Genomic DNA, 92,270 nt, shown 5'->3' on the forward strand with positions numbered 1-92,270 from the left:
GCCTCCTCCTACTCGATTTTAAACAGTTCTGACTTAGAGCTTTAAAACCCACTTAACCTTAAACTCTGCTCTGCATATTGCTCTAGATCAAAATAGGAGTGATTATCAATTGTATTACATGTTAAGAAATAGCACTATGCGCACATTGAATTTTATATATTGTTAATATTTGCATAATGAATCTTGCTCAAGTCGACCTCAATCTACTCGTTATTCTTAAACACCTTCTTGAAGAGAAGCACGTTTCCAACACGGCATTGGCGCTGGATATGAGCCAACCTACGGTGAGCCGATCTCTGCAAAAACTGCGTACCGTTTTCAATGATGATCTATTGGTGCGAGCGGCTTATGGCTATGAGTTAACGCCAAAAGCAGAAGCCATTAAGCAAGATCTCAATTCGGTACTGACACGTTTAGAAAAGCTGGTACATGGCGATGTATTCGAACCGCAAAGCAGTGACAGTACGGTTCGCTTCTTTGGTTTAGTGCCTAATGTCGCGCACTTGCTGCCCAAGGTAGTTGCGGAGATACGTCAACAAGCGCCAAACATGACTGTTGATATCGACTCGATTCCTAAACGACACTTTGAGCCTCTGTTATCCGGTGATGCGCACTTTGTGTTGTCGACCCACGAGCCGTTAAGTTCAGAGCAAAATTTGTATCGAATGTTCGTGATTAGCCGCGATTACCGTTTGCTGATGAGTAAAAAACATCCTTTGGCGGACAAAGAGATCACGGTTGATGACTTGTTGAATAGCCAACTTGGTCAAATCTCACTGCAAGGGGATAAGAAGCTCTCGATCGAAAGTCGATTTAAAGATCTTGGCTTGATTGATAAGCAGCGCCAGCTGTCCATTCCAATTCAGCTTTCCAATTTTAACGTCGCGCCGGATATGGCAGAAGCAACCGACATCATCTTTCATTTACCGACACCTTTTGCTCAACAAGCCGCTACGCAAAGAGATCTTGTTTGTAAACGCGTGCCTAAAGCGTTGCGCCACCCATCAGAAGACGTCTACTTATACTGGCATAAGCGCTTTCATAACGACCCGATGTGTCGCTGGGTTCGCAATATATTCAAAGAGCTTTATACATAATCCATCTGCAGGGTGAATGAAAATTACGAATACCTATCGAGTTGGATATAGATCTCTTTCATTATTTGAATGGTGAATAACGAGAATCGATTTTTGGTATGAAACTTTCGTTGATAAGAGTGGTAGTTGGTTGTTTAATGCAAACCATTATCATTACCAATCACATATAAGAATGAATATCATGTCTGAGAGATCTCTTTTGATTCGCAAACCTCTTTTGGTTCGTAAACCCCTTTCGATCGCAGTCGCTGTTATTTGTACCTCACTTTCAGCTAACGTGTTGGCGCAAGAAGAAGCGCAAGCAACAGATGAGCAAATGGTTGTTACGGCAACTCGTACCGAGATGGCACTAAAACAAGCGCCAGCTTCAATGTCGGTTATCACCGCGCAAGACATTGAAGACAGCCCTGGTATTACCTTGGCAGACATCGTTGCCGAATCAACGAGTGTTGAGTCTGATTTTGATAGCACACGTGCTGGCCGTCAGATGATCTCTATTCGTGGTATGGATTCAGATTACACTCTTATCATGGTGAACGGTCGTCGTTTAAGCTCTGCAAGTGCCATCATCCGTGGTAACGACTTTGACCTATCAACGATTCCTGCTGATTCGATCGAACGTGTTGAAATAATCCGTGGCCCAATGTCTGCACTTTACGGTTCAGATGGTATGGGCGGTACAATCAACATCATCACTAAGGCTCCAGAAAACGATTGGAGCTCTACACTGAGCATGGACACTTCATCTCCACTTGATGGTGATGGAGGGGAAGAGTATTCGATGGGCTTCACGACATCTGGTGCGTTGATTGAAGACGAGTTGTTTGCTCGCCTATCTGTTAACCAAACTAGCCGTGATGCTTGGCAACCCTATTCTGGTACGCATAGCTCTGGTTACGATCGTTCAGACATTACTGCGTTAGAAGAAAGAGAGACATTAAGCTTACTCGCGAGCCTGACATGGAATGCAACAGACAACCAAACCATTGATTTCGATTTTGGTTACAGTGACGACGAACGTGAGTCATCTGCGGAAAACGTATCATCTGTGATTGAGTCTGACACACGTGTTGTACGTCAGAGCCAAGCGATCACACATAGTGGTTTTTGGAGCTGGGGTGACACGCAAGTACGTTATTCACGTGAAAATGTGACAGATAATGATGCTGCGGACTCAGATACTAACTATAGCAGTGACATCGAAGAACTGACTCAAATTGTTGAAGCTTCGGCGACCACTTATCTTGGTGATAGTCACACCGTAACGTTTGGTATGGACTACCAGTTGAGTGAATTAACCAACAAAGAAAACTTAGTCAATGGTACATCTGAAGCTTATCAAGGTGCGTTATTTGTTCAAGACCAATGGTTAATGACGGATCAACTAACGGCAACCATTGGTGGTCGTTTAGATAAGCATGAACTGTACGGTGAAGAGTTCAGTCCACGTGTGTACTTGGTTCATCAAACAACGAATGACCTGATCATCAAGGGTGGTGTGGGTAAAGCATTTAAAGCACCAACATTGACTCAAAATCAGACAGACTACACAGTTAATAGCTGTAAAGGCGTATGTGATTTACATGGTAATGAAGATCTTAAGCCCGAAACCAGCTTGAACTATGAGATCGCTGCGATTTATAGCCAACCTCGTTGGAATGTTGAAGGTGCCTTATTCCGAAATGAAATCAACGACCTAATTGATCGTGATGAAACCTATTGTGAGAACGGCGGAGTGTTTGAATCGGGTAAAGGTTGCGCTGATAGTTCAAGCTCAACTGGCTATGTGAATGGTAAGCGTACTTATACAAACGTATCAGAGGCTGTAGTTCAAGGTGCTGAGCTTACAGGCCAATTCCAAATTACTGATGAATGGGGTGTGTCTGGTAATTACACATTCTTAGACACTGAAGATAAGTCTACTGGTGACGAATTACTTGAGCGTTACAAGCATTCGGGTTTAGTTAAACTGAACTGGAGCCCAACTTACGATCTAAGTACCTTCGTGAGTGCGCGTTACCGTGGTGAACGTCAGATCGAAAGCGATCTAACTCAAGACGCTTACACAACGCTGAACCTAGGTGCTGTCTACAACGTGAATGCTTCAGTACGACTACGTGCAGGTATCACGAACTTAACTGACGAAGCTGTATCACAAGAGCTAGAGAGCATGGGCTATGTTGAAGAGCCACGTACTTACTACGTAGGTATGACAGCGGACTTCTAATTTAGAGTTCAGTAACTGATAGCTTGATACAAAAGAACCCACACTGGCTGATGCTCTAAAAGGAGAATGGCGAGTGTGGGTTCTTTTTTGATCTATAGATTTGGTTTAATTTGCCGTTTATCTATTAATCTAGATTTTGACACATGTGATCAGCGCATTACCGGACTGAGTATCCCAAGGAATCAGCTTGTCGTAATCGTGCTCGAAGATATTAACCTCGAAGTAGGGCTTCAATATCTCGATTAACTCTTTAAACGAGAATGCCACCATTGGGTGTTCATCATTCCACACTTGAGTTTCACCAGCAGTCGTCTTTTCGATGCTAAGCTTTAGCGCTTGCTTATCACCCTGACCAGAGTAATACCAACCAGAACGGAACGTGAAATCGTCTTTGTCTTGGTTTGTTGTGTGTCTAACAAACAGGTCGTTGCTGATCTTGTCTTTATCAACCACGTTAAAACAGAAAATACCTTCTGGCTTTAACGCACGATGCACACTTTCAATACACTCTTTAAGCTTCTCAAGGCCATCGTTGTAATGGATGGAATACAGGAAGCAAGTGATAAGATCGAGTGGTTCCGTGACCTCAAAGTTACTCATGTTTTGTACTGAGAACTTGGCTTCCGGGCAGCGAACTTCTGCGATATCTAACATCGGCTTGTTAAGATCTAGGCCACCGCTTTGGTAACCGAAATCAATAAAATGACGAACGTGTGGGCCAGTGCCACAAGCTAAGTCGAGGTGTGTTTTTCCTTCATTTCCAAAGATTTGATGGAGTCTACGTACGCAGTTACTTTGCGCTTGGTAGTCAATATCTACACACATTAAATCATAGTAACCGGATAGGTCGGTATAGAGTGCGTTGGCGGACATATTTGCCTGCAGCATAAGCTGAAAAATTAGGGTGGCGCATCATATACCGAAATTGGAAAATCGCAATCAAATATTCGATCAATGAAAGCGTTTTATTTTCTAACTTATGGTCGTTTTAAATGAGACCGTTTAAAGGGATGTTTAAGCTGCCAACAACATCAGTACGCGTGTCATCGCTATTCACTTTGCCCTGACTACTTATTCGTTAACTAAAACAGGTGTTGCTCCCTCAATGCAGCGACCATACGGGCTTTGCGGAACGCTTTTATCACGAGACGAGATAGGAAAAATATGGTATCTAGGTAAACCCAGTGTGACATTTATAATTTTATGATTAATCAGTAATTTTACTGATTCAAACCGAGTTCTTGAAAAGGAAACAATTCAGGAAAGTGGGCTGTTGATAAAAACCAAATCACTCAAGCTAAATAAGCGAACTAAACAAGGAGAGTTGAAACAATGACATCAGCAATAAATGCACAGGGTTCAATGGAAAATAGAACAGCATTGGAAAGCAGTGCTTCAATAGAAATTAAGGTGGATGACTTGTCGGGTGGGGAAGTCATTGAATTACTTGAAGAGCACCTCGCTGATATGTACGCAACTTCGCCAGCCGAAAGCGTCCATGCACTGGATCTAGATGGGCTCAAGTCACCAGAAATTACCTTTTTCAGTGCTTGGAAAGACAGCCAACTGCTTGGGTGTGTCGCCATTAAAGAGCTGAATACCCAACACGCTGAACTCAAATCAATGAGGACCTCACAGTTTGCTCGAAAGTCAGGTGTTGCGAGCAAACTTTTACAGCACGTATTGGATACAGCAACCGCCCGCCAGTATCAAACAATCAGTTTAGAGACCGGCTCAGAAGACTACTTTAAGGCTGCGCGTAACCTGTATGAAAAGTTTGGCTTTGGATACTGTGAACCCTTTGCTGATTATGTGTTGGATCCGCACAGCCAGTTTATGCGTATTGAGTTGCGTTAAGAGGCTAACCTTAGATGTCGACTTACTTTGCAGGTTTCTCCCTTGGCCTTTCGCTGATTCTTGCGATTGGCTCTCAAAATGCGTTTGTTTTAAAGCAAGGGCTTAAGAACCAACACGTATTGGCAGTTTGTGCTGTATGTGCCATTTCCGACGCCTTACTGATTAGCTTTGGCGTGACGGGCTTTGGCGCAATCGTTAAGCAGTTCCCACAAATAGAGCAGTTCGCCCGTTATGGTGGCGCTATCTTTTTGGGTGTCTATTCATTCTTAAGCTTCCGATCAGCATTTACCGAAAACCACGCCTTAGAAGCCACGGCAGAAACTAAAGACTCATTAACCAAAGCGATTGCGATGTGTTTGGCGTTCACTTGGCTTAACCCGCATGTGTATTTGGATACTGTGGTATTGCTGGGGTCTATCTCAACTCAATATCAACCGGATCAAATGTTGTTTGGCGCTGGGGCGGTATCGGCGTCATTCGTGTTCTTCTTTTCACTTGGATATGGCGCTCGCTTCTTGGCTCCAATGTTTAAGAACCCGAGAGCGTGGAAGGTGTTGGAATTTGTCGTTGGCGTGATCATGGCATCTATTGCAATATCTTTGATTGTCTAGCTGCGCGTAATTAGGCTTCCATTTTGGTATAGGTGTTGAATACACGCCAGTAGAAAGCCTAACCTTACGTTTAATCTCACAAGCAGATGCAGTAAATATCGAATTCTTCGGCCCGAATGGTAATAGACTGGCAAGCCGTGATGTAGCGTTTAGCACAGTAACTCTGGGCGCTTCGTACAATTTTTGACGACCTCTGTGAAATAGCTTAAAGCTAAAGCTATGGACACCTAAAACCGCTCTAACGTTGAGCGGTTTTTTTATGTCAAAAATAACGATTGGTCACGCTATGGGCGGAGTTGGTCCAAAGCCTGAAATTAGTTGGTTTTCACAAGCTTATAAAAGGGAATTATCTCGACTATTTTGGTAGATTAAAGGTATTACAGACTTCCAGTGAGCAGCAATGAAGATTCTTCACACGTCCGATTGGCACCTTGGCCAAAACTTCTACAATAAAAGCCGCAAGAATGAACATGAACGGTTTTTACAATGGTTACTTGAGCAAGTTACAGAGCACGACATCGACGCGATCATTGTTGCTGGCGACATTTTCGATACCAGTACACCGCCGAGTTACGCTCGTGAGATGTATAACAAGTTTGTGGTCGATTCGAACAAGATCGGTTGCCAATTGGTGTTATTAGGTGGAAATCACGATTCAGTCTCTGTGCTTAAAGAGACACAACAGCTGCTCAAATACATGGGCGCAGACGTGATTCCTAATACCAATGAAGATTATGCGACTCAGGTTGTCGAGCTAAAAGGTAAGAACGGCGATGTAGAAGCGCTGGTTTGTGCCATTCCTTTTATTCGCCCTCGCGATGTGTTGATGAGCCAGGCGGGTGTCACTGGCGTTGAGCGTCAGAAGCAACTCGGCGATGCAATCAAACAGCATTATCAAAGTGTTTATGATGCGGCGGTTGCTAAGCGCGCGACGTTTGTAAACAGCGAGCACATGCCGATTATCGCTACCGGTCATTTAACGGCGATGGGTGTCCAACAATCGGATTCTGTGCGTGATATCTATGTCGGCAACCTTGATGGTTTCGCCGCTGATGGCTTCCCAGACGCAGACTATATCGCACTTGGTCATATCCATCGCCCACAAGTGGTGGCAAAGCGTGAATACATTCGTTATTCAGGCTCTCCAATCCCACTAAGTTTTGATGAACTTAAGTCTCAGAAACAAGTGTGTGTTGTTGAGTTTGTTGAAGGTGAGCGCACCATTTCTCAATTGCCTGTTCCCACATTCCAACCTCTAGCTGAAATCAAAGGCGACTTGAGCGAGATCGAATCTCAGCTGAACCAATACATAGGTTTAGATAGCGAACAAAGCGTGTGGTTATCGATCGAAGTGCAAGCGCAAGATTACCTTTCAGATCTCCAAGAACGTATGCGTGCATTGACCGAAGGCTTGAACGTTGAAGTACTTCAACTGCGCCGTGCAAGAGAGCGTCGTAATCAAGCATTAGAGCAAGAGTCGGCAGAAACCTTATCTGAACTGAGCCCGATGGACGTGTTTAGCAAGCGTATTGCCTTAGAAGAGTTTGAAACGGATTCTGAAAAAGCGCGTTTAGAGCGCATGACGGTGAAGTTTAAACAAGTGATGGTTGAAGTGTCTGAGAGCGCTCAAGCGCCAAACAAAGTAGAAGAGTAACCAGTATGAAGATTTTAAGCCTAGAATTTGAAAACCTGAACTCTTTGAAAGGACGTTGGAAGCTCGATTTCACCCAATCACCGTTTGCAGAAAATGGTCTGTTTGCGATTACTGGCCCAACAGGGGCGGGTAAAACCACCATTCTTGATGCGATTTGTTTGGCATTGTTCCACCGCACACCGCGTTTAAAGAGCATAGCTAAAGGCAACAACGAATTAATGACGCGTGGCACGGGTGAGTGTTTTGCTGAACTGGAATTTGAAGTTCAAGGTAAAACGTACCGATCTAATTTCCACCAAAAGCGAGCGCGTGGAAAACACGATGGCGCATTGCAAACGCCAACGTGCGAGTTTGCCGATGCGGACACCGACAAAGTCTTAGAGACCATGTTGACCAAGAAGACCAAGCTGGTGGAGCAGGTTACAGGGCTCGATTTCTCACGCTTCACTAAATCCATCATGTTGTCTCAGGGTGAGTTTGCGGCGTTCTTAAATGCCAATGCTAACGACCGTGCAGAGCTACTTGAAGAGCTGACGGGAACAGAAGTTTATAGCCTGATTTCAGAGCGTATCTACGATCATTTTAAGTCGAGTGAAGAGTCGCTTAATCAACTTAAAGCGAAAGCTGAAGGTGTGAGCTTACTGTCTGAAGAGCAAATCAAAGAGCTGACCGCAGAGCGTGAAACGCTAGAAGTAGAGCAGAAGCGTTTAGCCGAGCAATTAAAAGAGTGGCAAGTGCATCTTAGCTGGTGGAAAGACGTGACCAAAGCTGAGCAAACTATTGCGGCCAGTGAGCTCGATCTGAAAACCGCTCAAGATGAACTAGACCGTAACCAACCGTCACTAGAGCGCTTGGCAAGCAGTGAGCCGGCTGAAAAGCTGCGTCCAGTACACAAAGATTTAAAGCGTTGCGAACAAGAGGTGAACACTACTCAAGCTCACCTAGATAACAGCACCAAGTTACTTGCCGTTCGTGATGCAGAAATGCAAGACGCGCAAACTAAACTGACTCAAAGCAGTGCGATTGTCGAACAGGTAAAAGCCGAACAGCAGGATCAAGAGAAGATCATCGAGCAGGTTCGCCCGTTAGATAACCAAATTGCCGTACTCAAAGATAAGCAAACTGCGGCCGTTAGTGCAGCGAATACGCTTAACGAGCAACATACGCAGCAGCGTAATCAACAGATTGTTTTAGTCCAAAAAACAGATGCACTGAAGCAACAAGATAAACTCAGCACTGAGTACCTAAATACGCATCAAGCTGACCAACATCTGGAAAAATACCTAGGTCAGTGGCAAGCAAAGGTCGAGCAAGTTCGTACTCTAGAGCGCCAGCATTCAGAGCAGTTGAATTCAGCGAAGCAAGCTTTGTCTGCAGTTGATGCACAGCAAACGATCATCAAATCCGCGCAAGATGCTAAAGCAACGCAAGATAAAACTTTAGCTGAATTGGTTGTTCTCGAGAGTAGTGCAAAGCAACAGTGGGAAGCCTTGCAAGGCAACACTAGCGAGCAAGTGTTGAATTCGCAAAAAGATCTGTTGGAGTTTTGGAATCGCAATACGCACTCATTACTCGAGATCAATCGTGGTTTCCTAAATGCCCAACAAAAGCTGCACGCAAAAACACAGGCACATCAAACCAACACCCAGTTGGTCGACAAGCTTTCGAAAGAGCGTGAAGTGTTGCTTCTGCGATACCAAGAAAAAAAGACCTCACTTGAACGTTTAGTTCGCTTAATTGATCAAGAAGGTGACCTTGCGAAATACCGAGCGTCATTGAAGCCAGGTATGGATTGTCCATTGTGTGGTTCAACAGACCATGCGATCGAACAATCACAAAGTTCGAAGGATTTGAATGCCCAGAAAGAGCTTGAGGAACAAGAATTAGCAGCGATTCAGAAAGAAGGCCAAGAGCATCGTCAGCAGTTAGATTCTCTTACCCTTGTGATTGTGGCGCTTAACGATGACATTCAGCGAGCGCAAGCGGATATTCATCAGGCTCAACTGAATTGGCAAGGCGTTGTCGGCAAGCTTCAACAGAGCTTATCGGATTTCGTTGGCACGGCTCCTGAACTGGCACTGCTAACGATTAACGATTTAGGCAATGAAGCTACAGTCGCGACCTTTGCTCAGCAGTGTGAACTTCAACTAAGTCAGAGCGCGCAGCAACTCAAAGCGTTGGGTGATGCTAAAGCGCATTACGCTGAAGCTGAGAAACAACGCCTGTCTGTAAGTGTTCTGGCTGACAAGGCGCAGTCTAATCTCGAGTTGGCCGAGCAACGCTTAGCTGATTTGAATAAGCAAAACCAAGTCGCAAACGAACAAGTGACTCAAATAGCTCAAGCGAAAGGCCAGCAATGGAACGCTTTGAAAGAGAGCATTGTTCAAACTTCTATCGAAGCACCTGAACTTGAGCATATCGATGATTGGTTTACTGCGAAATCGCAAGCATCAAGCACATGGCAGCAAACCAAACAGCAACAGGCCGATATTGAGAAGCAACTGATTACTCAAAATGCCGAATTGAAAACGTTAGACGACAAGCTAAGCAGCGCTGAGAAAGAGCTTGCGACACTGACGCAAGAGAGTGAGTCTCTAGTGCTAGAGCTGACTCGTGTAACGGCTGAAAGAACAGAGTTGTTTGGTGACAAAGACATTCAAGCCACCAGCAATGCGATGAAGCAAAAAATCACTGAAGCGGTAAATGCATTTGATGCCGCTCAGTTAGTGCTTAACCGCAGTGAACTGGAACATCGAACCGAGCAAACCAAACACACTGGTTTCTCGGACGAGCTAGTCAGCAAGCAGTTCAGTCACACACAAGCGTTGAATGCTTGGTTAGATGCACTGAAAGCTAGCCCATTCGAAGATGAGGTGAATTTTGAAGCGGCGTTGTTGGATGAAGAGGTTAGAACTCAACTTCAAAGCCTGAAGAAGTCTTTAGACGAAGCGATTGTCAGTGCGCAAGCAAGGTTGAACACCGCCAAAACGACGAAAGTGGAGCTACAAAACCACGAAAATGCGAAAGCATGGCAAGAGCAAAACCAACAGCAAATTGAAGAAGCGACGACTGAGTGTCAAAACGCACAACAAAGCCATGCAACCAAGATCGGCGCAATTTCTGCCAATCTTGAAACGGATAGCCAGAACCGCAGCAATCAGCAAGATCTGTTTAAGCAGATCGACGAGCAACAAGTCGAGTTTGATGATATTTCACGTCTGAACTCACTTATCGGCTCTAAGAACGGCGACAAGTTCCGTAAGTTTGCCCAAGGTTTAACATTGGAAAACTTGGTGTACCTTGCGAACAAGCAGCTACAACGTTTGCATGGTCGTTACGAGCTTAAACGTAAAGCCGACGATGGTTTAGAACTGCAAGTGCTCGACACATGGCAGGGCGATGTGATGCGTGACACCAAGACGTTATCAGGTGGCGAAAGCTTCTTGGTGAGCTTGGCGTTGGCATTAGCGCTTTCTGATCTTGTGAGCTACAAAACCAGTATTGATTCTCTGTTTCTAGATGAAGGTTTTGGCACACTGGATAGCGACACATTGGACATTGCCCTTAACGCGTTAGATAACTTGAATGCTTCAGGCAAGATGATTGGCGTCATTAGTCACGTTGAAGCACTGAAAGAGCGAGTGCCTGTTCAGCTTAAAGTAACAAAACACTCTGGCTTAGGTGTGAGTGAGATGGAGAAGCAGTACAAGGTTGTTGCTTAGTCTTGATATAGATGCGGATAAACAGCCCCTGACTCAGTCGTGTTTCCTTCTCGAGGATGACGGAGTTTCGGGGCTGTTATCAATCACTCCGCCGTCACGTTCTGCAGTAAAGAATGATTAGAGTAACTGCCGCTATTCCCTAAAGTGAGTTACGAACGTAGTAGGGACTTTAGATTTGTTCTTATTACCTTCGTCATTCCCTAGAGTGAGGAACGAACGTAATAGGGAATCACTAGTAGACGCGGGAAGTGAACTCGTCAAAAAGGAAACGGCCATGCACAAGAAGCCTCATTTACCAACTAAGACATGTCCTATTTGCCAAAAGTCTTTCTCATGGCGTAAAAAGTGGCAACGTTGTTGGGATGACGTGATTTACTGTTCTGAACGTTGCCGTCGTCATAAGACAACTTTGGCGTAATTTCTGTTCGTTTTTACAACACGTTAATAGTTTCGTCATTCATTTCTTAAGTTAATATTTCTATCTGTAAGACAACTAATGTATAAAGGCGGCATGAAGATACCTAAAAGAATACAGCCCTTAATTGACGATGGTTTAGTCGACGAGGTGACAAGCCAACTCATGAGTGGCAAAGAAGCATCGGTGTACATTGTGCGCTGCGGCGATACGATCCGTTGTGCCAAGGTATATAAGGAAATAAGCCAACGCAGCTTCAAAAAAGCGACCGCGTATCGTGAAGGCCGAAAAGTCCGAAATAGCCGCCGCGCTCGAGCGATGGAAAAAGGCTCTGGCTTTGGTCGTGAACAACAAGAAAAGGTTTGGCAAAGTGCTGAAGTGGATGCCTTATATAAACTGGCAGAAGCGGGTGTTCGTGTGCCTGTCCCTTATGGTTGCTTTGATGGCGTACTGCTTATGGAGCTGGTCACTGACGATGAGGGTTACGTTGCACCACGTTTGAACGATGTGGTGATGTCAGCAGAGCAAGCGATCGAAGACCACGCCGTGATGATGACTTACGTAGTTAAAATGCTGTGTGTTGGTTTGATCCATGGTGACTTGTCTGAGTTCAACGTATTGGTGGATGAGTACGGTCCAGTAATTATCGACCTACCACAAGCGGTTGACGCTTCGGCTAACAACAACGCTGAGTGGATGCTGGCTCGTGACATCAATAACATCCGTGACTATTACGCTCAGTTTGCTCCTGAACTGGCAAAAACCGAGTATGCCAAGGAAATGTGGGCGCTGTACGAGAAAGGCGACTTGAAGCCAGACAGCAAACTGACGGGTGAGTTTACGGAAACCGACGACTTGGCTGATATCGAAGCCATCATGCAAGAGATAGACGCTGCGCGAATTGAAGAACAACATCGACGCGAGCGAGCTAAAGAAGAGAAAGAAGGTGTTGACGATACTAAGTTCAATTGGGCTGAATAATCGTGATGATCAGTTTTGATCTTTAGCTAGATATCAACCAAACGCCTTTTAAAACAGAGGCGTTCTTTCTAAATAAAAACCCAATGGAGCTTCAACTCTGTTGGGTTTTCTTTTTTAGCACTAATGAAAGACGAACACTCGTATCAACTACCAATTTAACTGTTCACCATCGTAAGCGTAGAAGTGCCCACTGTTATCCGGTGTGGCAGTGCGAATAATATCGACCAACTGATGGGCGACATAGCTTGACTCATACAACTTACCTTCAGGGACATTGGTCTGAAAAGGCTTCGACAGAGCTGTGTCTGTCGTGCCCGGGTGCAGAGCCAACACGGTGCCTTTCTTAATGGTGCGTTGCCATTCGATCGACATGGTTTTGATGAACATATTTAGGGCTGCTTTCGATGAGCGGTAGCTATACCAACCGCCTAATCTGTTGTCTGAAATACTACCTACTTTTGCGGATACCACAGCAAACTTTGGATTGTCGCTCGCTTTAAGTATCGGCGTGAAGTGTTTTGCTAATAACAAGCTGGGCAGGGTATTCACAGAGATGTTTTTGAGGAAAAACTCAGGGTCGATGGACGACAAGTTCTTTTCCGGTCCAAGATCTGGAGTGTGGAGCATACCCACGCAGTTGATCAGCCAATCAAGTTGTTCAAACTCAGAACTCAAGCGCTTAATATCAGCTTCGTCGGTGGCGTCGACTTTGTGCCAGCTCAAGCGATTGTTTTCTAGTTCCGGCTGTTGAGAGTGGTAAGTCGCGTCTACATGCACATCAAGAAAATCAAACCGAGAGAGCTCAGATAATAGGTGTTTAACCACAGCGAAACCAATACCGCCGCTCCCACCGACCACCAATATGTGTAATCTGAGTTGCTCCACCATTATAAGTTCTCCAAGTTTGTGATTCGTTGTTCAGCAGTATCGAGAATCGCTTGTTGTGATTGCTCATCTATGTTGTCCCAAGAGCGATATAACATGCCCATACGTGGGTTGCGGTTTAACGCATCGCGGTGCTGGTCCATAAAGCGCCAATACAAGCTATTGAAAGGGCAAGATTGCTCGCCGCTGCGTTCTTTTATCTTGTAGTGACAGCCTTTGCAGTAGTCACTCATGCGGTTGATATAGGAACCGCTGGCAGAGTATGGTTTGGTTCCTACGATCCCGCCATCCGCAAACAGTGCCATACCTCGCGTATTTGGCATTTCAACCCACTCAATCGCGTCGACGTAAATACCGAGGTACCAACTGTCGACTTGGTCAGGGTCTATACCCGTGATTAAACAGAAGTTGCCAGTGATCATTAACCTTTGGATGTGGTGCGCGTAAGCAAACTCAAAAGACTGGTCAATCGCATGCTTCATGCAGTTCATCTTGGTTTGTCCGTCCCAAAAGTAATGGGGCAGGTTATTATGTGCTGAGTAATGGTTTTTGTTGGCGTAAGCAGGCATGTTTGCCCAATAGACGGCGCGTATGTACTCTCGCCACCCCAGTATTTGGCGTACAAATCCTTCGACCTGTGCAATATCGATGCTTGGCTTATCTGGTGAGCTGTCTCGAAGACAGGATGCTTGGTAGGCCGACAGTGCTGCATTAATCACTTCTTTAGGGCTCAGCAGTTTACTGTTCAGCGAGAACGATATACGGCTATGATACAAGCTCCATTTAGAGTCGTGCTCTGTCGTCATCGCATCTTGAAACTGCCCAAATAACGGCAAGCAGACTTGGCAGAAATGAGCGAGTAGAGACAAGCTTTGTGCGCGGTTCACCGGCCATAGTAACTGGTTACCGACTTGACCAATAGTTTGCACTTGGTGGTGCTCGATACGCTGCAAAATGTCGGTTATGTCATTGGTAAACATTAGCGGCTGAGGCAGGTTTTCGATGTCTTGTTTCTTGAGTTTCTTTCGATTGTTCGCGTCGTAATTCCATTTGCCGCCAACGGGCTTTCCGTCTTCTAACAAAATGTCGAAACGCTTTCTCATTCGGCGATAGAAGTGCTCCATTATGATGTGTTTGTCTTTCGGAAACTGTTGTTCGATCTCTTCGAATGGAAAGAGGAAGTGTTCTGTATCACAACAACCTTTGGTCGCATTGGTGAGCTTGAGCTTGTTCATCTGCTCTAAAAGGCGATATTCACCTGGCCTTTGATATTCGAATTTCTCTGCGCCGAATTCGTGTACATAGTGCTTTAGAAGTGTGTCTAGGTTTTCAAATTGCGTTGTGTCGTCAAGAGTAAGGTGGAGTACTTGATGACCTTGTTCTTTGAGTTCGTTAGCGAAGTAACCCATCGCACAGAAAAACGCGGCCACTTTTTGAACGTGAGAGGCAACATAATCTGTTTCTTGTTTTAGCTCAGCAATGATGTAAATAACGTCATCGTTAACCTGTCTAAACCATGAATGCTCAATGTTGAGTTGGTCACCTAATACAAGTCGTACCGTTTTAAATTTCATAATGCGTCCTGGTTTGTGAGGCTTGTTGTGACTGCGTTACCGCCTGTCCATTGATTGATGAAGGCATGGTCTGGGTCGTACATTTCCGTCTGCTTGGCTAAACCAAAATGGTGTGATTTAGGCTGTGATTGGTTTTTAGTTTGATTGTTGTGGACTGGTTGATTGAGAGCCCCAGCGATATACGCCCAATTCCCCCAGTTAGATGCCACATCATAGTCGACAAGTTGGCTTTCGAAATAGGCTGCGCCGTGTCTCCAGTCGACGCCCAACTCGTAAACCAAGCAGCTTGCGGCTAACTGCCTCCCGCGATTGGACATGTAGCCAGTCGCATTAAGTTGGCGCATACATGCATCGACAATCGGGTAGTTGGTGTTACCGCTCTTCCATTTGGAAAAATTAGGGCTTGCCGATTGAGTGCTACTCTCTGCTACAACGGGGTTTGTGTATGAGCCGGTAAATAGAGATGCCTTCAACGATATGCTTTTCCAATAAAAATACTCGCGCCACAACAGCTCGAAATAGATCCAGTAGGTTGAATCATTGGAACCATGATGCGACTCAAATCGCGTGAGGTGTCTGCAGATTGTTTTTGGTGAGACACAACCTAATGCGAGCCACGGTGAAAACTTGGTCGAGTTCTCGATGCCATCCAATGCATTTCTTGTCTGTTTATAGCGGCTCGCGTAATCGTGTGAGAAGTAGTGGTCGAGATGTACTAACCCCGATGTTTCACCGCCTTTGAAGCTTTGCTCGCTCGCCAAATCACCCGTCTTAAAAAGTGAGGCTTTTGAGTGACAGTGTGACGTTATCGTCAGGTCTGGTGCTGGTGGTAACGTCGTTATGATCAAACTGTGTGTATCGACAGACAAGTGCTCGATGAGTTTTCTGAACTTGGTAAACGAGCGTGGTAACTTGTCTAACGTAAAAGGGTAGTCATCGAGCTCAAACAGAGTCGAGTTGTGAGTTTGAATCGGAATTAAGTTCGGGCAGTCAGCCAATGTTGATTGCACTAGCTGTTGCTCGTTGTAGCCACAATGAACATTTGCAAACAAGTGAGTGACGTTTAGAGCAGAGATAATCTCGTTGAGCGAGTATTTAACGTTCTCGCTTTTATCTTGGTCTTGTGTAAGGACGATGAGTGTTTGCTCTAGGTCGCTCAGGTTAGCCTTAAGATCGCTTATCGATTGTGAAATGAAAGCTATGCGGTGAGCGCCATATTGCTGTTCTTGGGCGAACTGTGCTGAGTAGTGAGACAGAAGCGGTTCGACAACCACACAAACGAGCTCATCGACGATTTGGCTTGCTTGGTAAAGTAGCGCATTGTCGTTGATTCTTAAGTCGTTTGTAAAAAGATACAGGCCAATCTTTTTCATTACTTTCACTCGGCGATTTGTTAATTATTAGACGCTTACGAGTTGATAGGCTGACAAGATCACAAATGACTACTCTAAGTGGGAAATAGGAGATTTCGATCAGGATGAGTGTGTTGAAGAGGATATCAAGCCAACCAATAATACCGATAGAGGTTGGCAATGCCGGTTATTTTTGAGTGTCGAACTGGAGCTTCTATTCCATTGGAACAACGAGAATATCGATAGGGGAAGTATCGATGATCTGTTTAGAATGGGAGATGAGCTTATGCCAAAAATCATGGTGATGGCCGCATAGCAATAGGTCAACGCCGTTGGCTTCGATGGCATTTTTGAGCTTATCGTTCAAATCACCCGTTCCCACGAAAATGTGCTTGATTGGGTGCTTGGCGTAGGCTTCAAACTCTTTCAAATGCTTAACGGCATCTTCATTGATGGGTAAATCACCGTCATTTCCCTGAATATCAACGAGCTCTGGATAAATTTCTCCATGCGTACCATCGATATAAACAAATGAAATGCCAGCCTCCAGTTTATCAGCGAAGAAGGTCGCTCTATCAATGAGAATCTTGGTGTCGTCAGACAGTTCAAGTGCGACCAGAATATGTCGGTAATCCATAATTAAAGCCTCTTGTTGTGAGTTATGTAACAAGCATAGTTTCTGTTGACGCAAATGATATCGAAGAGATCTCATATTCCGTAAAATCATCATTCAATGTTCTTCTAAGCACTATCGTATTTATATCGCTTTGATTGGTAAGAAATTTACAAAAGGTTGATATAGTGGTTGAAGCGCTAGCTTATGCTGTTAGATAGGCTTGATAGTTCAATGCGCCAATAACGAAGAGGCATCAATGACAGCACTACTAACCATTCCCACTCGAACATTAGGTTTCGACTACGATATTGAGATCCGAGACTGGTCTCAAAAGCTCGTCGGCTTTCATGTGTTTGAAGATGGTAGACGACCGCTTGATGGAGGCATTGGGCTGAGCCTCAACCTTGTTGAACAGTTTGACGTGAATGGTCGTTGGCTAAATTCATTACCTGCGCGTTATCGTGAAATCACCGACGACTTTCCAGAATACCAATACCAGATGTTGTGGCTTGCTGCGAATACTTATGAAGCCGCGCAATTGCTTGAATTAAGGCCTGTTATTTTGGCTTTGATCTGCATGAAATACAGTGTCGACAACAAGAAAGCACTGGCACTAAGTCGCTTAGGGCAGAAGAAGATCCTTACCAAGTTGGGCTTAGACGGCAGCAAGGCGACACTCAAATTCATCGACAAGCTAGAGCTTCATTACAATGTTGGTGATGAACTCGACCACATTGTTCGCATTCTCGAGCCACTGCAAAGACGAGTTCTTAAGTTCAAGCATTACTCAAAAGTTGGATACACAGCCCTGCGTTTGGACCAAGTTCATCCATTTCTAACTGGCAGCCGATTAGGGATTGCAATGGTGGAAGAGGGTAGACTTAATGCACCGTCGAAGATGGCGATGTTCCAAGATGCGATATTGTTAGGGCAAGATTTGGAGATGGATGATCCACTGCGTGCGATTACCAGTCAGAACTCTTTTGCGATGTTTGAGCAACTGCATGACCGCTGGACGGAGCAACGCCAATTACGACGCTTGGAGGGTAACTGCCCAATGGATAAAGACATCCCTTATCCCGTTCCTTTACTTGGCAATGACAACATTCATCCGCTCACGGATTATTACGACCTTGAACACGAAGGCATCGAGCAGAAGCACTGTATTGGCGTGTATCACAACCGAATCATGAGCGATCGTTATGTGGTGTTCCGCATGCTCAAGCCTCAGCGTTTAACCATAGGTTTACGCCGCGTCCCGAGCAAAGCATTTCCTTTTGAAATAGACCAAATCTGCGGAAAACGAAATGCACCTCCGTCGGAATCCGCTCGCCAAGTGATTCACGACTGGCTAGAAGCGAGTAAGCAAAAATATCCTAAGCAATAGCCATTAAGTAGAAGGAATACAGGATGTTTCAACAAGGCGATCTTTGCCCTCATTGTGGTTTGATTATTGTGATGCCTACGGATCTGCAAGGTGAATGCCTAGGATGCGGCGAAGAAATTAATCAAGACCCAGCAGACGATTACGACGAAGAAGAGTAGCTTTACCTACACTTAGATTAAACAAGGCTAGGATAGCCGAATTACTCTCTTTAAAAGGACGGAAAAATGCAGAAAGTAATCTTTAGAAATTGCGATGAAAACTCACCTTATTGGCATGAGTTAGAGGGCTTATTTCAAAGTGAATGGTCTGATTTCAAGTTTAAAGATACCTATAAAGAAAACGTACAACTCCCTCCAGTAATAACAGTACTTCGCGATAATGTGGTCATTGGTGGCTTGGCGTATTCCTATTTTCAAGAACCTCACCAAGTTCGTGATGTAGTGTGGATCAACGCTGTGTTTGTCGACCCTCAATGGCGCGGTCAAGGCATTGCCAGTGAACTGATTAATCGTGGTGTCAGACAGGTTTCTTCTGCAGTGCAAACTCAACTCTACGCGTACACCAATATCATGGGTCTCTACCAAGGGCTAGGTTGGTCAATCGTAAATATCGAATCAGAACCGAACCATAAAGTGATGAGTATTGAGCTTAATCGATAAGCTCGGAATAAAAGCCTGATATTAGTTTATCTGCCGTTCGAGTAATGAATTTCTCCCTTTCATCCATAATGCATAAACCTGTTAAATTTTCGTTGAAACTCATGCCGATATCGCCTTTAAATCAAACAACTAGCTGTTGATTAAAACGATCAAGACGATTTATTGCAGCAGTTGTTGAGCACAAAGCCTATATTGACTAGAATGACGCACTTTTTTTATTTACGTACATACAGGTAATGAACATGAGCGATACTAATTCAAGACCAGCTTTACCAGATCATCTTGCAGGCAACCCACGCAGCCCACACCACGTTGCTGAGTGTTTCGAATACCCAATCGGCATTCGTCTAAATGGTAAAGAGCGTACTGATGTTGAAGAATACTGCATCAGCGAAGGTTGGGTTAAGATCCCTTCTCCAAAAGCGCTAGATCGTTTTGGTCAGCCAATGCTTATTACTCTAAAAGGCACTGTAGAAGCTTTTTACATCGACGCATAATCATGTCGTGTGGCTAGCTAATACTTCGAGTAATTAGCTAATGTTTGCTTAATTAGCCAACATCAAGCCACCAAGCGTTATTACCTAAAAGGGTCTAGAGAAATCTAGACCCTTTTTGTTTGCATTGATTTTAGCGAACTTCTTTAACCAATAGCCCAAACCACCTTCATAACTCCACAGATTCAACCAAAATTGTTGTTATTCACTATGCATTCGCAGTAATAACAAAGTTGTTGTTGGTTGATTTATGTTCGCTCGCTCTTTTTGAATTTATTCGTACTCGAAAGTTCTGATGTTTAATTAAACAGATACAAACAAAAATATGAAGCGCAGTCTAATTAAATGAAACTAATATGCTGTATTTAAAGTTATTTTTTGTTAATAACTACCTCTATCACAGAAATTAATCCTGAAGCACATACAATTCCCTTGATTTCGAATGAGCGCTAAATTTTTTCGTTCGAGCATTTAAATTCTTCCTTCGCCCAATAATTATGAGGTTCCTATGTTTGGAATATTCAAACCTATGGCGCATATCGATCGCTTGTCATCAGATAAGATCGATAGCACCTACACACGACTACGATGGCAGCTGTTTCTTGGCATCTTCGTTGGCTATGCGGGGTACTACTTAGTCCGTAAAAACTTTAGTTTGGCGATGCCTTATCTCATTGAACAAGGTTTTAGCCGTGGAGAACTAGGGGTTGCATTAGCGGCGGTATCTATCGCTTACGGCTTATCTAAGTTCTTAATGGGCAGTGTTTCTGACCGTTCTAACCCTCGTTACTTCCTCAGCGGTGGCTTGTTAATGTCGGCACTGGTGATGTTCTGCTTTGGCTTTATGCCTTGGGCAACAGGCAGCATCACTGCGATGTTTATCCTGCTGTTCTTGAATGGTTGGTTCCAAGGTATGGGTTGGCCAGCTTGTGGACGAACCATGGTCCACTGGTGGTCACGAAAAGAACGTGGTGAGATAGTGTCAGTATGGAACGTTGCTCACAACGTGGGTGGCGGTTTGATTGGCCCAATGTTCTTGTTGGGGCTGTGGGCTTTTAACGACGATTGGCGAACCGCTTTTTATGTTCCTGCATTTTTTGCCACTCTCGTTGCTGTCTTTGTTTGGTTTACTGTAAGAGATACACCTCAATCTTGCGGCTTACCACCGATTGAAGAACATAAAGACGATTACCCAGACGACTACGATACGTCTCATGAGAAAGAAATGACGGCGAAAGAGATCTTCTTTAAGTACGTTTTCTCTAACAAACTGTTGTGGTCAATCGCTATTGCCAATGCGTTTGTTTACCTTATCCGCTATGGCGTACTCGATTGGGCTCCAGTTTACTTAAAAGAAGCAAAAGACTTCTCTGTAGATAAATCATCTTGGGCTTACTTCTTGTATGAGTGGGCAGGTATCCCTGGCACCTTATTGTGTGGTTGGATTTCAGATAAGTTATTCAAAGGCCGACGTGCACCTGCAGGTATCTTGTTCATGGTTCTAGTGACAGTCGCTGTGTTGGTATATTGGCTGAATCCAGCAGGTAACCCAACGGTTGATATGCTGGCACTGGTTGCGATTGGTTTCCTTATCTATGGTCCTGTAATGCTGATCGGTTTGTATGCACTGGAACTAGCGCCTAAGAAAGCAGCGGGTACAGCGGCTGGTCTAACGGGTTTGTTTGGTTACTTAGGTGGCGCGGTTGCTGCGAACGCAATACTCGGCTTTATGGTTGACCATTATGGATGGGATGGTGGTTTCACTATCTTGGTTGGCGCTTGTGTCGCTTCAATCATCTGTTTGGTATACGCATTTATTGGTGAGCGTAAGCACCATAAAGAGAAAAGCCTCGAACGTGAAAAAGAAGCGCTAACTCAATAGTGTATTTACAAAACCACATCGACTAATAAACGACAGAGGCAGGTATATCCTGCTTCTGTTTTATCAAGGGAAACAATAATGAAAACAACGTCACTGTCTCTGACCTTATTAGCACTAAGCTTATCTGCACAAGCGTTCGCTGAGCCTTTAGTGATTGCTCATCGCGGTGCTTCTGGTTATTTACCTGAACACACATTACCCGCCAAAGCGCTGGCTTATGCGATGAAACCCGATTACATCGAACAAGATGTCGTGATGACCAAAGACGACCAATTGGTGGTGTTACATGATCACTATCTTGATCGAGTAACAGATGTCGCTGACCGCTTTCCAACACGCGCTCGTGCAGACGGTCGCTTCTACGCAATTGATTTTACGCTTGCAGAGATCAAATCTCTGAAAGTGACCGAAGGCTTTAACCTAGATGAACAAGGTAACAGAGTGGCAGGGTACCCAACGCGCTTCCCAATGTGGCAGTCTGATTTCCGTGTCGCTACCTTTGCAGAAGAAATCGAACTGATCCAAGGGTTAAATAAGACCTTAGGTTATGACGTAGGTATCTATCCTGAAATTAAAGCACCTTGGTTCCATCGCCATGAAGGCAAAGACATATCTAAAGCGGTACTAGCCACATTACAGCAATATGGTTACCTATCGAAAGATGACAAAGTGTATTTACAGTGTTTCGATGCTAATGAACTTCAGCGCATAAATGATGAACTCATGCCGGCGATGGAGATGGATCTTAAGCTCGTTCAGTTGATGGCCTATACAGACTGGAACGAAACCATGACTTACAAGGGCGATAAAGCAACGCCATACAGTTATGACTGGATGTTTGAAGCGGGTGGTATGGAAAAAGTTGCGACTTATGCGGAAGGAGTAGGCCCTTGGAAGCCAATGTTGGTGGACGATGCATCGACCAAAGATAACATCATCATTAAACCATTAATGAAATCTGCCAAAGATGCAGGCTTAGATGTTCATCCGTACACGTTCCGCGCTGATCCAGGCCGAATTCCAGGTTATGTCGATAACTTCGATGGCATGTTGGATGTGTTTTATAACCAAGTGAAAGTCGACGGGGTGTTTACTGATTTCCCAGACAAAGCAGTCGACTTCTTAAACCGTTAATTGGTTAATCCACAATAAAATACAAAGAGTTAAAAGCACTGCTTGAAGGTGTTTTTAGCTCTTTTTTTGATCTAACAATCCTGCATTAAATCTACACTCTTAGTACACACTTTAATCGTTACTTGATTTACACCGTTTACACTCCTTGATAGGTTACGCGCAATGCAGTCAGGTGCTCAATATGTAGCGCTTCTGGCTGAAACGAATATTGAAAATGGACACATCATGGAAGAAAGAAGCAAAGCTTATCTCGATAGCTACCTCAACACATTACCAGCGGACGTTGCTTCGCAATACACCTCTTTTAGTTCCGACTATTACTGTGCTGACGAATACAACGCCAACCTCTGCGCGCAGTTAATTCTTAAAGGTGAAAAACAAGCGTCTTGCGGCCTTGAATATTGGTACAGCCATGAAGGCGAGACGAGACCAGTAGTTGGTCACTTGCAAGTCGTCACTGACTGGGATGGCAAGCCAGTTTGCATTGTAGAGATCACGTCGGTGTCGTCGTGCCTATACAACGAAGTGACGGCGGAGTTTGCTGCCGCCGAAGGTGAGGGCGATAAATCACTCGAATGGTGGAGAGAAGCTCACTGGAATTTCTTCTCACGTGAATGTGAAGAGCTCAAAATCTCACCAAGTGAAGACATGTTACTTATGTTGGAGCGTTTCAAAGTGGTTTATCAATAAAGGGTATTTTGTGTTTAGAAGATCGTGCTCCATAAACAGTAACAAGGTTGTCCATAATGAGCCTAACCGTCCGAGAAGTTTTTATAGGCTCGCTTAAACATTAGATAATTCATCGTATGCAGGAGGCAAGATGACAAAGCTAATCGAATTAACAGAAATAGTCTTATTCGACTGGGGCAATACGCTGATGGTCGATTTCCCAGACGCACAAGGGAAGATGTGTGACTGGGAAACCGTACAAGAAGTGAGTGGTGCTCGTGCATTACTGGGGGAGTTGTCGAAAACTCATCTAGTTTATGTTGCTACCAATGCTGGTGATTCCAGTAAAGACGACATCATTCGAGCCTTTGAGCGTGTTGGCCTGTCTCAATATATCTTGGGTTACTTTTGTAAGGCGAGCATTGGCTTTTCTAAGTTCGAGTCGGGGTTCTATCCTGCCATTATTTCTAAGCTCGGTGTTTCACCACAAGAGATCACCATGGTAGGCGACACTCTAGAGAAAGACATTTACCCAGCACTTGAAGCGGGTTTGCAAGCGGTGTGGTTGAACACGGAAGGTGCTGAGCTTAAGTCACAGCATCCGGGTATCGTACAAGTTCAATCCCTAAGCGAACTGTTGGAGTAGCGCGATTAACTCTCTGATATTAAGTTCAGATAAAGCGCTTGTCCGTTTTGACGTAAACCTCTCATCTCTTTGCTGTTTAATCCTCTAAGCTAACTCTAGTTTCTACTATGAGGGCTAGGTTATGAGTATCGAACGTCATGGAATATCGGTTGGAATTGAACGTGTTAGCGGTGAAACCATCGTTGTGTTTAAAGCGAAAGGCAAGCTTACACACGATGACTATCAAGCAATGATGCCAATTCTAAATACCACGCTAGAAGAACTCGATTCATCTGAACTCAAGATGCTGGTCGATATCTCAACCTTAACAGGATGGGAGTTACGTGCAGCTTGGGATGATTTTAAACTGGGATTAGAGCTCAATTCGAAGATAGACAAAATCGCGATTTATGGCGATAAAAGCTGGCAAGAATTCGCTTCAAAAGTAGGGAGCTGGTTTGTGTCCGGTGAGATTAAGTCATTCGAAGACCATGACTCTGCGCTTAAGTGGCTAGTCGATTGATACTATTCGCGGGCAGCTAGAGAGCAGTTCGTAAACATCGCCAATGACAGTTGATGAGCATTGTCTCGAACGCTGTCATTTTTCGTTTTGGTTATGATATTTCCTATTTGATTCAATAGAGTATATTCCTTCCAGCGTGTAACATACCCAGGCTTTGTTTGGTCGTGACTAATAGAATAGCGCGGCCAGATTCAGTAATAACGAGAACTAAAACAGAAATAAGGTCTAACGACATGCATAAGGTAATTGATAAGCTGGCTTGGATATTCATCAAAGACGGCAAGTTGTTGATGGTGAGATCAAAAGACAAAGAACTGTTCTATCTACCGGGTGGTAAGCGTGAAGCTGGCGAAAGTGATGAGCAAGCACTGGTTCGCGAAATCAAAGAAGAGATCTCAGTCGATTTAGTGCCTGATTCCATCAAATACGTCGAGACGTTTACAGGCCAAGCTGATGGTAAAGCGGAAGGCGTATCGGTGCAATTGACTTGTTATCTTGCTGATTATACTGGCGAACTGTCTCCAGATGCCGAAATTGAAGAGCTTAAGTTTGTGGATGGCAACGACAAAGCGGTATGTTCATTGGCGGCACTGGTTGCGCTTGATTGGTTAGAAGCGAACCAGTATTTGGCTTAAGGTTTTAGCTGATATTAGCTCATGCTGAAGATTGATCTTCAAAAGATCATCGCTTACGAATAGCTTGAAGGGCGGCTGTCTTTCATCAACAGGTCGAGTTTCCTTTGAGCTTTCTTCGTGTCTTGTAAATCCACCACCTCAATCATTTCACACTCATCTCGTACCATCTCATTAATTAGGCTTGGGTAGTGTCGGCAATCTTCTGGTCGGTCTAAGTAAATGCTACATGTGTACTTGGCTTGAGCCTTGGTGTCTTTCGTCGGAACCAGCTCCAGAAAAGGGCAGCGAGTTAAACGTTCGCCAGATTCAGGGTCGAACCAGATCTCGCTTCCTCGAACATATTCAAAGATGTCTGGGTTGAACAACTCCCACAAATCGATCTCTTCTTGAGTCGCGGCAAGGTCGCCATCTCCGTATTTGATACAGCATTTTCCGCATTGATTACAATCTTTCATTATCGACTTCATAAGTTGGTGAGCTTTTATCATTTTACCACTGATAGCCGTGGCACGTTGATTTTGTTGTTCATGGTTAAGCCGTTACGGGGAGGGATCTTGGAATGGCGGTGCTTAAAATCAATTTATCTATGCACCACCACTCCAATCAAAGCTGTAAACAGTGATACAATTTGCGTCTCTCACGTTATTCAAGCAAAGGCATCAAAATGAGAACCGTATACACCACCGAAGGCAACATCAACGCAAAGAAACAGAAAGACGCTTACCCAAAGTTAGCGCTATGTGACAAGTGTGTTGGCGACTATGTGGTTATCGAGCAAGGTGAACGAACTTACAAGCCTTGTGCTAAATGTGGTGCCGACGATTAATGCGCCTTGATAAATACCTATGTAAAAGCACTGACCTGACCAAGCCTGAAGCGATTGAACGCATCCATAATGGCGAGGTGAACGTAAACAGTGAAACAGTCACCGATGAATCGACTCAGGTTCATGAAACCAACGCCATCTTGTTTAATGGCATGCCGCTTAAATTGCGTGAATTTCGATACCTCTTAATGCACAAGCCTGCGGGTACTATCTGTTCTAATGTCGATGAAGTTTATCCTTCATTGTTCAACTACATCGAGATAGACAAAGCATCAGAACTGCACATCGCAGGGCGCTTAGATGCCGACACCACAGGTTTAGTCTTAATTACCGATGATGGGCGCTGGTCATTCAATATTACGCTGCCAACCAAGTCTTGTAAGAAGGTGTATCGCGTGACATTGTCACGAGATATCAAAGACGATGTCGCTGATAAGTTTAAAGCGGGCATTCAATTGCAGGGCGAACAAAAGCCGACGCGTCCGGCAGAGCTCGAGGTGATTACCAGTAAAGAAGTGCTGTTGACCATTACAGAAGGCAAGTTTCATCAAGTAAAACGAATGTTTGCTGCGGTCGGGAATCGAGTTGTTGGCCTACACCGTGAACAGATTGGTCACGTTCGTTTGGATGTTGAAGCAGGCCAGTGGCGTTATCTAACTAAAGCCGAAGTCGACTCATTTCAGCAAGACTCTGAATAAACACCGTAACCACTTAAAGCGTTAAGCGTGTCAGCACAAGAACATCAACACTATAAGGATGTAGGATGGAAAACCTCAAAGTCTCAGAGATTAAGTCTTTCGTACCCGCGAAAGACTTCGATTTATCCAAGCGTTTTTACCAGTCAATCGGCTTTGAAGTGAAGTCTGAATTTCACGATATCGCCTATCTACGACACGGCAGTTGTGCGTTCCTTCTGCAAAACTTTTATGAACCTGCGCACTGTCACAATTACATGATGCACTTGCTGGTTGAAGACGTAAAAAGTTGGTATCAAAACATCCAAAACTCTAATGTAGTGTCGGAATTTGAAGTTACCGTTTCCGATTGAGATTGAATTTGTAACAGATTCGCAGGCATCCGCCCAATATCAAAACAATCCTGGAGTATTTAGAAATGTTGTTTTCTAGTCTGTCTAAACCATTGGTTCATGGCTCCGAGTTATGTTCTGAACTGCTCAATTTCTTAACCGAGCATAAACGTGAATTCGAAGAAAAATTAATTCCTGATCTGTCATACATCGATGATATGGCACATGTGGTGAACGGTATCAAAATCAAAGACGTTCTACACATCAATGCGAATCAATACCGACTTCAATATTCGTTTGATTGGGAGTTGTTTCTAGGTTGTTCAGATAGGAACGAAACCGGTGTAGAGAATGGAAGTGTTCTATTCACTCTTGAGGACGATAACGTTCTTAATATCAACTTCCCAAAATACGGTTCTCGAGACACTAGCGATGAGCTCTAGTCGGTTCTTCGTGGGTGCTATACAGAAGGAACAACAATGATAACTATCGAAAGGCTTGAAGATTCACATGTGGCGTTAGTTCAGGCCATCCAACTCGCCGATGAACAGGTTAAGTTCGCTGGTACAGCTGCAGAGTTTTTATTAGACGGCAGTGAAACGACGCACTTGCACGTGATTAAGTCTGATAACGAAGTTGTGGGTTTCTTTAAGCTGGATATCGCTTACGCAGAGCACTACGAATTCTGCCCTGAAGGAAGCATTGGCTTGAGAGCTTTTGTGCTTGATAAAAACCAGCAAGGTAAAGGTTTAGGAACAGGCACGGTGAAGGCTTTGTTTCCGTATTTAAAAGCGAATTACTCAGCGTATCAGTCGATTTACTTAACTGTGAATTGCAAAAATCCGGCAGCATTCAACTGTTATAAGAAAGGCGGCTTCGAAGATATCAATCAACAGTATTTAGGTGGCGCAGCAGGCCCGCAATTTATCATGCGCGGTCGAATTGCTTAGTAATAAATTATTGATGAGAAACACCTGCACAGCTGTATGCAGGTTGAGAGTCTTAAAGAACACGAGAAGGAAATTTGATGAAGGTTCAATATCTTGAAGTGGTTACCCCAGAGGTCGATGTCGTTTGTGCAACATACGCTCAGCTCTACAACGTGAAATTCAGTGGTGCAGATGTGAACCTTGGTGGGGCGCGCACTGCAAAGCTATCTAATGGCGGGGTAATTGGCATTCGAGCACCGCTTCGTGAAACTGAAGAACCAACTGTTCGTCATTACACGTTGGTTGAGGATATTCAGTCTGCAGTAACTGCAGCCGAGAAACTAGGCGCCGAAGTTGCGGTGCCGCCAATGGAGTTACCACGTCACGGGATGTGTGCCATTGTCATTCAAGGTGGCGTCGAGCTCGGATTCTGGCAGTTATAAATGATGTATACCTTTTAGATTGTGACGGACGAGATACTACGATTTATGATGCGACACCTAGTGTCTTTACCTGCTTCATGGCATCATTCCACGCAGCTAAAACCCCAACAAGGTATGTTATGAAACAGAATATTGTCCACATTGCACTCGTGGTAAAAGACTACGATGAAGCGCTTGATTTCTATGTAAACAAGCTTAAGTTTGATCTCATCGAAGACACGTATCTGCCAGAAGAAGATAAGCGCTGGGTTGTTGTTGCTCCACCAAATTCAACCGGTGTGAGCCTGTTACTTGCTAGAGCTTCCAAGCCAGAGCAACTCGATTTCATCGGCAACCAAGCTGGTGGACGCGTATTCCTATTCTTAAACACCGATGACTTCTGGCGTGATTACGAACGTATGACGTCTTTGGGCATTAACTTTGTCCGAGAGCCTAAAGAGCAAGGCTACGGCACCGTTGCTGTGTTTGAAGATCTTTACGGTAACTTGTGGGATCTGCTTCAGTTAAATCCTGAACACCCTATGGCTAACAGGTAGATAAGCTTAGCCCACAACCATCGGGTGTTGCGTATTACAAAATGTCGGTTCATTGGGAGTAACGCTTCTCTTTCGTTAGGTTAACCCTCCGCACCGCTAAATCATCAACTTAAGTTAAGGAAGCTCATCGTGGAAGAAATCAAAGGCATTCTGCAATTCATGGTCGAGATTGAACAATTAAAGGATGTTCATCGACAGACAAAACCGGTTGGATTGGATCGATATGAAAACTCCGCTGAGCACAGTTGGCACGTCTGTTTGAGCGCACTCATGTTGAAAGACTATGCCAATGAAGAAATCGATATTACGCGAGTAATGAAGATGCTGCTGATTCATGATCTTGGGGAAATCGATGCCGGAGACACCATCATTTATGCCAGTGAAACCGAAGAAAACAAGCTCAAAGAGAGAAACTGCGTCGAGCGGTTGCTGAAATCATTGCCGAGCCATTCAACAAGCGAGTATTTGGATTTATGGCTTGAGTTCGAAGCCGGTGAGTCACCAGAAGCTAGATTTTGTAAGGCGATCGATAGAGTGCCGCCTTTGCTTCATAACATCCATGGTGGTGGTCACAGCTGGAAGAAGCACAACATATCCAAAGACAAAGTACTGACCTTCAATGGCGAGCGTATTTCTAAAGGCAGTCGTGCCTTATGGAAAGAGCTAGAAGTGCAACTTGAAGGTGCTGCGGAAAAAGGGCTATTAAAGTAAAAGTTAATTTCATACCTTAGCGTAAGAATAGCTTTAGCTTTTCAATGAGGGAGATCTCGATGGTAACTGATTCAAGATGCATGGCACTTACCTTGTGTCTCATTTCTTTCTAATAAAACTCTAGTGGACAACAATAAGTTCGAGAACCGAGTGATAAGTTGTTAGTATGCATCAAATTTATAAATATCAGTTGGCTTATATAAATGCTTGATAATAAGTATATTAAACACCCTTATCACTGTGAGCAGTGCGACGCACTTACCCCGCACCTTGCTGTTAGCGCTTCCGATGCTGAATCAAAAGCGGACGCTGAATCTGAAAAGAAGCAATGGAAGCTAGGCGTGTTGATGGAGTACCTGATGACGTTATTGTTTAGAGGTGACCATAAAGTTCCCGGTTTTTATGTCGACAGTGATTACGAATACCAATGTGAGAAATGTGGAACCAAATCGTGGCACTGATCGTGTGTTTAACTTTTGAAAAAATCCCCACCTAAACTGATGATAATAAGACGCATTAGAAAAGTGATCCTCTCTGCAAACTGAGAATCGAATCGCGTCTATACTGACATGGGTTACGTCGCTGATTTTAGAAGTGGCGCTATGAATGTAAGTTTGATTAGGTTAAATCTCTGAGGTGACGATGAAAAAATTACTACCACTATGCGCCATTTTACTCTCTGCATCATTTTTAGCTGCGGCTTCTGATGGTTTGATTAAATACCAAAGTAATTACTCAGTGAAAGAGACCGCTGACCGCTTTGAAGAACTCGCTATAAGCAAAGGTTTGACATTGTTTGCGCGAATTGACCATCAGAAAAACGCGAGTAAGGTCGATCTTGAATTGAGACCAACGGAAGTCATCATCTTTGGTAACCCGAAAGTAGGGACACCATTAATGCAATGTGCTCAAGAAGTCGCGATAGATTTACCGCAGAAGGTGTTAGTCACTGAAGATTCAAATAAGAAAGTATGGTTGTCTTACAACGATCCTAATTACTTGGTAGAGCGTCACGCGATCAATGGCTGTGACGAGGTCGTTAAGAAAGTATCGGGTGTACTAAGCAAGCTATCAGAAGCGACAGTGGCGAAAAAGAAAGCGAAATAACCAAGACCAATTAGCACTCATTAAGACTATTAATGGGTGCGACTTGACGAGGATATAGCTTCCCAATCAACGTTTGGCTGCATTGACAACTAAGCAACAATATATAAAAGTAGTTTTATGAAACTGAATTTAGCGCCATCTAACCAACGAATTATCATCATTCCATAAGAATGGTGGGATTGTTGATGCGCTTTGTTTATCGAACCCACCCGTAAGGTGGGTTTTTTGTCGCTGTCTTATGGGTTTTATCTGAATAGAGGAAGTCATATGAAAAAGATCGCGGTTTTTGGTAAGCCTGGGAGTGGAAAGTCCACAGTCAGCAAGGCGTTAGCACTAGCTACAGGGATAGAGCTTCACCAGTTGGACTCTATTGTTTACAAGGCCAACGCAGAGTTTGTTGAACGTGAAGTATTTGAGGAGGCTCATGAGAGCATATTTAAGTCAGAAAGCTGGATCATCGATGGTTTTGGCCCTCTAGGCTCGTTCAACACACGTTTAGATGCAGCTGATACCTTGGTTTATATCGACATTCCTTATTCAACTAGCTACTGGTTTGTAACCAAGAGAATGCTCAAAGGTTTATTTGTTAAACCTGAAGGCTGGCCTGCTGGAAGCTCAGTGATAAAAGGCACGATACAAAGCTATAAGACACTACAACTGTGTCCTAAATTTTGGAATGACGACTTTAGAGCGCAGTTAGAATTGCGCGCTAAAGAGAAAGAGGTTTACATCATCAGAAGCGTGACTGAATTGAATAACTTTGTTCACCAACACTTCACTTAACAGTCGAGAGTTTACTTTTCTTTAAAACGCTCTTACTTACTCATAACTTCATGAAAATATTTAGATTTAACTCTACGTGTGGCATATTTGCCATATGTTTAGTTTGTGCTTTGAGTTAAGGAGATAGATATTATGTATGGAAGTGAGAAGACGAGAGCGTTCTGTAGTAACTGTAAGGAACTGACACTGCACAAGTACACTATGTTCAGTAACCAAGCCGAAAAAGCGCCACAACATGAAAAGAAGCCAGGGTTGCTTGGAATGATTTTATCGTCGCTAGCTTCAAGTGGCGGAAACGGTGACTATAAATGTACAAAGTGTGGAACCAATTTACGTACACCGGACAACCTTGATTAGCCTTTAACCTACTTAATACTTCAACATTCTTCTTCTTTAATTATCCGTTTTCATTTGATAATAATTCAAATTGTACCGTGTTTTTCATTGAATGAACTTCTAGTAGCCTATGCGAATAGTTAATTATTGGGCATTCAAATGACACAGTATCAGTTCCAACAAGGGCATATTCGTCCACCTTCAGAAGCGGATAGCTTATTGATTCGCACCACCCAAGGTTGTCCTTGGAACAAATGTAAATTCTGTACGCTGTTTGAGGGGATGGAGTTTGCAATTCGTCCCGTTGAAGAGATTAAGAAAGACATTTGGGCTGCGAAAGCATTCTATAAGAACCGTAAATTTGAGACCTGTTTTCTGCAAGACGGTGATTCATTCACTATGGATACCGAAGACTTGCTGGATGTGTTGAATACACTCAAACAAGCCTTCCCAGAGTTAAAGCAGATCAGCTCTTATGGACGAGCGCAAAGCATGACTAAGAAGTCGCCTGAAGAGATGAAAGCCATCTGTGATGCAGGGCTCAACATGCTTTATTGCGGTATGGAATCGGGTTCTATTGATGTTCTCAAATTGATGAAAAAAGGCATTACTCCGAAATCTATTTTGAAATCGACCGAATACGCGAAGCAAGCGGGTATGAAGATGATGACCTTCATTATCCTTGGCTTGGGTGGTAAAGAATATTCGGCGCAGCATGTTGAAGAAACGGCGGCCTTACTTAACCAAATCAACCCAGATGAAATACGCATTCTGTCGCTTGCTGTGAAGCCTGGAACCGAATTGGATGAACTGGTGCAGAATGGAGAGTTCACGCCACTTAGCGAACGTGAAATGCTTGAAGAACAATATCAATTGATCAGTAAACTAAACCGCGTGACGGGCAACTATGGTAACTATCACGGTATTAATTTGTTGATGGAACTGAACGGACAGCTGCCACAGGATAAAGCGAAGTTCTTAGCGACAATAGACCGTTTCAATATGATGAGTGAGAATGACCAGAATAACTTTATCTTGGGACGTCGCATTCATTACTACGCCGCATTGAAAGACATGGATAACCAACTTATGTACGATTCTGTACAAAGAGAGCTTAATCGCATTCAAAAGCAAAATCCCGATGAACTCGACAATGTGTTTTACCAACTCCGTCAACGCATGATCTAGCAGCAAGGACTAATAACATGAATAACCTCGTTAACTGGCAAATCAGAAATGAAAATCCGGAACATCGGTCTTTGGAAAACGGCGTGCTGACGATGCAAGTGCAAGAGGGCAATATCTTTGGTGCGGGTTCAGCTGATGTTGATAATATCTTCGTTCATCCAGTATCTAGCTCGGATTACAGCACAGAAGTGACGGTTCAATTAGATCCAAACCTCGCATTTGAACAAGCTGGGTTAGGTATTTACTGGGATAACGACAACTACATTAAAGTGAGCAAAGAGATGTTCATGGGCGAGCGTTCATTGGTGTTCGTTGTAGAACAAAATGGTCAGCCACAGATCAAGGAACGTCTGTTGTTTAGTGAATCTAGTGTGTCGGTAAAGCTCGTCAAACAAGGCGGAAAAGTCAGCGCTCATTTCCGCCCGTTAGAAAAACAACAATGGCAGGAAGTGATCACGTTTGATTCGTTAGTAGGCAGTGAACAGGGTGTGATGCTTTATACGTTCAGTGGCAGTAAGGCGACGCCTAATTTCGCCAAATTTAGTGGCTTCAGTTTGTCTGACGCCTAATAATTTGTCTTACGCTGAATAAGCTTGCTTAGCGTATAAAAAAACGGACCGATATTGCTACCGGTCCGTTTTTAAATTCTTCAAGTCAAAGCGCTTATGCACAACACTTCTTGTATTTTTTACCGCTGCCGCAAGAACACGGATCGTTACGGTTAGGGGTCTTTTCAAACGTCATCGTTTTTGGCTTGTTCAGTAGAGTATCAAGCTCGATGGTGTTCTCTTCTTTGTCTGCGTCGACTGTAACAGTAACGAAGATAGTATTTTCAGCGGCTAGTGCTTCAACTTCTGCTTTGCGCGCTTCAGTTTGAACCATTACTGCGATTGGAGATTCTTCAGTACCCGCTTTCACATCGCGGTTTACGTTGTAGCCAGCAAGAACGTGGTTCTGTCTTGTTTCGATACGGCCTTTGAAAAATAGTTTCGACATTGGGTACTCATTAAAAATGTTGAATGGCGCTATTTTTAACGGCGATAGCGCAATGGAGCAGGGATTATACGCATATATTGCAATTGATAAAGCAGTGATGTGAGCAAACACTGTTTGGTTTTTGTTTGCTAGTAACGGTTTGTTCTCTAGCTTTGCTTCTATTCGACAAATTTCGAAATTCAAGACAATAAAATTGCCCTAAATAGGCTTATGAGTGATAAATTCAAATTACTAATCGAAACAAAGAGATAGTGTATGAAGTTAGATGCCATCCTGTGGGATTACGATGGAACCATAGTCAATTCCGTTCCAAAGAATATCGCAATCACAAAAGATATTATCTCTTTAGTCGCGCCACACTTGTCAGGTGATAACTTACCTAAATATTTGCTCAGCGAAGCGCTTTATCATGAAGCCAACCACGGGGCTAAAAACTGGCAAGCCTTATATGTCGATTATTACGGTTTATCACACGATGAAATGTTGATCGCTGGTGGAATGTGGGCAGAGCATCAAGAGAAAAACCAAACAGCCGTTGCCTTGTTTGAAGGAATGGAAACCGTGGTTAATCAGTTTGCTCATCTTCCTCATGGGATCTGCTCTCAAAACTCTCAATTGAATATTCGTGGTGTGCTCGACAGCTATGGCATTGGTGATTTGTTTAAATCGGTAGTGGGTTATGACGATGTTTCGAGCGGCAACCAAAAACCCCATCCATTTGGTGGTGTGAAATGTGTCGAGAACATATTTGGCGCCGATCCGACTAACGAGCTTTGTTTGATGTACATCGGTGACCATGAAGCGGACACACAGTTTGCTCGCAATATTGAAGCCGCGCTGGGTAAAAACGCAAAAGTGATTGCCGTTGCAGCAGGTTATAGCCGATCGAAACCTGAAAATTGGCAAACCAAGCCCGATTATATTGCCAACAATGTCGATGATCTTTTAACGATCATTAGCAAGTACGCATAACGAAGCAGACATTTAAAAATCACCACACCTGAATGACTTTAAGGAAGAATAATGACACCAAAACAAGTGGTATTAGGTTTTTGGGATGCAATGCGCAGTAATGATTTTGCCAAGGCAAGCGAATGGCTAGCCGCAGATTTTGAAGGCTATTGGCCTCAGTCGTCTGAATTGACGGTAGGCCGCCACAACTTCACGGCAATCAACTCTGAATATCCAGCCAATGGTGTTTGGGAGTTCACGCTCAATTCGATTGTCTGTGAAGGTGATACGGTAGTCACGGACATTTCAGTTACTGACAGTGTGCTGAAAGACCGAGTGATCACCTTTCACACGGTTGTTGATGGTTTAATTCAAAAGCAAACTGAGTTTTGGCCAGAACCATTCGAAGCGCCGGCGTGGCGATCGCAGTGGGTTCAGATCGTATCGAACAATTAGTTTGTATCGATACGATCAGTTTGTCACGAACAATCAGGTTGCACAGAATAAGTAAACATTAGGAGGTTTCATTGAGCAAGGTAGTGGTTGTAACCGGCGGAAGCCGAGGCATTGGCGCAGCAACGTCTAAATTGTTGGCCAGTAAAGGCTATGCTGTATGCGTTAACTTCATACACAATGAGTCGCGAGCTGAAGATCTAGTAGACGAGATTCGTGAACAAGGCGGAACCGCGATAAGCGTGCGTGCGGATGTGTCTGTTGAATCGGACGTGAAATCCTTATTCGAGATTGCTCGTAACAAGCTAGGTCCAGTGACTCACTTGGTCAATAATGCCGGGATTTTGTTTACTCAGTCACCTTTGGTTGACATCGAATTGGATCGCTTTGAAAAGGTGATGAAATCGAACGTATCAAGCTGCTTCCTTTGCAGTAAAGCCTTTATTAAACAAGCTGACGGTACGGGTTCTATTGTGAATGTATCGTCTGCTGCTTCGCGAACGGGCGCACCGTTTGAGTACGTGGATTACGCAGCATCGAAAGGTGCGATGGATTCACTCACCAAAGGCTTATCGCTTGAATTGGCTTCACGTAATATCCGAGTGAATGGCGTAAGGCCTGGTTGTATTTATACTGAGATGCACGCAGATGGCGGAGAGCCTGATCGCGTAGACAGACTAGCTTCGCAGCTACCGTTACAACGAGGTGGCACACCAGAAGAGGTGGCTAACTCTATCGCATGGTTATTATCAGACGAAGCGTCGTATGTAACCGGTTCGTTTATTGATATTGCAGGCGGTCGTTAGGGCACGTTGGCATTTACACTAAGATAAACCTGTTAAAACCATAAACACGCAACAAAAGTACCCAACTAAAAGAACGAAACTAAGAGTACAAACATGAAAAACTATTTTGAAAGCCCGTTTGTTGGAAAGTCACTTAAAGAGCAAGTGACCAACCCAAACATAATTGTGGGCGAGCACAGCTATTACTCGGGTTACTACCATAACCACAGCTTTGATGACTGTGCGCGTTACCTATTACCGGATAGAACCGACATCGATAAGCTGATCATTGGCAGCTATTGCTCGATTGGTTCAGGTGCCGTATTTATGATGGCGGGAAACCAAGGCCACCAAAATCAGTGGGTCAGCACTTTCCCGTTTTTCTATCAAGACGACGAGAAGTTTGAAGGTGCGATCGACGGCTTTGAACGCTCTGGCGATACTGTGATTGGTAATGATGTGTGGATTGGCACAGAAGCGATGATCATGAGTGGTGTTAAGGTTGGTGACGGGGCGATTATCGCGAGTAGAGCGGTTGTGACCAAAGATGTCGCGCCATACTCGATTGTCGGTTCAAACCCTGCTCGCCATATCCGTTATCGATTCGATGACACTGAGATTGCTCAGTTGTTAGAAATGAAATGGTGGGAGTGGAGCGAAGAACAGATCAAAGGCGCAATGTCGTTGATGTGTTCTTCAGACATTGGTGGTTTGTACCATTATTGGAAAGGATTCTTGAAGCCTTAAATTGTCGTTCACAGATGAAATGTGAATGGTGAGAACGAGATTAAATTTAACAAATTACTCAATAATCTGATTATGGCAATGCGATTGTGATACGAGTAACTTATTGATTGTAAAGATATTGAATAGTATGGCATGTCGCATTAGCGTGGTGGATGAATTGGAAGGGTATTATGATTAGTTGCAACGATTACGATTATATTGAGATTGTGTGTATGCACCGATACCCAATCAAATTAACGCTGAAATCTGGCGAGCAGATTGAATGTGTCGGATTAGATACTCAACGCAATGATAGCCGTGAAGAGTGCATTAAAGTCAGTACTCAAGGCGAGCAACAACTTGTCGTATTAACTCAAATAGCGACATTGGATGTCTGTGTCGACAACCCTCACTTTCAGCATGTTTCATTCAAAACGTCATAGGCTTTCAAATGAATAACACCATAGAACAATGCTATTGCACCGCGTGCAGAGAAGACACACAACATGTTGTTGTGTTGGTCAGAAAGACGAGTGCGTTTGCAGACAAACCTAACCAAAAGCGAAGCGAGTTTTGGGCAGGCATGATAAAAGGTTGGTTCCTTGGCCCGTTTATCGCGTCAATGGATGAGTTTTCTCGTCACCTTGTCTGTGAAAAGTGTGGCCATAAAGAGATACAAGATTAGTCGCGTTATTTTACAAAACATTGGATTCAATACAGTTAGATCGTCAATTGGCTTAGGAATAAAATGAATGAAAGTAGAAACGATTGAAGCCGCAAAGGCGTATGGTTTTTCAGTAAGAACCACTAATACCGATGAGATTGACCCAGCCAAAGCCAAGATAGGCCAATTGTGGCAGGGCTTTTTTGACCAAGCGTTTCCAAAATTAACGCCGGATTCAAAAGTGTATGGTGTGTACACCAATTACGAGTCTGACTTTACGGGTGAATTTGATGTTATCGCTTGTACTAACGCACTCACCGATAACAATTTAGATGCGCTTGTCGAAACCGAAATACAAGCAGGCAAATACTTAACGTTTTCTGCTGAAGGTGAACTCCCTCAAGCAGTGATCGACCTATGGGGTGAAGTGTGGGCGTATTTCAGCGCTGCTGACTGCCCACATGTGAGAACTTACACGACAGATTTTGAACTATACAAAGGTGAAACTGAAGTCGAGATTTCGATAGCGATTCAGTGATCAGGTTAAAATGAACAAAAGGCTTAGCTTAGACTGTGTTTGCCAGTTAAGAGACAGTCGTTACCGGTAAAGAGACAACGGAATCCCAGTTAAGCCTTTGAATATCTGTTCTTTACAAAGAAGATAAAGTGTCACGTAACTACTTTAATACCTAGGAATTATCTATTCCAGAATTCCCCTAGATCACCCTAGATACCCTTAAGTCACCCAAAATTCTCTTAAGTTATCCAAAAACACAATCTTGCTTGGTTTCATTCCACAAAGGGTATTGCTTCATGACTTGGGTGTAGAGCTTACTTTCCAAGTGCGCTCTTAACCAACGTCCTACGTTTTGGTATTCAGATTGCACAAACCACTTCTTTTCGACCCGCACAAACTGGCTGACAAAAGGCATCACCGCAAAATCGGCCAAGCTTGGGCTTTCTCCAAAAAAGTAGGGCTGATCGGTAAGTCGCACTTCTAACTGCTTAATGAAGGTTTCGCAGGCTTGTCGGCGTTGTTCAACATCGATGTTTCGGTAACGAACCGATGCACGATACCTTTCTAAGTGACCAATAAATTCTTCATCGTTGGTTTTAATGAGCTGCTGAACTTGTTCGCTAAGCGTTGGATTGCTTGAACGCAGAAGATCTTGAGGATCGTTTTGTTGAAGTGACCAGTTCATCACATCCAAGCTCTGTTCAATGACTTGTCCATTGGGTAACACCAATACAGGCACTGTTCCTTTTGGCGAACTGGCCAATAGTTCGCTAGGCTTGTCTTTGGTAACGATTTCTCGAAGTAACACTTTTTGCTGTGATAGTGCGATGCCCATTCGTCCGCGCATTGCATAAGGGCAACGGCGTAAAGAATAAAGGATAGGTAGATCGGATTCGTTCGGCATTATTGAGGTCATTTAGTTTGAAAAGTGTTGTACGGTGGTAAAGAGATCGTGATGTGGGTAGAATACGCGGCTTAAAAATTATAAGTAAGTGAGCGACTTCAAAAATGAGCAGAAAAATTGAGTTATTAGCCCCAGGTGGCGATGTAGAAGCGATAAAAGCCGCCATCGTAGCGGGTGCTAATGCAGTTTATTGTGGTTTAGACACATTCAACGCTCGTAACAGAGCCTCTAACCTGTCGTTAGACGAATTGAATGGTGTGATTCGCCTTGCTCATGAATACGGCTGTGAAGTGTTCCTGACTCTTAACGTTGTGCTACTGGAGCACGAGACTAAGAGCATCACCAAACTGCTGAACCAGCTTGTGAACACCAAAGTGGACGGCATCATTGTTCAAGACTTAGGTTTGTTCAACCTAGTGAAGAAGCATTTCCCATCGTTAGACGTTCACGCATCGACTCAGTTAACAACGCACAACGAAGGCCAGATTAAATTCTTGTCTAAGATTGGCGCAACGCGCGTTAACTTATCTCGTGAGTTGAACTTGCCTGAAATCAAGATGCTGACGGAAGTAGCACACGATCACGACGTATTAACCGAAGTGTTCGTACACGGCGCTCTGTGTATCGCATTCTCTGGTCAATGTTACTCAAGCTCAGTAAGTGTGGGTAACTCAGGTAACCGTGGTCGTTGTAGCCAAGCGTGTCGTGATGAATACGAAATCACCAACGCGGGCAACAAGTTCCCACTCAACCTGAAAGATAACTCAGCATACTACGACCTACCTGAATTGGTTGACGCGAAAGTCGACTCACTGAAAGTAGAAGGCCGCATTAAAGGCGCACACTACGTTTACACCGTGGTAGACACATGGCGTAAACAGATTGATAGCTTTGTGGAAAGTGGTTTGTTGATAGAAGACGATTCGAACCTGCACAAAGTATTCAACCGTGATTTCACCAACTCTTTCCTAAAGGGCAACCTAACGAAAGACATGTTCATCGATAACCCGCGCGACAACAGCATGAACTACGCTGTTGAGAAAGCGACGGAGCAGAACAACGAAATCTCAGTAGTACAAATTCAAGAAGTGACCAACGAACTTCACCAAGCGAAAGACGTTCTTGGTAACGAAATGCGTGACAAGATCGAGTTCCTTGATATTCGTAAGACACCAGTAGCACTGTCGTTCAGCGCAAAAGAGGGTCAACCATTTACGGTGACTGTGAACACGCCAAAAGAGAACTTTACTCTTCAATCTAAATCGCTATTGAAAGCGGTTGAAGAGAAGGCGATTACTCAAGAGCTACTTGAGAAGCGCTTCAAAAACGTGAAGAGTGCAGTTCACACGCTAGAAAGCCACGACTTCAGTGAAGTGGATGCAGGCTTGTTGATTCCTCTAAAAGAAGTTTCAGACCTAAAAGACGAGATCGACTTCATTCTGAACGGCTCTGTGGAAGTGATTAAGCACGTTGAAGTGCCAGCACTGCCTCAGCACCCTAAAGTGAACGAGAAGCCGACTATGTCGATGCTTATCGCCGATGTAGAAGACTTACACCTGTGTGACGTGACTGACGCGGATGTTTACTTCAAACTTCCAGAAAGCTTCAAGAAGCGTTGTAACAAGTACATCGACATCTTGGCAGCAAACCCACGTTTGATTCCTTGGTTCCCAGCGGTATTGATCGGTAAAGATTACGACGAAGCGGTTCGTATTCTTGAAGAGATCAAGCCAGCTCGCATCGTAACCAACAACACGGGTATTGCTTACAAAGCTTACGAGATGGGTATTGAGTGGGTTGCAGGCCCGTTCATGAACACGACCAACTCTCACGCACTGGTTACTCTGAAAGAAGAGCTGAACTGTGCAGGCGCATTCATTTCGAACGAGATCAACAAAGGTCAGATTCGTCATATTCGTCGCCCAGAGAACTTCAAACTGTTCTACAGCATTTACCACCCAATCTTGATGATGACCAGCCGTCAGTGTTTCTTCCAAAGAACCGTGGGTTGTAACAAGCCAAGCATCGAAGCAGGTTGTATGTTGAAGTGTGAGAAAGCGACCACGATTACCAACGTGAAAGGCATCTCTTTTGCGGTTGATAAACAGAAGGGTGGCTACCCAAGCATTTACAACCACGAGCAGTTCTTGAACCACGACGCAGTAACTGACTTCTCTGGTCTGTTCGACGAGTTCTTCATTGACCTAACCAACATCGGTGCAGGTTCTAAAGAAGTGAAAGACAAAGTTGAGCTTATCAAGCATTTCGAAGCGCTACTGAACGGCGTTGAAGGTTCACAACAGAACCTAGAGCAGATGGTTGAAGTTCGAACTAATGCTCAGTACGTGCAAGGTCTATAGCGTACAAGGTTTATAGGGTTCAATGTCTATGGGCTGTAAGGCTTATAGCTTCTAACGCAAAGAGCGTTCAAGGTTTATAACGCAAGCACTCTGAACCAATAAACAAAAGGCCACTCAATCGAGTGGCCTTTTTAATGTCTGAAACTTTCTGAATCTTTCTCAACCAACGAATACGTTATTCTGTCACGGCTTCTTGTTTGAAGCATGGGCTTTTCAACGTGTTCATCTTTTCGATTTCATTGATTAAGCGCAGCGAGAGCAGGGCTTTCTGGTTCGAAGCAAAATCAAACATCACGATAGTCGCAGTGCCAACGGTCGTCAGTTTCTGTTGAGCCTTACTGACAATCGCGTATTCCATGGTGAATCGGTCATCTTGAATATCGGTAACACGTGAGCCGACCATCAAGGTATCTGGATACGTGACTGGGCGGAAATACTTACAGTAAGTGTCACCAAGAACAGGACCAACTTTGGTAATCGCCATCTCTTCCATCAGCTCGACGTGCTTGAAAAAATCTAAGCGAGCGGTTTCGAAATAGCGAAAATATACAGCGTTGTTAACGTGATTGAGTGCGTCCATTTCTCCCCAAGCGACAGGGATTTCTGTTACTACCGGGTAGTCAGATAATAGTGCTTCCATGCGAACTCTCTTATTGTTATGTAGGGATAAGTTGTTATTGGAATAAAAACCCTACCGCTAAATTAACAAAACTGCAACACGCGTGATTTAAGTTTTTGAAGCTTGAAACCACACAATGTCAGTGACTTAGTTGCACATCCACTCAATAGTTAGGCACTAAGGTGTTTGAATTGCAGCTCAACCAAGCGTTGGTACAATTCGCAGCTATTGATGAGAGACTGGTGGTCGCCGATGTCTACTAGTTGTCCTTTATCGAGCACCGCAATTTGGTCGGCGTGTTTAATTGTTGATAATCGATGGGCGATAATGATCGTCGTTCTGCCACGCATTAACTCTTCTAACGCTTGTTGTACGTGATGCTCACTTTCACTGTCTAGTGCGCTGGTTGCTTCATCCAACAATAGAATATTTGGATCTTTCAAGATGGCACGTGCGATAGCAATACGTTGTCTCTGCCCACCAGAAAGCCTTACACCACGTTCACCAAGAAAGCTGTTGTAGCCATCAGGTAGGTTTTGAATGAACTCGTGTGCGTGCGCTTTCTTCGCCGCTTCGATCACTTGCTCGTCTGTTGCCTGCGGGTTGCCGTAGCGAATGTTATGGAACACATCGTTACTGAACAGAGCAGGTTGTTGCGGTACCAATGCCATCTGCTTTCTTAGCTCGTTAGGATCAAACTGATTCAGTTCAACACCGCCTAAGGTGACCTTACCCACTTGTGGGTCGTAGAAACGTTGCAGCAGTTCGAACAGGGTAGTTTTACCTGCGCCAGACGGGCCAACCAGTGCCAACACTTTGCCTTCATGGGCAGTAAGCGTGAGGTTGCTTGTTGCGGGTTGGTCCGGTCTTGATGGATAACAGAAGGTCACATCATCAAATGCAACTTCTGGCGTTACGTTAGCAAGCGAAGTTGGATTCGCAACTGGCGCAACAATATGGCTTTCAACTTGTAGGATCTCGATTAATCGCTCGGTCGCACCTGCCGCGCGTTGCAGTTCACCCATCACTTCAGAAATCGTACCTAACGATGAAGCAACCATAATTGCGTAGAACACAAACGCCGCTAAGTCACCAGCCGACATAGTGCCGTTGATAACATCACTGCCGCCAACCCAAAGCATGCCTGCAATAGCACTAAATACAATCACGATAACGCCAGAAATAAGAATCGCGCGCTGTTTTACACGCTGGCGACCAATCTCATATGCCTTTTCAACTTCAACCGCGAATGACGCTTTCTCTTGCTCTTCTCGGCTGTAGCTTTGCACCGTTTTAATGTGCTCAATCGCTTCACCTGCATAAGAACCCACATCAGACATCGAATCTTGGCTTTGGCGAGATAGGGCTCTCACACGACGCCCGTACACAAGAATCGGAATCAAGATAAACGGCACCGAGGCCAATACAATCAACGTCAGCTTAATATTGGTTGCAAACAGCATGATGATCGCACCAATACACATCAACGCGCTGCGCATCGCCATAGAGAACGATGAACCTATGATGCTTTGAAGCAGAGTGGTATCCGTAGTAATGCGCGACATGATGTCGCCACTGCCATTGGTCTCGAAGTAACTTGGATGCAGCGTCACCACATGATTGAAAACCGACAGGCGTATATCCGCACTTACTCGCTCACCAACAGAAGAGACCAAATAGAAGCGGAAGAAGGTGCCAATCGAGATCAGCACGACCACCACCATGATGAATTGAATCGCGCTGCCTAAGTCTGACAACGATTGTTGGCTGAAGCCTTGGTCGATAAGAAGACGAATACCGTGTCCGACTGAAAGGGTTAAGCTCGCTGTGAAGATCAACGCGATCAACGCAGCAATAACACGACCTTTATAAGGCTGAATGAATTTACTCAGCTCAAACAAAATACTGAGGCTTTTTTTCTCAGGTTTGGGTTCTGGCGCTTGTTGAGTCGATCGCTGAGTCTGTCGCTGGTTCGAGTCGAGCGTAGAAGAGACATCGTTTTGCATATGACTGCCTTAATGTGTTGTCGCTTTAAAAATAGATGGCTTGTTGCTTATGGCTAATTGCTTTATGACTTATTGCCTGTACTGCGCGTTGTTCGCTGGGCAGTAATTGTTGTTGAGAATCGAACCCATTAAAGCATTTATTGCGCTGTGACGCTCCCTAGGAAACTCAATTTCCAATATTTCATCAACACTAAGTGAATAATTCGAAACGACCTTAAAGGAAAACTAAGCATTTTGATCCAGTCAGTTGGATAGGAAACCAAGCTATTTAACCCTAATTTTTATGCAAGCAAATTAGCGTTGATATGAGAGTGCACACATAAACAAGCAACCGTGCGATGATTTATAAATTGATAGCAAAACGTTTGCTATTTATCTCGATATTAGCTTTATCAATGACTTGTAAGTTTTGGTTGTAAGACCAGTTATAGCGACTGTTTTTTGTGGAATATTTGTTACAAAAATTCAACAAAGTAGTTTTTTATACATTTTTCTTGCATAAAAACTCAGATTGAATAGAATAACCAACAAATGACAATTAATGCAGTATTGTGGCATGAGTATTCAAGTAAAGAGCATCAACAAATCATACGGTGATACCCAAGTTCTTCACGACATCAGTTTCGACTGTGAGAGCGGCGAAACCTTGGTATTGCTTGGCCCAAGCGGCGCGGGCAAGAGTTCATTACTGCGTGTATTGAACCTGCTTGAAATCGCGGACAACGGCGAATTAGACATTGCGAATGAGCAATTCGATTTTTCAAGCCAAATCCAAGAGAAGCAGGGGCTTAAACTTCGTCGTAAAGTCGGCATGGTGTTCCAGCAATACAACTTATGGCCACACATGACGGTGATGGAAAACTTGATTGAAGCACCAACCAAAGTGGCGGGTTTGGATAAGCAAGAAGCGATTAAGCAAGCTCAAGAAGTACTAAAGACACTTCAACTTTCAGACAAAGCCGACGCTTGGCCACTTCAACTGTCTGGCGGTCAACAACAGCGTGTTGCGATTGCACGTGCGCTGATGATGAAACCGGACGTGTTGTTGTTTGATGAACCAACAGCGGCGCTTGATCCTGAGATCACCAACCAAGTCGTGAGCATTATTAAAGAATTGAGCGGAACGGGCATTACCCAAGTGGTCGTGACGCATGAAGTCGATTTCGCGAAGAAGATTGCTAGCCACGTTCTGTACCTAGAGAAAGGGTACATCGTTGAACACGGCACCAGCGATTCATTCGTTAATCCGCAGACACCTGAGTTTGCCGAGTATCTGACTCATTAAGTAAGTCACTTATTAAAAGAAGGTTGACTCACTAGATCTAGCTAAACACAACATCAATTAAAACAATCAAATTATAAGAATGGCCACAGGCCGCTATTACACAGTATTCGGAGTAACAAAATGAAAAAGATTCTACTAGCTTCACTTATCGGCCTTGCTTCTTTTAACGCAGCGGCTAAAGAAGAAATCAAATTCGCGATGGAAGCAACGTACGCACCATTCGAATACATGGATGAGAACAACCAAATTCAGGGTTTTGACGTAGACTTAGCAAACGCACTTTGTGAAGAGCTGAAAGCAACGTGTACTTTCCACAACCAAGCATTCGATAGCTTGATCCCTGCACTTAAATTCAAACGTTACGATGCGGCTATCTCGGCAATGGACATCACAGAAGCGCGTCTTAAACAAGTGAACTTCTCTAACGCATACTACGATAACTCTGCAGCATTCATCTCTTTCGAAGGCAAAGTAGCAGACCAAGCAGCACTAGAAGGTAAGCGTGTTGGCGTTCAAAACGGTTCTACTCACCAGAGCTTCCTACTTGAGCAAATGACTGGCGTAACAGCGGTACCTTACTCAAGCTACCAAGATGCATTCATCGACATGAAAAACGGTCGTATCGATTCTGTATTCGGCGACACAGCCGTTGTAGCAGAATGGTTCAAGAAAGAAGACAACCTAACGTACGTTGGCGACCAAGTAACAAACCAAGAGTACTTCGGTAACGGCTTTGGTATCGCAGTAAACAAGAGCAATCAAGAACTTGTAGACCAGCTGAACACAGCACTTGCAGCCGTGAAAGCGAACGGCGAATACGACAAGATCTTCAACAAGTACTTCGGTAAGTAATATGCAGTTAACGGGTTACTCTTTTGGGCTCGTCGAAGCAAGCTGGATGACAGTTCAGCTTGCGTTCGTAAGTCTATTGGTTGGATTGGTTCTAGCAGTTTTGTTTGCAAGTGGTGAGATGTCTCGTCGTATTGCAATCAAATGGCCAACGACTGCATTTGTGACGATTGTTCGTGGTTTACCAGAAATTCTGGTCGTACTGTTTATCTACTTTGGTTCGACACAAGTTCTGTTCATGATCACTGGCGACTTCATAGAAGTGAGCCCGTTCTTATCTGGTGTTGTTGCACTGTCACTTATCTTTGCTTCTTACGCTTCGCAAACCTTACGTGGTGCATTAAAAGCAGTAAGCAAAGGGCAGAGAGAAGCAGCAAGCGCGCTTGGTATTTCTCAGTCTCGTGCATTCTTTCGTATCGTATTGCCTCAAGCGGTAAGGCACGCACTACCAGGGTTAACCAACCAATGGTTAGTGTTACTGAAAGACACTGCATTAGTTTCGCTGATTGGCGTAACAGATTTGCTGAAACAAGCACAACTAACATCAGCGGCAACGCACGAAGCATTTACTTGGTACGCGACAGCAGCAGCAATCTACTTGGTCATCACTTTAATCACACAAAGATTGGTAAAAGTGATTGATGGTAAGTTCTCTATTCAAGGTTTGGGTAACAAAGGGGCAATGGCATGAATCAACAATACCTCTCTCAAATGCTTGAAGGCTTAGTGACCAGTCTTCAACTCACAGGTGCTTCATTGCTGGTTGGTTGTATCTTGTCACTGCTGATGACGGTAACGATAATCCTAAGAATACCTGCGATTCACTGGTTCACTCGTGGCATCATCACGCTGTTCACTGGCACACCATTATTGGTGCAGATCTTCTTGGTCTATTACGGCCCGGGTCAGTTCGATTGGATTCGTGAAAGCTTCATGTGGACTTGGTTAAGCCAACCTTGGTTCTGTGCAATGTTAGCATTAGCTTTGAACACTGCCGCATACAGCACGCTACTGTTCAGAGGCGCATTCAACGCCATTCCAGCAGGGCAGTGGGAAGCATGTCGCGCACTTGGTATGGACAAAATCGCAACGCTGAAAGTGTTACTGCCATATGCACTACGCCGCGCCGTTCCAGCTTACTCGAACGAAGTGATTCTAGTTTTCAAAGGTACGTCACTGGCAAGCACCATCACCATCATGGATTTGATGGGTTACGCTCAGCGTATTAACGGCCAAACCTACGACACACTTACTGTGTTTGGTATCGCCGGCGCATTCTACTTAGCAGTAAACGGCATACTAACGCTGATCTTCCGCCAAGTAGAGAAGAAAGCCCTCGCATTCGAAGCCGCGTAAGCTAGCCACAAACAAATTTAATTAACGTATAAAGCCTGCCATTTATGTTCGCATAAATGGCAGGCTTTTTTGTTTTTGGGGTATGCGCAGAGGTACTGTTTTTATATCTAGTAGAGCGGGGTTTTTGCGAAATTCATACTATATAGAAATATTCTGCATTTTGTCATTCAATGAGTCTATCTATGTTTTAAGTCACTGAATTGCTGTGATTAATCGTGGTAAATTAATATGCATATTAAACTAGATAGAAAAATCCTATATTTAAATGCAGAATTTTTCTGTCTAATAGCTGTTAAGTCTCTTAATTATATGAGGTTAAAATTTGATTGATCTAGATAACCCTGCAGGTCGCTTTTACGACATTCTAAACCAAGCTAAAGCTAAAAAAGATGAGCAAAAAGTCCGACAAGTATGGGCTCAAATTTTAGATGAAGATGAAACTAACGATTCCGCAATTACGAAAAAAGTAATTGAGGTTTATCAATTAGGAGAGCAAGTTAAGGACTTAATTAAAATGAATGAGGGTGCTAACACCGAGTTATATCTATCCTCATTTCCACAAGTTGAGCGAGCCATATTCCCACTTAATTTGAATGCTACTTGGAAAGGGCAAAAACAACAACTGAGTGATGGTGTAATGACTAGGCTTCAATTCTGCTCTGATCTGCTCTCTTCAACTTATAAAGAAGAAACCTTAGCTAAAGAAGATCTAGAAGTAGTTACCAAACTTATTGAAGAACTCTTCGACTCAATTTTAAGCAGTTCTCTAGAGTCTGGAATAAGAATTACACTTCTCGAAGAAGTTGAACGCTTACGAACTGCATTATCAATGTACAAAATTAATGGTGCTAAAGGGCTGAAGCAATCACTACAATCTACTATAGGGATGGTCGTCGCAAATCAAGACGAACTTTCAAATGTTGCTAAATCTAATTCAAATGTTATCGAACGCTTGGGAAAATTAATCGATAAAGTTGATTCATTTACAGCTAAAGCGTTAAAAGTACATAAGGCTTTATCCAAGCCTGTACGCTTTCTTATTGGTTGCATACCAGGTGATGAAGTTGAAGAACCTGCTGAGTTAGTATGCGATGAAGCCGAGACTTAACAAGGCCTTTAAACGGAACAAAAACAGTTGGTTATGTTTCGTGCCTCAACAAGTGTAACCAACTATTTTTGTCCGCTTAAGGCGGCGTTGATATGACCCCCTCTGTCAATAAGAGCGTAGAAGTTTCTGCTCCCGCATTTATAGAGCCTAGCTTGTGTTCTAAGTCTTCCGTTACATTGGGTTTATGAAAGTCTGAGTCGTCCATCGAATAGTCGTGTAACAAGGGCATTTCTCATGCCGTATTTTTGGTAATTAGTTCTTCCTGTCGATTATCGAATTTGTCCTAAACCCACTATTAAGGCAGGGAACCCCAATGAATAGAACGCTATGGTTCGCACTCATTTCGCTTTTGTTTTCAATGACAATGGTATTTTGTACATACAGTTATGGCATAGAGAGCCACGTTGAAGTAACCACACTCACTTTAGTATTGTCTGGCCCTCTGATTTTTACCTTTGCGCTTGTTGTCATTTTTTGTGGCGCACCAGTCATTAGCAAGTACAAGTTACTTGGAACCATCGCAATTTGTGTGCATGGATTTACAGCCTCACTGCATGTGCTGTGGAACGGATTTATGTTCGTCGATGTGATTAATAAACAAGGCTTAGGTCCGGGACAAGGTTATTCTGGCTTGATACTTTGGGTTGGTAGTATCAAGGCGATGCTACTTGGTTTGGTTGTGGGAGTATGCCTGCATTACTTACTACGATTATTTAGAAAGGCTGCAGTAAGATAACTGTTGGCTAGTTAGTGGATTGTTCGTTGTCTATAGGAGTTGCCACTGTGTTTTATAGTAAGGAATCCAACAAGGGATTGCTGCTCATCCTTGTTGCGATAAGTGCTTTCATTGTCGTTACCTCGGATAATAACCCCGGGACATTAGTCGCTCACGCCATCAATGGTTTAATTGCTTTGCTCTTTTTCTCCATGACCATTGAGGTCAAAGACAATGTACTAAGTTGGTATTTCGGCTTTGGCTTTTTGCGTAAGAATGTAGAAGTGTCAGACATTACAGAGACATCGTTCTATCAAAGCAAGTGGTATCAAGGTATTGGTATCCGAATGCTGAGCGATGGCTGGTTGTATAATGCATCGATAGGTTCAGCCCTGAAGTTAAGGCTAAACAATGGAAAGCATGTTTACATTGGTTGTAAGGATACGGACGGTTTAAAGCTGGCGTTGAAAACCGCTAACGAACAGATAACGCAAAAGTGATTTACGAGGCTTGGCACTTTTCGTTTTGAGTTGGACTAATTTTTAAGGCTGTATGCTTTAAGTGAGCTGCATTTTAATATCTCAACAAGTGGATCGGAGGTTCAATGGACCAAGCAATCAAAACACATTTCGACGAGTATCCCGATGATGTTCGAGCTCGGCTTGAAGAGTTGCGTTCATTAATCTTTGAGCTTTGCTCTGATTTGGAACTAGGTGAAGTCGAAGAGTCTCTGAAATGGGGCGAGCCGAGTTACAGCGTTAAGACGGGCAGCCCAATTCGAATCGATTGGAAATTAAAATCGCCAAACAACTATTACTTGTTCTTTAACTGCCAAACGAAGCTAATCGACACATTCAGAGAATTGCACGATGGCACATTGGTATTTCAAGGTAATCGTGCAATCGTCTTGAAACTGACTGAACCACTTCCCAAGGCACCAATCAAGCAGTGCTTGGAGTTAGCCTTAACTTATCAACAACGAAAACATCTACCGCTTCTTGGCGCGTAATTCTTATGTGTTGTCATTATATTTCTTAAACAGGTTTTCTGTGTTCTAGCTATCACTCTTTAAAGTGCTAAGACTGTACCATCTTGATTAGTATCAAGAGGCTAGGGAATCTCTATAACCAACGCTGATTGTATTGCTTACCGTTTAAAAAGGTGTTCTAGTCACCTTGTATTTCAAACTTAAAAGGAAGTTGTATGAATTTAGATAAAGCCAAAAAACGTATCGCAAAGCAGGTTAAAAAAGGCGACCACGGATACCCAAAAATCACGTTAGCGTACTACGGAGCGACCAAAGATCTCGCAACGGAAGTCGCGGTTCAATTTATGCTGGGTGAGGGCGATGGTGTTCAAGAAGAGCGTTTTTCTTGTGAAACCGAAATCCGAGATAATGAATTAGTTCAAACGACGTTACTCAAGATAATCGAGCGAGCAAATGTTAACTCAGTGATTGAAGTTGAAGGCGTGGCTGTTCTTTAGTTTGCTTTAGCCTGGAAACGAAGCCAACACGAGAACTCAGGTGTATAATCCACATTTTTATCGAATTAGGCAGGACACATGGCGATCTCGTTTGAAACTCAAAGACTAAAAGTAGAAGAAGTCGCAGGTGAACTTACTGTTCCTGAACGTTCGGCTCTGCTTGAGCGAGTACCTGGCATTCTAATCCCGTCAGTCGTTGAAAACCTTCCACCATACTTTCACGGTATTGTGTCACGTGAACTGGCTGAAATTTGGCTCGACCGAATGTTGTCGGGGAGCCGCTTACTTCAAGTGAAATCCAACGATAATCAATTGATTGGTTTTCTGTTCGCTTATGTAGAAGACGAAAGTGATGCTCATATTGGCTACTTGCTTGCAGAAGAATGCTGGGGCAAGGGTTTCGCGAGTGAGTTATTGCAGAGTTTCATCACAGAAGTCGCAAAAACCGAGTCATGGTCCACACTGATTGGCGGTGTCGACCGTTCAAACATAGCCTCTACACACTTACTTAATAAGCTAGGTTTTGTTGAGCAAGCCTCTGACGAAAGTGCCGTGGTTTTCTATGAATATAAGCTTTCTCGTCTTAACTCTTAATTCTTAACTCTGAGCTCTCAGCTCTTAATTTCTAATCCCTAACTCAAGCCACATCTGCGTTATACATTCATTGCCAATGTTTACGTCAATTGATAGGGAAGAAACCTTATTACACCATTCAACTGAGAACCGAGAGCAGCGAGTCTAGTTAACGTGGGCTAATTCGGCACTATGTGTTTCATTAGCGACTTTCCAATCGCCCCCTAAGGCTTTATAGAAAACAGGCTTTGTATCCACATTAGACCATACTGGTTTAGCGACCTCGACCATCTACCATTACGATGATTGTTTTAGAGATGATGCTGAGATCAGCGGCAATCCAAGACTTAACCGAACATAGGCTTAGTGCATAACTGTGGTCAAAACCTACTTTACGACGTACATCATCAATACAGGTGTCGTAACCTTGATTTACTTGTGCAAGCCCTGTAATACCAGGCATTACACCGTATGTGCGGTCGGCAAAGTAAGGAATTTCGTTCTCTAGTTTGGTGTAAAAAGTAGGGCGTTCAGGGCGCGGGCCAATTAGAGACATTTCACCTTTCAGTACATTGATCAGTTGTGGCAGTTCATCAAGACGTGTCTTTCTCAAAAAGCGGCCAACAGGCGTGATTCGCGGGTCATTCGCGGTAGCCCAAACTGCACCAGAGCGAGTTTCTGCATCCTCGTACATGCTACGGAATTTCATGATCTCAAAGATTTCCATTTTCTCCGGTGTCGATTTACCAACGCGCAATTGACGGTAGAAAATAGGGCCACGAGAAGTGAGTGCAATCGCCATCGCAATCAACGGAAATACGGGCGCTAGCAAAATCAAAGCAATCAGTGAGCTTACAAAATCGAAAGTACGTTTAGCACGTGAGATTTTGTATTGGTATAGGTTTTGGGTAGATAGCTGTTCGATGTTCATCATAATAAGTCCTTAATGATTTGCTCGTGTCCAAGGTGAGTTTTCTAGTCCGATTAGGTAACGAATGCCACCAATGAAGTTGGCGTAGTGTCCAACTATCAAATAAGAGATTAATGAAATAGGTTTGTTTACTAGACGCTTTGGCAAGATGCAGCCAAGGACGCCAATGGTATAAACGGCAACTTGAGCCCATAACAGCGCTTCAAATACCAAGTAGTTGCTAAGTAAGATTGAGCACACTAAGCACACAATCATTAAATAGGGAGTGAGTAGGCGAAGTCCTTTTCCTGAAAAGAACGCAAACGCGATGCCTTTAAACTTCGGGCTGAACAAGGCAAATAATCGAATCGCTTGTTGCATGTTGCCCGCTGAAATACGAAGTCTTCTTTTGAAGTCTGTTTCTAGGTTCGATTCTTCTAGCTCTAATGCAACCATTTGGGTTTCGTATTCGGCGATGTAACCTTGTTTAACGATTTGCATCGGTAAGATGAAATCATCATTAATAGTGTTGAGTGGAAGCAGTTCAAACAGGTGTGTTCTAAACAAGTAGAAAGCGCCATGAGAACCCAAGCTAGAACCTAACGAAGCCTCAGACTCTTTAACCGCGGTTTGGTACTGCCAATACGTGTTTTCGCCTTCATTGCCTGTTGGACAAAGTTGATACGTTGCGTTTACCACTCCAACCTTGTCACTTTCAAAATGAGCGGCAGCTATAAGCAAAGCATCCAATGAAATAAGGGCAGAAACATCACTCATCGCCGTGATATCACTGGTTACACGTGTCACTTCTTCATTAACAACCGCGACTTTACCTCGGTTTACTTGATGGTCATGTATCTCAAAATAGACATCACTGCACATCGCTTCTTGTATGGTCATTTGTGCAATGGCGACTGTGTTATCAGTGCAACCATCGCAAGCGATAATGACTTCCAACTTCTTTTTTGGGTAATCGAGTGAAGCAAGGTTACGAATCTTGTCTGCGATCCACTGTTCTTCGTTAAATGCAGGAACAAGAACGGTGATGGTCGGCAACGTGCAATCTTGCTGTTCCTCTTTGTAGCAACGATGACTCTCTTCAACTTTGCGTGCGGGGTGGCTTTTCGCATACCAACGCAGTAACAAAGGGTAGGCTGCGTGATGATAGACAATCAACGCACCTGAAAACAAACAAAGTCCCGCAAGCAACCAATCAATCATGCGTAAGCTCCTTCTGATATATCGTTGTAAGACGAAACCATTTTGATGATGTCGAAGTTTTCGAGTACGTAACGACGAGGTGACAAAAAGCGTTCATTTTGCTTTTCTAATAGCGCACTAGCTAACCCCACAATGCTGCCGCTTTTGACGAGGGCGCCGCTGACTGGACATAAGGTTTCATCGACGGCACCAACGTCCATTGCGACGGTTGGAATATTGCACGCTTGAGCTTCGAGTGTAGAAAGCGGCAGCCCTTCATGACGTGAAGGTAGGCAGAAGGTATCCAACGATCCGTAAAACGTGGTCATGTCTTCAACTAGGCCAAGAAATATGATTCGGTCACTCAGATTCAAGCGGCTAGTAAGTTGCTCTAGTTGATTGCGTTTCGTACCGACGCCAGCCAATACGACAACCATGTTTTCAGGTAAAAGAGTCAGTGCTTTAATAAGTTGGTCTTGGCCTTTGACATGTTCTAGTCGACCTGCACAACCGATGATGTGTTTGTCTGTCGGCAGGTTTAGTTTTGCTCTCGCGTGTTCTTTCGACATTGGCTTAAACTTCTCACAATCAACGCCATTTTTGATGGTAATGATGTTCTCATAAGAAAAAGCAGTGCGTAGTTGGTTATAAACACGTGTCGCGTCGGCAACTAACGTTGGTTGAGCAGCTTTTAAAGCAAGCGCTTGTAATCGACGACGTTTGTTGTTGTTCAGATGCCAAGCGTCATGTTCGGTATGGATTCGAGTTGGAACCCCGGTTACGCGAGCGGCATAACCAGCGTATAACAGTGGGCCAATATGATGGGTATGAACCACATCAGGGCGAATCGCGTTGAAGGCTTTAATTAGCTTAATAATGATATTGAATTGTACGCCTGGTGCTTTATCCAAAAAGACGATTTGCTTTTTGTATGGCTCTAGCTTCGGCCAGTTGTTTATAGACTCTTGTTTAGTACCCTCTAAACTGACAATCAACACTTGGTCTGTTGGTTTAGCAAGGCGGAGCAAATCCAGAGTTAGGGTTTCTAATCCACCCGGTGCAAGGTGCTGAACAACGTGTATGATCTTTTTGCCATGCTTCGTTAAATGCGTATTCATAGTTTGGACCCTGCCTTTATAATTGTTGTTTCGCCTTTCTGACGTTTCTCTTGAAGTAACTTCTTTAAAACGTTTAACTACACAAGGAGATTGCAGGAGTTGTGCCAATTAAATAACCGTTATTTTTCAGTTGTTTAGATTATTTAATTCTAGGGCAGTTTTCATTTCTCAAAATGGGAATCAAAACAAAATACAATTGAATGGCAGTTTGAATCATAGGGCTTGGGTAAATCGAAAGTAGCATTAGAACTTGGGGCTTTAAACAAACAAAACGCCAAGCGAGTGTTGGCGTTTTTCTCTAGGATGCACGAAGCTAGGAAACTAAAAAGCTAGGAAGCTCGAGGCTAGGAAATTAGAAAGCTGTGAAGCTAGCAAGTCAAAAATGGCTTTGAGGCTGACTAGCTCATTTTCGGGATCACCGTTATCACAGGGACACCCAAGATATCTTCGATTTCGTCTTTGCGTTTGATTGAAGAATCAAACAGTTCAAACAATACCGCTAAACCAATACCCAATCCGATACCTGCAACAAATCCAGCCAGAATAAAGACAAAAGTCGGCATGTTAGATTTGATACTCGGTGTGAAAGGCAAATCAATAATCTTCACACGTTTGTTTTGCTCGAATACACCAAGCGAACCCGTTAGCTGAGCCATTTCATAACGCTCTGTCAGTTCATCATATAGTTGACGTTTGATTTCAACTTGACGTTTAAGGCGGTACATCTCTTTTGCATTTTCGCCGAAGTTATTGGCCTTGTGTTCTAATTCGAAAATCATAGTACGAAGGCTTTTGGTCTCTTCGGTTAAAGACTCAAAGCGAGCGCGAACCAGCTGTAGGCTGTGTAATTGAGTGACCAGAAGAGGTTGGGTATCAGAAAGTTTGTTCAGTGTCGTACTACTTGCGATGTCCCAAAGCTGGTCGCTGTTCATCGTTGGCTGGGTTACCTCGAGCAAACTCTTACGTTCATTCTCTAGTCTATCTAGCTCACGCACTTTAGCTTGCACAGCACTGTGCTTGTCCGTGTATTTAGCTTGTAACAAGGTAAGGTCGCTACGAATATCGATGATCTGGTCTTCTAATTTACCGATCACAGGGTTGGTTCTTGAAAGTTGTTGGTCGATTGACCCTAAACTTTTTTCGACACCCGATAACTCGGCCTCTTTTTCTGCCAATGTTTGTTTGAGTGAAGCTAAGCGATTCAAACTTTGGCTCTGTACCTCAGGCGTCGAATGAACATTCTCATTCATGTATGCAGCTAGCGCTTCTTCTGCTTCTGCAAGCTCTGCGCTACGTTTGTCGATATGGATTTTCAAGAAGTTACTTGAATCTTCAATCGATGAACGTTCCGGTGCGAGTAACTGTTCAATGAAATGTTCACTTACCGAGCGCAGCGTCGCTTCCATTCCATTTGGTGTGTTCGACGTTAGACTTATCTTTAGAAAATCTTTTCCAAGCTGAGTCACCGTTAGACGTTGAGACAGGTCAGTAATGATCTCTTGTTTCTCAATTTCAGGCATATCTGGCGTGGTTAATTGCAGTTCATCAGCGACCGAGTAAAGCACATGTCGACTGTGAAGCAGTGTTCTCAATGCGTTAAGTCGATCTTTGAGCATCGTCGAAACGGCAATGTCTTCCAAGAATGGATTCATCTTGGCCGTTTCTTGAATCAACATACTGGTATGCGCGTCATATTTAGTTGGAGCCAACTTGCTCACACCAAAGCCTACAAAGGGCAAAATAAGCATTGGCAGAACGATAACGTAGCGTTGGCGCCACATCGCATTGATGATGACTAATAACCGCAATTTCAGATTATTCATAATAGCTCCAACATCCAATGTACGAAGTTACCACGGTTCTGCCAGCTCTCTTGTTCGACGACAGAGATAGGTGAGTTGCTTAGCTCGCGTGCATGATCAAGCGCCCAAATCATTTGGTTGGCACTGCCAACCGTGGTTACGTGCCCTTGATATGGAACCAAAGCAGGGAACGGTGTTGTGATAATGGGTGTGCCCGCCGCAAGGTATTCCATTAATTTGAGTGGGCTACACGCTCGGATCTGCTCGTTATCAACAAACGGCAACAAGCTCACATCCCAGTGTTGAGAATAGCTTGGTAGCGTGTGGTGTGGACGAGGGCCAAGGTAATGTACGTTACTCAACTTAGGCAGCATGAGCGTATCAAGCTCGTTTGGACCTATGAAAACAAAGTCCCATTCCGGCATCGCATTCGCAACATGATCAATCATTTCATAATCAAGCCACTTAGAAAGGCTGCCATAAAAACCAGCAATAGGGCGGTGGTTGCTTGGTAAATCTTTTGCTCTTGGTGCGGGTGTTGAAAATAGGTCTACGTCGACACCATGTGGTAGCAAGTGCGCTTTATGCTTTGGAAATTTATCCATCAATTTTTTGCTAGCCGCGAATATAAGCGTTGATTTTTCGATTAGCTCTGATTCGTGCTGTGCAACGGTGTCATGATCAACACCAGCCAGCGCGCTAAAATCATCACCGCAGTAATAGACCACAGATGACTCGCCTAAGTGTCCGCACAAATCAACAGCGGTTGGAAGAGAGGTCCATAGGATAGGCGCGTTCAGATTAAGCTCCGCAATAATCGGTTTTAGTTGGTGCAACATCATTTGCTGAGCCAACTTTCTAGAAAATTTAGAAGCAGGCGCAGGGATTGTCTTTAAGTTAACGATAGTAATGTTGTCGTGTCCCTCAGAGTCGAGCATGTTTTGAGTTACGGCCTTGGTTTTACCAAACAACTTGTTGAACGCTCGGCTAACATCTTTGGCGGACAGCTTCGGTTGTCTTAAGCCAATTGAGTTGACCCATAAGACTTTGTGCTGCTTAGCAAGGTGACGAACTAAATGTTGAGTCGATGAAGGCAGGCCACCAAAGTCTTCACCAAATACGATTAAATCACGCATGGTCACCTCCATGAGTCTCTAACGAATCGAACATATCGGATTCTGTCACTTCAACGGGTTTGATGTGACCGACAACTCGAGCTGGGTTGCCACCTGCGATTGCGAAGGCAGGAATATTCTTTGTTACTACGCTGCCTGCGGCTATTACGGCACCTTCGCCGATGGTTACGCCACCTTTGACCGTCACATTCGTGCCCAACCAAACATCGGGTTCAAGAATGATGTTACCGATTTGCTGAGGGTCGTCGCCTTCACCTAGCGCTCGGCGTTTTGCATCAAGCGGGTGTCCAGAGTATCCAAATAGAAAAGCGCCGCCTGCGATTCGTACGTTGTCAGAGATAACCACTTTACCTCCAACAGCGATAGTCGACTGCCAACCAATGTCGACGTTATTGCCAATCGACAATAGTGGGTGTTCCAAGCCTTCAAGTTGTTGAGTACAACCAGAGAATGTCGTGTGGCCAGAGATACGGCAGTTGTCGCCAATCGTAATTTGCACCGGACCGCTGACGAAAGGCAGTCCACCATACAAATACAGGCGTTTGCCACATTGAGCCACACGACCTTTGAAAGCCGGAGTCCAGTAGAAGAATCGCGTAAAGCCAGAAACCAGATTCACCACTAGCTTGTGCGCTTGATATAGACAGCGATTAAATAGTTTAGGGGTAGGTAGCTCTGCGCTTCTGATGTTTTTCAAAATGAAAAACACATTTCTAATTCGAGAATTAGGATGAAACTTAAGCCAATGTTTGAATTGATGTATAGATACTGACGTCATAATGAAAATCCTCTTTTTTGTTATATAGAAGTACTTTCATATATTGTGCCATCTAATAAATGTAATATTTTCAATAGGTTAAAATGTGTCTTTTAGGTTTTCTCATTTTGACAGGCAGTTTGAGATACATTTGAGACGCAAACTGTGAGTGCTGCGAGGATATAAATCGGCCAGTTGAAGCCTTGAGTCAAAAATGTACCCGACACGATTGTTCCAATCAGACCTGCATAGATCGCATAGGCGACCGCATTGAGTTCGGGGGCGATTTCTGTGGCCGAGTTTTTTAACCTCGTTAGCGTAGAGCGAGAGGTTTTGATCAAAGAAACGATAAGGCAGACAAAAATGATCAGACCAATAAAGCCTGTTTCTGCCAACACACCAAACCAGGTACTGTGAACGGCGTGATTCAGTCCGTCCCAATGCGAACTGTAAAAGAAGTAGTTCGAGAAGAAGTTGTTCAACCCTACGCCGGTCAGTGGATTCTCAACTGCCATCTTTATTGCTGCTTCCCAAGCATAGATTCGACCCATTGCAGATTCATCGATACCTTGTTCAGCGGCACCACCAGAAGATCTGTCTGAGATACCAGCAACTAAATAGAGCACCACGGCCGCGACAGTTCCCACTGAGATTAAGAGAACTTTAGAGCGCACTAGCTTCCACGCAAAAATACCAATCACCGCAATACAACCCAGTAATCCGCCACGGCTTTGAGTGGCAATAATGGCGGCGAGCAGTAACAGACAAACTAAGGCACTGATTAAACGTTTGGATCGTGAGATGCCAGTCGTGGTGGCTTGGCTTATTGTAAAGGCGAGTGGGAACATCAGTACCAGTGCTAGGTCGTTCGGGTCACCTAACATAGAGCCAAAATCGCGGCCAATAGTCACGCGTGAGCCCTCGACAAGCCCAATACCATTTACTGAGTTGTACACGGCAATAGAGCTGACTAAAGCGCCAGCGTAGATAATCGTCATCGCGGTTTTTGCGAGATTTTCCGTGGTGTTTACTAGCCAAGTAATCGCAAGCGTCATCACTATAATTTTCCAATAAACGCCCTTGAATTCTGCTAGTGCTATTGGCCTGTTGGACGCGAAGATAATACCAATGAAAACCAATACCCAAAATATGGCGAGCCAATTTAAACAAGGGTGCCAGAAGATTTTAAGTTCTTTACTGATTAATGCATGCCATAGAAGAGCCGACAGAGCGCCTAATGAAAGCATCAGCGGTATTTTTAGCGAATAGAGCTGAGGTATAGCTTCGTGAATTCGGAAAAATGAAAAGACAACGAACAATAGAACTAACCAGAATGTTTTGTTTAACACGAATAACCCGGCCAATGGCACAAGAGCGAGCGCCACAATGACAGCAGGGTGAGGCACAAAGTACCAAACAACACCAAGCCCAACACACAAGGTGCTGATCGTGATGATGACTGGCAATCTATTGGCTTCAGGGTTGACCATTGTGACCTCTATTGGCAAATAAACTCTTTAGGACTCGGCTCGTAATCTTTTTAAGACGTAGTTACGCCTGATGTTAAAGATTGCAAAGTGAGTGCCAGTTATGCATTTTGTTTAACTTACTGATTTAATGTTGGATTATTAAGTGAGGGCGTAGCCTTGAGGTGAGTTTTGTCATTTTGAGAATCAGTATAAAACTGACTAAAGTACTTAAATCATCAAGCCAAAATAACCAGTTATCGACTAAGGCTAGAATTAACGGTCGAGTTGATAGATTTCCAACAACTGCGGGACAACGGCTTGTGGGGAGTATTGGTTTTTCACGGTTTCTATCGCGTGACTCTTGAGAGAGTTACGTTGCTCGTTCGTCAATGACATCCACAAAGATAAAAACTGTTCTAGCTCAGCTTCTGAATTTGCAAGGTAGCCGTTAACTTGATGCTCGATGAGTTGAGGCAAGTTACCAACTGAGGTGGCGAGAACGGGAATGCCACGAATCATGGCTTCTAATGCCGCCATAGGTAAGCCTTCAAAGCGAGAAGGGATGATTAACAGATCGATTTGGCTCCAGACGTCGTCCATATTGGTCTGATGCCCATGAAAGGTCACATTATCAGGCTGCGATTTAACTAAGATGTCCATTTCTGGCCCGTCACCAAAAAGCTCAAACCGAACATCAGGAAACTGTTTGGCTAATGCAACAAATCGATCAGGCGCTTTTTCATGGCTCAATCGCCCCACAAAACCAACATGGAATGGGCTTGATGAAGGGGAGCTTGTTAACCCGGTTGGCATTTTAACAAAGTTATTCAATTGATGGGTTTGACTCGGCACTTTCGCTTTAATCTTTTCACTGACCACGAGCGACTGATCAGAAAGAAAACTGCTGTAACGGTCGAGCCAATCATAAAGCCATACTTTGCCTGTTGGGGTTTCACCTGCGTGATAAGTGGTGATTTGCTTTGTGTTGTTGAAACGAGGCGGAAGCTTGATTAACTTGCTGACCAAACTGGCTTTGTAACCATGAGCATGGATAAGCCTTGGTTGATAATGTTGAACTGCACGTTTCAGCTGTGTCGCGCTATTGCCATTTGAATCTACAGAACATGAGGCTAAATCGGAGAGGTAACTAAAAGGGATGTTCAGAGCATTCAACTTTTCAACGATGATCGCTTCAGGATTAAACTTAGTCAAAAGAACGATACGAACAGCCTCTGAATACTGAGCGCTTTCCGATATCAGGCCTTGTGCTAATTCTAAAACATGCGTTTCTATGCCTCCAAAAGTTTGGCTGTCGATCAACAGCCAAATCTCATGAAGGTTTATGTCGAGTACACCTTGGTTAGGCTTGATTGTACTCATCTTCCGATTCCCAAGCCTGTTTCTTACGATAAACAGTAGAAGGGCTCAGTTCTAACAGCACAGCAGCGTTTAACACATTGCCATCGCAATGATTGATGGCATGTTGAATAGCTTCACGTTCTATTTGCCACATTGGACGAATAGCACCTTCGCTTGTGGTAAATGCAGGCGTCATCGGCTCGTTGTGAGCTTGAGCAACTGACGATTGTTCCAACTCTTCCGGAGTAATCGGTGGCAACTTAGCTTCTGGTGCTTCAACAACTGCAGGTTGAGGCGCAGTTACTCGAATTGGTGTCACTGATTTAGATGATGGAGCGGCATCTACTTTATTAATCGGAGGCGGTAACATGTCTTTAGTCACGCTCGTTTCATTGTTCAACACCACGATGTTACGGATGATGTTTTGCAACTGACGCACATTGCCTGGCCACGCATAACGTTTAAGTAGATTCTGCGTTTCTTTGTCTATTGATTTGAACTTCTTCTTGTCTTGCTTCGCGTACAGTTTCAAGAAGTGATTAGATAGGGTGACAATGTCACTTCCTCGTTCACGAAGCGGTGGCATTTCGATAGGCACAACGTGAACACGATAGTAAAGGTCTTCTCTAAAACGTCCTTCTTCTACTTCAACCAGTGGATCGCGGTTGGTCGCACAGATAATTCTGACATCCACTTTAATCTCGCGGTTGCCACCGAGTGGAGTAAACGTACCAGTTTGCAAAAATCTGAGGAGCTTCTTCTGCATCTCCAGTTCCATTTCACAAAGCTCATCGAGAAATAGGGTACCGCCATGCGCTTGCATTGCTGCACCTTTACGGTCGGTTGTCGCACCGGTAAACGCACCTTTAACGTGACCGAAGATTTCACTCTCCATTAGGTCTCGAGGGATAGCGCCGCAGTTAATGGCCACGAAGGGTTTACCATTACGCTGACTCTCTTGGTGAATCGCTTCCGCACACACTTCTTTACCTGTACCACTTTCGCCGTTAATAAACACGCTGGCAGTGGTTGGTGCTACCGAATCAATGATCTTGTAAACCGCCTGCATGGGTAGGCAAGAGCCAATGAAATTATGAAAACGATCACGATCGAATTTGCTTTGCATGTTATCGACGAGGTTTTCGAGTTTCGCTCTTTTTAGATGCAAGCTAACAGAGGTCTTGAGTCGATCGGCTTGAATGGGTTTCTCTAAGAAGTCTTCTGCACCGCGTTGGATAAGGTCTACCGCGATGTTTACTGAACCATGCGCTGTCGCGATGATGACAGCGGTCGGTATTTCGTTAGCAGTAATCCAATCTAAGACTTCTTCGCCTGGCATGTCAGGAAGCTTAAGGTCGAGAATCACAAGCTGTGGAGAGTGCCTTTCAATGAAGGTCTTAGCTTCCGCGCCGGTTTCGACGTGGAAAATATCATAGGGCTCGTCTTTTACGTACTGCTTGTAGAGTACGGCGAGTGAGGTGGAGTCTTCAACTAACAATACCTTAGGGCGCATTGTGTATTCCTTTTGAAACTTTATCCTAACCAATCAATAACATAGTGATATGCAACCATCAATACGAGTCTTGTACATTTGTTATCTACCACATGCAATCTTTTAAGAAGCGGCCTGTATAACTTCTCGCATTGCTGTTCATGATGGAGCCCATCTTATGGCGACTATATTAATAACGACTGTTTTGAGTTTTTAATCTGATACCGATAATGAACATGCAAAGCTAGCTGAAGCCTGCCTCTTTCCTTTCAAGCAAGGCTTTTATTGAACGCTCTGCGAGCTCTAGTAATTCATCAACTTGTCGAAATGCCGCATCATGACTCTGTTCTAAACATAGCTTTTCTAAAGCTCGAGCTAATTCACCCAAAGGGCGATTACCTAACGAAAGCGCTGTGCTGCCGAGAGTGTGGACCTCGAACTCAAGTGTTTGAGCGTCTTTCTGCGTGACAGCCTCTTTTATGGCGACCAAGCGTGTTTGTGATTCTTCGACATAATGGTCGATCAAGATAGGGATAATGTCCGCACTTGTATCGCGAATCATTTGCTCCAGAACGCTTTCATCGACAAGCTTGCTCACTTGTTGTGAGTTTAGATTTGTAGCTGCGTCTGACGCTAAAGTAGAATTCATCAAATTAAGTCCTTTTATTGAGCTTAATATCTGTTAATACTATTAAGTTTTAGTCATTTTCTAGAATAATTTCAACTGGTTGCCGTACAAATAGAGCATTTAATTGGCATCTCACTCATCTTGCTATTGGGTTTGTGACAAACCTAACGGACTGATTTTATTTTGTTTTCTCTTATGAAATATAAACTTAGGTGCCTATAAAGCCTAAGGTGCGGGTAGATCTCAGAAGAAAACGAGCCCGATACAAATAAAAAAGACCACTGCAGTGAAATAACAACAGTGGTCTTAGAGCGGTTTATGTAGTTTAGGCTAATCTAAATAGCGATAACGCAAATAGCGATAATTTAAACAGCCGAGCTTTAAATCACGAAAAGTAGGACTACGAAGCTTTATCAATCTTTGGCTTTGGGTCGGCTTTTACTTCTTCCTCGCTACTTTCTGAGAAGATATCAGCAACAGCGCTTCTCTCGAGTTCACCTTTTAGATTACCGTCTTCATCAACAACTGGAAGAGAGTAGTCACAAGACATAGTGTCCGGTAGCACTTCTTCAATCACCGCATCTGGTAAGATGGCAGGGACTTCTTCGTATATCTCATCACTAAAATCATGTACCGATGAATCTTCAACGGCGTCTTGTAGACTTTCTTGTGTGACTAGGCCTTGATAGCCGTCATCTGTTACGTGATAAGCGTAATCGTTTTTAAGCATCTTCATTTGTGCCAAAGCACCTTCAATTGTTTCTGATGTGATTCGATACAGAGGAGGCTGCATAACGGTTTCAACGGTCAATGCACGAGCGCGGTTTACGTCTTTCACGAACGCTTCCACGTAATCATCGGCTGGATTTAGCAGAATCTCATGTGGTGTGCCTTGTTGTACTAACTCGCCGTCTTTCAAAATTGCGATTCTATCGCCTAGGCGGAGTGCTTCGTCCAGATCATGTGTGATGAAAACAATCGTCTTATGAAGCTTCTCTTGAAGTTCAATAAGCTGGTCTTGCATTTCACTTCGAATCAAAGGGTCGAGTGCCGAAAAGGCTTCATCCATTAACAAGATTTCAGCGTTAGTACACAGAGCGCGCGAAAGGCCAACACGTTGTTGCTGACCACCTGAAAGTTGCGCAGGGTATTGCTTGCCGTAACCTTTCAAGCCCACGGTTTCTAACCATTCGTTGGCTTTTGCTAAACGGTCTTCTTTTTTGATGCCTTGTACTTCCAACCCGTACGCAACGTTTTCAACCACTGTGCGATGAGGCATTAAGCCAAAGCGTTGGAATACCATCGACATTTTATGACGACGGAACTCTTCTAGCTGTTTAGTGTTGAGGCTCATCACATCAATGCCTTCAACCATGATTTTACCTTGAGTCGGGTCAATCAAACGGTTGAAGTGGCGAATCAGCGTCGATTTACCCGAGCCAGAAAGCCCCATGATAACGAAGATTTCGCCACGGTTAATCTCAAGGTTGATCTCTTTTAAACCAACGGTATGCCCCGTATCCGCAAGAATCTGATCTTTGTGTTCGCCGTTTTGAACTCGGTTCATAACAGACATCGGTTTCGGTCCAAACACCTTGTATAGGCCACTAATTTCAATCAATGGTTTAGTCATGCTTGAATCCTCCTAAATGCGCATTAGTTCTTCTTGCATACGCTTGTGAAGCGCGGTCAAAAAGGATTGCGAGGGCAACGATGGCGAAACCGTTCATCAAGCCTAATGTGAAGTACTGGTTAGTAATCGATTTGAGAACCGGTTGTCCTAGGCCTTTAACACCAATCATGGATGCGATAACAACCATAGACAGTGCCATCATGATGGTTTGGTTGATTCCAGCCATAATCGTTGGCATTGCTAGAGGAAGTTGGACACCCCATAAGCGTTGCTTTTTGCTCGCACCAAAAGCGGTAGCGGCTTCAAGGACTTCTTTATCAACTAAGCGTATGCCTAGGTTAGTTAAGCGAATTACAGGTGGAATGGCGTAGATAACCACGGCGATTAGCCCTGGAATCTTACCGATGCCGAGTAGCATTACCACTGGAATCAAATAAACGAATGCAGGCATGGTTTGCATGATATCGAGCATCGGCGTAACGATAGATTGAGCTCGATTTGAACGAGCCATCGCAATACCAATCGGAATGCCTAAGAATATTGAAACCAATGTACACACAGTAATGATACTGAGCGTCCGCATGGTGTCTTCCCACATTCCAAAGTAACCAATGAGAAGCAGTGAAACAACACAACCTAAAGCTAGTTTCCAAGAACGGCTTGCTGCGTAGACAAGGCTGGTACACACGGCAAGGACAATAATCCAAGGTGTTGAGATAAGAAGTTTTTCAAACCAAACAAGGAATGAAAGAAGAGGGTCAAAGAGAGATTCAATCATTTCGCCGTATTCACGGGAAAATTCACGGTATGCGCCATCTAGCGTCTTTTTTATGGTTCGTAAATCACCGCGTTCCATCTCTGGAAAGCTTGATAACCAATTGCTGTCAGCCATTTTATATCCTTATAGTTCGGTGCCACTTGTCCATGCGAGAAGAAAATCGCTAATGAAAAGGGCTCCGAATCATGAATAACATCAAGTATAGCGACGTTATTTCTGTTTTATTGTTGAAGCGTAATTACTTGTTATTAAATCAAGCTCTTACAGCTCTGCTTCAACTTTCTTAGCCACTTCTTCAGAAACCCATGGGTGCCATACCTCTGGGAATTCACTTAAGAAATGCAGACTCGCTTCTTCGCCATCAGCTTGGTTGTCTTCCATCCAAGCAAGTAGCGAGTTCATTTTGTCGTTCGTGAAACCACGTTTAGTAAAGTAGTCGTACGCTTCAGGAGCACGTGACGCAAAACTTTCAGTGGTAATCGTGTGAACAGGTGAAGGCGGGTACATGGTCGCTTTTGGCGATTCACAATCTTCTTTGGTGGTACAGTTAAGGAACTCTTCCTCATTAACGCCACTGCCAAAGTCGACTTTAACCATGTCGTATTTACCTAGAACAGCGGTCGGTGCCCAGTAGTAACCAAACCAAGCTTCTTCACGTTCATAAGCTTTTGCGATAGAGCCAGATAAGCCGGCACTCGAGCCTGGATCAACAATCGTGAAACCGCTGTTTTCTAGCTCAAGAGCATTAAACAAGTTTCCGGCGCTGATCTGACAGTTCCAGCCTGCAGGGCAGCTGTAGAATGCAGATGTATCTGGGTCTTCAGGGTGTTTGAATAAGCTTGCGTTTTTGCGTACGCCTTCGATGGTTGCCATTTCAGGGTACTGTTTTACTAGGTAAGCTGGAACCCAAAAGCCTTCTTCGCCGCCGTTCACAAGTGCTTTACCTGCGTAGCGAAGACGTTTTTCTTCAACACCTTTATCTAATGCGTCTTTTAAGCTGTTGCTCCAAAGTTCAGGTGCAACATCAGGCTGGCCTTTTTCGATCATAGACGTGCCTGTTGGCATAGTGTCGCCAGGGATAAGTTCAGCATCACACCCATAACCATGTTCAAGGATGAATTGGTCGATATTGGCGATCAGTGTTGCAGAGTTCCAGTTCATATCTGCGATTGTTACGCTGCCACATTCTCCAGCGTTAGCATTACCGCTGGCTGCTGCTACTAACAAAAATACGGAGCTTAACTTGTATTTCATATTGAGTTTCCTTTCTCTTTAATAATACAACTAAGGTAACCAAGGTAAATTGATTATCTAAATTGCTCGATGGTGATCCTTTCCGTGTATTTGAACCATTTGAGCAGAAGGAGGGATGGGTGAAGTTTGAATAGATAAACGTGCAAAGTCAGTGAAGTGTGATTTGCCAATTCATCCACTGTGTTTCAACAGCCATCGGATAACTTTGTCAAACTATTACAAATTCGTCAAAAACCACCTCTATTTATAATCTTAGGGAATAATCGTACGAATTCCATCTTTGATGCGATTTACATGGCACTTTAACCGCCTGTGTCACATTACCGCTAAAGTTAGGTGTGGGGCTGTTGATTTTTGGATGAGTTTAAAGGTGGTAAGACCACAACTTGCGTGCGTGAAATGCGTTGAATAGTTTTTAAAATCGTATTTTTAGTCATATTTCCGCCAAAAACACTCAATTTGGTTTTTATTTATTCAGAACTGTTGGAGCTTGAAGTCTAATAAGATAGGTGGCTGTCATGGTTTAATGACAGCCAGAAAGTAGCAAAAGAAAGTTACATCGGAAGGTTCAAAAACTCATTTTGATACAGCTTGTTTGCCAAGCTATCGCGAAACTTAGCGGGGATGAATTTCATTCGATTGATTTGTCTGACCAACTCTTGTGCAAAGCTAGGTTTTTGTTTCATGTTCATCACGCAGCCCATTAGATTGATACTTTGTGCATCAAGCAGCTTTTTCGCTTGTTCTAGGTGGTGACTCGACGTTTCACCATAAGCGACAACCATTAGTGTGCTTTCACAAGCACTCGCCACAGACTGCGCCGGAATGTTTCCTTTGTTTATGTTGAGAAGCGGTGAGGTATCAATGATGACTCTGTCGTATTTCTCTAACCATTTGTTGACCACTTTTTGTAACGTTGTCGGATCTTTATAAGCCAATTGCGTTGAAGCAACTTGTGGAGCAGGGACACCGATAAATGTACGCTGAGATTCAACATGTTCAATCAATTGACCTTGCTGATTATCTTCTAGCATATTCAAATCTTTGAAAGCAGGGTTGAATAAGTTGAGATCAACATAAAGCGTAGAATGACCCGCAAGAAGAAAACGCTCGGCTAATGCGGTTGCAATAGATGTTACGCCGTCACCTGAATGGCAGGCGGTGACGCATATTGATTTTTGGCCGTTAAGTTCAGAAGCTAAATACAGTTGCTCGACTTCGGCATGGGTCGCTGAAATAGTCATTATAAAGCTCCTATTAATACGATGGTCGTGGTGATACGCAGTATGTCATCAAGTCCGACTCGTGCTTTCTCAATAAAACTTTCGCGACGGTCTGGAATGTAAATCGTGTCACCGGCGCGCAGCACCGGCAGGTTGTAAATGTTCGCCGTTTTGCTGAATTCAACAAGGTCAAAAGTACGAGCCTGACCTTGGCAACAAGACATATTGACGATGGTAATTTTCTCTACGTAAGCATTGTCGGTAGGGCCTGCAGCTTCTGCCAGAATATCTAGAATGGTCATGTTGTCGTTGAATACATAACGCCCTGGGTTGTTAATCGCACCAAGCACACGAACGGTTTCTTCTTTCGGTGTATCTAACCAGTTTTTGCCTTTCTCTGGGATGTAAATCGTGTCGCCAGTGGTTACGTTTGGCAGTAACGATTCGTCACCGGTTTCGAAGTACAGTGATAAGTTAAGTTTGCTTACTTGCGAATAGGTTTTGTCACGATGCGTTACTCGAACGTTGTGGATGTCGGCATCCTTTGTTGGACCGTCAGCCGCAGACAAGATATCAAGGAAGTGCATGTCTTTGGTGAAGCGGTAACGACCAGGCGCATTCACTTGTCCAAAAATGTAGATCGAAGCATCAGAGCTTTGACGAACCCATTGTGATTTATTGTCTGAAGGGTCTTGTGGCAAGTCGTGAACACGCACGATAGAGCCCGCTCGAATTTGTGGCATTTGGTCACGTGGCGCACCATTTCGAATAAAATCATCAAGGTTAAACACAACTAGCTTTCTACCTGTAACAACCTCGATTTTCGATGTGTCAGCGCGTAGCGTAGGGCCACCGACGTGTGCCAATAATCCCATGAAGTTCATTTCATCTGACCATTCAATACGACCAGGTCGATTCACCTCACCAATCACGTTAACTGCTCTGTCTGGCGTGATTTTCAACCAAGACTTCTCGTTCATGTTGGTTTTCTCAGGAACGAAAATCGCGTCACCAGCTTTGATGCTAGGAGGGTTAGAGTTAGGTAAGCCTTCAGTGTAAGCCGCTAAATCGAATTTAAGCACTCTGCCATCTGCTTTGATGACACGGATTTGTCGTGACTCTGCAAATCGAGTTGGGCCGCCCGCATTCGCCAAGATATCCATAAAGGTCGCGTCTCTTTTGCCTTCAAAAGCACCAGGTGCTGCGACTTCGCCCATTACGTAAACCATGTTGGCGCCGGATTTGATCTCTTCTTCTTGCTTGGGAACGAAAATGGTCGCACCCGGGCGTAAAATTGGAAGCAGACTTTCGTCACCAGAATCTAAGTAACGTTTTAGGTTGAATAGCGTTGGGGTGTTGTTCGAAATCACTCGGATTTGCTCAACACTGGCATAACGAGTTACACCGCCCGAACGCATAAGTACGTCGACAAGGTCGGTGTTCTCTTTGTAAGTGAACGAACCCGGCGCGTTCACCTCACCAAACACTTTGATGGAGTTACGAGAATCAGCACTGTCACCTGAGTTAGCAAGCTTTGCTGCGTCAAACTCTTGCTCGATGTTACCGACTAATGGAGAAGCTGGAACGAATAGTGAATCCAGTGATTGAAGAGTAGGTAATGCTGACTCGTCTCCTGAATCAAGGAATCGTTTGTAGTTAAACTCTTTCTTATCTGCGCCTCGCTTTAGAATCAGCTTATCCAGTTGCGCGCCCGGGCGTAAACCACCCGCAGCGTAAAGTGCCATTTGGATGCTAGAACCTAATGAGAGCGTGTATTCGCCAGGCTGTTCTACATAACCTTGCACGTAGATGATGATTTGCTGCTCTTTTACATACACTGAAGCGTTCGAAAGATCTTTGTAAGCGGTTGCCAGTGACTCTAGAACGACTTTGTTAAGCTGGTCACTGTCGTAACCTGCAACAAACACAGCGCCTACTTCAGGAAGGGTAATACGGCCACGCTTATCCACTTGGAAACCTGTGTTTAAGGTACTTTCACCGGGTACGTTAACTTGGATAAGGTCACCGACTTGAACTGCATCTGAAAACTCGTCGTTAGCATTGACAACATTCGCAAAGCATAACGATAGGGTGATGATAAAAGCGATTAAGGATTTCATATTCCACCTCCCATTTTCTCGGCATTCTTAGGCGAGATAATTTCAATACTTACTCGGCGGTTCGTTAAACGAGTTCCGTCAGATTCACCTTCAAAAAGAGGGACGGTTTCGCCAACAGAGACGGCTTTGATTCGTTGAGCGCCTAGTCCAAAAATAGTCAGGTAGCGTTCGACTTGTTTCGCTCGTCCAAGCGCTAACTTGTCGTTGTATTCTTCGGCACCCGTTGCATCAGCATGGCCGGTAACCACAAGGTCTAGAGATTTGTGTTCTTTCAGTAAACTGGTTGCTTCCGCAAGTCTTCCCATATACTTCGGGTTTACTTCAATCGAATCTTCCGCGAATTGGTTGTCAACATTAAGCAGGTCATACAACTGTTCGATAACCGACAGTTGCATTCTAAATTGATTTTCATTTTTTGGTGGCTCACAGCGGGCTTGTGAAGTTACGTAATCCAGTTGGACCTCAAGTTCATTTAGGCGTTTTCTTTGGATCACTAAATCGTTGGCTGCATCCAGTAGTAGACCGCCTTGAAGTTCACGAGCAATACGATTTTGCTTTTCGATTGCTTGAACAACAGCAGCGGGGAAGCACCAACGAGCGCCTTCTTGGATCAAGGCATCAAGGTGCAATTTAGCAAGCTGCCAATCAAAGCGTAATCCATGTTCTGGACCAAGAGGCTCGTCTGGCATGACAGGAGAGAAGTCTGAGTTTTGATAGTTAATAGAATCGTAACTTTCAGCCAAACCCCCTGTGCCTTGTTCAGGATAGCTAGTACAGCCACCCAGAACGAGAGCGGACAGAGAAAGGGCTATGTAGTTTTTCAGTATTTTCATGCCAACGTCCTATGTTTCTAATTTTTCTTATTATTTTTTGTTACTTCTAGCTTAGTGGTTCTTCATGAATTTGCAGGATTTTTTGAATTTACTGGGATAGCGTGGCCAATACGCAGCAAGTTCATAATTTCAAGCGGTTGCCCCGTCACATTTTCAAGTCGCATAATACGCTCGCGTTCAGTCAGACGTTTGAACATATAAACAATCGCGCCAACCCCAGATGAATCTAAAAACTCAACTTGGCTAAAATCAACTTCGATTTCAGGGTGGCCATCGTTAGAAATCACATCATCAATGTCGGTTTGTGCATCACGACTGCCTGCTGCATCCAGATCACCGAAAATAGAAAGTGTCAGTGTCGTTGTGTTTAAATCAATCTTACGTAGTTCCATAGCGATATCTCCTTTTAAGTATGTATGGACAATTGCACTGAATGTGCCAACTTTTATGTTGTTATTTTTCAATAGCTTATATTTGTAGTGAATTCCCATCTCAAATTGAGAAAAGGCATTTCTCAATTTGAGAACTAAAAACGGCGGATCATATGAGAGCCATAAGTCATTAATTAAATGAATAGATGAAAGGGTTAGATAAGGTTGGTGAGTGGATCGCATCTTCTAGCAAAGATTGTCTACCTACGTGTCAGAACGCTTAGGATTAAAGGCGTTTGTTGACTACTACAGATATCAATACGGAGCAGATGATGAGATTAACTAAATTGGCGATAGCAACTCTATGGGCGTGTTCGCTCTCTTCTCATTCATCCTATTTACCTCCCGACCATTTGGTACTGGCCAATACATACCAACAAGGCATTGATGTTTCTGAATACTGGAAGAGTGAAAAGCTTGATGGGATTCGGGCTCTTTGGGACGGACAACATCTTTATACACGCAATGGTAATCGCATTTACTCACCCAAGTGGTTTACTGAAAACTTGCCTAAGGTCCATCTCGAAGGAGAGTTGTGGGCAGGAAGGGGCAAGTTCCACCTTGTTCAATCTACCGTTCTCGATCATACGCCGAGTGACACAGCATGGCGCCAAATCGATTTCATGCTGTTTGATATGCCAGGCGCTGCGGGAGATTATCAAAAGCGCTATTACAACATTTTGCATTGGGTAAGCGTGATTGGAGAATCTCATGTCAGCTACATAGAACATGTACCAATTCACAGTGAAGAGGCTTTGTTTCATCAACTTGATAATGTCGATGAGCGTAATGGCGAAGGTTTGATGCTTAGAAAAATCACCAGTCGTTATCAAGCAGGCCGAAGTAATGATTTGTTAAAACTGAAAAGGCATCATGATGCCGAAGCCACAGTTATTGGCTACAAGGGTGGGACAGGGAAGTATAAAGGGATGATGGGTTCAATCTTGGTTCACACAGAAGAGGGTGTGGAATTTTATATAGGCAGCGGGTTCAGTGACCAAATGAGACTCGCACCGCCAGAGATCGGCAGCCGTATTACCTTTCGTTACAATGGTTTTACTCAAAACGGAAAACCCAAGTTTGCGCGCTTTGTTCGAGAGAAGAGTGAATATTAAGGCAGATACGATCTACCTGACCATTAAACGAAAAAGAGCCCTGAAAATCAGAGCTCTTTTTTTTATTCGAAATCAGATAGACCGACTTAGTGAGTGCGAATCTAGCGCGAACTAAACTCTAGCTGTACGTCGTCGTCTTGTTTATGCATCCAGTGTAGTCGCATACCCAGCATAATCGCTGCTGATGTGAGACCGACAATGAAACCAATCCAGAAGCCGTGCGCGCCCATAGGTTCAACAATCCAATCTTTCATTCCTAAGATGTAGCCGATAGGAAGGCCAAGCAACCAGTAAGCAACGAAGGTAATGTTGAAGATTGAACGCATGTCTTTGTAGCCACGCAGAGCACCTGCCGCGATAACTTGGATGGCGTCAGTACATTGATAAACCGCCGCGAACAACAGCAACTGCATTGCAACCATAATTACTGCCGTGTTCTCTGTGTAAAGTAATGCAACCTGTTCTCTAAACAGAATCGTTAACGCCGCTGTCATAAGGGCTGTCACTAAACCAACAATGATACCCACGTGTGTCGCGATCTTCGCACCTTCGGTGTTGTTTTCGCCCAACTTATGGCCAACACGAATACTCACGGCTGCACCGATACTCATTGGAATCATGAAGACCAGCGAAGAGAAGTTGATCGCGACTTGGTGCGCGGCAACAATCAATGAACCCAATGGTGCAACTAACAGAGAAACCACCGCAAACAGAGTTACCTCGAAGAAGATAGCGGCCGCCACAGGGAAACCAAGTCTAAACAGACGAATTTGAGCTTTAAGTTGCGGCTTATGGAACGTACCGAAGATGTTAATTTTCGCCAAACGCTTTGATGTTAAAACGTAAGCGAACAGCAGAGCAAACATCACCCAATATACGATAGCCGTTGCAACGCCACAGCCAACACCACCCAGAGCAGGAGCACCAAGTTTTCCGTATACGAACATCCAGTTCAGCGGGATGTTTAATAGCAAGCCAATAAAACCAATCACCATCGCAGGCTTGGTTAAAGACATACCATCGGTAAAGCTTCGCAATGTTTGGAACAACAAAAATGCAGGTACAGCAAACATCACCGCATTCATATAGCCGATGGTCTTTTCCGCCATGAGTTGTTCAATGTCCATCCACTCCAATATCAATTGTGTCTGGAACAGTACGCCAATGATTGGAAGGGAAATGACGAGCGCTAAAAACGCTCCTTGTTGAATCTCAAATGGAATTTTTACTTGTCGACCAGAACCATTCAGTTGTGCAACGACAGGAACCAACGCCATCAATAGACCAACACCAAATAGGATTGATGGTAGCCAGATACTTGCTGCAATCGAAACCGCCGCCATATCGATAGCACTTACGCCACCGGCCATTACGGTATCAACAAAACCCATTCCAGTTTGTGCAACGGATGCGATCAATACTGGGGCCGCAAGTTTAATTAGATTCGAGGATTCTTCTTTGTAACGATGCACAAACAACTCCAAATAAGAGGGAAAATTAGAATAATAGTGTAGGAAAGGACATTCTGAAGGAATCAGAGACAATGATCTTAAGCTTCCACTGGACGAATCATAAAGAAATGTCACAATAACTGCTATGAAAAACTGTTACTAGAATACTAAATAGGAATCTTATGTTTACAGGTATCGTTCAAGGCATGGCAACACTGGTTGCTATCAACAAAAAAGAGTCGTTTCAAACTCATACCATTGAGCTAAGCGATGAAATGGTTGAAGGATTAGCCATTGGTGCTTCAGTAGCTCATAACGGTTGTTGCTTAACGGTAACGGAAATTTCAGGTAACCAGATTGCTTTTGATTTAATGCAAGCGACATTGCGATTGACGAACTTAGGCCAACTGAATGTTGGTGACAAAGTGAATACTTATCAAGTTTAAATCATTACATTGTGTTGAAAAAAGTGAGTTTTTGATTTTTCACGTTATTTGAGCGCTATTACTTCAGTAAACGCTGAAGCTAGGGCGTGTTACCCTAGCTCATGACGCAAAGCATTATTGGTTATCAGAGTTTGAGAGAGCTTTTTGTGCTGCTTGACCGATAGAGTCAATGTCCGCGTTATTTGTCGCTAGAAACTTCTCAAACATTGGCATTAAAGCTCCCATTTTCTCGTCAATAGCATCTCGCACAGTATCAACGATCACCTGAGTTCCACGTTCAATCTCAACGTTGATGTTTGAACCGCTTTGCTTCTCTTCGAAAGTAGTCATTCTGCGAGTCTCTGGAATCAACCAAACATCAAACCAGCCATCTTTTTTGTCAACGTCAGATACAGTAAGGCTTGCCCCATTCAAAGCAATGTAGCCTTTAGGGAAAATGTATTTTAACCATTCGCGTGGAGCCGTAATACGCACGCGGTAGTTGTCATCTATTTGCTGAACGTCAAGCACAGAGGTTTTGAAATCGACATGCCCCGATAGTGGGTGTCCGCCTATTTCAGCACCATCTTTGGCAGCGCGTTCTACGTTGATCTTTTGGCTTTGCTTGTATTCACTCAGCGTTGTAATCTCAAGGCTTTTGAGCATAACGTCAAACTTGACTAGCGTTGGAGAAACTATCTCAGTAACAGTTAAGCAAACACCATCAACTGCAACACTAGCCCCTATATCTAAGTCTTCACAGAAACCTGCATCAAACTCAATAGCGAAAGTTCTTATTCCCTTGTCGTCAGTTATTGATGAGATCAGAGCGACAGATTGAATTATACCCGTGAACATGATGGCTCTCCTGTTGTGCCTATATGGCTGTTTAGTAGTGTGTATTTTGAACCAGTTCTAATGTGATTAATAGGTTTAATCGGCATGACCGGTGGTTGTTTATTCAAACAACGAATTCGCATCAGTTTGTAAAACGACAAGCAAATCTCGGATCATCTCATCAGTTACACGAATCATGCCGCTTTCGATCTTTGCAAGTTTGCTTCGAGTCATGTCTATTCCAAGCAAACTACACTCACGCTCTACATCTGCTTGAGACCATGACTTACTTAACCGTATCTCTTTGATTTTAATGCCAGTAATATTCTTTTTTTCTGTGACTTGGTTCATGATTTCATCTGCACCATTATGGGTGCAAATAGGTTGCATATAAGATAAAGGTACACTGCACCCATATGGGTGCTTAGTGCTTTTATTTGAGGTTTTTATGAACAATAAAGTGAACAAAGTACAATTTGTGAAAATTAGCGTAGTGAGCGCGCTGTCGGTGGTTACATTGGCTGGTTGTCAAGCGACCAAAGTAAAGACAAATGTAGACAAAGGAATGGACACCAATCTATATCAGTTTGTTAAGAACCCTAAAACGGTTGAGCAGGTTTTTGGTGACATGACTTGCGGCGAATTCATGCGAATAGACAAAGGTCAGAAAGTAGAACGTTTTGGTAATATGGACTCTACTGATCTATTAATAAAGCAACGTGATGCGGCTTATAATACAAATTCAATTTTATCAGCTATCCAGTGGGATAAGCGTCGTTTCAATCATCCATATGGCAAGACATTGAGTGCAGAAACTACAAGAGAGTGTTTAAGAAAGGGTAATGAGTCACTTGTTCATCAAGTGATTTCAGACTCTAAGTATCTTATGCCTGATGTGATGACCGAGCATGGAGACTACAAAGTAGCGAGTACAAATGATGTTCTTTATGCAATGTATACAAAATCAGAAAATAACGACGCTATGTTACAAGTGATTCCGAGTGTAATGCCTAAAAAGGGCAGTCGAGAATATAGAAATAAAAACAAAATGGCTAAAATCAGTTCATTTTATATCCATACTGATATCAAGTGTGAAGATATGAACTACTACAACGTGTTACCAACTATCAACAATAAAAAGTACTACGTTCAAAATACTTGCGGTGAAAACAGAACAATGCGCACATTTATTCGATATACAATGGGTGACGAATCCGCACTAAATTTACATAAGCTCATTTCAAAAACAAATGACGACATCGTTGTTGATTATGATGGAATGAAAACATATCGTTTCAGCTCGAAAGGGTATACGGCTGCATTGAATCAGGGAAGAGAGTTAAATCAAGTATTCTCGTTTGGCTCTGAAGATGAATGGTTCAACTACAAAGTAAAGCAGTGGGCTTTGTTGAACAAGTAACAAACAAGATTCATCTTTATTAAAATCGACTGAAAGAACGTCGTATTCAATAGAAACCGCCTTCAATGGGCGGTTTTTATTGGTTTCAATCTGTTGAATAAATATATCTGTATTAATGAACAGGTTGAACAAGTATGAAAAAAGAAAATCTTCATTTCACTGATAACGAGAAAGCCAAAGAAGCGGGGCGACGCAGTGGTGCTGCGAGGCGCAAGAAAGCCGCTGAACTACAAAAGCTAGAACGCAAAGCAGAATTGCGAGACATCGAAAATCGAGAGAAGAAGTTAAAAGATATGTCAATGCCATTGACTGGTGCTGGTGACATCGACACAAGTCAAATTCTTAAAATGGTGTTGTCTGGTGCGTTTGGTGTAGTACTAGCTGAAAGAGCAATCACAGCGATGTGTGAAGCTGAAATAAAACGAGTTACTAACCGTGCGTCCAAGTTGGAACTGTCAATCATCAATGACTTGTCGCGGTCGGAAAAAGAAGCTCTTCTTGCTTCACTTGAAGCTGATTTGGAGGCGTTATGAGTTTCTTAAATTTAGTTCGAACTAACAGTAGCAAAGAAGAAGATGAACAGGGATGGACGGGCAATTCTCTTGATTTACTGAGAATGGTCGGTTCTTTAGATGAGTATCGTCGAGAACAGCTTAAAGACAAAGAATACCAAGAAGAAGCAGAGAAACGAATCAACGCCATTCGAGAGAAGATGAAGCAACACGAGCAAAGTCGTTTGGTGTCGCAAGAAGAGGCGTTACTTGAGCAATCAGAGCGAGAACGGAAACGTAGAGAACTACTTGAACAACTGGGTGGTATAGATGAATAGATTACTAGCTGGGTTGTTGGTTATTATCATGCCATTAGCGATTTCAAATATTTCGTTTTCAAATAACTATGGTGAGTTGCACTCAATACTCGATACTCTGGCAACACAACAAGAAGTAGTGTTGGAAAGAACAGATATCATTCTTGATGATATTGATCTTGTAAAGGCAACGACTAAACACAATGGTGAGCGAATAGAGTCACTTGAAAGACTGCTTGCTGATTAAAACTAAGTCCTCGTAGAAATACGGGGGCTTTTTGTATTCATTTGACTACTGTCTAAGAACACATTTGAATGAATACGCTAGCTGTATTCATTATGGTTGCTTTTTCCATTGAATACAGCCTAATGTAGTCTCATCTAGAGTTAAATGAATACAGCGAGTGAAATATGAGCAAGGTTGGCTATGTTCGGGTGTCTACAGTTCAACAAAATACGGTGCGACAACTTGATGGTGTTGAATTGGATAAAGTGTTTACTGATAAATGCAGTGGCTCAACAACGGATAGGGAAGAACTGAAGCGTTTAAAAGAGTATGTACGCGAGGGTGATACGGTTGTCGTTCATGACATCTCACGTCTTGCTCGTGACATGAAAGACCTATTAGGTCTGATTGAGTTCTTCAATTCTAAGTTGGTAGCGGTTCAGTTTATCAAAGAGAACATGCTTTTCAGTGCTGATAAAACCAACCCGATGAATGAGTTATTGCTTAACCTACTAGGGTCTGTATATCAGTTTGAACGTCAAATGCTTCTTGAAAGACAGGCTGAAGGCATAGCGAAAGCAAAAGCGGCAGGGAAGTACAAGGGGCGCGCAGTAACAGTAGATAAGCAAGCTATACTTGATTGCCTTGCTGGTGGTCTATCGATTCGAAAAACTGCCCAAAGGTTAGGTATTGGAGTGTCAACAGTGCAGAGAGCTAAAGCAACAGTTTAACGACTCTGTTAAACAGCTGTACAAAGTGTGATAGCGGCAATACTGCCGCTATTTTTTATCTATCGACCAAAACTGTGAAGTCAAGTGTCGCCAGCATCTCTAAATTTCTGTAACTTCTGACTCATTGAATATGTTAACAAACAACTGTTTTATAAATGAGGTTTTTATGTACGAGCCAAATGTATCTGAAGATTTACCTGAAGAAGTGAATGTAAAGGCAATGAGTAAAGAAGCGCTTGCCAAGTACATAGAAGAATGTCAGAGGGAGTTAGATGCTCGTACAGAAAAAGAACGTGTGGATCTTTTAAATGATATTAAAGGAAAAATTTTAGAGTATAAAGAGCTACAACCAAAACTTAGTGACACAGATATCGCCCGAGAAATTGGTTTGAATATCAAAGTTGAAAAGCGGAATGTTAGTGGCACTCAACAAAAAAAGAGTACTCCTAAACCACCATCACTTTTTTATGGTGATGAAACACTAGGTAAGTTAACAGCGGACACGCTTTCTCGTGACCCTTGGTTTGGCTTACTTGAAAGTGGTGAGATAGAAAAACATAGAGTAACACACTCACAACTCCAAGAAGATGGCAGTTGGCTATGTTGGAATAGCAAGTCCCAGACAGAAAGACCAGATTGGGCTGAAGGTGAAACTAGAGTTTTAGGTGATATTGATTGGGCTACACATCTGGAAAAAGCGAGAAAGAAACGAGAAGAGCGAGAAAACAAGAAGGTGAGCGATGGTAATTGATCAATATGTCGCTACCATCCTAAAGCGGCATAATATTAACTACTTTCTTGTCGGAAATGACTATATCTATACCCGATGTAGATATCTCTTTGATGCCAGTGCGCCAAGATCAAGTCGATACAAAAGCATGTTAATCAGGATCAAGTTTGAGCACGAACTAGAAAACGGACTGTATATAGCACGTGGTCTAGGAAAGGCTGCGTATACTGCTTTAAGAATGGAGCTTGGTAAGAAGAAACAACTAACTCAAGTTGAAGCCAAGTATGATCGTGAAAATCAATGCTTAGTCTTCGAAGTTGAGGGGGATAGGCTTACTACGGAGTGTACTTATCAAAGCCAGTCTGATCGCAAAGAATTTAGAATTCCTAGTGATGGATCAAAAAGAGAGTTCGTTTGTTCTTTTGATAGTCAGTACATAAAAAATGCCAACAAAATCAAAGCAACATTACAAGCAGATAACGGTACTGTTGAATTCAAGACAATTAAGTCTTTGAACTTGAGTGATGATGAGTTCGAGAAAAATGTATTCAAGAATTACTCAATAGTCGGTGGTGCTCTTTTACTTAAAGATGAAGACGAGAACGTTAAAGAAGTTTCTTTTGAACGAGAGTTTGAACTAACTCGTGAGCTATTCAATCAATTCTTGTCACAAGAGAGTCAGTATATAGCTGTTGTAAATGAAGACTCGCCATTCAAAGATCAATTGTCATGTGATGTTAAAACTTTACTAGTTGATGATTACTCAGTTTATAAGACGGGTAATTACGTTGAGTTTACCAATAACATAGTCTCTTACTTTAAAGATGATTCAGCAGGCATGAAAAATAGACAGCAGAAAATTGTTAAAAAGAAACAAGAACAAATGTACGGAGACTCAATTCTTAGTCGATTAGCAAGTTCTGATTTGAACGAATAAAAATGTTGTGTGCATAGTCTAAGCCCCTCAATTACGGGGCTTCATTCCCACTGACTGACATCACAAAGCACCTCAATTTCACTTTTGTCATAAAAAACAGAGTGGTTACAGTCACAAGTAGGTGGATGCCATATCTCTGTTTCAATCTCGGGCTTTGCTGGTGGACATAGCTCTATCGTTCTACAGCCGAGCAGTGCGCCCAAATGCAATATTCCAGTACTGTGAGTCACAATAAGCGGTAACTCTTCTCTAATGAGCGTTAGAACGTTTCTAAGCGACTCTTCAATAACAATACAATCGGCTCTGAGCTTTGGAAGCAAGTTTTTTACGTAATGGTTCTCATCATGAACGGTCAGATATACACGATCAATCATACCGAGATCATGCATTCCATTGATAATATTCACGTAGTACCCAGACGATACACAACGACTAGAGCGGTTTGTATGCTCGTTGATGTGGAATAGGGCAGCACGACCAACTAGAGACTTGTTGCAGCTTGATTTGATATGCGAAACATCGAGTTTGTCGCAGAGCAACGGAACAATAGACTCGTAGCAGTCTTTGAGCCTAAGAAAGTCTGGTATTGCTATGCGCTCAGAACTCCCATTTACATTGTCTTGCCAAGTTAGTTCAAGTTGTTCTTCATTGCTTGGTGTGTGAAACCGTATTTGAATATCGCCAAAGCTAGATTCAATAGCATAGCCTTGGAAATCAAGCACTGTCACTGGTAGATCGAGTAGTTCAACAAGGATTTTGACTAACTCTAGATATTCTATGACTCTAACGTACAACTGAACTTCGTACTGTTTAGCGGCGGAGTTGATCAATTCTTTCAAAGAATAGAGTGATAATGCCACGTCACCGTAACCACCGCCGAACTCGTTGTTAATAACTAGTGTTTTCATACTTCACGCTGTTCGAATTGTTGTTCTTCTTCAGACCAGTCTTTGTTGGCTAGCTTTTCGCTTGCTAGTCGGTACTCTTCTTCAGCTATGACTTTCTCAGTGTTTCTAAAATTATTGTCATCGAACATCAAGGGATAGCAATGAATGATTTTCTCAAGAGTAAATCGTTTAGGCGCTATATTCATGCCTTTATCAAGTAACTTCACGACAGGCTCAAGATCTTCGATGTGTTCAGATTCAACTAACGGTTTGATTGTCTTGAGTAAGTCACGATTGTAGTTAATGGCTAGTGACTTTATTTTGTTGTCGATCTGGTGTTCAATAGGTTCAGCTTTACTTTCAAACAAAGCATCAATTTGACCATCTTCAAGAACTAACTCGATTTCTTCTACTTGCCAGTTTATAGTAAGACTTGACTCAACAGATATTCTTTTTGGCTTAGATTCGGTCACTTGTTTTCTCTCTATGTGATTTTCAATAATCGAAAGTATTTCATCTCTAGAACGCCCGAATGTATCGCAAGCATTCTGGAGTATCGTATTGAAGCTAAGTTCATCATTAAGCATAAGAGTCGAAGTTTCTTTCAGCTTTCCGTGTACGCTTTTCGCATCGCCGTTGTGTACGTCACCGAGATCATTACTATCGACGTGCTTAACACAAGCAATTTCAATTTCGTGTGTCTTGATATCAGCAAATAGAACTTGAGCGGTAGTTGCATCGAGAACTACAAAGTAATTGCCAGTAACTGCCGTATACAGATTAGACTTGTTATGTAATTTACGGGAAACCTTCTTAGATAGTTGATCATGCTTTGAATTAATCTGTTTATCTTTTCGATCATATTCAAGTAACGAGCGAACATTTAACTTGTCTGTTTTCTTCAAAGTCACACGTCTGACCAAGTCTTTATATGAACGTTGACCTGTTTTTTCTTGCAAGCGAACTTGAATCAAATTGTTATTGGTGAATAGTGTTGCTTTTTTAGTTAATGGTTGATTCATTTTTCTTCTCTCTATTCTCTTTGGAATTTGTGTTAGATAGTTTGGTGTTAGTTAAGTCTGCAATGATTCGGGTAATTGATTTATTATTGTATTCAGGTAGTTGAAGTAGTGCTTCAGCTATAGCTATCGGGACACTGACTTTTAAGTATGCCTTATCTCTCATTTTCAATTTCTCTCACGATTTTGTAGATAGTCGATGTTGATATTTTGTATTGTTTGCTTATCTCATCGATGGTCAATTCGCTGTTCAAGTACAAGTCGTAGATGACTCGCTTCTGTTCTGGGGTTCTACGTGGCTTTTTGATTCTCATCATTCTCATCATTCTCTCTTTTCTTGTTTCTACACTTTTATTTATAAGAACTGAGTTCGGTGATCGATGGTTTGAGTGAAAAAAGTTGAAATTATTTTCAAATAGACAAGATGAGGGGTGGGGTGGTCATAGCTTAACGTACATTTTGAAGTACATTTTGACTAAGTTTTGAGTACGTTTTGACGTACATTTTAACTAAATCTCACGTACATATTGACGTACACTTTAAGTACACTTTCGAGTACGTTTTAGCACTGTAAGTCTAATAAAAACAATAGGTTGGAGGTTGGGGTTCAAGGGGAACATTAACACGAGCAACGAGATAGAGAACGAGAGTTCAAGGGAAGACAACAAAAAGAAAATTGGGAGCGAAGCGACCGCCCGAAGGGCTAATCGGTCGTTCTTGGAACGTGGTTTCACAAGGTCTTCAATTAGGGCTTCGCCCGTTCGCCTTCGGCTCACTTTGTTATCGCTTCGCTTGTACAAGTAGATGGTCTTGAAGTGGTTCTACTGGATGACTAAGAGACTGCTACGCAGTCACCGTCTTTCGGCAGCACTTCGTGCCACCGGACAGTTTAGCTTTTGATTGATTACTGGTTTGTATAGCGCAGGCTATTGCTCGTCAATGCGATTCTAAGACGGTCTTAACTGGCTAGTGGTATGTTTTACTGGATGTGACTTTAAATTCGCTTAGAATCGATTCTAGAGATGTTTGACTGGTGTTGAAACGTATAAATATGAGTGTCTATAATCGTTAAAACTCGTGTTAGTTAAATTGGCAGTCTTTCCGACTGCCTTTTTTTCGTCTGTATGAAAGTAATAAATACATCGAACTAACAAGAGGTGTCTTCAATGCTTTGTCCAAGCTTACTATCAAGTCAAATTACCGACCCAGAAACGTATCTTTCTGAAAATCAAATCGACCGAGAACTACTTGTCAAAAGACTATGGGGTTTAATACACGAAACCGATAAAACAAGAGCTAAAGGCTTAACTGAACGTGACTTTGATTACTTTGAGAATTTGATGTGTGCAATCAAAAACTGGACTGATGAAGACTTACTTGATCTAGCATCTGAACCAGGGCAGTTCAGAAAATACATGCGTGAGTGGTAGGGCAGTATGAGTATTTCTAAAATAATTAGTAAAATGGGTGGTGTGGCTGAAGTTCAAACTGTTGAGGTAACAGAGCCGCACGAGTACAAAGAGAAAGAACAAGTTGTTGCATTGGCTTACCCTTTGAATATTGGTGCTGAAAGCGGTCATTCTAACTTTTTCATGTTTCGTGCCTACGACATGGCTAGTACTACGAAGCAGCACTATACAGACATGCGTAGCTCGTTTACATCACAACAAAAAAACGTCGAAAGATCAGTAATTTCACAAGAGCTAATGGCAACAATTGCACTTTATGCCCCAAGTGTTGTTGAAAGTGTTCAACATGAATTTGATAGTACATCATCGACTGTCCTTTCTGACTTTCTAGCCGATGCGGTAGCAGTTGCAGGCGCAGATTCGGTTAGTGACGGTATTCAGAAAGGTGTAAAAGCCGCAAAGACTGGAGCTGGCGCATTGGTTGGGCAAGCACAACGCTCATACATACAAAATAACGCAGCACAGCAGCTTGAGAAGAACAGTAGCATTGTTACTGATAATGCAACAGTATCAGCTTACAAAGGGACGGCACAGCGTCAACAGACGCTTACATACGTCTTTCATCCCAAGTCACTTGATGAACTCAAAACAGTCGGCTCTATCATAAAGACTTTCTACAGCTTATCTCTACCAGTCAAAGGCAAGATTCAAGATGGTCTAGTAAACCGTGATTCACTGACTGCTGATTTTCAAAAGGGACTCGACAAATATGCAACTCTTTTGAAAACGCCACCAGTATGGTTCATTGAAGAGGTTAGTGATTCAAATGCAGAAAGATACACGCCAAGATTTATCTTTGGACCAGCTGGTATTACATCGGTGAAGTTGAACAGAACACCAGATCAGTACTGGCGTACGTTTAGAGGCACAGCAGGCGACCCGTCTGGTATAGAGCTTGAATTGACATTTACTGAACTGATACCACTTGATCGTGCAATGTACAATCGAGATATGGGAAGCTCAATAAAAGGGTATCAAGACAATACTTACACAGCAGCAGGCGACAGCATCGATACTAGTTCACTATTTGACCGCTTTAGTAATGCCTTGTCAGTGTAAATAGCACTTTCATAGGGATCAATGAATTGATATTTCGAGTCGAACATATTTTTTGCTCATAGCAACAAAGCCTTAGCCGTTGTTGATGAGAAAAATCTTGAATCCATAGCTTTTTCTGTGAGAATGCTCGGCTCATATATCATGAGGTTTGAAATGAAAAAAATTATATCGGTCGTTTTGTCACTTATGCTTACGGCTTGCGCATCCAATGGGTACAAAGAATTCTATACGCCACTTGTTAACACTAACGATATTGCAGAGATAGAGATTTTGAAGGATGGAGAGACACCAGAGCTTTATGAAACTGATAACATTGAGCGAGACGTTCAAATTCTAGAGTCAAAGCGATACCTATTGATTGGGTACTCATCATTCAACGGTGGTTATCAATCAACAGACTATGCAATTGCACAAGCTAAACAGGTTGGTGCTACTGTTGTGTTAGTTACATCAGAATATACTGATACACAGACCGTTAACACTACATTGTTCTTGCCTGATACACAGACGAGTTATACAAATGGCAGTGTATACAGCACGAATGCCAGAGGCACATACAGTGCTACAACAACTACGCATGGAACAAAAGCAGTACCAGTATCAAGTACTCAACATCGTTACGATCAAGAAGCTGCTTATTTTGTAAAATCAAACTTTAAATACAAATTTGGCTTCCATTATAAGGATTTGACACCAGAACAACGCTCAAATATAGGCCGTAACACAGGTGTGTTAGTAGGAACCGTTATCGAAGGGACTCCAGTATTTTACGCGAACTTGTTAGCGGGTGATATATTGGTCGGAGTAGATGGTAATATGGTGCGAAATCAGAAACATGTAGATAAACTACTTCAAGCAGTCCCTACTAGCCAAGAAAAGAGTACTTTGACAGTATTAAGAAATGGGAAAGAGATTGATTTGGTAGTTGATTTCTCTATGAATGATGATTAGTACAAGCTGTTAGATTATGTAGAGCCAATTCATAATAATACTGACCTAAAAAAAGCGAGCATCAGCTCGCTTTACTATTCTTCATCCAAAATCTTGTCGATTATCTCTTCGATTTGCTCAAAAGAACCATTCATTCTTGCTTTTCTCAAAGCTACTAGATCAGACAACTTAGCCGTTGAACTATCAAGTAATGAAGTAGCATCATGATTCAATAGATACTCTTCAAACTCCGTGATATCCATTTCTTCTTGAAGTCGGTCTAACTCAAAGAGAGCGTTGAAAACGGCTAGCTGGGGAGCGACTTTAGAACCAAGAACTGACTTCTTTGCAACATCACGAGCAAGCTGACCAGTGTACTTGTCTGAAGTGTTAACGGCTTTAGTTCTCATCAACTGCTTTTCATATTCGATAGCTTGAGCGATAGTTTGACAGTTGATTACCATCCAACGTAATTCAGTTAAAGAATCGGCCACACCAGTTGACAAGTAATTACTACTTTCAATTTCATCATCTTTAGAACGGCAGTGTTGTTTAAACGACACTAACTCAACTGGTTCAACTTCGATGCTTGATACAATTGGCTCTTGGCACTCTTGCTCATTTTCAAGTCGTTCGATCTTCAATTTAGCAGTGGCTAAAGCTGTTTCCAATTCTTTGAATTTCTGTTCTTTTGTTTTCATATCTACACCACTAAATTGGGTTTACGGGCTTGAAGCCAGCCTTGAAAGGCTCGACTATCTGTTTTTACTTCTGGTTTTGGCATACTTGCGTAATGCGAGTTCTCTCGCATGAACTGGTCGAAGTGTTTGCCGTGAAGTAAGAACTTGATGTCATCTGCAAGATCTTCCATTGTGCCTTTAGTACCGAATCGACGTTCAGTATTTGAAAGTTGATTGATGGTTTTAAGCTCTAGAGCACTTTCAAACATAGCCTGATAAGCTCTTGTGCTGTTTTCTGACTGGCTTTCAAGAGTTGCTAATCGGCTAACAACGCTATAGAAAAACTTGCCATCTAAAGCAGACGCTGCTTTTTTTAATTCTTGGAAGTACATATTTAAATCCCGTTTCTAATAGTTATTTGCTCGGCTTTCGTTAGCCAGTAATTAGCGCCAATTAAATCCTCTCGTTGTGACACCGTAATGTCATTACGATCTAACTGACGTTGAACCCAGTTCTTGAACTGAGAATTAGTAAAAGTCATTTGTTCACTGTCTAGTGTTGTTCTGCCAACAGCGAATTTAAGATCATCGTTTGTTTTGTCGTAGGCATAGAGTACTTGAGACTCTTCTTTGTTCTTCTTGAGTCGTTCATTCTCAGCATGTTGTCTAACTTGCTTTAATTCGTTTTCATGAGCATTCAACAACGTTTTAAGCTCTTCTTCGTCTAACCATTGACTAAGTCCACCAGCAACACGACAAGAAGCTTGAAACGCTTCAGGAACTTGATACTGAATGGCATCAAGAACCGCACTAGCAAGCCACTTGTTTGAACTATCACGTTGAACGTGATTCAAGTTAATTTGCATAACCAAGTACTCCTAAACGTTTTTTAAACCGATTCACATACTTGGTTACTGTGTTCCGTGAACAGTTGTTCTCACGAGCTAATGAACTAACTGATTTAATACCGAGACAAGACAAGATAGCCAGTTCGGCACTGGCTATCTCATCAAACCGTTCTGGTCTGCCGCCTGCATTTTTCATGTTATTGCCTCTATGTTGTAAATTTAGAATTGCCGCTTTTCGCACCACTAGCGCGGCTCACTAGTAGGAATCGTGGGGTGCATGAGAAGATGCATTTCTCATATGCAAGTATTTATATAGAGTTTCTGAGCAGGTTTTTGAGCATGAAAAAGCCCTCGACGTGATGCGAGGGCTAGAGGGGTTACAGTTTGGCTTTGATTATTGGCTGTAGTTGTTTTCTCGCAGCTTCTACGTTGTCTACTGCTAGAAATGCCGCTGCTTTCGAAGTGTGATCACAGAACTGTTCCATTTCTTCTAGCTTTCGAACTGTCTGAGCGTAGAGCTTTAAATCGACCTTGCCGTTTAAAGTTAACTTACCGCCTTTTGTATTCGCTCGACGATAGTCTTCAAGAATGCTCAACAATTGGGAAATGAGTTGGCGAGTTTCAATAGACAGTAGTTTTAGCTTCTTGGCTAAGTTCGATGATGTACCGTTGTTCAAGTCGGTCTCAACCATCTTTGCTGTGCGCTGTAGCTCCTCAAAAGATGAGACTAGAGTAGTTGAATACCCGTGTATCTGGCGAGATAGTAGGGTGGCTTCACTCGGTTCAAATAAGCTAGTGAGTACATGTGTCAGTAATGAACTGAGTTTACGATTGATTACCTTGGCGGTTGTCTTTGAGTGTTTTTTCAATAGCTTTTTAACCGCTAGTGCATTCGCTTCTGTAAGATAAGCATCTAGGCTGTGTGATTGACGTGGTCTAAGTTTCATTTTCATCTCCTGTTTTGGAGATATTTATGGGGGTATTGACGTTATGAAAAAATATGAGACAGATAAACGGCTCTATCACCTTGCCTAAAGCGAACGTAGTCTTAGCTTTTGGTGTTCATTTGCTCATACTTTTGATTTTAAACGTGAATTGATGGAAAATACATAAATACTAATGTGGTGGCATAGGGTGGGGTAATAGCTTTGTTTTTGACTACAGAAGACCGACTAACAGAAAAGCTAAACAAAGAGAAAGAGTATCTCTGGACAGAGATTAATGATCTTAAAGCGAAATTAGAAAAGACTAATCAACAGCTTGAGTTGCTAGAGCAGAACGCACCAGAGCATTATTCCAAAGCTTTGGGAGCTAGGAATAAAGCCACCGAAGTAAAAAACAAAGCTGAAGAACGCTTGGGCGAGATTGATGCCATTTACAAAAGCGTTGAAGATGCTCATGAGCTTGTAATTTCATTGAAAGATGAATCAGACTCGAATCTGGCAACTATCAAAGAGCATGGGTCTACTGCTTTCGATAAATCAGAATCAATAGCTCAATATCATGATCAGTACTTAGAGTCTAAAGCAGAAATTGACGAAGCTCTATTGGAGCTTAACCGTTTAGTTACTGAGAAAGATCGCTTGGCGGTGAAAGTCGAGTCGTTATCAGAACAAGTAACCAATACCGAATTGGTTGCAAGTAAATTGAAATCTTTGCTTAGTAATGCAACTAAACAGAAAAGTGAATTTGACACTCTTCATGGTGAAGTCTTTGGCTTTACATATGAAGATGACAATGGTGAAGAAGTCGAACAAGCTGGCTTAAAAGACGAACTCAAAGATGCTTATTCTAAAATTAAAAATGATGTTGCATCGTTAAACGAAGAAGTTTCGAGCGTAGAGCAAAGATACAATGAAAAACTAGACTCAATTGAAGGCCAATACCAAGAAGGGGTGGAGTCGTTCATATCAAAAGGTGAAAAGCAATATAGTTCAATTGTTGAACAGATAAAATCACTTCTTCCCGATGCGCTTACGGCTGGTCTTTCTGGTGCATATATCGACAAAATTAAAGTTGAAAAAGAACAATTAGACAAACATGAAATTTCGTTTAATAAAGCTATTCGCTGGTTGATAGTATGTTCTTTGTTGCCAGTCGCATTTAGTATGGTTCGAGTAATATTTTTGAGTGAGCAGTTTACCTCCGTTATTCAAGACGCTCCGATGATTTACTCTATGATGCTACCTGTTTACGCTCCTATCCTATGGGTTGCTTACTCATCAAACAAGAGCTATAAGCTTAGTAAACGACTAATTGAAGAGTATACACATAAAGAAGTATCAAGCCGAACATTTGAAGGCTTGTCAAATCAGATTGACACAATTGGCGAAGATGACACTAGTGGTGAGTTAAGAACTAAATTGTTGTTCAATTTGCTTCAAGTTAACAGCGAAAACCCAGGCAAGTTAATATCTGATTATAACAACTCAGATCATCCGATTATTGATGCGATTGACAAAAGTTCAAAATTAGCCGATGCGATTAATCGTTTAGATAACGTACCTTTAGTAAGCCCACTGTTAAGACACCTAAATGCTAAAGAAAGAAATAAAATCGAGCAGAAAGAAAAAGACATGTTGAATGTAGTTGATGTAGCAACGACTCCTGAAGTCAATTCGAAAGAGGAAGAATCAACAACTAAAACAGCTTCAGTGGCATAGATATACCAGTAATGGTAAAGGCTCGGTAGCTTGAACACTGCCGAGCCATTTTTATTTACAGATAGCGACTCTTCAAATGCTCTTTAAAGTAGCTGGCGTTCAGTGTTTCGCTAGTTGCTTGTTTCACTAGTTCATCGGTGGTAGGCAAAATGCCTTAATGACAGTTAGTTAAGCTAATAACTAACTGTCATTAAGGCGAACGATTTTAGATATACATCGGATACAAAGTAACCGGTGTATATCATCTGTAGTTATTTCTCGTGGTGACACGATTATGTCAGTCGGGTATTTGTAGTTCTTGCTCGTGTACTCGACAGAAACCGCATGAAAGCCGCTCTTAATGGCTTTTTCAACAGAAGCGTGCCTTTGATATTGATTTGCTGACAAGCCCATAGAGAGAAGCACACGACGTTTGAATACGAACGGTTCGGTTACGGTCTCTAGCAGTATCTCAAATTCATCTTTTTCTTTTGGTGGTGCTTTAATGGCGACAGTCACCAAATCGGGTGCATACGCTTCAAGTGGGTAATAATGCTTGCCGTTTTTAATATCTTCTTCGGTAAAACAGACTTTGTCCAAAGCTTTGTTAATTGAACGCATGTCTAGAGCTTGCTCAGTAACCAATAGCTTTACATACGCTTTCTTTCTACGGTTTAACGGAGTAGGGATGTAATACCAATGTACTTTGTTATCAATGGTTTTAATGGTTACAGTATCTTCTACAATTCTTATTTCTTTGACCAGTCGTTGAACAATTTCTCGTGCTTCCAATTTGTCTTCATCTGAACCGTTAATGTAAGCTTCTTTCTTTTCACGCCAGTTATTAACGTCGTCTAAAGAAATGAATGAATTTGAATGAGCATGGTTCTCTTGTTCGATGGTTAATTGATCATTAAGCTCTTGAATTTTAGTTGATAGCTCACTGAGACGGTCTTGATCAGCTAGATCGAATGCGAGTGGATTATCAAACATGATCTTCTTTAATGTTGAAAGTTGATGCTGGTATGATCCGATTTGTTGTTGAATAGATTCAATTTTCATCTTGTCTGGTTCTACGGGTACTATCTGATGTTCAGACAAACATGACAGTACAATATGATCTAAAAGCTGTTGTCTAGCATAGAAGCCACAAGCGCATTCCGGTGAAGAGCATTTATAGATGCCACCATTTTCACGAGAGCCTAACGCAACGGTGTCTTTGCAATACAAGCGACTGATACCACCAAGTATTGAGTAACTAACACGACGATTGTCATGGATCTTGTAGCTGTCTTTGATAGCTCGAATTCGGTGAAACTCATCTTTGTTACAAGCTGCGGGAAAATAATCTTTCAATATGAAGGTAGAGTAGATTTTCTTCTTTTCAGGGTGTCTATTGGTTGCATCTAAGTCGAGTAACGTTATTTGTCTGTCACCATAAAGACATTCGCTTTTAAATATGCTAGCGACAGAATCAACGGTTAGCTCAACACCATTTTGTCTTAAGTAGTTTCTGCACGTTACATTGCCTTTGCCATCTAATGCCATTTGGCAGATTTCTTTAGCAAGTTGAAATTTTTTCTCATCGATGTAACAAACGTTGTCTTTTGCGTAGGCATAGAAGGGGAGTCCAGTTGAGACGTTGTAAGGGTTGCCACACGGCGCACGCTCACCAGTTTGGTACTGCTTAATACGTTTACGCATAGCAGCAAGCGTTATGGCTTGTTTTTTACGCGATTCTTCGCCTGCCAGATCGAAGCTAAGAGTAGCGAGTATCTGGCTAACAGAGTCATTCGGCTTGTACTCACGGTTGTCCATTGTTGTTAATATTAAGACACCGCTACGCATGATCTGAAGATATAACAAGAATGCATCGTCTAAGTTTGCGCGTGAGATACGGTCTAGAGCACGAACCAGTAGATAGTCACCAGCTTGAACGTCGAGATTATTCTTGTCAGCCATATCGGTCAGGAAGTCACCGAGCTTACCAGCGAGATTTTTTTGATGAAAAGCACTTCGACCGTGATCGGAGTATACTTTCCCAAGTTCTGCCCCGTATCGCTGGCAGTATTCGTTTATCATGTCGTCGTCAGTTTGCAAGCCAAGCGATAAACCAGACTCGACCTGTCCAAGTGTACTTACACGCGCATAAACGTGTATCTTCGGTGTTCTCATAAAGCCCTCGTCATTTTTAATCATACTACCATGATTAGACTTTAATTAGGCAATGTTGAGCGTGCAGCAAAGTTTGGTGACGAAATTGGTGGGCATAGCATGTCTGGCCACATTACTCTGATGGCTAACCTAGTCGATGTGATTAAAACAGAAAACAACCGTACGCTTTGGTTTGAGCTGCCTCAAGAATCAATGAAGTATGTGCTGAGTAAGGGTTACATCGGCGTTGATGGTTGTTCATTGACGATTGGTGAAGTGGAAGAGAACCGTTTCTCTGTTCACCTGATCCCAGAAACACTGAATCGTACTCTGTTTGGCGGCCGTGAAGTAGGCGACCAAGTGAACATTGAGTTCGATCCACAAACGCAGGCAATTGTTGATACTGTCGAGCGTGTATTAGCGAACCAGAAATAGCCACTAAGCGCATTGAATCGGTGGCAATAAAATCACACCGATGACCAAATTAAAAAAGAGCACGTGAGGTGTAATGCCGATCAGTTAA

At 43.1% G+C, this 92,270-nt stretch carries 99 protein-coding genes and 5 pseudogenes; 65 read left to right on the forward strand and 39 right to left on the reverse strand.

Annotated features, from left to right (window positions below; all coding sequences use genetic code 11):
* Positions 1-176 precede the first annotated feature (176 nt).
* Together AB4167_RS16880 and AB4167_RS16885 are read left to right on the forward strand one after the other, a co-directional pair.
* Positions 177-1,097, forward strand: coding sequence for a LysR family transcriptional regulator (locus AB4167_RS16880; RefSeq protein WP_017059189.1), 921 nt, complete (start codon positions 177-179; stop codon positions 1,095-1,097).
* A 181-nt stretch (positions 1,098-1,278) separates the two neighbouring features.
* Positions 1,279-3,324: a TonB-dependent receptor domain-containing protein gene (locus tag AB4167_RS16885; protein ID WP_102321013.1), complete on the forward strand. Its 2,046-nt coding sequence runs from the start codon at positions 1,279-1,281 to the stop codon at positions 3,322-3,324.
* A gap of 129 nt (positions 3,325-3,453) precedes the next feature.
* On the opposite strand, the gene AB4167_RS16890 is transcribed toward AB4167_RS16885, so the two are convergent.
* A complete protein-coding gene (locus tag AB4167_RS16890; RefSeq protein ID WP_029235856.1) occupies positions 3,454-4,197 on the reverse strand; it encodes a class I SAM-dependent methyltransferase in 744 nt (247 codons plus the stop codon).
* Positions 4,198-4,656: 459 nt separating this feature from the next.
* Between AB4167_RS16890 and AB4167_RS16895 the strand changes: the two genes are divergently transcribed.
* The 7 genes and pseudogenes from AB4167_RS16895 (at position 4,657) to AB4167_RS16925 (ending at position 12,564) form a co-directional block, all read left to right on the forward strand.
* Positions 4,657-5,181, forward strand: coding sequence for a GNAT family N-acetyltransferase (locus AB4167_RS16895; RefSeq protein WP_372136787.1), 525 nt, complete (start codon positions 4,657-4,659; stop codon positions 5,179-5,181).
* A 14-nt stretch (positions 5,182-5,195) separates the two neighbouring features.
* Positions 5,196-5,792 carry a LysE/ArgO family amino acid transporter gene (locus AB4167_RS16900; RefSeq protein WP_017059193.1) on the forward strand — a complete coding sequence of 199 codons (597 nt, stop codon included), beginning with the start codon at positions 5,196-5,198 and terminating at the stop codon, positions 5,790-5,792.
* A 13-nt stretch (positions 5,793-5,805) separates the two neighbouring features.
* Positions 5,806-5,979, forward strand: a pseudogene (locus AB4167_RS16905) (porin family protein); the annotation flags it as partial.
* Between the two features lie 213 nt (positions 5,980-6,192).
* The gene (sbcD, locus tag AB4167_RS16910) at positions 6,193-7,446 is read left to right on the forward strand and encodes an exonuclease subunit SbcD (RefSeq protein ID WP_372110663.1); all 1,254 of its coding nucleotides are present in this window, start codon (positions 6,193-6,195) and stop codon (positions 7,444-7,446) included.
* Positions 7,447-7,451: 5 nt separating this feature from the next.
* Positions 7,452-11,168 (forward strand): SbcC/MukB-like Walker B domain-containing protein, encoded by a 3,717-nt coding sequence (locus AB4167_RS16915; protein WP_372136788.1) that lies wholly within the window; start codon positions 7,452-7,454, stop codon positions 11,166-11,168.
* A 274-nt stretch (positions 11,169-11,442) separates the two neighbouring features.
* Positions 11,443-11,586, forward strand: coding sequence for a DUF2256 domain-containing protein (locus tag AB4167_RS16920; protein ID WP_004733920.1), 144 nt, complete (start codon positions 11,443-11,445; stop codon positions 11,584-11,586).
* A 93-nt stretch (positions 11,587-11,679) separates the two neighbouring features.
* Positions 11,680-12,564: a PA4780 family RIO1-like protein kinase gene (locus AB4167_RS16925; protein ID WP_372136789.1), complete on the forward strand. Its 885-nt coding sequence runs from the start codon at positions 11,680-11,682 to the stop codon at positions 12,562-12,564.
* Positions 12,565-12,711: 147 nt separating this feature from the next.
* Here the strand turns inward: AB4167_RS16925 and AB4167_RS16930 are convergent, their stop codons facing one another.
* From AB4167_RS16930 to AB4167_RS16945, 4 genes are all read right to left on the reverse strand, one after another.
* Complete coding sequence (locus tag AB4167_RS16930) at positions 12,712-13,452, reverse strand: SDR family oxidoreductase (RefSeq protein ID WP_372136790.1); 741 nt, start codon at positions 13,450-13,452, stop codon at positions 12,712-12,714.
* A complete protein-coding gene (locus AB4167_RS16935) occupies positions 13,452-15,023 on the reverse strand; it encodes a cryptochrome/photolyase family protein (RefSeq protein WP_372136791.1) in 1,572 nt (523 codons plus the stop codon). The genes AB4167_RS16930 and AB4167_RS16935 overlap by 1 nt, the downstream gene beginning before the upstream one ends.
* Complete coding sequence (locus AB4167_RS16940) at positions 15,020-16,396, reverse strand: DASH family cryptochrome (RefSeq protein ID WP_372136792.1); 1,377 nt, start codon at positions 16,394-16,396, stop codon at positions 15,020-15,022. Before AB4167_RS16940 ends, AB4167_RS16935 begins: the two co-directional genes overlap by 4 nt.
* Positions 16,397-16,589: 193 nt before the next feature.
* Positions 16,590-17,012: a universal stress protein gene (locus tag AB4167_RS16945; RefSeq protein ID WP_017063967.1), complete on the reverse strand. Its 423-nt coding sequence runs from the start codon at positions 17,010-17,012 to the stop codon at positions 16,590-16,592.
* Positions 17,013-17,247: 235 nt separating this feature from the next.
* Here AB4167_RS16945 and AB4167_RS16950 point away from each other — a divergent pair, with 235 nt between their 5' ends.
* The 10 genes from AB4167_RS16950 to AB4167_RS16995 all read left to right on the forward strand — a co-directional run bounded on the left by AB4167_RS16950 (position 17,248) and on the right by AB4167_RS16995 (position 24,999).
* Complete coding sequence (locus AB4167_RS16950; RefSeq protein WP_017059201.1) at positions 17,248-18,378, forward strand: PcfJ domain-containing protein; 1,131 nt, start codon at positions 17,248-17,250, stop codon at positions 18,376-18,378.
* A 23-nt stretch (positions 18,379-18,401) separates the two neighbouring features.
* Complete coding sequence (locus AB4167_RS16955; protein ID WP_017059202.1) at positions 18,402-18,536, forward strand: hypothetical protein; 135 nt, start codon at positions 18,402-18,404, stop codon at positions 18,534-18,536.
* A gap of 66 nt (positions 18,537-18,602) precedes the next feature.
* Entirely contained in the window at positions 18,603-19,037 is a 435-nt protein-coding gene (locus AB4167_RS16960) for a GNAT family N-acetyltransferase (RefSeq protein WP_017059203.1), read from the forward strand.
* Positions 19,038-19,279: 242 nt separating this feature from the next.
* Entirely contained in the window at positions 19,280-19,534 is a 255-nt protein-coding gene (locus AB4167_RS16965; protein ID WP_017059204.1) for a DUF3297 family protein, read from the forward strand.
* A gap of 505 nt (positions 19,535-20,039) precedes the next feature.
* Positions 20,040-21,413 carry a glycerol-3-phosphate transporter gene (gene glpT, locus AB4167_RS16970; RefSeq protein WP_372136793.1) on the forward strand — a complete coding sequence of 458 codons (1,374 nt, stop codon included), beginning with the start codon at positions 20,040-20,042 and terminating at the stop codon, positions 21,411-21,413.
* Between the two features lie 78 nt (positions 21,414-21,491).
* Complete coding sequence (glpQ, locus tag AB4167_RS16975) at positions 21,492-22,547, forward strand: glycerophosphodiester phosphodiesterase (protein WP_372136794.1); 1,056 nt, start codon at positions 21,492-21,494, stop codon at positions 22,545-22,547.
* Positions 22,548-22,772: 225 nt separating this feature from the next.
* Complete coding sequence (locus tag AB4167_RS16980) at positions 22,773-23,237, forward strand: ASCH domain-containing protein (RefSeq protein WP_372136833.1); 465 nt, start codon at positions 22,773-22,775, stop codon at positions 23,235-23,237.
* Between the two features lie 130 nt (positions 23,238-23,367).
* The gene (locus AB4167_RS16985; protein WP_136982728.1) at positions 23,368-23,862 is read left to right on the forward strand and encodes an HAD family hydrolase; all 495 of its coding nucleotides are present in this window, start codon (positions 23,368-23,370) and stop codon (positions 23,860-23,862) included.
* A 121-nt stretch (positions 23,863-23,983) separates the two neighbouring features.
* Positions 23,984-24,364 (forward strand): STAS/SEC14 domain-containing protein, encoded by a 381-nt coding sequence (locus AB4167_RS16990; protein WP_017099881.1) that lies wholly within the window; start codon positions 23,984-23,986, stop codon positions 24,362-24,364.
* A gap of 233 nt (positions 24,365-24,597) precedes the next feature.
* Positions 24,598-24,999: an NUDIX domain-containing protein gene (locus AB4167_RS16995; RefSeq protein WP_136982727.1), complete on the forward strand. Its 402-nt coding sequence runs from the start codon at positions 24,598-24,600 to the stop codon at positions 24,997-24,999.
* 53 nt (positions 25,000-25,052) lie between these two features.
* Here the strand turns inward: AB4167_RS16995 and AB4167_RS17000 are convergent, their stop codons facing one another.
* On the reverse strand, positions 25,053-25,454 hold the full coding sequence (locus tag AB4167_RS17000) for a YkgJ family cysteine cluster protein (RefSeq protein ID WP_017065706.1): 402 nt from the start codon (positions 25,452-25,454) through the stop codon (positions 25,053-25,055).
* 209 nt (positions 25,455-25,663) lie between these two features.
* Here AB4167_RS17000 and AB4167_RS17005 point away from each other — a divergent pair, with 209 nt between their 5' ends.
* From AB4167_RS17005 to AB4167_RS17070, 14 genes and pseudogenes are all read left to right on the forward strand, one after another.
* A complete protein-coding gene (locus AB4167_RS17005; protein ID WP_057622458.1) occupies positions 25,664-25,825 on the forward strand; it encodes a hypothetical protein in 162 nt (53 codons plus the stop codon).
* Complete coding sequence (locus AB4167_RS17010) at positions 25,825-26,523, forward strand: pseudouridine synthase (RefSeq protein WP_136982726.1); 699 nt, start codon at positions 25,825-25,827, stop codon at positions 26,521-26,523. The genes AB4167_RS17005 and AB4167_RS17010 overlap by 1 nt, the downstream gene beginning before the upstream one ends.
* 65 nt (positions 26,524-26,588) lie before the next feature.
* A pseudogene (locus AB4167_RS17015) lies at positions 26,589-26,870 on the forward strand (glyoxalase); the annotation flags it as partial.
* A 68-nt stretch (positions 26,871-26,938) separates the two neighbouring features.
* Positions 26,939-27,295 carry a hypothetical protein gene (locus AB4167_RS17020; RefSeq protein ID WP_136982724.1) on the forward strand — a complete coding sequence of 119 codons (357 nt, stop codon included), beginning with the start codon at positions 26,939-26,941 and terminating at the stop codon, positions 27,293-27,295.
* 36 nt (positions 27,296-27,331) lie between these two features.
* Positions 27,332-27,802: a GNAT family N-acetyltransferase gene (locus AB4167_RS17025; protein ID WP_372136795.1), complete on the forward strand. Its 471-nt coding sequence runs from the start codon at positions 27,332-27,334 to the stop codon at positions 27,800-27,802.
* Between the two features lie 77 nt (positions 27,803-27,879).
* Positions 27,880-28,224 carry a VOC family protein gene (locus tag AB4167_RS17030; RefSeq protein ID WP_017061800.1) on the forward strand — a complete coding sequence of 115 codons (345 nt, stop codon included), beginning with the start codon at positions 27,880-27,882 and terminating at the stop codon, positions 28,222-28,224.
* A 119-nt stretch (positions 28,225-28,343) separates the two neighbouring features.
* Positions 28,344-28,760: a VOC family protein gene (locus tag AB4167_RS17035; protein WP_017061801.1), complete on the forward strand. Its 417-nt coding sequence runs from the start codon at positions 28,344-28,346 to the stop codon at positions 28,758-28,760.
* 129 nt (positions 28,761-28,889) lie between these two features.
* Entirely contained in the window at positions 28,890-29,471 is a 582-nt protein-coding gene (locus AB4167_RS17040) for an HD domain-containing protein (RefSeq protein ID WP_017063928.1), read from the forward strand.
* Between the two features lie 203 nt (positions 29,472-29,674).
* Positions 29,675-29,932 carry a hypothetical protein gene (locus tag AB4167_RS17045; RefSeq protein ID WP_372133812.1) on the forward strand — a complete coding sequence of 86 codons (258 nt, stop codon included), beginning with the start codon at positions 29,675-29,677 and terminating at the stop codon, positions 29,930-29,932.
* A gap of 181 nt (positions 29,933-30,113) precedes the next feature.
* A complete protein-coding gene (locus tag AB4167_RS17050; protein ID WP_017061805.1) occupies positions 30,114-30,578 on the forward strand; it encodes a DUF302 domain-containing protein in 465 nt (154 codons plus the stop codon).
* Between the two features lie 267 nt (positions 30,579-30,845).
* Positions 30,846-31,361, forward strand: a complete 516-nt coding sequence (locus AB4167_RS17055) for an adenylate kinase (protein ID WP_136982722.1) — start codon at positions 30,846-30,848, stop codon at positions 31,359-31,361.
* Positions 31,362-31,493: 132 nt separating this feature from the next.
* Positions 31,494-31,718 carry a hypothetical protein gene (locus tag AB4167_RS17060; protein ID WP_017061807.1) on the forward strand — a complete coding sequence of 75 codons (225 nt, stop codon included), beginning with the start codon at positions 31,494-31,496 and terminating at the stop codon, positions 31,716-31,718.
* Positions 31,719-31,856: 138 nt separating this feature from the next.
* A complete protein-coding gene (locus AB4167_RS17065) occupies positions 31,857-32,885 on the forward strand; it encodes a radical SAM protein (protein ID WP_017061808.1) in 1,029 nt (342 codons plus the stop codon).
* A gap of 17 nt (positions 32,886-32,902) precedes the next feature.
* Positions 32,903-33,454 carry a DUF1349 domain-containing protein gene (locus AB4167_RS17070; RefSeq protein ID WP_017061809.1) on the forward strand — a complete coding sequence of 184 codons (552 nt, stop codon included), beginning with the start codon at positions 32,903-32,905 and terminating at the stop codon, positions 33,452-33,454.
* 94 nt (positions 33,455-33,548) lie between these two features.
* Here AB4167_RS17070 and AB4167_RS17075 read toward each other — a convergent pair whose 3' ends face one another.
* On the reverse strand, positions 33,549-33,881 hold the full coding sequence (locus AB4167_RS17075) for a PBPRA1643 family SWIM/SEC-C metal-binding motif protein (RefSeq protein ID WP_017068336.1): 333 nt from the start codon (positions 33,879-33,881) through the stop codon (positions 33,549-33,551).
* 255 nt (positions 33,882-34,136) lie between these two features.
* On the opposite strand from AB4167_RS17075, the gene AB4167_RS17080 reads away from it, so the two are divergent.
* The 7 genes from AB4167_RS17080 (at position 34,137) to AB4167_RS17110 (ending at position 37,998) form a co-directional block, all read left to right on the forward strand.
* Complete coding sequence (locus tag AB4167_RS17080; RefSeq protein WP_372136796.1) at positions 34,137-34,853, forward strand: HAD family hydrolase; 717 nt, start codon at positions 34,137-34,139, stop codon at positions 34,851-34,853.
* 51 nt (positions 34,854-34,904) lie between these two features.
* Entirely contained in the window at positions 34,905-35,288 is a 384-nt protein-coding gene (locus AB4167_RS17085; RefSeq protein ID WP_102428711.1) for a nuclear transport factor 2 family protein, read from the forward strand.
* Positions 35,289-35,359: 71 nt separating this feature from the next.
* A complete protein-coding gene (locus AB4167_RS17090; protein ID WP_372136797.1) occupies positions 35,360-36,091 on the forward strand; it encodes a glucose 1-dehydrogenase in 732 nt (243 codons plus the stop codon).
* A 93-nt stretch (positions 36,092-36,184) separates the two neighbouring features.
* On the forward strand, positions 36,185-36,817 hold the full coding sequence (gene catB, locus AB4167_RS17095) for a type B chloramphenicol O-acetyltransferase (protein WP_372136798.1): 633 nt from the start codon (positions 36,185-36,187) through the stop codon (positions 36,815-36,817).
* A 170-nt stretch (positions 36,818-36,987) separates the two neighbouring features.
* Positions 36,988-37,239, forward strand: coding sequence for a Rho-binding antiterminator (locus AB4167_RS17100; protein WP_017068339.1), 252 nt, complete (start codon positions 36,988-36,990; stop codon positions 37,237-37,239).
* Positions 37,240-37,247: 8 nt separating this feature from the next.
* Entirely contained in the window at positions 37,248-37,481 is a 234-nt protein-coding gene (locus tag AB4167_RS17105; RefSeq protein WP_004733848.1) for a hypothetical protein, read from the forward strand.
* Between the two features lie 67 nt (positions 37,482-37,548).
* Positions 37,549-37,998: a GyrI-like domain-containing protein gene (locus AB4167_RS17110; protein WP_372136799.1), complete on the forward strand. Its 450-nt coding sequence runs from the start codon at positions 37,549-37,551 to the stop codon at positions 37,996-37,998.
* 223 nt (positions 37,999-38,221) lie between these two features.
* Here AB4167_RS17110 and AB4167_RS17115 read toward each other — a convergent pair whose 3' ends face one another.
* Positions 38,222-38,812 carry a glutathione S-transferase gene (locus AB4167_RS17115; RefSeq protein ID WP_372136834.1) on the reverse strand — a complete coding sequence of 197 codons (591 nt, stop codon included), beginning with the start codon at positions 38,810-38,812 and terminating at the stop codon, positions 38,222-38,224.
* Between the two features lie 173 nt (positions 38,813-38,985).
* Here AB4167_RS17115 and AB4167_RS17120 point away from each other — a divergent pair, with 173 nt between their 5' ends.
* On the forward strand, positions 38,986-41,241 hold the full coding sequence (locus AB4167_RS17120; RefSeq protein ID WP_102319786.1) for a peptidase U32 family protein: 2,256 nt from the start codon (positions 38,986-38,988) through the stop codon (positions 41,239-41,241).
* 175 nt (positions 41,242-41,416) lie between these two features.
* On the opposite strand, the gene AB4167_RS17125 is transcribed toward AB4167_RS17120, so the two are convergent.
* Positions 41,417-41,881 carry an acyl-CoA thioesterase gene (locus AB4167_RS17125; protein WP_372136800.1) on the reverse strand — a complete coding sequence of 155 codons (465 nt, stop codon included), beginning with the start codon at positions 41,879-41,881 and terminating at the stop codon, positions 41,417-41,419.
* A 149-nt stretch (positions 41,882-42,030) separates the two neighbouring features.
* Positions 42,031-43,866, reverse strand: a complete 1,836-nt coding sequence (locus AB4167_RS17130) for an ABC transporter ATP-binding protein/permease (protein ID WP_017061820.1) — start codon at positions 43,864-43,866, stop codon at positions 42,031-42,033.
* A 556-nt stretch (positions 43,867-44,422) separates the two neighbouring features.
* Between AB4167_RS17130 and artP the strand changes: the two genes are divergently transcribed.
* The 10 genes from artP to AB4167_RS17180 all read left to right on the forward strand — a co-directional run bounded on the left by artP (position 44,423) and on the right by AB4167_RS17180 (position 51,258).
* Positions 44,423-45,151: an arginine ABC transporter ATP-binding protein ArtP gene (gene artP / locus AB4167_RS17135; protein ID WP_372136801.1), complete on the forward strand. Its 729-nt coding sequence runs from the start codon at positions 44,423-44,425 to the stop codon at positions 45,149-45,151.
* A 120-nt stretch (positions 45,152-45,271) separates the two neighbouring features.
* A complete protein-coding gene (locus AB4167_RS17140) occupies positions 45,272-46,003 on the forward strand; it encodes a lysine/arginine/ornithine ABC transporter substrate-binding protein (protein WP_372136802.1) in 732 nt (243 codons plus the stop codon).
* 1 nt (position 46,004) lies between these two features.
* Positions 46,005-46,691: an arginine ABC transporter permease ArtQ gene (artQ, locus tag AB4167_RS17145; RefSeq protein WP_372136803.1), complete on the forward strand. Its 687-nt coding sequence runs from the start codon at positions 46,005-46,007 to the stop codon at positions 46,689-46,691.
* Positions 46,688-47,356 (forward strand): arginine ABC transporter permease ArtM, encoded by a 669-nt coding sequence (artM, locus tag AB4167_RS17150; protein ID WP_372136804.1) that lies wholly within the window; start codon positions 46,688-46,690, stop codon positions 47,354-47,356. Before artQ ends, artM begins: the two co-directional genes overlap by 4 nt.
* Positions 47,357-47,678: 322 nt before the next feature.
* The gene (locus AB4167_RS17155; RefSeq protein WP_372098671.1) at positions 47,679-48,464 is read left to right on the forward strand and encodes a hypothetical protein; all 786 of its coding nucleotides are present in this window, start codon (positions 47,679-47,681) and stop codon (positions 48,462-48,464) included.
* Between the two features lie 313 nt (positions 48,465-48,777).
* Entirely contained in the window at positions 48,778-49,200 is a 423-nt protein-coding gene (locus AB4167_RS17160) for a hypothetical protein (protein ID WP_017063908.1), read from the forward strand.
* Positions 49,201-49,226: 26 nt separating this feature from the next.
* Positions 49,227-49,679 carry a hypothetical protein gene (locus AB4167_RS17165; RefSeq protein WP_372136805.1) on the forward strand — a complete coding sequence of 151 codons (453 nt, stop codon included), beginning with the start codon at positions 49,227-49,229 and terminating at the stop codon, positions 49,677-49,679.
* Between the two features lie 104 nt (positions 49,680-49,783).
* A complete protein-coding gene (locus AB4167_RS17170; protein ID WP_171732989.1) occupies positions 49,784-50,188 on the forward strand; it encodes a DUF1801 domain-containing protein in 405 nt (134 codons plus the stop codon).
* Positions 50,189-50,382: 194 nt separating this feature from the next.
* A complete protein-coding gene (locus AB4167_RS17175) occupies positions 50,383-50,664 on the forward strand; it encodes a hypothetical protein (protein WP_017063905.1) in 282 nt (93 codons plus the stop codon).
* A 78-nt stretch (positions 50,665-50,742) separates the two neighbouring features.
* Positions 50,743-51,258, forward strand: coding sequence for a GNAT family N-acetyltransferase (locus AB4167_RS17180; protein WP_372136806.1), 516 nt, complete (start codon positions 50,743-50,745; stop codon positions 51,256-51,258).
* Between the two features lie 253 nt (positions 51,259-51,511).
* Here AB4167_RS17180 and AB4167_RS17185 read toward each other — a convergent pair whose 3' ends face one another.
* The 17 genes from AB4167_RS17185 to AB4167_RS17265 all read right to left on the reverse strand — a co-directional run bounded on the left by AB4167_RS17185 (position 51,512) and on the right by AB4167_RS17265 (position 71,341).
* Positions 51,512-52,171 carry a sugar transferase gene (locus AB4167_RS17185; RefSeq protein WP_017063903.1) on the reverse strand — a complete coding sequence of 220 codons (660 nt, stop codon included), beginning with the start codon at positions 52,169-52,171 and terminating at the stop codon, positions 51,512-51,514.
* Between the two features lie 9 nt (positions 52,172-52,180).
* Positions 52,181-53,368: a glycosyltransferase family 2 protein gene (locus tag AB4167_RS17190; protein WP_372136807.1), complete on the reverse strand. Its 1,188-nt coding sequence runs from the start codon at positions 53,366-53,368 to the stop codon at positions 52,181-52,183.
* A complete protein-coding gene (locus AB4167_RS17195) occupies positions 53,365-54,465 on the reverse strand; it encodes a glycosyltransferase (protein WP_372136808.1) in 1,101 nt (366 codons plus the stop codon). Before AB4167_RS17195 ends, AB4167_RS17190 begins: the two co-directional genes overlap by 4 nt.
* A gap of 398 nt (positions 54,466-54,863) precedes the next feature.
* Positions 54,864-56,288 carry a Wzz/FepE/Etk N-terminal domain-containing protein gene (locus AB4167_RS17200; protein ID WP_136978474.1) on the reverse strand — a complete coding sequence of 475 codons (1,425 nt, stop codon included), beginning with the start codon at positions 56,286-56,288 and terminating at the stop codon, positions 54,864-54,866.
* On the reverse strand, positions 56,285-57,403 hold the full coding sequence (locus tag AB4167_RS17205) for a glycosyltransferase (RefSeq protein ID WP_372051330.1): 1,119 nt from the start codon (positions 57,401-57,403) through the stop codon (positions 56,285-56,287). The genes AB4167_RS17200 and AB4167_RS17205 overlap by 4 nt, the downstream gene beginning before the upstream one ends.
* Positions 57,396-58,181 (reverse strand): DapH/DapD/GlmU-related protein, encoded by a 786-nt coding sequence (locus AB4167_RS17210; RefSeq protein ID WP_372136809.1) that lies wholly within the window; start codon positions 58,179-58,181, stop codon positions 57,396-57,398. The genes AB4167_RS17205 and AB4167_RS17210 overlap by 8 nt, the downstream gene beginning before the upstream one ends.
* 92 nt (positions 58,182-58,273) lie before the next feature.
* On the reverse strand, positions 58,274-59,650 hold the full coding sequence (locus AB4167_RS17215) for an O-antigen ligase family protein (protein WP_017059586.1): 1,377 nt from the start codon (positions 59,648-59,650) through the stop codon (positions 58,274-58,276).
* Positions 59,651-59,902: 252 nt separating this feature from the next.
* Positions 59,903-61,009: a glycosyltransferase family 4 protein gene (locus AB4167_RS17220; protein WP_017063896.1), complete on the reverse strand. Its 1,107-nt coding sequence runs from the start codon at positions 61,007-61,009 to the stop codon at positions 59,903-59,905.
* Positions 60,990-62,501 (reverse strand): sigma-54 dependent transcriptional regulator, encoded by a 1,512-nt coding sequence (locus tag AB4167_RS17225; RefSeq protein WP_017059588.1) that lies wholly within the window; start codon positions 62,499-62,501, stop codon positions 60,990-60,992. The genes AB4167_RS17220 and AB4167_RS17225 overlap by 20 nt, the downstream gene beginning before the upstream one ends.
* Before the next feature lie 223 nt (positions 62,502-62,724).
* Complete coding sequence (locus AB4167_RS17230; protein WP_017066737.1) at positions 62,725-63,129, reverse strand: Hpt domain-containing protein; 405 nt, start codon at positions 63,127-63,129, stop codon at positions 62,725-62,727.
* Between the two features lie 379 nt (positions 63,130-63,508).
* Positions 63,509-64,741, reverse strand: coding sequence for a glycine betaine/L-proline ABC transporter ATP-binding protein (locus AB4167_RS17235; RefSeq protein WP_372136810.1), 1,233 nt, complete (start codon positions 64,739-64,741; stop codon positions 63,509-63,511).
* Complete coding sequence (locus AB4167_RS17240; RefSeq protein WP_019823103.1) at positions 64,734-65,633, reverse strand: proline/glycine betaine ABC transporter permease; 900 nt, start codon at positions 65,631-65,633, stop codon at positions 64,734-64,736. Before AB4167_RS17240 ends, AB4167_RS17235 begins: the two co-directional genes overlap by 8 nt.
* A 147-nt stretch (positions 65,634-65,780) precedes the next feature.
* Positions 65,781-66,773 carry an ABC transporter substrate-binding protein gene (locus AB4167_RS17245; protein ID WP_017063893.1) on the reverse strand — a complete coding sequence of 331 codons (993 nt, stop codon included), beginning with the start codon at positions 66,771-66,773 and terminating at the stop codon, positions 65,781-65,783.
* Positions 66,774-67,327: 554 nt separating this feature from the next.
* Positions 67,328-68,017, reverse strand: coding sequence for a tyrosine-protein kinase family protein (locus AB4167_RS17250; protein WP_065677467.1), 690 nt, complete (start codon positions 68,015-68,017; stop codon positions 67,328-67,330).
* Entirely contained in the window at positions 68,017-70,116 is a 2,100-nt protein-coding gene (locus AB4167_RS17255) for an SLBB domain-containing protein (RefSeq protein WP_372136811.1), read from the reverse strand. The genes AB4167_RS17250 and AB4167_RS17255 overlap by 1 nt, the downstream gene beginning before the upstream one ends.
* Complete coding sequence (locus AB4167_RS17260; RefSeq protein WP_372136812.1) at positions 70,113-70,949, reverse strand: OmpA family protein; 837 nt, start codon at positions 70,947-70,949, stop codon at positions 70,113-70,115. The genes AB4167_RS17255 and AB4167_RS17260 overlap by 4 nt, the downstream gene beginning before the upstream one ends.
* Positions 70,950-71,011: 62 nt before the next feature.
* A complete protein-coding gene (locus AB4167_RS17265; RefSeq protein WP_372082615.1) occupies positions 71,012-71,341 on the reverse strand; it encodes an STAS domain-containing protein in 330 nt (109 codons plus the stop codon).
* Positions 71,342-71,652: 311 nt separating this feature from the next.
* On the opposite strand from AB4167_RS17265, the gene AB4167_RS17270 reads away from it, so the two are divergent.
* Positions 71,653-72,495, forward strand: a complete 843-nt coding sequence (locus AB4167_RS17270; RefSeq protein ID WP_065584423.1) for a DNA ligase — start codon at positions 71,653-71,655, stop codon at positions 72,493-72,495.
* A 101-nt stretch (positions 72,496-72,596) separates the two neighbouring features.
* On the opposite strand, the gene AB4167_RS17275 is transcribed toward AB4167_RS17270, so the two are convergent.
* Positions 72,597-73,967, reverse strand: coding sequence for an MATE family efflux transporter (locus AB4167_RS17275; protein ID WP_372136813.1), 1,371 nt, complete (start codon positions 73,965-73,967; stop codon positions 72,597-72,599).
* Positions 73,968-74,128: 161 nt separating this feature from the next.
* On the opposite strand from AB4167_RS17275, the pseudogene AB4167_RS17280 reads away from it, so the two are divergent.
* Positions 74,129-74,377 (forward strand): annotated as a pseudogene (locus AB4167_RS17280) (riboflavin synthase); the annotation flags it as partial.
* A 129-nt stretch (positions 74,378-74,506) separates the two neighbouring features.
* On the opposite strand, the gene AB4167_RS17285 reads toward AB4167_RS17280, so the two are convergent.
* Complete coding sequence (locus AB4167_RS17285) at positions 74,507-75,229, reverse strand: riboflavin synthase subunit alpha (protein ID WP_372136814.1); 723 nt, start codon at positions 75,227-75,229, stop codon at positions 74,507-74,509.
* Positions 75,230-75,328: 99 nt separating this feature from the next.
* The gene (locus AB4167_RS17290) at positions 75,329-75,559 is read right to left on the reverse strand and encodes a helix-turn-helix domain-containing protein (RefSeq protein ID WP_372136815.1); all 231 of its coding nucleotides are present in this window, start codon (positions 75,557-75,559) and stop codon (positions 75,329-75,331) included.
* Between the two features lie 97 nt (positions 75,560-75,656).
* On the opposite strand from AB4167_RS17290, the gene AB4167_RS17295 reads away from it, so the two are divergent.
* The 7 genes from AB4167_RS17295 (at position 75,657) to AB4167_RS17325 (ending at position 80,060) form a co-directional block, all read left to right on the forward strand.
* Positions 75,657-76,628: a hypothetical protein gene (locus AB4167_RS17295; protein ID WP_372136816.1), complete on the forward strand. Its 972-nt coding sequence runs from the start codon at positions 75,657-75,659 to the stop codon at positions 76,626-76,628.
* Between the two features lie 134 nt (positions 76,629-76,762).
* A complete protein-coding gene (locus AB4167_RS17300; RefSeq protein ID WP_372136817.1) occupies positions 76,763-77,161 on the forward strand; it encodes a hypothetical protein in 399 nt (132 codons plus the stop codon).
* Entirely contained in the window at positions 77,158-77,457 is a 300-nt protein-coding gene (locus AB4167_RS17305) for a hypothetical protein (protein ID WP_372136818.1), read from the forward strand. The genes AB4167_RS17300 and AB4167_RS17305 overlap by 4 nt, the downstream gene beginning before the upstream one ends.
* Positions 77,450-77,683, forward strand: coding sequence for a hypothetical protein (locus AB4167_RS17310; protein ID WP_372136819.1), 234 nt, complete (start codon positions 77,450-77,452; stop codon positions 77,681-77,683). The genes AB4167_RS17305 and AB4167_RS17310 overlap by 8 nt, the downstream gene beginning before the upstream one ends.
* A 164-nt stretch (positions 77,684-77,847) precedes the next feature.
* On the forward strand, positions 77,848-78,393 hold the full coding sequence (locus tag AB4167_RS17315; protein ID WP_238815198.1) for a recombinase family protein: 546 nt from the start codon (positions 77,848-77,850) through the stop codon (positions 78,391-78,393).
* A gap of 166 nt (positions 78,394-78,559) precedes the next feature.
* Positions 78,560-79,144, forward strand: a complete 585-nt coding sequence (locus tag AB4167_RS17320) for a hypothetical protein (protein ID WP_372136820.1) — start codon at positions 78,560-78,562, stop codon at positions 79,142-79,144.
* The gene (locus AB4167_RS17325; protein ID WP_372136821.1) at positions 79,134-80,060 is read left to right on the forward strand and encodes a hypothetical protein; all 927 of its coding nucleotides are present in this window, start codon (positions 79,134-79,136) and stop codon (positions 80,058-80,060) included. Before AB4167_RS17320 ends, AB4167_RS17325 begins: the two co-directional genes overlap by 11 nt.
* A 41-nt stretch (positions 80,061-80,101) precedes the next feature.
* Here AB4167_RS17325 and AB4167_RS17330 read toward each other — a convergent pair whose 3' ends face one another.
* From AB4167_RS17330 to AB4167_RS17340, 3 genes are all read right to left on the reverse strand, one after another.
* Entirely contained in the window at positions 80,102-80,968 is an 867-nt protein-coding gene (locus AB4167_RS17330) for a hypothetical protein (RefSeq protein ID WP_372136822.1), read from the reverse strand.
* Positions 80,965-81,969 (reverse strand): hypothetical protein, encoded by a 1,005-nt coding sequence (locus AB4167_RS17335; protein ID WP_372136823.1) that lies wholly within the window; start codon positions 81,967-81,969, stop codon positions 80,965-80,967. The genes AB4167_RS17330 and AB4167_RS17335 overlap by 4 nt, the downstream gene beginning before the upstream one ends.
* A 152-nt stretch (positions 81,970-82,121) precedes the next feature.
* Positions 82,122-82,283, reverse strand: a complete 162-nt coding sequence (locus AB4167_RS17340; protein WP_273992087.1) for a sigma factor-like helix-turn-helix DNA-binding protein — start codon at positions 82,281-82,283, stop codon at positions 82,122-82,124.
* An 849-nt stretch (positions 82,284-83,132) separates the two neighbouring features.
* Here AB4167_RS17340 and AB4167_RS17345 point away from each other — a divergent pair.
* The 3 genes from AB4167_RS17345 (at position 83,133) to AB4167_RS17355 (ending at position 85,445) form a co-directional block, all read left to right on the forward strand.
* On the forward strand, positions 83,133-83,396 hold the full coding sequence (locus AB4167_RS17345) for a hypothetical protein (protein ID WP_372136824.1): 264 nt from the start codon (positions 83,133-83,135) through the stop codon (positions 83,394-83,396).
* Positions 83,397-83,402: 6 nt separating this feature from the next.
* Entirely contained in the window at positions 83,403-84,494 is a 1,092-nt protein-coding gene (locus tag AB4167_RS17350; RefSeq protein WP_372136825.1) for a baseplate tail-tube junction protein, read from the forward strand.
* A gap of 153 nt (positions 84,495-84,647) precedes the next feature.
* Positions 84,648-85,445, forward strand: a complete 798-nt coding sequence (locus AB4167_RS17355) for a PDZ domain-containing protein (RefSeq protein WP_372136826.1) — start codon at positions 84,648-84,650, stop codon at positions 85,443-85,445.
* Between the two features lie 74 nt (positions 85,446-85,519).
* On the opposite strand, the gene AB4167_RS17360 is transcribed toward AB4167_RS17355, so the two are convergent.
* The 4 genes from AB4167_RS17360 to AB4167_RS17375 all read right to left on the reverse strand — a co-directional run bounded on the left by AB4167_RS17360 (position 85,520) and on the right by AB4167_RS17375 (position 87,898).
* On the reverse strand, positions 85,520-86,125 hold the full coding sequence (locus AB4167_RS17360) for a hypothetical protein (RefSeq protein ID WP_372136827.1): 606 nt from the start codon (positions 86,123-86,125) through the stop codon (positions 85,520-85,522).
* Positions 86,126-86,127: 2 nt separating this feature from the next.
* On the reverse strand, positions 86,128-86,496 hold the full coding sequence (locus tag AB4167_RS17365; RefSeq protein WP_372136828.1) for a hypothetical protein: 369 nt from the start codon (positions 86,494-86,496) through the stop codon (positions 86,128-86,130).
* A gap of 2 nt (positions 86,497-86,498) precedes the next feature.
* On the reverse strand, positions 86,499-86,969 hold the full coding sequence (locus AB4167_RS17370; protein WP_372136829.1) for a hypothetical protein: 471 nt from the start codon (positions 86,967-86,969) through the stop codon (positions 86,499-86,501).
* 359 nt (positions 86,970-87,328) lie between these two features.
* Positions 87,329-87,898, reverse strand: a complete 570-nt coding sequence (locus tag AB4167_RS17375) for a hypothetical protein (RefSeq protein WP_372136830.1) — start codon at positions 87,896-87,898, stop codon at positions 87,329-87,331.
* Positions 87,899-88,105: 207 nt separating this feature from the next.
* Here AB4167_RS17375 and AB4167_RS17380 point away from each other — a divergent pair, with 207 nt between their 5' ends.
* Positions 88,106-89,614, forward strand: coding sequence for a hypothetical protein (locus AB4167_RS17380; protein WP_372136831.1), 1,509 nt, complete (start codon positions 88,106-88,108; stop codon positions 89,612-89,614).
* Positions 89,615-89,669: 55 nt separating this feature from the next.
* Here AB4167_RS17380 and AB4167_RS17385 read toward each other — a convergent pair.
* Positions 89,670-89,768, reverse strand: a pseudogene (locus AB4167_RS17385) (carboxypeptidase); the annotation flags it as partial.
* 26 nt (positions 89,769-89,794) lie between these two features.
* Positions 89,795-91,768: a recombinase family protein gene (locus AB4167_RS17390; RefSeq protein WP_372136832.1), complete on the reverse strand. Its 1,974-nt coding sequence runs from the start codon at positions 91,766-91,768 to the stop codon at positions 89,795-89,797.
* 51 nt (positions 91,769-91,819) lie between these two features.
* On the opposite strand from AB4167_RS17390, the pseudogene AB4167_RS17395 reads away from it, so the two are divergent.
* Positions 91,820-92,182: pseudogene (locus tag AB4167_RS17395) on the forward strand (riboflavin synthase subunit alpha); the annotation flags it as partial.
* Positions 92,183-92,270: the final 88 nt, after the last annotated feature.

The sequence above is a fragment of the Vibrio sp. 10N.286.49.E11 genome, assembly GCF_041469505.1.
Classification (GTDB): Bacteria; Pseudomonadota; Gammaproteobacteria; order Enterobacterales; family Vibrionaceae; genus Vibrio; species Vibrio crassostreae_C.

Bases quoted from the DNA above. Each gene is read 5' to 3' on its own strand.
- AB4167_RS16880 (WP_017059189.1), top strand. From the start codon at position 177: ATGAATCTTGCTCAAGTCGACCTCAATCTACTCGTTATTCTTAAACAC.
- AB4167_RS16885 (WP_102321013.1), top strand. From the start codon at position 1,279: ATGTCTGAGAGATCTCTTTTGATTCGCAAACCTCTTTTGGTTCGTAAA.
- AB4167_RS16890 (WP_029235856.1), bottom strand. From the start codon at position 4,197: ATGTCCGCCAACGCACTCTATACCGACCTATCCGGTTACTATGATTTA.
- AB4167_RS16895 (WP_372136787.1), top strand. From the start codon at position 4,657: ATGACATCAGCAATAAATGCACAGGGTTCAATGGAAAATAGAACAGCA.
- AB4167_RS16900 (WP_017059193.1), top strand. From the start codon at position 5,196: ATGTCGACTTACTTTGCAGGTTTCTCCCTTGGCCTTTCGCTGATTCTT.
- sbcD (WP_372110663.1), top strand. From the start codon at position 6,193: ATGAAGATTCTTCACACGTCCGATTGGCACCTTGGCCAAAACTTCTAC.
- AB4167_RS16915 (WP_372136788.1), top strand. From the start codon at position 7,452: ATGAAGATTTTAAGCCTAGAATTTGAAAACCTGAACTCTTTGAAAGGA.
- AB4167_RS16920 (WP_004733920.1), top strand. From the start codon at position 11,443: ATGCACAAGAAGCCTCATTTACCAACTAAGACATGTCCTATTTGCCAA.
- AB4167_RS16925 (WP_372136789.1), top strand. From the start codon at position 11,680: ATGAAGATACCTAAAAGAATACAGCCCTTAATTGACGATGGTTTAGTC.
- AB4167_RS16930 (WP_372136790.1), bottom strand. From the start codon at position 13,452: ATGGTGGAGCAACTCAGATTACACATATTGGTGGTCGGTGGGAGCGGC.
- AB4167_RS16935 (WP_372136791.1), bottom strand. From the start codon at position 15,023: ATGAAATTTAAAACGGTACGACTTGTATTAGGTGACCAACTCAACATT.
- AB4167_RS16940 (WP_372136792.1), bottom strand. From the start codon at position 16,396: ATGAAAAAGATTGGCCTGTATCTTTTTACAAACGACTTAAGAATCAAC.
- AB4167_RS16945 (WP_017063967.1), bottom strand. From the start codon at position 17,012: ATGGATTACCGACATATTCTGGTCGCACTTGAACTGTCTGACGACACC.
- AB4167_RS16950 (WP_017059201.1), top strand. From the start codon at position 17,248: ATGACAGCACTACTAACCATTCCCACTCGAACATTAGGTTTCGACTAC.
- AB4167_RS16955 (WP_017059202.1), top strand. From the start codon at position 18,402: ATGTTTCAACAAGGCGATCTTTGCCCTCATTGTGGTTTGATTATTGTG.
- AB4167_RS16960 (WP_017059203.1), top strand. From the start codon at position 18,603: ATGCAGAAAGTAATCTTTAGAAATTGCGATGAAAACTCACCTTATTGG.
- AB4167_RS16965 (WP_017059204.1), top strand. From the start codon at position 19,280: ATGAGCGATACTAATTCAAGACCAGCTTTACCAGATCATCTTGCAGGC.
- glpT (WP_372136793.1), top strand. From the start codon at position 20,040: ATGTTTGGAATATTCAAACCTATGGCGCATATCGATCGCTTGTCATCA.
- glpQ (WP_372136794.1), top strand. From the start codon at position 21,492: ATGAAAACAACGTCACTGTCTCTGACCTTATTAGCACTAAGCTTATCT.
- AB4167_RS16980 (WP_372136833.1), top strand. From the start codon at position 22,773: ATGGAAGAAAGAAGCAAAGCTTATCTCGATAGCTACCTCAACACATTA.
- AB4167_RS16985 (WP_136982728.1), top strand. From the start codon at position 23,368: ATGACAAAGCTAATCGAATTAACAGAAATAGTCTTATTCGACTGGGGC.
- AB4167_RS16990 (WP_017099881.1), top strand. From the start codon at position 23,984: ATGAGTATCGAACGTCATGGAATATCGGTTGGAATTGAACGTGTTAGC.
- AB4167_RS16995 (WP_136982727.1), top strand. From the start codon at position 24,598: ATGCATAAGGTAATTGATAAGCTGGCTTGGATATTCATCAAAGACGGC.
- AB4167_RS17000 (WP_017065706.1), bottom strand. From the start codon at position 25,454: ATGAAAGATTGTAATCAATGCGGAAAATGCTGTATCAAATACGGAGAT.
- AB4167_RS17005 (WP_057622458.1), top strand. From the start codon at position 25,664: ATGAGAACCGTATACACCACCGAAGGCAACATCAACGCAAAGAAACAG.
- AB4167_RS17010 (WP_136982726.1), top strand. From the start codon at position 25,825: ATGCGCCTTGATAAATACCTATGTAAAAGCACTGACCTGACCAAGCCT.
- AB4167_RS17020 (WP_136982724.1), top strand. From the start codon at position 26,939: ATGTTGTTTTCTAGTCTGTCTAAACCATTGGTTCATGGCTCCGAGTTA.
- AB4167_RS17025 (WP_372136795.1), top strand. From the start codon at position 27,332: ATGATAACTATCGAAAGGCTTGAAGATTCACATGTGGCGTTAGTTCAG.
- AB4167_RS17030 (WP_017061800.1), top strand. From the start codon at position 27,880: ATGAAGGTTCAATATCTTGAAGTGGTTACCCCAGAGGTCGATGTCGTT.
- AB4167_RS17035 (WP_017061801.1), top strand. From the start codon at position 28,344: ATGAAACAGAATATTGTCCACATTGCACTCGTGGTAAAAGACTACGAT.
- AB4167_RS17045 (WP_372133812.1), top strand. From the start codon at position 29,675: ATGCTTGATAATAAGTATATTAAACACCCTTATCACTGTGAGCAGTGC.
- AB4167_RS17050 (WP_017061805.1), top strand. From the start codon at position 30,114: ATGAAAAAATTACTACCACTATGCGCCATTTTACTCTCTGCATCATTT.
- AB4167_RS17055 (WP_136982722.1), top strand. From the start codon at position 30,846: ATGAAAAAGATCGCGGTTTTTGGTAAGCCTGGGAGTGGAAAGTCCACA.
- AB4167_RS17060 (WP_017061807.1), top strand. From the start codon at position 31,494: ATGTATGGAAGTGAGAAGACGAGAGCGTTCTGTAGTAACTGTAAGGAA.
- AB4167_RS17065 (WP_017061808.1), top strand. From the start codon at position 31,857: ATGACACAGTATCAGTTCCAACAAGGGCATATTCGTCCACCTTCAGAA.
- AB4167_RS17070 (WP_017061809.1), top strand. From the start codon at position 32,903: ATGAATAACCTCGTTAACTGGCAAATCAGAAATGAAAATCCGGAACAT.
- AB4167_RS17075 (WP_017068336.1), bottom strand. From the start codon at position 33,881: ATGTCGAAACTATTTTTCAAAGGCCGTATCGAAACAAGACAGAACCAC.
- AB4167_RS17080 (WP_372136796.1), top strand. From the start codon at position 34,137: ATGAAGTTAGATGCCATCCTGTGGGATTACGATGGAACCATAGTCAAT.
- AB4167_RS17085 (WP_102428711.1), top strand. From the start codon at position 34,905: ATGACACCAAAACAAGTGGTATTAGGTTTTTGGGATGCAATGCGCAGT.
- catB (WP_372136798.1), top strand. From the start codon at position 36,185: ATGAAAAACTATTTTGAAAGCCCGTTTGTTGGAAAGTCACTTAAAGAG.
- AB4167_RS17100 (WP_017068339.1), top strand. From the start codon at position 36,988: ATGATTAGTTGCAACGATTACGATTATATTGAGATTGTGTGTATGCAC.
- AB4167_RS17105 (WP_004733848.1), top strand. From the start codon at position 37,248: ATGAATAACACCATAGAACAATGCTATTGCACCGCGTGCAGAGAAGAC.
- AB4167_RS17110 (WP_372136799.1), top strand. From the start codon at position 37,549: ATGAAAGTAGAAACGATTGAAGCCGCAAAGGCGTATGGTTTTTCAGTA.
- AB4167_RS17115 (WP_372136834.1), bottom strand. From the start codon at position 38,812: ATGGGCATCGCACTATCACAGCAAAAAGTGTTACTTCGAGAAATCGTT.
- AB4167_RS17120 (WP_102319786.1), top strand. From the start codon at position 38,986: ATGAGCAGAAAAATTGAGTTATTAGCCCCAGGTGGCGATGTAGAAGCG.
- AB4167_RS17125 (WP_372136800.1), bottom strand. From the start codon at position 41,881: ATGGAAGCACTATTATCTGACTACCCGGTAGTAACAGAAATCCCTGTC.
- AB4167_RS17130 (WP_017061820.1), bottom strand. From the start codon at position 43,866: ATGCAAAACGATGTCTCTTCTACGCTCGACTCGAACCAGCGACAGACT.
- artP (WP_372136801.1), top strand. From the start codon at position 44,423: ATGAGTATTCAAGTAAAGAGCATCAACAAATCATACGGTGATACCCAA.
- AB4167_RS17140 (WP_372136802.1), top strand. From the start codon at position 45,272: ATGAAAAAGATTCTACTAGCTTCACTTATCGGCCTTGCTTCTTTTAAC.
- artQ (WP_372136803.1), top strand. From the start codon at position 46,005: ATGCAGTTAACGGGTTACTCTTTTGGGCTCGTCGAAGCAAGCTGGATG.
- artM (WP_372136804.1), top strand. From the start codon at position 46,688: ATGAATCAACAATACCTCTCTCAAATGCTTGAAGGCTTAGTGACCAGT.
- AB4167_RS17160 (WP_017063908.1), top strand. From the start codon at position 48,778: ATGAATAGAACGCTATGGTTCGCACTCATTTCGCTTTTGTTTTCAATG.
- AB4167_RS17170 (WP_171732989.1), top strand. From the start codon at position 49,784: ATGGACCAAGCAATCAAAACACATTTCGACGAGTATCCCGATGATGTT.
- AB4167_RS17175 (WP_017063905.1), top strand. From the start codon at position 50,383: ATGAATTTAGATAAAGCCAAAAAACGTATCGCAAAGCAGGTTAAAAAA.
- AB4167_RS17180 (WP_372136806.1), top strand. From the start codon at position 50,743: ATGGCGATCTCGTTTGAAACTCAAAGACTAAAAGTAGAAGAAGTCGCA.
- AB4167_RS17185 (WP_017063903.1), bottom strand. From the start codon at position 52,171: ATGATGAACATCGAACAGCTATCTACCCAAAACCTATACCAATACAAA.
- AB4167_RS17190 (WP_372136807.1), bottom strand. From the start codon at position 53,368: ATGATTGATTGGTTGCTTGCGGGACTTTGTTTGTTTTCAGGTGCGTTG.
- AB4167_RS17195 (WP_372136808.1), bottom strand. From the start codon at position 54,465: ATGAATACGCATTTAACGAAGCATGGCAAAAAGATCATACACGTTGTT.
- AB4167_RS17200 (WP_136978474.1), bottom strand. From the start codon at position 56,288: ATGAATAATCTGAAATTGCGGTTATTAGTCATCATCAATGCGATGTGG.
- AB4167_RS17205 (WP_372051330.1), bottom strand. From the start codon at position 57,403: ATGCGTGATTTAATCGTATTTGGTGAAGACTTTGGTGGCCTGCCTTCA.
- AB4167_RS17210 (WP_372136809.1), bottom strand. From the start codon at position 58,181: ATGACGTCAGTATCTATACATCAATTCAAACATTGGCTTAAGTTTCAT.
- AB4167_RS17215 (WP_017059586.1), bottom strand. From the start codon at position 59,650: ATGGTCAACCCTGAAGCCAATAGATTGCCAGTCATCATCACGATCAGC.
- AB4167_RS17220 (WP_017063896.1), bottom strand. From the start codon at position 61,009: ATGAGTACAATCAAGCCTAACCAAGGTGTACTCGACATAAACCTTCAT.
- AB4167_RS17225 (WP_017059588.1), bottom strand. From the start codon at position 62,501: ATGCGCCCTAAGGTATTGTTAGTTGAAGACTCCACCTCACTCGCCGTA.
- AB4167_RS17230 (WP_017066737.1), bottom strand. From the start codon at position 63,129: ATGAATTCTACTTTAGCGTCAGACGCAGCTACAAATCTAAACTCACAA.
- AB4167_RS17235 (WP_372136810.1), bottom strand. From the start codon at position 64,741: ATGACTAAACCATTGATTGAAATTAGTGGCCTATACAAGGTGTTTGGA.
- AB4167_RS17240 (WP_019823103.1), bottom strand. From the start codon at position 65,633: ATGGCTGACAGCAATTGGTTATCAAGCTTTCCAGAGATGGAACGCGGT.
- AB4167_RS17245 (WP_017063893.1), bottom strand. From the start codon at position 66,773: ATGAAATACAAGTTAAGCTCCGTATTTTTGTTAGTAGCAGCAGCCAGC.
- AB4167_RS17250 (WP_065677467.1), bottom strand. From the start codon at position 68,017: ATGACTATTTCAGCGACCCATGCCGAAGTCGAGCAACTGTATTTAGCT.
- AB4167_RS17255 (WP_372136811.1), bottom strand. From the start codon at position 70,116: ATGAAATCCTTAATCGCTTTTATCATCACCCTATCGTTATGCTTTGCG.
- AB4167_RS17260 (WP_372136812.1), bottom strand. From the start codon at position 70,949: ATGAAAATACTGAAAAACTACATAGCCCTTTCTCTGTCCGCTCTCGTT.
- AB4167_RS17265 (WP_372082615.1), bottom strand. From the start codon at position 71,341: ATGGAACTACGTAAGATTGATTTAAACACAACGACACTGACACTTTCT.
- AB4167_RS17270 (WP_065584423.1), top strand. From the start codon at position 71,653: ATGAGATTAACTAAATTGGCGATAGCAACTCTATGGGCGTGTTCGCTC.
- AB4167_RS17285 (WP_372136814.1), bottom strand. From the start codon at position 75,229: ATGTTCACGGGTATAATTCAATCTGTCGCTCTGATCTCATCAATAACT.
- AB4167_RS17290 (WP_372136815.1), bottom strand. From the start codon at position 75,559: ATGAACCAAGTCACAGAAAAAAAGAATATTACTGGCATTAAAATCAAA.
- AB4167_RS17295 (WP_372136816.1), top strand. From the start codon at position 75,657: ATGAACAATAAAGTGAACAAAGTACAATTTGTGAAAATTAGCGTAGTG.
- AB4167_RS17300 (WP_372136817.1), top strand. From the start codon at position 76,763: ATGAAAAAAGAAAATCTTCATTTCACTGATAACGAGAAAGCCAAAGAA.
- AB4167_RS17305 (WP_372136818.1), top strand. From the start codon at position 77,158: ATGAGTTTCTTAAATTTAGTTCGAACTAACAGTAGCAAAGAAGAAGAT.
- AB4167_RS17310 (WP_372136819.1), top strand. From the start codon at position 77,450: ATGAATAGATTACTAGCTGGGTTGTTGGTTATTATCATGCCATTAGCG.
- AB4167_RS17315 (WP_238815198.1), top strand. From the start codon at position 77,848: ATGAGCAAGGTTGGCTATGTTCGGGTGTCTACAGTTCAACAAAATACG.
- AB4167_RS17320 (WP_372136820.1), top strand. From the start codon at position 78,560: ATGTACGAGCCAAATGTATCTGAAGATTTACCTGAAGAAGTGAATGTA.
- AB4167_RS17325 (WP_372136821.1), top strand. From the start codon at position 79,134: ATGGTAATTGATCAATATGTCGCTACCATCCTAAAGCGGCATAATATT.
- AB4167_RS17330 (WP_372136822.1), bottom strand. From the start codon at position 80,968: ATGAAAACACTAGTTATTAACAACGAGTTCGGCGGTGGTTACGGTGAC.
- AB4167_RS17335 (WP_372136823.1), bottom strand. From the start codon at position 81,969: ATGAATCAACCATTAACTAAAAAAGCAACACTATTCACCAATAACAAT.
- AB4167_RS17340 (WP_273992087.1), bottom strand. From the start codon at position 82,283: ATGATGAGAATCAAAAAGCCACGTAGAACCCCAGAACAGAAGCGAGTC.
- AB4167_RS17345 (WP_372136824.1), top strand. From the start codon at position 83,133: ATGCTTTGTCCAAGCTTACTATCAAGTCAAATTACCGACCCAGAAACG.
- AB4167_RS17350 (WP_372136825.1), top strand. From the start codon at position 83,403: ATGAGTATTTCTAAAATAATTAGTAAAATGGGTGGTGTGGCTGAAGTT.
- AB4167_RS17355 (WP_372136826.1), top strand. From the start codon at position 84,648: ATGAAAAAAATTATATCGGTCGTTTTGTCACTTATGCTTACGGCTTGC.
- AB4167_RS17360 (WP_372136827.1), bottom strand. From the start codon at position 86,125: ATGAAAACAAAAGAACAGAAATTCAAAGAATTGGAAACAGCTTTAGCC.
- AB4167_RS17365 (WP_372136828.1), bottom strand. From the start codon at position 86,496: ATGTACTTCCAAGAATTAAAAAAAGCAGCGTCTGCTTTAGATGGCAAG.
- AB4167_RS17370 (WP_372136829.1), bottom strand. From the start codon at position 86,969: ATGCAAATTAACTTGAATCACGTTCAACGTGATAGTTCAAACAAGTGG.
- AB4167_RS17375 (WP_372136830.1), bottom strand. From the start codon at position 87,898: ATGAAACTTAGACCACGTCAATCACACAGCCTAGATGCTTATCTTACA.
- AB4167_RS17390 (WP_372136832.1), bottom strand. From the start codon at position 91,768: ATGAGAACACCGAAGATACACGTTTATGCGCGTGTAAGTACACTTGGA.